This is a genomic window from Acinetobacter sp. CIP 101934, from assembly GCF_000369585.1.
GTDB lineage: Bacteria > Pseudomonadota > Gammaproteobacteria > Pseudomonadales > Moraxellaceae > Acinetobacter > Acinetobacter schindleri.
The window spans coordinates 2,807,452-2,922,794 of record NZ_KB850094.1 but is presented as its reverse complement, the minus strand read 5'-3'; the positions used below and the strand labels follow the sequence as shown (position 1 = coordinate 2,922,794).

The 115,343-nt window shown below is 43.3% G+C and carries 113 protein-coding genes and 2 pseudogenes (2 of these 115 only partly in view); 69 read left to right on the top strand and 46 right to left on the bottom strand.

Annotation, left to right across the window (positions count from 1 at the left end):
• From F899_RS14215 to F899_RS14175, 9 genes are all read left to right on the top strand, one after another.
• A protein-coding gene (locus tag F899_RS14215; protein WP_004896287.1) for a sulfate ABC transporter substrate-binding protein crosses the window boundary here: on the top strand, window positions 1-707 show its 3' portion. It extends 295 nt beyond the left edge of the window; the window shows 707 of its 1,002 coding nt (coding positions 296-1,002); its start codon lies beyond the left edge, outside the window; its stop codon occupies window positions 705-707.
• A gap of 254 nt (window positions 708-961) precedes the next feature.
• The gene (locus tag F899_RS14210; RefSeq protein ID WP_005223477.1) at window positions 962-1,981 is read left to right on the top strand and encodes a sulfate ABC transporter substrate-binding protein; all 1,020 of its coding nucleotides are present in this window, start codon (window positions 962-964) and stop codon (window positions 1,979-1,981) included.
• Window positions 1,982-2,171: 190 nt separating this feature from the next.
• Window positions 2,172-3,083, top strand: a complete 912-nt coding sequence (rsmH, locus tag F899_RS14205; RefSeq protein WP_004896284.1) for a 16S rRNA (cytosine(1402)-N(4))-methyltransferase RsmH — start codon at window positions 2,172-2,174, stop codon at window positions 3,081-3,083.
• Window positions 3,084-3,093: 10 nt separating this feature from the next.
• Window positions 3,094-3,426, top strand: a complete 333-nt coding sequence (locus F899_RS14200) for a cell division protein FtsL (protein ID WP_004810026.1) — start codon at window positions 3,094-3,096, stop codon at window positions 3,424-3,426.
• A 15-nt stretch (window positions 3,427-3,441) separates the two neighbouring features.
• Entirely contained in the window at window positions 3,442-5,265 is a 1,824-nt protein-coding gene (gene ftsI, locus F899_RS14195; RefSeq protein WP_004896283.1) for a penicillin-binding protein PBP3, read from the top strand.
• 11 nt (window positions 5,266-5,276) lie between these two features.
• Window positions 5,277-6,773: a UDP-N-acetylmuramoyl-L-alanyl-D-glutamate--2,6-diaminopimelate ligase gene (locus tag F899_RS14190; protein WP_004896282.1), complete on the top strand. Its 1,497-nt coding sequence runs from the start codon at window positions 5,277-5,279 to the stop codon at window positions 6,771-6,773.
• A 12-nt stretch (window positions 6,774-6,785) separates the two neighbouring features.
• Window positions 6,786-8,189 carry a UDP-N-acetylmuramoyl-tripeptide--D-alanyl-D-alanine ligase gene (locus F899_RS14185; protein ID WP_005223475.1) on the top strand — a complete coding sequence of 468 codons (1,404 nt, stop codon included), beginning with the start codon at window positions 6,786-6,788 and terminating at the stop codon, window positions 8,187-8,189.
• Window positions 8,190-9,308: a phospho-N-acetylmuramoyl-pentapeptide-transferase gene (mraY, locus tag F899_RS14180; RefSeq protein ID WP_005223474.1), complete on the top strand. Its 1,119-nt coding sequence runs from the start codon at window positions 8,190-8,192 to the stop codon at window positions 9,306-9,308. It abuts the gene before it with no gap.
• A gap of 58 nt (window positions 9,309-9,366) precedes the next feature.
• Window positions 9,367-10,170 carry a putative RNA methyltransferase gene (locus F899_RS14175; RefSeq protein ID WP_005223473.1) on the top strand — a complete coding sequence of 268 codons (804 nt, stop codon included), beginning with the start codon at window positions 9,367-9,369 and terminating at the stop codon, window positions 10,168-10,170.
• A gap of 71 nt (window positions 10,171-10,241) precedes the next feature.
• Here the strand turns inward: F899_RS14175 and ponA are convergent, their stop codons facing one another.
• A complete protein-coding gene (gene ponA, locus F899_RS14170) occupies window positions 10,242-12,770 on the bottom strand; it encodes a penicillin-binding protein PBP1a (RefSeq protein ID WP_034434131.1) in 2,529 nt (842 codons plus the stop codon).
• Between the two features lie 169 nt (window positions 12,771-12,939).
• Between ponA and F899_RS14165 the strand changes: the two genes are divergently transcribed.
• From F899_RS14165 to F899_RS14100, 14 genes are all read left to right on the top strand, one after another.
• Window positions 12,940-13,998 (top strand): pilus assembly protein PilM, encoded by a 1,059-nt coding sequence (locus F899_RS14165; protein WP_004810013.1) that lies wholly within the window; start codon window positions 12,940-12,942, stop codon window positions 13,996-13,998.
• Complete coding sequence (locus tag F899_RS14160; protein ID WP_005223471.1) at window positions 13,998-14,639, top strand: PilN domain-containing protein; 642 nt, start codon at window positions 13,998-14,000, stop codon at window positions 14,637-14,639. The genes F899_RS14165 and F899_RS14160 overlap by 1 nt, the downstream gene beginning before the upstream one ends.
• A complete protein-coding gene (locus F899_RS14155) occupies window positions 14,633-15,352 on the top strand; it encodes a type IV pilus inner membrane component PilO (RefSeq protein ID WP_171063888.1) in 720 nt (239 codons plus the stop codon). The genes F899_RS14160 and F899_RS14155 overlap by 7 nt, the downstream gene beginning before the upstream one ends.
• The gene (locus tag F899_RS14150) at window positions 15,352-15,879 is read left to right on the top strand and encodes a pilus assembly protein PilP (RefSeq protein WP_004810006.1); all 528 of its coding nucleotides are present in this window, start codon (window positions 15,352-15,354) and stop codon (window positions 15,877-15,879) included. Before F899_RS14155 ends, F899_RS14150 begins: the two co-directional genes overlap by 1 nt.
• 16 nt (window positions 15,880-15,895) lie before the next feature.
• Window positions 15,896-18,061 (top strand): type IV pilus secretin PilQ, encoded by a 2,166-nt coding sequence (gene pilQ, locus F899_RS14145; RefSeq protein WP_005223467.1) that lies wholly within the window; start codon window positions 15,896-15,898, stop codon window positions 18,059-18,061.
• Between the two features lie 36 nt (window positions 18,062-18,097).
• Window positions 18,098-18,634, top strand: a complete 537-nt coding sequence (gene aroK / locus F899_RS15880; protein WP_005223465.1) for a shikimate kinase AroK — start codon at window positions 18,098-18,100, stop codon at window positions 18,632-18,634.
• 27 nt (window positions 18,635-18,661) lie between these two features.
• Window positions 18,662-19,741 (top strand): 3-dehydroquinate synthase, encoded by a 1,080-nt coding sequence (aroB, locus tag F899_RS14135; protein WP_005223463.1) that lies wholly within the window; start codon window positions 18,662-18,664, stop codon window positions 19,739-19,741.
• Between the two features lie 13 nt (window positions 19,742-19,754).
• On the top strand, window positions 19,755-20,597 hold the full coding sequence (locus tag F899_RS14130) for a hypothetical protein (protein WP_005223461.1): 843 nt from the start codon (window positions 19,755-19,757) through the stop codon (window positions 20,595-20,597).
• Between the two features lie 461 nt (window positions 20,598-21,058).
• On the top strand, window positions 21,059-25,534 hold the full coding sequence (gene gltB / locus F899_RS14125; protein ID WP_171063866.1) for a glutamate synthase large subunit: 4,476 nt from the start codon (window positions 21,059-21,061) through the stop codon (window positions 25,532-25,534).
• A gap of 72 nt (window positions 25,535-25,606) precedes the next feature.
• Window positions 25,607-27,028: an FAD-dependent oxidoreductase gene (locus F899_RS14120; RefSeq protein ID WP_005223458.1), complete on the top strand. Its 1,422-nt coding sequence runs from the start codon at window positions 25,607-25,609 to the stop codon at window positions 27,026-27,028.
• Window positions 27,029-27,213: 185 nt separating this feature from the next.
• Window positions 27,214-27,804: a LemA family protein gene (locus F899_RS14115; protein WP_005223456.1), complete on the top strand. Its 591-nt coding sequence runs from the start codon at window positions 27,214-27,216 to the stop codon at window positions 27,802-27,804.
• A 30-nt stretch (window positions 27,805-27,834) separates the two neighbouring features.
• Complete coding sequence (locus tag F899_RS14110) at window positions 27,835-28,884, top strand: TPM domain-containing protein (RefSeq protein WP_005223454.1); 1,050 nt, start codon at window positions 27,835-27,837, stop codon at window positions 28,882-28,884.
• Complete coding sequence (locus F899_RS14105; RefSeq protein WP_005223452.1) at window positions 28,878-29,438, top strand: TPM domain-containing protein; 561 nt, start codon at window positions 28,878-28,880, stop codon at window positions 29,436-29,438. The genes F899_RS14110 and F899_RS14105 overlap by 7 nt, the downstream gene beginning before the upstream one ends.
• Before the next feature lie 219 nt (window positions 29,439-29,657).
• Window positions 29,658-30,122, top strand: coding sequence for a pilin (locus F899_RS14100; protein ID WP_171063887.1), 465 nt, complete (start codon window positions 29,658-29,660; stop codon window positions 30,120-30,122).
• Between the two features lie 33 nt (window positions 30,123-30,155).
• Here F899_RS14100 and F899_RS15870 read toward each other — a convergent pair.
• Window positions 30,156-30,424, bottom strand: a pseudogene (locus F899_RS15870) (hypothetical protein); the annotation flags it as partial.
• 127 nt (window positions 30,425-30,551) lie between these two features.
• On the opposite strand from F899_RS15870, the gene F899_RS14090 reads away from it, so the two are divergent.
• A complete protein-coding gene (locus F899_RS14090; protein WP_005223448.1) occupies window positions 30,552-32,189 on the top strand; it encodes a PglL family O-oligosaccharyltransferase in 1,638 nt (545 codons plus the stop codon).
• Window positions 32,190-32,244: 55 nt separating this feature from the next.
• On the opposite strand, the gene bfr is transcribed toward F899_RS14090, so the two are convergent.
• The 6 genes from bfr to gmk form a co-directional block, all read right to left on the bottom strand.
• Window positions 32,245-32,709: a heteropolymeric bacterioferritin subunit Bfr gene (bfr, locus tag F899_RS14085; RefSeq protein ID WP_005223446.1), complete on the bottom strand. Its 465-nt coding sequence runs from the start codon at window positions 32,707-32,709 to the stop codon at window positions 32,245-32,247.
• Window positions 32,710-32,950: 241 nt separating this feature from the next.
• The gene (locus tag F899_RS14080) at window positions 32,951-33,145 is read right to left on the bottom strand and encodes a bacterioferritin-associated ferredoxin (protein WP_005223443.1); all 195 of its coding nucleotides are present in this window, start codon (window positions 33,143-33,145) and stop codon (window positions 32,951-32,953) included.
• Window positions 33,146-33,365: 220 nt separating this feature from the next.
• A complete protein-coding gene (locus tag F899_RS14075) occupies window positions 33,366-33,749 on the bottom strand; it encodes a RidA family protein (RefSeq protein WP_005223441.1) in 384 nt (127 codons plus the stop codon).
• A gap of 75 nt (window positions 33,750-33,824) precedes the next feature.
• Entirely contained in the window at window positions 33,825-35,930 is a 2,106-nt protein-coding gene (locus F899_RS14070) for a RelA/SpoT family protein (RefSeq protein WP_005223439.1), read from the bottom strand.
• A gap of 217 nt (window positions 35,931-36,147) precedes the next feature.
• Complete coding sequence (gene rpoZ, locus F899_RS14065; protein WP_004896248.1) at window positions 36,148-36,429, bottom strand: DNA-directed RNA polymerase subunit omega; 282 nt, start codon at window positions 36,427-36,429, stop codon at window positions 36,148-36,150.
• Between the two features lie 74 nt (window positions 36,430-36,503).
• Entirely contained in the window at window positions 36,504-37,127 is a 624-nt protein-coding gene (gmk, locus tag F899_RS14060; RefSeq protein WP_005223438.1) for a guanylate kinase, read from the bottom strand.
• 134 nt (window positions 37,128-37,261) lie between these two features.
• Between gmk and ispH the strand changes: the two genes are divergently transcribed.
• The 12 genes from ispH (at window position 37,262) to rplS (ending at window position 48,252) form a co-directional block, all read left to right on the top strand.
• Window positions 37,262-38,212: a 4-hydroxy-3-methylbut-2-enyl diphosphate reductase gene (gene ispH, locus F899_RS14055; protein ID WP_005223437.1), complete on the top strand. Its 951-nt coding sequence runs from the start codon at window positions 37,262-37,264 to the stop codon at window positions 38,210-38,212.
• A gap of 163 nt (window positions 38,213-38,375) precedes the next feature.
• A complete protein-coding gene (locus tag F899_RS16015) occupies window positions 38,376-38,843 on the top strand; it encodes a prepilin-type N-terminal cleavage/methylation domain-containing protein (RefSeq protein ID WP_005223436.1) in 468 nt (155 codons plus the stop codon).
• Entirely contained in the window at window positions 38,843-39,352 is a 510-nt protein-coding gene (locus tag F899_RS14045; RefSeq protein ID WP_005223435.1) for a prepilin-type N-terminal cleavage/methylation domain-containing protein, read from the top strand. The genes F899_RS16015 and F899_RS14045 overlap by 1 nt, the downstream gene beginning before the upstream one ends.
• Complete coding sequence (locus tag F899_RS14040; protein ID WP_005223434.1) at window positions 39,352-40,341, top strand: PilW family protein; 990 nt, start codon at window positions 39,352-39,354, stop codon at window positions 40,339-40,341. The genes F899_RS14045 and F899_RS14040 overlap by 1 nt, the downstream gene beginning before the upstream one ends.
• On the top strand, window positions 40,338-41,162 hold the full coding sequence (locus F899_RS14035) for a hypothetical protein (protein ID WP_004809945.1): 825 nt from the start codon (window positions 40,338-40,340) through the stop codon (window positions 41,160-41,162). The genes F899_RS14040 and F899_RS14035 overlap by 4 nt, the downstream gene beginning before the upstream one ends.
• A 13-nt stretch (window positions 41,163-41,175) precedes the next feature.
• The gene (locus F899_RS14030) at window positions 41,176-44,988 is read left to right on the top strand and encodes a pilus assembly protein (protein ID WP_005223433.1); all 3,813 of its coding nucleotides are present in this window, start codon (window positions 41,176-41,178) and stop codon (window positions 44,986-44,988) included.
• Window positions 44,989-44,999: 11 nt separating this feature from the next.
• Window positions 45,000-45,503 (top strand): type IV pilin protein, encoded by a 504-nt coding sequence (locus F899_RS14025; RefSeq protein ID WP_005223432.1) that lies wholly within the window; start codon window positions 45,000-45,002, stop codon window positions 45,501-45,503.
• Window positions 45,504-45,505: 2 nt separating this feature from the next.
• Complete coding sequence (locus F899_RS14020; protein WP_004809942.1) at window positions 45,506-45,967, top strand: type IV pilin protein; 462 nt, start codon at window positions 45,506-45,508, stop codon at window positions 45,965-45,967.
• 138 nt (window positions 45,968-46,105) lie between these two features.
• Window positions 46,106-46,363, top strand: coding sequence for a 30S ribosomal protein S16 (gene rpsP, locus F899_RS14015; RefSeq protein WP_005223431.1), 258 nt, complete (start codon window positions 46,106-46,108; stop codon window positions 46,361-46,363).
• Window positions 46,364-46,381: 18 nt separating this feature from the next.
• Window positions 46,382-46,930 (top strand): ribosome maturation factor RimM, encoded by a 549-nt coding sequence (rimM, locus tag F899_RS14010; RefSeq protein WP_005223430.1) that lies wholly within the window; start codon window positions 46,382-46,384, stop codon window positions 46,928-46,930.
• 26 nt (window positions 46,931-46,956) lie between these two features.
• Window positions 46,957-47,706, top strand: a complete 750-nt coding sequence (gene trmD, locus F899_RS14005) for a tRNA (guanosine(37)-N1)-methyltransferase TrmD (protein WP_005223429.1) — start codon at window positions 46,957-46,959, stop codon at window positions 47,704-47,706.
• Window positions 47,707-47,880: 174 nt separating this feature from the next.
• Window positions 47,881-48,252, top strand: coding sequence for a 50S ribosomal protein L19 (rplS, locus tag F899_RS14000; protein ID WP_004787066.1), 372 nt, complete (start codon window positions 47,881-47,883; stop codon window positions 48,250-48,252).
• Between the two features lie 63 nt (window positions 48,253-48,315).
• Here rplS and F899_RS15860 read toward each other — a convergent pair whose 3' ends face one another.
• The 7 genes from F899_RS15860 to F899_RS13980 all read right to left on the bottom strand — a co-directional run bounded on the left by F899_RS15860 (window position 48,316) and on the right by F899_RS13980 (window position 53,021).
• The gene (locus F899_RS15860) at window positions 48,316-48,474 is read right to left on the bottom strand and encodes a hypothetical protein (protein ID WP_228127804.1); all 159 of its coding nucleotides are present in this window, start codon (window positions 48,472-48,474) and stop codon (window positions 48,316-48,318) included.
• Between the two features lie 177 nt (window positions 48,475-48,651).
• Window positions 48,652-48,816 (bottom strand): hypothetical protein, encoded by a 165-nt coding sequence (locus F899_RS15855; RefSeq protein ID WP_005223427.1) that lies wholly within the window; start codon window positions 48,814-48,816, stop codon window positions 48,652-48,654.
• Window positions 48,817-48,860: 44 nt separating this feature from the next.
• The gene (locus F899_RS13995; protein ID WP_004896215.1) at window positions 48,861-49,052 is read right to left on the bottom strand and encodes a lipase family protein; all 192 of its coding nucleotides are present in this window, start codon (window positions 49,050-49,052) and stop codon (window positions 48,861-48,863) included.
• A 28-nt stretch (window positions 49,053-49,080) separates the two neighbouring features.
• A complete protein-coding gene (locus tag F899_RS15695) occupies window positions 49,081-49,245 on the bottom strand; it encodes a hypothetical protein (RefSeq protein WP_167539044.1) in 165 nt (54 codons plus the stop codon).
• A 102-nt stretch (window positions 49,246-49,347) separates the two neighbouring features.
• Window positions 49,348-50,316 carry an esterase/lipase family protein gene (locus tag F899_RS13990; RefSeq protein WP_005223425.1) on the bottom strand — a complete coding sequence of 323 codons (969 nt, stop codon included), beginning with the start codon at window positions 50,314-50,316 and terminating at the stop codon, window positions 49,348-49,350.
• Between the two features lie 266 nt (window positions 50,317-50,582).
• Complete coding sequence (locus tag F899_RS13985) at window positions 50,583-51,593, bottom strand: lipase family alpha/beta hydrolase (protein WP_004896212.1); 1,011 nt, start codon at window positions 51,591-51,593, stop codon at window positions 50,583-50,585.
• 396 nt (window positions 51,594-51,989) lie between these two features.
• On the bottom strand, window positions 51,990-53,021 hold the full coding sequence (locus F899_RS13980) for a lipase secretion chaperone (RefSeq protein ID WP_004896211.1): 1,032 nt from the start codon (window positions 53,019-53,021) through the stop codon (window positions 51,990-51,992).
• Window positions 53,022-53,177: 156 nt separating this feature from the next.
• Here F899_RS13980 and truB point away from each other — a divergent pair, with 156 nt between their 5' ends.
• From truB to F899_RS13965, 3 genes are all read left to right on the top strand, one after another.
• Window positions 53,178-54,083 carry a tRNA pseudouridine(55) synthase TruB gene (truB, locus tag F899_RS13975; RefSeq protein WP_004896210.1) on the top strand — a complete coding sequence of 302 codons (906 nt, stop codon included), beginning with the start codon at window positions 53,178-53,180 and terminating at the stop codon, window positions 54,081-54,083.
• Between the two features lie 22 nt (window positions 54,084-54,105).
• On the top strand, window positions 54,106-54,873 hold the full coding sequence (locus tag F899_RS13970; RefSeq protein ID WP_004896209.1) for a sulfite exporter TauE/SafE family protein: 768 nt from the start codon (window positions 54,106-54,108) through the stop codon (window positions 54,871-54,873).
• 126 nt (window positions 54,874-54,999) lie between these two features.
• Window positions 55,000-55,467, top strand: coding sequence for a hemerythrin domain-containing protein (locus tag F899_RS13965; RefSeq protein WP_004809925.1), 468 nt, complete (start codon window positions 55,000-55,002; stop codon window positions 55,465-55,467).
• A 65-nt stretch (window positions 55,468-55,532) separates the two neighbouring features.
• Here the strand turns inward: F899_RS13965 and F899_RS13960 are convergent, their stop codons facing one another.
• From F899_RS13960 to serA, 3 genes are all read right to left on the bottom strand, one after another.
• Complete coding sequence (locus F899_RS13960) at window positions 55,533-56,411, bottom strand: EamA family transporter (protein ID WP_004896206.1); 879 nt, start codon at window positions 56,409-56,411, stop codon at window positions 55,533-55,535.
• A 245-nt stretch (window positions 56,412-56,656) separates the two neighbouring features.
• Window positions 56,657-57,532, bottom strand: a complete 876-nt coding sequence (locus F899_RS13955) for an EamA family transporter (protein ID WP_004896205.1) — start codon at window positions 57,530-57,532, stop codon at window positions 56,657-56,659.
• A 123-nt stretch (window positions 57,533-57,655) separates the two neighbouring features.
• Window positions 57,656-58,888, bottom strand: a complete 1,233-nt coding sequence (gene serA / locus F899_RS13950; protein ID WP_004809918.1) for a phosphoglycerate dehydrogenase — start codon at window positions 58,886-58,888, stop codon at window positions 57,656-57,658.
• Window positions 58,889-59,242: 354 nt separating this feature from the next.
• Here serA and F899_RS13945 point away from each other — a divergent pair, with 354 nt between their 5' ends.
• The 3 genes from F899_RS13945 (at window position 59,243) to F899_RS13935 (ending at window position 62,651) form a co-directional block, all read left to right on the top strand.
• Window positions 59,243-60,652, top strand: a complete 1,410-nt coding sequence (locus F899_RS13945) for an FAD-binding oxidoreductase (RefSeq protein WP_005223420.1) — start codon at window positions 59,243-59,245, stop codon at window positions 60,650-60,652.
• A gap of 142 nt (window positions 60,653-60,794) precedes the next feature.
• The gene (locus F899_RS13940; protein WP_005223419.1) at window positions 60,795-61,172 is read left to right on the top strand and encodes a hypothetical protein; all 378 of its coding nucleotides are present in this window, start codon (window positions 60,795-60,797) and stop codon (window positions 61,170-61,172) included.
• 249 nt (window positions 61,173-61,421) lie between these two features.
• Entirely contained in the window at window positions 61,422-62,651 is a 1,230-nt protein-coding gene (locus F899_RS13935) for a chloramphenicol efflux MFS transporter CraA (RefSeq protein WP_005223417.1), read from the top strand.
• 249 nt (window positions 62,652-62,900) lie between these two features.
• On the opposite strand, the gene F899_RS13930 is transcribed toward F899_RS13935, so the two are convergent.
• The 4 genes from F899_RS13930 to F899_RS13915 all read right to left on the bottom strand — a co-directional run bounded on the left by F899_RS13930 (window position 62,901) and on the right by F899_RS13915 (window position 66,003).
• Entirely contained in the window at window positions 62,901-63,197 is a 297-nt protein-coding gene (locus tag F899_RS13930; protein WP_005223415.1) for a DUF3817 domain-containing protein, read from the bottom strand.
• Between the two features lie 213 nt (window positions 63,198-63,410).
• The gene (gene sodC / locus F899_RS13925; protein ID WP_004809907.1) at window positions 63,411-63,974 is read right to left on the bottom strand and encodes a superoxide dismutase family protein; all 564 of its coding nucleotides are present in this window, start codon (window positions 63,972-63,974) and stop codon (window positions 63,411-63,413) included.
• 128 nt (window positions 63,975-64,102) lie between these two features.
• Window positions 64,103-65,242, bottom strand: coding sequence for an AI-2E family transporter (locus tag F899_RS13920; RefSeq protein ID WP_004896196.1), 1,140 nt, complete (start codon window positions 65,240-65,242; stop codon window positions 64,103-64,105).
• Between the two features lie 116 nt (window positions 65,243-65,358).
• On the bottom strand, window positions 65,359-66,003 hold the full coding sequence (locus tag F899_RS13915; protein ID WP_005223412.1) for a ParA family protein: 645 nt from the start codon (window positions 66,001-66,003) through the stop codon (window positions 65,359-65,361).
• 123 nt (window positions 66,004-66,126) lie between these two features.
• Here F899_RS13915 and F899_RS13910 point away from each other — a divergent pair, with 123 nt between their 5' ends.
• A complete protein-coding gene (locus F899_RS13910) occupies window positions 66,127-66,603 on the top strand; it encodes a Holliday junction resolvase-like protein (RefSeq protein ID WP_004809901.1) in 477 nt (158 codons plus the stop codon).
• 11 nt (window positions 66,604-66,614) lie between these two features.
• On the top strand, window positions 66,615-67,193 hold the full coding sequence (locus tag F899_RS13905; RefSeq protein WP_005223410.1) for a hypothetical protein: 579 nt from the start codon (window positions 66,615-66,617) through the stop codon (window positions 67,191-67,193).
• 14 nt (window positions 67,194-67,207) lie between these two features.
• Here the strand turns inward: F899_RS13905 and F899_RS13900 are convergent, their stop codons facing one another.
• A complete protein-coding gene (locus F899_RS13900) occupies window positions 67,208-67,834 on the bottom strand; it encodes a class I SAM-dependent methyltransferase (RefSeq protein ID WP_005223409.1) in 627 nt (208 codons plus the stop codon).
• 195 nt (window positions 67,835-68,029) lie between these two features.
• On the opposite strand from F899_RS13900, the gene F899_RS13895 reads away from it, so the two are divergent.
• Entirely contained in the window at window positions 68,030-68,581 is a 552-nt protein-coding gene (locus F899_RS13895; protein WP_004809895.1) for a hypothetical protein, read from the top strand.
• A gap of 79 nt (window positions 68,582-68,660) precedes the next feature.
• Here the strand turns inward: F899_RS13895 and F899_RS13890 are convergent, their stop codons facing one another.
• The gene (locus F899_RS13890) at window positions 68,661-68,993 is read right to left on the bottom strand and encodes a HopJ type III effector protein (protein WP_005223408.1); all 333 of its coding nucleotides are present in this window, start codon (window positions 68,991-68,993) and stop codon (window positions 68,661-68,663) included.
• 167 nt (window positions 68,994-69,160) lie between these two features.
• Here F899_RS13890 and crcB point away from each other — a divergent pair, with 167 nt between their 5' ends.
• The gene (gene crcB, locus F899_RS13885; RefSeq protein WP_005223406.1) at window positions 69,161-69,541 is read left to right on the top strand and encodes a fluoride efflux transporter CrcB; all 381 of its coding nucleotides are present in this window, start codon (window positions 69,161-69,163) and stop codon (window positions 69,539-69,541) included.
• 62 nt (window positions 69,542-69,603) lie between these two features.
• Here crcB and F899_RS13880 read toward each other — a convergent pair whose 3' ends face one another.
• Both F899_RS13880 and F899_RS13875 read right to left on the bottom strand, forming a co-directional pair.
• On the bottom strand, window positions 69,604-69,855 hold the full coding sequence (locus tag F899_RS13880) for a type B 50S ribosomal protein L31 (protein ID WP_004809889.1): 252 nt from the start codon (window positions 69,853-69,855) through the stop codon (window positions 69,604-69,606).
• 117 nt (window positions 69,856-69,972) lie between these two features.
• Window positions 69,973-71,271 (bottom strand): ABC1 kinase family protein, encoded by a 1,299-nt coding sequence (locus F899_RS13875; protein ID WP_004809887.1) that lies wholly within the window; start codon window positions 71,269-71,271, stop codon window positions 69,973-69,975.
• Between the two features lie 255 nt (window positions 71,272-71,526).
• On the opposite strand from F899_RS13875, the gene F899_RS13865 reads away from it, so the two are divergent.
• Window positions 71,527-71,736 (top strand): DUF1737 domain-containing protein, encoded by a 210-nt coding sequence (locus tag F899_RS13865; RefSeq protein ID WP_005223403.1) that lies wholly within the window; start codon window positions 71,527-71,529, stop codon window positions 71,734-71,736.
• A gap of 238 nt (window positions 71,737-71,974) precedes the next feature.
• Here the strand turns inward: F899_RS13865 and F899_RS13860 are convergent, their stop codons facing one another.
• On the bottom strand, window positions 71,975-73,333 hold the full coding sequence (locus tag F899_RS13860; protein WP_005223401.1) for an MATE family efflux transporter: 1,359 nt from the start codon (window positions 73,331-73,333) through the stop codon (window positions 71,975-71,977).
• 40 nt (window positions 73,334-73,373) lie between these two features.
• Window positions 73,374-73,832 (bottom strand): DMT family transporter, encoded by a 459-nt coding sequence (locus F899_RS13855; protein WP_004809881.1) that lies wholly within the window; start codon window positions 73,830-73,832, stop codon window positions 73,374-73,376.
• 124 nt (window positions 73,833-73,956) lie between these two features.
• On the opposite strand from F899_RS13855, the gene hemW reads away from it, so the two are divergent.
• On the top strand, window positions 73,957-75,111 hold the full coding sequence (gene hemW / locus F899_RS13850; RefSeq protein ID WP_005223399.1) for a radical SAM family heme chaperone HemW: 1,155 nt from the start codon (window positions 73,957-73,959) through the stop codon (window positions 75,109-75,111).
• 119 nt (window positions 75,112-75,230) lie between these two features.
• Window positions 75,231-76,193, top strand: a complete 963-nt coding sequence (locus F899_RS13845; RefSeq protein WP_005223398.1) for an HNH endonuclease — start codon at window positions 75,231-75,233, stop codon at window positions 76,191-76,193.
• Window positions 76,194-76,533: 340 nt separating this feature from the next.
• Here F899_RS13845 and F899_RS13840 read toward each other — a convergent pair whose 3' ends face one another.
• The 5 genes from F899_RS13840 to hemF all read right to left on the bottom strand — a co-directional run bounded on the left by F899_RS13840 (window position 76,534) and on the right by hemF (window position 81,627).
• On the bottom strand, window positions 76,534-76,743 hold the full coding sequence (locus F899_RS13840) for a cold-shock protein (RefSeq protein ID WP_004786992.1): 210 nt from the start codon (window positions 76,741-76,743) through the stop codon (window positions 76,534-76,536).
• A 356-nt stretch (window positions 76,744-77,099) separates the two neighbouring features.
• A complete protein-coding gene (locus F899_RS13835; protein WP_005223395.1) occupies window positions 77,100-78,923 on the bottom strand; it encodes an acyl-CoA dehydrogenase C-terminal domain-containing protein in 1,824 nt (607 codons plus the stop codon).
• Window positions 78,924-79,314: 391 nt separating this feature from the next.
• A complete protein-coding gene (aroE, locus tag F899_RS13830) occupies window positions 79,315-80,103 on the bottom strand; it encodes a shikimate dehydrogenase (RefSeq protein WP_005223393.1) in 789 nt (262 codons plus the stop codon).
• A gap of 91 nt (window positions 80,104-80,194) precedes the next feature.
• A complete protein-coding gene (locus tag F899_RS13825; protein ID WP_005223392.1) occupies window positions 80,195-80,401 on the bottom strand; it encodes a hypothetical protein in 207 nt (68 codons plus the stop codon).
• Window positions 80,402-80,682: 281 nt separating this feature from the next.
• Complete coding sequence (hemF, locus tag F899_RS13820; protein ID WP_005223390.1) at window positions 80,683-81,627, bottom strand: oxygen-dependent coproporphyrinogen oxidase; 945 nt, start codon at window positions 81,625-81,627, stop codon at window positions 80,683-80,685.
• A 238-nt stretch (window positions 81,628-81,865) separates the two neighbouring features.
• Between hemF and hemN the strand changes: the two genes are divergently transcribed.
• A complete protein-coding gene (gene hemN, locus F899_RS13815) occupies window positions 81,866-83,239 on the top strand; it encodes an oxygen-independent coproporphyrinogen III oxidase (protein WP_005223388.1) in 1,374 nt (457 codons plus the stop codon).
• 142 nt (window positions 83,240-83,381) lie between these two features.
• On the opposite strand, the gene ribA is transcribed toward hemN, so the two are convergent.
• Window positions 83,382-83,984, bottom strand: coding sequence for a GTP cyclohydrolase II (gene ribA, locus F899_RS13810; protein ID WP_005223386.1), 603 nt, complete (start codon window positions 83,982-83,984; stop codon window positions 83,382-83,384).
• Between the two features lie 310 nt (window positions 83,985-84,294).
• Between ribA and dxs the strand changes: the two genes are divergently transcribed.
• The 8 genes from dxs (at window position 84,295) to F899_RS13770 (ending at window position 93,101) form a co-directional block, all read left to right on the top strand.
• The gene (gene dxs / locus F899_RS13805; protein WP_005223384.1) at window positions 84,295-86,199 is read left to right on the top strand and encodes a 1-deoxy-D-xylulose-5-phosphate synthase; all 1,905 of its coding nucleotides are present in this window, start codon (window positions 84,295-84,297) and stop codon (window positions 86,197-86,199) included.
• A gap of 120 nt (window positions 86,200-86,319) precedes the next feature.
• On the top strand, window positions 86,320-87,150 hold the full coding sequence (locus tag F899_RS13800; RefSeq protein ID WP_004809859.1) for an inositol monophosphatase family protein: 831 nt from the start codon (window positions 86,320-86,322) through the stop codon (window positions 87,148-87,150).
• A 450-nt stretch (window positions 87,151-87,600) separates the two neighbouring features.
• A complete protein-coding gene (locus F899_RS13795; RefSeq protein WP_005223373.1) occupies window positions 87,601-89,472 on the top strand; it encodes a DEAD/DEAH box helicase in 1,872 nt (623 codons plus the stop codon).
• A gap of 401 nt (window positions 89,473-89,873) precedes the next feature.
• Window positions 89,874-90,692, top strand: a complete 819-nt coding sequence (locus tag F899_RS13790; RefSeq protein WP_004809856.1) for an ABC transporter ATP-binding protein — start codon at window positions 89,874-89,876, stop codon at window positions 90,690-90,692.
• Window positions 90,689-91,468 carry a lipid asymmetry maintenance ABC transporter permease subunit MlaE gene (mlaE, locus tag F899_RS13785; protein ID WP_004809853.1) on the top strand — a complete coding sequence of 260 codons (780 nt, stop codon included), beginning with the start codon at window positions 90,689-90,691 and terminating at the stop codon, window positions 91,466-91,468. The genes F899_RS13790 and mlaE overlap by 4 nt, the downstream gene beginning before the upstream one ends.
• Entirely contained in the window at window positions 91,468-92,145 is a 678-nt protein-coding gene (locus tag F899_RS13780) for an outer membrane lipid asymmetry maintenance protein MlaD (RefSeq protein WP_005223370.1), read from the top strand. The genes mlaE and F899_RS13780 overlap by 1 nt, the downstream gene beginning before the upstream one ends.
• A 17-nt stretch (window positions 92,146-92,162) precedes the next feature.
• Entirely contained in the window at window positions 92,163-92,798 is a 636-nt protein-coding gene (locus F899_RS13775) for an MlaC/ttg2D family ABC transporter substrate-binding protein (RefSeq protein ID WP_004809849.1), read from the top strand.
• Window positions 92,799-92,810: 12 nt separating this feature from the next.
• Window positions 92,811-93,101 carry an STAS domain-containing protein gene (locus F899_RS13770; protein ID WP_005223368.1) on the top strand — a complete coding sequence of 97 codons (291 nt, stop codon included), beginning with the start codon at window positions 92,811-92,813 and terminating at the stop codon, window positions 93,099-93,101.
• Between the two features lie 271 nt (window positions 93,102-93,372).
• On the opposite strand, the gene F899_RS13765 is transcribed toward F899_RS13770, so the two are convergent.
• Window positions 93,373-94,386, bottom strand: a complete 1,014-nt coding sequence (locus F899_RS13765; RefSeq protein WP_004809844.1) for a CorA family divalent cation transporter — start codon at window positions 94,384-94,386, stop codon at window positions 93,373-93,375.
• A 153-nt stretch (window positions 94,387-94,539) separates the two neighbouring features.
• Here F899_RS13765 and F899_RS13760 point away from each other — a divergent pair, with 153 nt between their 5' ends.
• Both F899_RS13760 and F899_RS13755 read left to right on the top strand, forming a co-directional pair.
• Complete coding sequence (locus F899_RS13760; RefSeq protein ID WP_034434122.1) at window positions 94,540-95,130, top strand: LOG family protein; 591 nt, start codon at window positions 94,540-94,542, stop codon at window positions 95,128-95,130.
• Window positions 95,131-95,161: 31 nt separating this feature from the next.
• Window positions 95,162-95,563: an NUDIX hydrolase gene (locus tag F899_RS13755; RefSeq protein ID WP_005223363.1), complete on the top strand. Its 402-nt coding sequence runs from the start codon at window positions 95,162-95,164 to the stop codon at window positions 95,561-95,563.
• 1 nt (window position 95,564) lies between these two features.
• Here the strand turns inward: F899_RS13755 and F899_RS13750 are convergent, their stop codons facing one another.
• A complete protein-coding gene (locus F899_RS13750) occupies window positions 95,565-96,200 on the bottom strand; it encodes a ComF family protein (protein ID WP_004896158.1) in 636 nt (211 codons plus the stop codon).
• On the bottom strand, window positions 96,187-98,232 hold the full coding sequence (gene recG, locus F899_RS13745; protein ID WP_004896155.1) for an ATP-dependent DNA helicase RecG: 2,046 nt from the start codon (window positions 98,230-98,232) through the stop codon (window positions 96,187-96,189). The genes F899_RS13750 and recG overlap by 14 nt, the downstream gene beginning before the upstream one ends.
• Before the next feature lie 34 nt (window positions 98,233-98,266).
• On the opposite strand from recG, the gene F899_RS13740 reads away from it, so the two are divergent.
• Entirely contained in the window at window positions 98,267-99,085 is an 819-nt protein-coding gene (locus F899_RS13740; protein ID WP_004896153.1) for an NAD-dependent epimerase/dehydratase family protein, read from the top strand.
• 120 nt (window positions 99,086-99,205) lie between these two features.
• Here F899_RS13740 and plsB read toward each other — a convergent pair whose 3' ends face one another.
• On the bottom strand, window positions 99,206-101,767 hold the full coding sequence (gene plsB, locus F899_RS13735) for a glycerol-3-phosphate 1-O-acyltransferase PlsB (RefSeq protein ID WP_004896151.1): 2,562 nt from the start codon (window positions 101,765-101,767) through the stop codon (window positions 99,206-99,208).
• Window positions 101,768-102,052: 285 nt separating this feature from the next.
• On the opposite strand from plsB, the gene F899_RS13730 reads away from it, so the two are divergent.
• Entirely contained in the window at window positions 102,053-102,925 is an 873-nt protein-coding gene (locus F899_RS13730) for an acyl-CoA thioesterase (RefSeq protein ID WP_004809832.1), read from the top strand.
• A 58-nt stretch (window positions 102,926-102,983) separates the two neighbouring features.
• Here F899_RS13730 and F899_RS15955 read toward each other — a convergent pair whose 3' ends face one another.
• Complete coding sequence (locus F899_RS15955; protein WP_005223361.1) at window positions 102,984-103,112, bottom strand: hypothetical protein; 129 nt, start codon at window positions 103,110-103,112, stop codon at window positions 102,984-102,986.
• A gap of 198 nt (window positions 103,113-103,310) precedes the next feature.
• On the opposite strand from F899_RS15955, the gene F899_RS13725 reads away from it, so the two are divergent.
• Window positions 103,311-104,561, top strand: a complete 1,251-nt coding sequence (locus tag F899_RS13725; protein WP_005223359.1) for a dicarboxylate/amino acid:cation symporter — start codon at window positions 103,311-103,313, stop codon at window positions 104,559-104,561.
• Here F899_RS13725 and F899_RS13720 read toward each other — a convergent pair.
• The 7 genes and pseudogenes from F899_RS13720 to F899_RS13690 form a co-directional block, all read right to left on the bottom strand.
• Window positions 104,543-104,962 carry a VOC family protein gene (locus F899_RS13720; RefSeq protein WP_005223358.1) on the bottom strand — a complete coding sequence of 140 codons (420 nt, stop codon included), beginning with the start codon at window positions 104,960-104,962 and terminating at the stop codon, window positions 104,543-104,545. The two genes, F899_RS13725 and F899_RS13720, sit on opposite strands and share 19 nt — an antisense overlap.
• Before the next feature lie 97 nt (window positions 104,963-105,059).
• A complete protein-coding gene (locus tag F899_RS13715) occupies window positions 105,060-106,004 on the bottom strand; it encodes a metal-dependent hydrolase (protein ID WP_005223356.1) in 945 nt (314 codons plus the stop codon).
• Window positions 106,005-106,252: 248 nt separating this feature from the next.
• A pseudogene (gene yihA / locus F899_RS13710) lies at window positions 106,253-107,029 on the bottom strand (ribosome biogenesis GTP-binding protein YihA/YsxC); the annotation flags it as partial.
• A gap of 99 nt (window positions 107,030-107,128) precedes the next feature.
• Complete coding sequence (locus F899_RS13705; RefSeq protein ID WP_034434119.1) at window positions 107,129-107,569, bottom strand: RrF2 family transcriptional regulator; 441 nt, start codon at window positions 107,567-107,569, stop codon at window positions 107,129-107,131.
• 85 nt (window positions 107,570-107,654) lie between these two features.
• Window positions 107,655-108,863 (bottom strand): NO-inducible flavohemoprotein, encoded by a 1,209-nt coding sequence (gene hmpA, locus F899_RS13700; RefSeq protein ID WP_005223350.1) that lies wholly within the window; start codon window positions 108,861-108,863, stop codon window positions 107,655-107,657.
• A gap of 152 nt (window positions 108,864-109,015) precedes the next feature.
• Window positions 109,016-110,599, bottom strand: a complete 1,584-nt coding sequence (locus F899_RS13695; protein WP_005223348.1) for a helicase HerA-like domain-containing protein — start codon at window positions 110,597-110,599, stop codon at window positions 109,016-109,018.
• 18 nt (window positions 110,600-110,617) lie between these two features.
• Window positions 110,618-111,820, bottom strand: coding sequence for a PLP-dependent transferase (locus tag F899_RS13690; protein WP_005223346.1), 1,203 nt, complete (start codon window positions 111,818-111,820; stop codon window positions 110,618-110,620).
• A 162-nt stretch (window positions 111,821-111,982) separates the two neighbouring features.
• Between F899_RS13690 and F899_RS13685 the strand changes: the two genes are divergently transcribed.
• From F899_RS13685 to rplB, 6 genes are all read left to right on the top strand, one after another.
• Window positions 111,983-112,717, top strand: a complete 735-nt coding sequence (locus F899_RS13685; RefSeq protein ID WP_005223344.1) for a type 1 glutamine amidotransferase — start codon at window positions 111,983-111,985, stop codon at window positions 112,715-112,717.
• A gap of 273 nt (window positions 112,718-112,990) precedes the next feature.
• Window positions 112,991-113,302, top strand: a complete 312-nt coding sequence (gene rpsJ, locus F899_RS13680; protein WP_000070912.1) for a 30S ribosomal protein S10 — start codon at window positions 112,991-112,993, stop codon at window positions 113,300-113,302.
• 60 nt (window positions 113,303-113,362) lie between these two features.
• On the top strand, window positions 113,363-114,001 hold the full coding sequence (gene rplC, locus F899_RS13675; protein WP_004809812.1) for a 50S ribosomal protein L3: 639 nt from the start codon (window positions 113,363-113,365) through the stop codon (window positions 113,999-114,001).
• 11 nt (window positions 114,002-114,012) lie between these two features.
• Window positions 114,013-114,615 carry a 50S ribosomal protein L4 gene (gene rplD / locus F899_RS13670; RefSeq protein ID WP_004786925.1) on the top strand — a complete coding sequence of 201 codons (603 nt, stop codon included), beginning with the start codon at window positions 114,013-114,015 and terminating at the stop codon, window positions 114,613-114,615.
• Window positions 114,612-114,932: a 50S ribosomal protein L23 gene (gene rplW, locus F899_RS13665; RefSeq protein WP_004809809.1), complete on the top strand. Its 321-nt coding sequence runs from the start codon at window positions 114,612-114,614 to the stop codon at window positions 114,930-114,932. Before rplD ends, rplW begins: the two co-directional genes overlap by 4 nt.
• A gap of 11 nt (window positions 114,933-114,943) precedes the next feature.
• Window positions 114,944-115,343, top strand: partial view of a 50S ribosomal protein L2 gene (gene rplB / locus F899_RS13660; protein ID WP_004809807.1) — the beginning only. 425 nt of this gene lie beyond the right edge of the window; only the first 400 of its 825 coding nucleotides appear in the window; the start codon lies at window positions 114,944-114,946; the stop codon falls past the right edge of the window.

Below are 115,343 nucleotides of genomic sequence, written 5' to 3'. Positions count from 1 at the left end.
TTCATAAAGGCTGGCAAAAAGAGTTTCCGAATAACTCAGCACCTTATACTTCGACTATTGTCTTCTTGGTGCGTAAGGGTAATCCAAAACAGATTAGAGACTGGAATGACCTAACCAAGCCAGGGGTCGAAATTATTACCCCAAATCTGAAAACCGGTGGCGCACCACGCTGGATTTATCTGTCTGCCTGGGGCTATGCGCTGAAACAGCCGGGTGGTAATGATATCCAGGCCAAAGAACTGGTGAAAAAATTATATGGCAATGTCAAAGTGCTGGATTCAGGTGCGCGTGGATCTTTAACCACTTTTGCTGAGCGTGGCATCGGTGACGTGTTGTTGTCTTGGGAAAATGAAGCCTTGCTGGCGACTCAAGGTTTAGGTAAAGACAAATACGAAATTGTTTATCCGTCTATCTCGATCTTGGCTGAACCATCGGTGGCGATTGTCGACAAAAGTGTCGCGAAAAATGGTAATGCGAATCTGGCTAAAGGTTATTTGAACTACTTGTATTCACCGAAGGGACAGGAACTGGCAGCGAAATATTATTTCCGTCCGCGTGACCAAAAAGCGGCTGCAAAGTATGCAAAACAGTTTCCAAAAATTCAAACCTTTACAATTGATAAAGTGTTTGGTGGTTGGGCCAAGGCACAGAGAACTCATTTCGTAAATGGTGCAATCTACGACCAGATTTCTGCTGAAAACCGCTAATTTGCCATGGTTTTCTAAATACTTGATAAGACGGCAAAACGGATAAATTGCTTATCCGTTTTTTTCATATCTAAAGAATAAAATGCTATAAAACCTGCATAGCTCTATATTGTTAAAATTTTTATTATATAAAACATAATATTAAAACAAAAAATAACTGAATATTACCCTGTATACACTTTGTTTGCTGAATTGCGAAAAATAACTTTATTTCATATAGTTATATGAATACAAGATAATCCTCCCGTGCTCTCATGAAAACTCAGTTAAAATCAATATTTAGCGCTGCCTTATTGGCAACAGGTTTGACATTTACCGCAACTGCCACGCAAGCAGCTGACCGTGATTTTTTAAACGTGTCTTATGATGCAACCCGCGAGTTCTATGACGAATTCAATAAATCTTTTGGTGCTTACTGGAAAAGCCGCACCGGTATTAATGTAAACTTTAAACAGTCGCATGGTGGTTCTGGTAAACAGGCACGTTCGGTTGTTGATGGTCTGAAAGGCGATGTTGTGACGCTGGCTTTAGCCAATGACATTGAAGAAATCGTAAAATCGGGCCAGATCAAAGCGGGTTGGCAAAAGGAATTCCCATATAACTCTGCACCGTATACCTCGACTATTGTATTTATGGTGCGTAAGGGTAACCCTAAAGGAATTAAAGACTGGAAAGATCTGACTAAACCAGGCGTGGAAATTATTACACCAAACCCGAAAACTGGTGGTCTGCCACGTTGGGTGTATTTGTCAGCTTGGGGTTATGCAGAAAAACAACCGGGTGGCAGCAAGGCGAAAGCTCAAGAGTTTGTGGGCAAGCTTTATAAAAACGTAAAAGTCATGGACTCAGCTGCACGTGCATCGATGACTACCTTTGCAGAGCGTAATATTGGTGATGTATTGTTGACCTGGGAAAATGAAGCTTTAGTGACGCAAAAAACACTGGGTAAAGACAAGTTTGATATTATCTACCCATCTCTGACGATTCTGACTGAACCTTCTGTGGCAATTGTGGATCGTACTGTCGAGAAAAATGGCAATAAATGGTTAGCAACAGGCTATATCAATTATTTATATTCTCCACTCGGTCAGGAAATGGCAGCAAAACATTATTACCGTCCACGTAATCAGGAAGTTTTAGCGAAATACTCGAAGCAGTTCCCGAAAATCAAAACTTTTACCATTGATGAAGTATTCGGTGGCTGGGCCAATGCACAGAAAACTCATTTCGTGAATGGGGCGCTCTTTGATCAGATTTATAACTCAAAACGTTAATTTGTTGATTTAAAATTTAATTTTATAAATAAAGAAGCTTCCTCCAAGGAAGCTTTTTTATCGTTTGAGTAAAAATAAAAACGGTTTTCTCTATGGAAAATAATATTTATCTACAAAAAGTCGTTTGGAGCTTTAGCTAAACAGAGTGATAATGTGCAGTTAAATTTTTCGCCCTATTGATTGAGTTTTTATGTCCCATATTTCTGTATTGCTTCACGAAACCGTTGATGCCCTGGTGGCTGATCGAAATACGGGAATTTATGTGGATGGAACCTTCGGCCGTGGTGGCCATACGCGTCTTTTATTATCTAAATTAGATGAAAATGCCCGTGTTTATGCCTTTGATAAAGACCCTCAGGCACTTGAAACAGCGGCGATCCTGGAACAGGAAGATCCCCGGTTTAAAATTATTCATGCCAGCTTTGCTGACCTTAAAGAAGCACTTGCTGAGCATGGTATAGAAAGCGTGGATGGCGTGATGGCGGATTTAGGCGTGTCATCTCCACAGCTGGATCAGGCTGAACGTGGCTTTAGCTTTATGAAAGATGGTCCGCTGGATATGCGTATGGACAATTCACAAGGCCCGACCGCAGCTGAGTGGCTGGTGAATATTGAAGAAGAAGCTTTGGCCAATATCATTTTCCAGTATGGCGAAGAGCGATATAGCCGCCGGATTGCCAAAGCGATCAAGGCTGCCGGATATATTGATACGACAGCCAAGCTGGCAGAAATTGTCAAAGTGGCACACCCGAAATGGGAAAAAAATAAACATGCGGCAACCCGAACTTTCCAGGCGATTCGTATTGCTATTAATAAAGAATTAGAAGATATTGAAGTTTTCCTGCCACAAGCCGTTGAAGTACTTAAACCTCATGGCCGTTTGGCGGTTATTAGCTTCCATTCATTGGAAGACCGTTTAATTAAACAATTTATTCAAAAAGAATCTACCTTAGAGGAAGACTCGGGCTGGGGGATGCCGCAACAACGCAAGGATACACGTCGACTGAAAAAAGTATCCCGTATCAAGGCAAGTGATGAGGAAGTGAAAGCCAATCCTCGTTCACGTAGTGCATGGCTCCGAGTTGCAGAACGTTTAGCTTAATAGGCAAATAATGAAAACTGAAGTGGTCGAAAGGAAGTTGAATCAGTCAGGGATGAAGAAAGCCATTACTTACGGCATTCTGTTGATGATGGTTTTCATCAGTGCTGTATTTGTGGTATTTCAAGTCTTTGAATATCGTCAGGATTACCGAAAACTGAGCAGCTATCTGCGTGAGCGTGATGATCTCAATGCGGAGTGGGGGCGTTTGCTGATCGAGCAGCAGACCTTTGGTGCAACCGCCCAGATCGGAACACGTGCCGTGACCCAGCTCAGAATGTATTCTCCTCCTGTTTCACAGACCGTGGTGATTTCATTGCCACAAACTTCAGATGTAAAAAAATAAGGCTAGCGCTCAGACATGGTAGACAAGAAAACCAAGCAAGTGGCACGTAAAAAACAGTCCGTGACGACAAAAAATGCTTTAAGCGTTGATATTAGCCGTTTTTATATTATGTGGGCCGTGGTACTGCTGTGCTTTCTGGCTTTGATCGGGCGCGCTTTTTATGTACAGGTGATTAATAAAGAATTCCTGCAGAACAAGGCCAATGCCAAGATTTTAAGAACCGACAAAATTAAAGCCATGCGCGGTGTGATTTATGACCGTAATGGCGTGCCACTGGCGATAAGTACTCCAATTATGCGGGTGGTGATTGATCCACGTGATTATTTTGATAATAAAAAACTCTATGATGAAACGATTCAGGCTTTGGAAAAGGATCCGAATAACCGCAAGCTGAAACGTCAGTTACCGGATAAAAACCTGAACCTGGATGAACTGGCTGATGCGGTGGGTATGGATCGTGCCGACCTGCGCAAGAAAATGGAAGCGCGTCCGCGTTCCCGTTATCTGATCCTGAAAAAAGAAGTTCCGCCTCAACAGGCTGAGCTGATTATGAAGCGTAATTTCCAGGGTGTATACACCGAGAAAAACTATAAGCGTTACTATCCGCAGCCACAACCGAACTCACAGATTATTGGCTTGACCAACAGTGAGAGTGTGGGCATTGAAGGCCTGGAAATGCAGCTGAATACCCGTCTATCAGGTGTAGACGGCGAGCAGCAGATAGTACGTGATAAGAAGGGCAACCGCGTTAAAGACCCTGAAATTATTAAAGAAGTTGAAGCAGGGGAAAATATCACGCTTAGCATCGATTCACGCTTGCAGTACATTATGTATCGTGAACTGACTGCAGCAGGTGTTGCAAATAATGCCCGTTCTGCAACCGCAATCGCGGTGGATGTGAAGACGGGTGAAATTCTGGCGATGACTTCATGGCCAGCTTATAACCCGAATGATAAAAACGGATTATTGAACAAAGATGCGATGCGTAACCGCGGTGCGGTCGACTCTTTCGAGCCGGGTTCAACCATGAAGCCGCTGACTGTAGCGATGGCGCTGGAAAGTGGTAAATACACAGCCAATTCAGTGGTGAATACGACCCCGGGAAGTATGCGGGTCGGGAATCACACAATCCGGGATACCCACAATTATGGGCAATTAACCTTGGGTGGTATTATCCAGAAATCCTCTAACGTTGGTGTCGCCAAACTGGCGTTATCACTGCCTTATGAAACCTTGCCGACTTTCTATAAACGCCTTGGTTTTGGTCAGCGTTCTGCCGTGAAATTCCCGGGTGAAAGTGCCGGTCTGATTCTGCCACCTAGTAAATGGAACGTGTCTGAAGTGGCGACTATGTCTTATGGTTATGGTCTGAATGCGACGGTGCTACAACTGGCTGATGCCTATGCCATGCTGGCTAACAAGGGCGTAAAAGTCCCACTAAGCCTGTACAAATTAGAAGAGCAGCCGAAAGGCGAGCAGATGATTGATCCGAAAATTGCAGACCAGGTTCTGCTGATGATGGAAACTGCAACCTTGCCAGGGGGTACCGCTACTCGTGCGACAGTGCCAGGTTATCGGGTTGCAGGTAAAACAGGGACTGCGCATAAATTGCGTGCTGACCGTAAAGGTTATTCGACCAATGAATACCGTGCTTTATTTGCCGGCGTGGCACCAGTCAGTGACCCACGGATCGCTATGGTGGTGGTGGTAGAAAACCCGCAAGGCACCTACTATGGTGGTACGGTATCTGCGCCGGTCTTTGCGCGTGTAATGCAAGAGTCTTTACGCTTGCTGAATGTCCCATTGGACAAACCTTTAGAATCTCCCCAAGTCCAGTAAACAGGTGATCAATGTCGATAACATTTCAAGATCTCTACGCCGTTCAAGATAGTGCTGAATGGATGCGACAATCCTTTCAGGGCTTTGAGCTGGACAGCCGAAAAGTAAAATTAGGGCAAATTTTTATTGCCCTGACCAGTCTGTCTCAACCTGAGAAAACTGTGGAATATGCGAAAAAAGCGCTATCTCTAGGAGCACTGGCAGTCATTTCTGAACAGGATCTCGGAATCTCTCCTGCATTAGTCGTGACAAATGTACGGCATCTAATGGGGGGGTGGCAGAAACGTTATCTGCAAGCGACCCAGCCAGTACAGGCTGCAAGTATTCTGGCCGTGACTGGAACCAATGGAAAAACCACCATTTCTCGCTTGGTCGCAGAACTCTTGATGCTGCAAGGCAAACCTTGTGCGGTGATGGGCACCACGGGCAATGGAATTTTGCCAAATCTGGAAGCCTCTTCGCATACCACACTGGATGCGCTGCAATTGCAAAATGCCCTACATGGTTATGCGCAAGCGGGCGCAGAATTTGCTTCGATTGAAGCCAGTTCGCATGGTCTTGAACAAGGCCGCTTAAATGGCTGTGATATTGAAATTGCAGCTTATAGCAACCTGAGCCGTGACCATCTGGATTATCACGGTACGCTGGAAGCTTATGCTGAGGCCAAGTCACGTTTATTCAAATTTGAATCTCTGAAAGTTGCGATCATTAATCTGGATGACGCACATGCTCAGGTGATGATTGAGGCGGCTCAGGCTAATCTAGCGCAGCCGAAAATTTTGACTTATTCATTGTCGCAAGCTGCTGACTATCAGGTACAGGATATTCAATACCGGATTTCTGGTGCAGAATTTAAACTGATCACTGCGCAGGGTACATTCACCGTACACAGTCCACTCTTGGGTCATTTCAATGTTGAAAACCTAGTGGCGAGTCTGGTTGTTGCAGAACAGGCTGGTTTTGATTTAGCAAATTTGATTGAGACTGTGCCTAATCTAAAAGGCGCACCGGGTCGTATGCAGGTACTGCGTGATGGTGAGCGCTTGTTTGTAGTGGATTATGCCCATACGCCAGATGCTTTGACGCAGGTATTGGTGACTTTAAAACGCCATGTCAATAACAAGCTCTGGGCGGTATTTGGCTGTGGTGGTGACCGTGATCGTGGTAAACGTCCATTGATGGCACAAGCGGCTCTCAATGGTTCGGATATTGCGATTTTAACCTCTGACAATCCGCGTACTGAAAACCCGGAACAGATTTTCGCGGATATGAAGCAAGGTATCGATTTCGCTGGTAAAACTTATCAGGAAATTCATGACCGCCGTGAAGCGATCAAGTTTGTAGTGAAACATGCGCAAGCGGGTGATATTGTCGTGATTGCAGGCAAAGGGCATGAAAATTATCAGGAAATCGATGGCGTTCGCCATTGGTTTGATGATGTTGTCGAAGTACAGGCGGCCATTGATGCGCAGCACTGTAACTCTGATTCAGCATATCCAGCGCAGTAATAGGACGAATTTATGCATACTTCAACTACCAGTACTGTGCCTTTGGTACCTTGGACTGCAGTACAATTACAACAGGCGACTCAAGGTTACTGGCTGAATGACAAGCAGCCTGAAGGCGAAATTAAACGTATCCTGATGGATTCTCGTGATGCTGAAGCTGGTGATGCTTTTCTGGCTTTGAAAGGTGAACGCTTTGATGCACACGATTTCGTAGCACAAGTGGCGGCAAACGGTTGCCAAATTGTCATTGTCGATCATCCGGTTGATGCTGAAATCTGCCAATTGGTTGTGGACGATACCCGTCAGGCGCTGGGTCGTCTAGGCGCTTTCCGCCGTCAGCAAAATCCACAACTCAAAGTCATTGCCCTGACTGGCAGTAGCGGTAAGACCACTACCAAGGAAATGCTGGGTAGTATCTTGTCTCGTCTGGCACCAACTTTGGTGACGCGCGGTAACCTGAATAATGATCTCGGTGTGCCTGTGATGTTGCTGGAGCTGCGCCCAGAGCATCAATATGCAGTGATGGAGCTGGGGGCCAGCCATCAGGGTGAAATTGACTATACTGCTGGTCTGGTACAGCCGCACGTCGCCGGTATTATTAATATCGGCACGGCACACCTGGGTGAGTTCGGTGGTCGTGATGGGATTTGCTGTGCCAAGTCAGAAATTTATTCGCATATTTCTGAAACCTCTATTATTCCTGCAGCGGATGATTATGCCGAGCAGATTCGAGCTGCTGTGAAAACCGAAAAGACCTTAAGTTTTGGTCAGGGTGGAGAGGTCTACGCAACTGAGGTGGAATTACATCCGCAGTCTGCAAGCTTTATTTTGAATACACCTCAAGGTAATAAAACAGTAAACCTGCCATTTGCTGGTGAGCATAATGTGCAGAATGCAACTGCTGCTGCGGCCTTATCTTTAGCCCTTGGTATCAGCCTGGATGATATTGTGGCTGGCCTGGAAGAGGCAGTAGGTGCCAAAGGTCGTCTGAACTTCATCAAGCACAAAGAATTTGTGTTTATTGATGATACCTACAATGCCAACCCAAACTCGATGCGTGCTGCCGCTGACGTTTTAGCACAGCAGGAAGGTATCCGTGTCATGGTAATGGGTGATATTGGCGAACTAGGTGCGTCAGCTGCGATTGAGCATTATAAGCTGGGTCGCGATCTGGTTTCGGTAAAAGGCCTGAACTTTGTGGTGGCAGTCGGTGAATTTGCACCTGCCGCACAAGAAGGTGCGCGTAGTACACAATATGGTAAGAAAATGCAAGCTTTCCTGAATCAGGAGCAGGCATTACCGTTTTTAATTCGTTTGATTGAAACACATCAACCTCAGCCGATGTCATTCCTGTTTAAAGGGTCGCGTTTTACCCATATGGAAACATTGATGGCTGCATTGATGGAGAAACTCTAAATGCTGTTATGGCTATTTGAACAACTGGCGGGCTATGACAGCACGTTTCAGGTGGTTCGTTATTTAACATTACGTGCTTTGCTCAGTGTCTTGACGGCATTGACCATTGGTTTGGTGCTGGGCCCTGTGATGATTCGCAAGTTACAGGCACTGAAATATGGTCAGGCAGTCAGCTCATTTGCACCTGAAAACCATGCCAAAAAAATGGGTACACCGACTATGGGTGGTGTCCTGATTCTGCTATCAATTGGTATTTCGACCTTACTCTGGGCAGATTTATCGAATCCATACGTGTGGATTGTACTTGCAGTGATGGTGATTTTTGGTGCCGTTGGTTGGGCAGATGACTGGATCAAGATCCGTTATAAGGATAATGCCGGTTTGCCTGCACGCAAGAAGTTTTTCTGGACCTCTGTAGGTTCAATTGGTGCCGGTATTGCGCTTTATATGATTGCACAGCAACAACCGAATCCGGTCGTGACAGCCAACATGCTGGATGTGCTGATTCCATTCTTTAAGGATCACACGATTCCACTCTCAATTATTCCACTCGGTATTGGTTTTATTATCTTTACTTATTTCGTGATTAATGGCGCATCGAATGCCGTTAACCTGACGGATGGTCTGGATGGTCTGGCGATCATGCCGATCGTACTGGTGGCTGCTGGTCTAGGTGTTTTTGCTTATCTTGCGGGTGATGTACGTTTTGCGAACTATCTGCATATTCCATATGTAAAATATTCATCTGAGCTGGTGGTGATCTGTGCCGCGATGATTGGTGCGGGTCTGGCATTCCTCTGGTATAACGCTCACCCAGCTCAGGTGTTTATGGGTGATGTGGGTGCGTTATCTTTAGGTGCAATGCTGGGTACAATTGCCGTGATGGTGCGTCAGGAAATCGTGTTTGCGATTATGGCAGGTGTATTCTTGGTGGAAGCAATTTCTGTATTCTTGCAGATTGGTTCACTGCGGATGCGTAATAAACGCGTTTTCTTAATGGCACCTTTACATCACCATTATGAAAAGAAAGGCTGGCGTGAAACTCAAGTCGTCATTCGTTTCTGGATTATTACAATTATGCTGGTAGTTTTTGGCCTAATGACCTTAAAATTACGCTAAGAAATGCATTTGAAAAAGTCGGCGCATGCCGGCTTTTTTGTTTTGGAGAAATTAAAAAATGAACTTACTGATGTGTCCTGTTTGTCGTGAGCAGTTACGCTTAAATGAACGTACATGGCGCTGTGACAATCAGCATAGCTATGATATAGCCAAGCAGGGTTATGTGAATCTGCATGTAGTGCAGCATAAACACAGTAAAAATCCCGGTGATACACCTGAATCAGTACAGGCACGGCGCGCATTTTTAAGTGCAGGTCACTATGCTCCGTTGCAACAAGCAGTGGTACAAAAGATTCGTGAACTGCGTATTGAAAATCTGCTGGATATCGGCTGTGGAGAAGGGTATTACACTGATGCCATGCAACAGGAAGTACTGCAGTGTGTAGGCGTGGATATTGCCAAAAATGCGATTCAGGTAGCAGCGAAGCTGAATAAAGAGATTACTTGGGTAGTAGGTACAGGCGCAACTTTGCCTGTATTAGATGAGTCAATAGATCTATGTACCAGCCTGTTTAGCCCGATTCCGAAACAGGAAATTCTGCGTGTACTCAAGCCGAAATCTTATTTGATGGTTGTGACGCCTGCACCACAGCATTTGTATGCCATGCGAGAAGCCTTATTTAAGGAAGTTAAACCACACGAGCCACAAAAGTTTGTCGGGCAGTTGCAAGATGCATTTGATTTGGTGAGTGAACAGATTGTTGAAGCGCCTATGAATTTGCCACAAGCAGACTTAAAAAACCTGATTGCGATGACTCCGTACGCTTATAAGGCTAAACCGGAACGCCGTCTGGCACTTGAACAGCAGGAACAATTTGAATTAATGGCACAATACCAGATTTATCTTTTTCAAAAGAAATAATACTGATTATTATCTAAACAATATAAAGCCCTCAATTGAGGGCTTTATATTTGACTGCTTAATCGGGAAAGTTACTGAACCTGTTCAATCAGACTATCAAGAGAATCCGTTTTCTTTGGCTGCAATGGTTGTTCCTGCGTTGCTGGTGTTTCACCAGGTACAGTCAATTCTTCACCCGGTAGATCTTCAAAATCATTTTGCTCACGTCTAGGTATAACGACTGGAGCTGGACGATACAGTGGAGTGGCCATTGGTGGAGAAGAGTGGTCTTCCTGTACTTCTTCTAAATCCTGATTGATGACTCTAGTACGATTAACTGGGGCTTTGGCTTTACGATCCAGACGCACCCAGGATTCTGGTGTACCTTTTAGCGCATTGGCCATAAAGTCGGTCCAGATTGGCAGGGCAGCTACACCGCCATACTCACGGCGACCTAAAGTTGTTGGCTGGTCAAAGCCAACCCAGGTTACTGTTACTAGCTTGCCATTAAAGCCGGCAAACCAGGCATCCTTGGCATCGTTAGTGGTACCTGTCTTACCCCCTAGGTCACTACGCCCAATGCGTAAAGCTGCACGGCCAGTACCGTGCTGGATTACATCACGTAAAATGTTAGCCATTTCGTAGGCAGAGCTGGATTTAAGAATACGCTGTGCCTGACGGTAATTGCTATGTTCAGCCGAAACTTTCGGTGCTACTGCTTTGGTTTCCAGTGAGCGGTTATTCATTTCGATCACTTCATCATCTGGCGTCACCACGTCAGCAGATGCAATCGTTTGTTCTTCCTGGTTAATACAGGAAATGCAGGCATATTCAGGTTTTGCTTCAAAAATCGTCTTACCATAAGCATCTTCAATACGGCTGATGAAATGCGGCTGGATACGGTAACCGCCATTGGCGAAGGTGGCATAACCGGTTGCCATCTGAATAGGCAGTACTTGCGGCGTACCAAGGGCAATGGTGTAGTTGCGTGGAATCTGTTTGTCTTCCAGACCAAAATCCATAAACAATTGACGGGTGCGCTCAATCCCCACCGTTTGTAGCAGGCGCACAGAAACAGTATTACGTGAAAGGTATAAGGCACGACGTAAAGGAATCATGCCCAGATAACGACCATCTGAGTTTCGGGGGGTCCATTTACCAATCGTAATCGGTGCATCATTCACCATGGTATGCGGACTCATGCCGCGTTCCAATGCCAGTGCATAAACAAAAGGCTTGATGGTCGAACCCGGCTGACGCCAGCCTTGAATGGCACGGTTAAAAGTCGATTGATAAAAATTATAGCCACCCACCACTGCTTCAATGGCACCATTATTTGGATTGATGGCAATCAGCTGACCTTGAACTTTAGGAATCTGTACCAGTGCCCAGGAAGTTTTTTGTGCATTAGGACGTAAACGGACAATATCTTTCAGCTTAACAATATCCGCCGCATGCTTGGGTGCAGCGCCAACACTATTGGCGTTTCGGTAGCGGCGCGCCCATGACATTCCTGACCAGGGAACGGTGACGGTGGTTCCATCCTGCATTAAGGCTTCAAAACTATTTGGGTTGATTTTAGTGACTTGAGCAGGGTAGGTATTGGCAAAAGGCTGGAATTTTTTTAAGGGTTGATCATTTGCTTCAGCACCGCGCCAGCCATGACGTCGGTCATAAGCTTCAAGGCCTTCTTGTACGGATTGCTCAGCATACGCCTGACGTTGACTATTAATCGTGGTATAGACTTTATAGCCAGAATCGATGGCCTGTGCACCAAAATTCTGGATCAGTTCAGAACGAACCATCTCTCCGACATAGGGAAACTTATTGCGAGTGCTACGATCCGGCATATCCAGATTGATTGGTTCCGCAATCGCTTGCTGATACTGTGTCTGATTAAGATAACCAAGCTGCAGCATACGTCCCAGAATCCAGTTACGACGTTCAAGAGCACGTTTAGGGTTGGCGACCGGATTGTACTTGGAAGGGGCTTTCGGTAAACCAGCAATCATCGCCATCTGGGCAAGAGAAAGTTCTTCCAGGCTTTTGTTGTAATAGATTTTAGCCGCTGCTGCGATGCCATAAGCATTTTTACCCAAGAAAATCTTATTCACATAGAGGGTTAAAATTTCTTCTTTAGTCAGATTTTGCTCAATTTTGCGTGCCAGGAAAATTTCAGTCAGTTTGCGCTTCAGTGTTCGTTCTGGACTGAGATAATAGTTTTTTGCCACCTGCATAGTGATAGTTGAGCCACCAGTCTGTACATCGGAACCAGTGACGCTTTCACTTAGTGCCCGGCCCAAGCCTTTAAAACTGATGCCACTATGTTCGAAAAAGCTGGAATCTTCTGCAGCGAGGAAGGCATGAATAAATTCTGGTGGAATTTGATCATATTCTACAGGCACAGAAAGTTTGCCGCCATATTCTGCAATCAACTCTTGATCGGAACTAAATACTTGTAAAGGCTTAAGTAAAGGTGCCTTTTTAAGGATAGACATTTCAGGCAAAGATGGAGCAATATAAAGGTACATGCCATAAAAGCCCATCGGAATTGAGATCATAATTATGATAATGATCAAAAAAAATGGATGAACAAGGCCTGAACTGGATAGCTTTTTCATAACAAGTAAGTTTTAATAAGAGCTAATGGCAAACTAAGTGAGCGGTCAGTATATCCTTTAGATATACATAATGTTAGATGACTTATTGTATCTAGATAAAATTATTAGACCGATTATACCTAGTAGGCTACTTTATTTTTGGGGATAAAAAAATAATAGGAATGATATTGTGCGCAGGTTATATCGTAAGCCAAACAAGGGGTTAATAGGCGTCGACATCAGCTCGACTTCTGTTAAAGTTTTGGAACTCTCTATGAAAAGCGGACGGTACTGGGTAGAAAGCTATGCTTTGGTCCCATTACCAGAAGGTAGTGTTGTTGAAAAAAACATCTTAAATCCAGAAGCCGTCGGTGATGCTTTGGCTCGTGCTATTAACTTGGCCAATACCCAATCTAACCAGGCTGCATTTGCGATTCCTACGTCTATGGCGATCACCAAAACGATCGAAATGGATGCAGATATGACAAGTGATGAACGGGAAGTTCAAATTCGTGAAGATGCCGAACAATACATTCCGTTCCCGCTCGATGAAGCCAGTATTGACTTTGAAGTTTTGCCAGATCGATTGTCTAATCCAAATCGTGTCAACGTTCTGTTGGTCGCAACCCGTATTGAAAATGTCGAAGCCCGGTCTGAAGTATTGCAAATCGCGGGGATCACACCCAAGATTGCAGATGTAGAAAGCTTTGCATTGGAAAATGCTTTCAGGGTGTTTGCTGATACTTTACCAATGGGCGTAAATACTGTCGGTATTCTGGATATTGGTCATAGCATGACAACTCTATCAGTTATGCGGAACAACAAGATTATCTATACCCGTGAGCAGGTGTTTGGGGGGAAACAGCTGACTCAGGAAATCCAGAATCGTTACGGTCTGTCTTTTGAAGAAGCGGGACGCGCCAAGAAAACACGTGCATTGCCAGATGATTATGATATTGAAGTTTTAGAACCATTCTTGGATGCTGTGGTACAACAGGCGGCTCGTTCATTGCAGTTTTTCTTTTCATCTTCTCAGTTTAATGAAATTGACCATATCCTGTTGGCAGGGGGGAATGCCAATATACCGGGTCTGGCAAAATTATTACAGCAAAAGCTTGGTTACCGTGTCACGATCGCGAATCCATTTTTACAAATGGGCTTTTCTCCTCAAATTGATATTAAAAAAATTGAAAATGACGCGTCCTCACTCATGGTTGCATGTGGTTTGGCATTGAGGAGTTTTGATTAATGGCAAAAATTAACTTACTTCCTTGGCGTGATGAGCTCAGGATAAAAAGAAATAACGAATTTGTCGCATATTGCATCGGGGCCTTTTTGCTAGGGGTAACAGCAGCTGGAGGAAGCTGGTTCTACTATGATCAAAAATTACAGGATCAAGAACAAGCCAACCAACTCATCATCAGTACCAATCAGAATCTGGATGTACAGCTAAAATCTCTGGAAGGTTTACAGGAACAGCGTAATGCGATTGTGGAACGCATGAAACTGATTCAAGGTTTACAAACCCAGCGTCCAATTGCCGTACATCTTATTGACGAGATTGTACGTGTGACACCAAGTGATATGTATATCACCAAGTTTGACCGTGTCGGTGATAAGTTCACCATTGAAGGGAAAGCAGCAAGTCCAAATACGGTTGCAGAATTATTGCGTAATCTCGAAGCTTCTACCTGGTACCGTAATGCTTTCATGAATGCATTCCTGGTGGCGGAAGAGAACAAGGACAAGGCGCCAAGCTCTGTTATTCCACGTGTTGAAGAATCTTATGGCACATTTACAGTGACAGTGGATCTGGACCAGATTGCTCAACCGGTGCTTTCAGAACAACAGCCGCAAGCAGCTGCAGCAGCAGGAGGGGCGACATCATGAGCGAACAATTTGATGAATTAGGTCAGGAAGCTGTTGTTGTACCAAAAAATAAAATGACGGTAGAAAAGTTTTTTCAGCAATTTAATACCCTAGATCCAAATAACTATGGTAGCTGGCCAATGGCTGTAAAGATTACCTGCTGGGTATTTATTGTTTTCCTGGTTTTGATGCTGGCTTATTTCGGTCTGATTCGAGGCAAGATTGAATCAATTACTCAGGCCAATGCACAAGAACAGAATCTATTAAATGAATTTCGTGAGAAAGATTCCAAACTGCGTAATTTGCAACAATACCAACAGCAACTTCAGGATATGGAAGCAAGCTTTAACCAGCAGCTTGAACAGTTACCAAAGGAAACTGAAATTCCAGGCCTGGTTGAAGATATTAATTTGAGTGGTGTCAATGCCGGACTGAAGTTTAAGAATATCCGTCTTGAACCTGAAGTAAAGCAAGAGTTCTTTATTGAACAGCCAATTTCTATTGAAGCAACGGGTGATTATCATGCCTTCGGTTCATTTGTCAGCGGTATTGCAGGATTGTCTCGTATCGTGACGCTACACGACTTTACGATTACGGGTACTGAAAATAAAGAGAAGAAAACAGATATCCCGGTTGTAGATTATACCTTGAAGGCAAAAACCTATCGTTATGTCGGTAGTGCCAACTCAGCATCGGCAGATACAACAGCTGCGAATAGTCAGGGGGCACAGTAATGAAGATGATCAAGATTGCTTCAGCACTTACTGCCGGATTGATCCTGGCAGGTTGTGAATCACGTATTGATGTGGTCAATCAGGAAATGGCCAATATCCGCAATCAACCCGCATTGCCCATTGAACCAGCACCCGATTTTGCTCCGGTTGAAACTTTTAGTTATGCAGCACATCAGCTGAAAAGTCCTTTCTTGCCAAGTTCATTGGCAGCAGAACTGAAGATTATGGCAGGGAAACGGGTTTATCCAAACCTATCACGTCAATTGCAACCCTTAGAAAGTTATCCGCTTGAAACTTTGACCATGAAAGGAAGTCTCAAAAACCAGGCTGGACAGATTATGGCTTTAATTAATACGCCAGATGGGGAAATTGAACGTGTACAGCGTGGCAGTTATATGGGACTTAATCATGGTCGGGTGATCCATATCACACCGACACAAATTGATCTGATCGAGATTATTCCAGATGGACGCGATGGCTATGTGGAACGCCCTCGCAGTATGGTCCTGATTGGGCCTGCGCCATAAGTTAAAGGGAATAACAATGAATAAAAGTTTTAAAGAATTTATTTTTGGGGATGTTAATACAATGAATCATGTGTTTCGTCAGTTTTCAATGGGGGCAGTTGCCATTGCTGTAATGCAGGCGGCAAGTGCACAGGTTTCGATGACCAATGTGGTGCCAATGCAGATTCCAGGACAAGGTACTGAAATTCGTGTGATGTTTAATGGCTTGCCACCTCAACCACAAGCTTATCAATTAGAATCGCCATCACGTCTGATTCTGGATTTTGATAAAGCACAGCAGAATTTAAAACAAAGCAGTATTGCTGTTGCAACGAAAGAAGCAAGTTCTGTAGATGTGACTTCAGATGCCCAGCGTGCACGTTTAACTGTGAATCTGGCTGATGCGGGTGCATTTACCACGCGTGTTGAAGGCAATACCTTTATTCTAAAAATCAATTCAACCAATCCAGTTATCCCTGTACAGCCAGTTGTACAACAAAATACTCAAGGCATTACCAATATTGGGTTCCAGCGCGGGGCGAAAGGTGAAGGTCAGGTCGTGATCGATCTGGCGAGTGGTAATACACCGGTTGATGTACAACAGCAAGGTACTAAAGTTATTGTACGGGCATTAGGCTCCAAGATCCCGGCACATTTAACCCGTCGTCTGAATGTGAATGATTTTGCTACACCTGTTTCGACAGTAGATGCGGTCAACCAGAATGGCTCTGGAGTGGTTACCATTCAAACTTCAGATAGCTATGAATACATGGCTTATCAAACCGATAATAAACTGACAATTAGTTTAAAACGCCCAGAAGAGAAAAATCCATTACGTCCAAAAGCTGCTCAGCATTATACTGGTAAGAAAATTTCTTTAGATTTTCAGGATATTGAAGTTCGCCGAGTATTACAGCTACTAGCAGATTTCACTGACATTAATATGGTTGCAGCAGACAGCGTACAAGGCAATATTACTTTACGTCTTAAGGAAGTGCCTTGGGATCAGGCTTTAGATATTGTTTTAAAGACTAAGAATTTGGATAAGCGTCGTAATGGTAATGTAATCTGGATAGCGCCTGTATCTGAGCTCATTAAAGCTGAAGAAGAAGAAGCCAAAGCACTTGCACAAAGTGTAAAGCTTGCTCCTATTCAGACAGAATATATGCAACTCAGTTATGCCAAAGCAGCTGATATTGAAAAGCTCATCACGCAGAATAAAGGGGCCTCAAGTGCCGGTTCTAATACAGGCAGTACAAGTGGAGATGATAAGGAGAGTCTACTGAGTTCACGTGGTTCTATTTCTATTGATGCACGTACCAATACTTTAATTGTAAATGATACTCAGCCTTTTATCGATAAAATCCGCAATATGGTGGATCTGCTTGATGTACAGGTAAAGCAGGTCATGGTTGAAGCACGTATTGTGCGTGCATCGACTGAATTCACCAAAGAAATCGGGGTGAAATGGGGAATTCTTTCTCAGGGCATTACTAATAATAATAATCTATTAGTGGGTGGAAGTGACACTACACTTTGGGATTTGCGTGATCCTCAAGAAAGTGATTTAGGTGGATATACCTATGATATTCAACGCCCAGATAATTTGAATGTTGACTTGGGTGTTGCAAACCCTGCTGGTCGAATTGCTTTTGGCTTGATTAGCTTATCTGACTTTATGTTAGATCTGGAGCTTTCTGCTTTACAAGCAGATGGTTATGGTGAAGTGATCTCAACACCTAAAGTTTTAACAGCAGATAAGCAGGCGGCTAAAGTTTCATCAGGTACACAAATTCCGTATCAATCTTCAGAAGGGGGTGGTGCAAATGCAGTTTCAACTACTGAATTTATTGATGCAACCCTCAGCTTAGATGTAACTCCTAGTATTACACCTGACGGTAAAGTTCAGATGCTGCTCAATATTACCAGTGATACTCCTGGAAACCCGACTCCAACGGGTCAATTAACGATTAATAAAAATCAAATTAGCACTAATGTGCTGGTTGATAATGGAGAAACGGTAGTTTTGGGGGGGATTTTTGAGCAAGAAACACGGAATGGACAAACTAAAGTACCTTTCTTGGGAGATATTCCATATTTAGGTCATTTATTTCGTAGAGATCTTAAATCTGACAATAAGCGTGAGCTCCTGATTTTTGTTACACCTCGAATTGTTAATGACAGTGTTTCAAGAAATCATTAATATATTTTGAAATTAACAAAATGAATAGGTGACTCCTTGCCAAGCAAAGAGTTTGAATCCCTGCCAAATATCTATTTGGTAGGGCCGATGGGGGCGGGAAAGACAACAGTAGGACGGCATTTAGCAGAATTGTTAGGACGAGAATTTCTGGATAGTGATCATGAAATTGAGCGTAAAACAGGCGCAACGATTCCCTGGATCTTTGAAAAAGAGGGTGAGCAGGGCTTTCGTAGTCGTGAAACGGTTGTCATCGATGAGTTAACTTCACGACCACAGTTGGTTTTGGCCACAGGTGGTGGTGCGGTGACTCAGGCGCCTAACCGCGAATATCTGAAACAGCGAGGCATCGTTGTTTATCTCTACACTCCTGTGGAAATCCAGCTCCAGCGAACCTATCGCGACAAAAACCGTCCCTTATTACAAGTTGAAAATCCGGAACAGAAACTTAAAGATCTGCTTGCAATTCGGGATCCGCTGTATCGGGAAGTCGCACACTATATTATTGAGACCAATCAGGGTGCTGCACGTGATCTGGCACAGCGTATTCTGCATCTCATCCTTCCGAAAAAATAAGCTCAGTAGAAAAGTGGTTACCCCATCATGCAAACCTTACATGTCGAACTCGGTGAACGTCGTTACCCAATTTTTATTGGTAGCGATTTAAATCCTCAACAGCTGTTAGAACCTTATATTCATGGTAAACAGGTGATGATTGTCAGTAATGATACGGTGGCACCACTATATCTGGAACATTATAAGACAGCCTTGGAAAAACTGGGTAAAACGGTAGCGACCTGCATTTTACCGGATGGTGAGAAATTTAAGGATATTCAGCATTTAAACCTGATTTTTGATGCATTGCTTGAAGCAGGTTTTAACCGGGATTGTACGGTATTGGCATTGGGTGGTGGCGTGATTGGTGATATGGCTGGTTTTGCTTCAGCCTGTTTCCAGCGTGGTGTGTACTTTATTCAAGTGCCAACAACTTTGCTTTCGCAGGTGGATTCCAGTGTCGGTGGTAAAACCGGGATCAACCATCCACTCGGTAAAAACATGATTGGTGCTTTCCAGCAGCCACAAGTCGTGCTGGCGGATATGTCCCAGTTATCAACCTTGCCAGATCGTGAATTATCAGCAGGTCTTGCTGAAGTCATTAAATATGCATTACTCGGTGATAAGGACTTCCTGGTTTGGCTGGAAGCCAATATGGAAGGTCTGATTGCTCGTGATGAGCAGTTGCTCGCTGAAGCTGTTTATCGGTCCTGCGCGCATAAAGCCCGTATCGTGGCGAACGATGAAAAAGAGCAAGGTGAGCGTGCTTTACTCAACCTCGGTCATACTTTTGGCCATGCCATTGAGTCTTATCTGGGCTATGGTGAATGGCTGCATGGTGAGGCGGTGGCAACCGGTATGGTCATGGCCGCTGATTTATCACAGCGTATGGGCTGGATTTCCGAAGCCGAGGTAGAGCGTACAAAAAAAATCATTTCTCGTGCCAAACTTCCGATTGTTTGTCCTAAAATTCCTCTGGATGATTTCCTGGGATATATGGCACATGACAAAAAAGTCTTAAATGGACAGTTACGTCTGGTATTGCTGGAACAATTAGGACAAGCGATTATCACCCGAGACTTTGATGTAGAATTAATGAAGCAGGCCATTCTGGCCAATCAGGCATAGGTAATTTTAGAAAATGACAGCACTCCATACGCCATGGCAAAAGATTCAGCATTATTTTTGGCTGGTGACTGCGGTAGGCTGTCTTTTTGTTGCGCTCATTTTTTGGGCAATTACAGATAAGGATCAGGTCACTCCTGTAGAGAAAAAGCCTGAAACAGAGGTTGAACTACTGATTCAACCAGAAAAAGTTTCTTCAATGACCCATCTTGGTGCATTAAATGAGGAAGTTCATCCGCTGGATATGACCACACGCACCATTGTAAATGCAAACCATGAAGCCGAGTTTCGTGGTAACAAATATGTTACTCAATTTAAAAATCAGTATGCGATTGAGCTATTTCGGGTCTCTGATGAAATTATTATTAAAAACTTTTTAAGAAAACAGGTAGATCGTAATAAATTCATATACTTGCGTCTGTCAGGCGAAAATATGCCTGAGCAATATGTTTTACTCTATGGTTCTTATAAATCAGCCAATCAAGCAAAGCAGGCACTGGACCATCTGAATATGGATTTGCCAAAATCAGTCAAACCAGCTGTGCAGCAAATTCAGGATTATCAACCTTATGTGAATAACTTAGGTTCTGATGAGCTGACGTCTAACCAGAAACTCTATCAAGTACGATTAAAAAATGTGCCTCTACCAAAAGTAGAGGAAACAGTAGTTCCTGAACCGCAGAGCCAGCCCTCATCAAATACGCCAAGTACCACCAGTACAACCATTGTTCGTCGTGATCCATCGGGAAATGTGGTAGATGTGCAGAAGTCTGAAAGCACTGTACCGTCAACGCCACGTGCTCAACCTAATGGTCAACAACGTGCTGAAGAACAAGAGATAAGTGATCCTTTTAACTGATACAAATTTGGGTGCGAGCTAAAATAGCGCACCCTGTATGAAAAAATGCTATAAATGTGCGCTTTTGGTGCAAAAAATACACAATAAAAATCATCACTCTGTATCTAATATTTGCTAAATCTTTGTCATTGGTATTGTTTCTGTCTTAGTGCATCAAGTTGGCATGTTCTTTGCTTTATTGGTGCATGAATTGAATTAATCTCCCTGTTTTGGCGCGAAAATGATTCGATGATTATGCGTAAGTGTCATATTTAGTCGTTATTTTTATGTGATTTCTGAGTCTTTTAAACTTTATTTTTCATGCGTATTAATCTGAAAAGGTTTATCTTCAAGGTGTGAAGAAAAGTTTTACTCTGCTAATAGAAATTTCCTCGAAAGTAAATTGGACGCCATCGCAAAGACGGATTTAGATTGTTTAACAGCCCGCCAGGGCTTTGTGATAAGAAGGGTACGCTATGCACATGCCATCGCCTAATAATGTAGCTCCCGCTCAAGGTTTATACCAACCGGATGAGTTTAAAGATAACTGTGGTTTCGGTTTGATCGCCCATATGCAGGGTGATGCAAGCCATGATCTCGTCAAGACCGCAATTCATAGTTTAAGTTGTATGACCCACCGTGGTGGTATTGCCGCAGATGGTAAGACCGGTGATGGGTGTGGTTTGCTTTTGGCAATGCCAAAGGAATTCTTTCGTGAAGAAGCAAAGCGTTTAAGTGATATTACCTTAAGCGAAATTTTTGCTGTAGGTACGATCTTCCTGAACCTGGATCCTGCACTGGCAGCACACGCAAAACAAGTATTAACCAAAGAAATTGAAGAAGAAGGTTGCCGCGTTATTGCATGGCGTGTGGTACCAACCAATAATGGCGCGTTAGGTGAGATTGCGATGCAGTCTTTGCCTGCTTTTGAACAGGTCATTGTTAACTGCCCAATCGGTGTCACTGAGGTTGAATTTAACCGTAAGTTATTCCTGGCGCGTCGTCGTGCCGAGCAGAAACTGACCAATGATCCATACTTCTATGTAACTACCTTATGCTCAACTGTGATTAGCTATAAAGGTTTGATGATGCCAGCAGCAATTGCTGACTTCTATACTGACCTGGCTGATGAGCGTTTGGCGTCACATATTGTGGTGTTCCACCAACGTTTCTCGACCAATACCTTGCCACGCTGGCCATTGGCTCAGCCATTCCGTTATCTGGCGCATAATGGTGAAATCAATACCATTACTGCAAACCGTAACTGGGCGCTGGCGCGTACACCTAAATTCGAAAATCCATTGCTGCCAGGCTTGACTGAACTGAACCCGATTGTTAACCGTACTGGTTCGGATTCTTCTAGTCTGGATAATATGCTGGAAATCCTCATAGGTGGTGGTATGGACCTGTTCCGTGCGCTACGTATGCTGGTTCCACCCGCTTGGCAGAATGTTGAAACACTTGATGCTGACTTACGTGCATTCTACGAATTTAACTCTAAGCATATGGAAGCATGGGATGGTCCTGCAGGCCTAGTCATCCAGGATGGTCGTCATGCGATCTGTATGCTGGACCGTAATGGTTTGCGTCCTGCGCGTTGGGTCGTGACTAAAAATGGTTACATCACCCTGGCGTCTGAGATTGGTGTATGGGGTTATGAGCCTGAAGATGTAGTATCTAAAGGTCGTGTAGGTCCAGGTCAGATTCTGGTTGTGGATACCTTGACTGGTAAAGTATTAGATACTCAGGATGTCAATAACCACCTGAAACGTATGCGTCCATACCGTGAATGGCTGCGTGAAAATTCAGTACGTTTACAGGGTAGCCCTGAGCTGGAAGAATACCTGTGCGATCAAGGCTTAAAAGGCGATAGCCTGAAAGCAGCACAGAAAATGTTCATGGTGACTTTTGAAGAACGTGATCAGTTACTACGTCCAATCGCAGAAAGCGGTCAGGAAGCTGTAGGTTCAATGGGTGATGATACGCCAATGGCCGTGTTATCACGTCAGGTCCGTCACGTTTCCGATTACTTCCGTCAGCAGTTTGCGCAGGTCACTAATCCGCCAATCGATCCATTACGTGAATCGATCGTGATGTCACTGGAAACCTGTTTCGGTCGTGAACAAAATGTATTTGAGCAAAGCCCAGAACATGCAGACCGTTTGATCGTATCCAGCCCGGTGCTGACGAATTCAAAAATGCATCAGATCCGTACCATCGGCCGTAAAGGTTATGAAATTGCGGACATCGATCTGAACTATCCAGAAGCGGAAGGTCTTGAAGCGGCGATCTCACGTATCTGTGAAGAATCTGCCCAAGCGATTCGTGATGGTAAGACTTTACTGGTTCTTTCAGACAAGAAAATTCGTGAAGGCTTCTTGCCAGCCAATGCTGTAATGGTCACTGGTGCAGTACACCATTATCTGATCAATACAGGTCTGCGTACCGATGCGAACCTGATTATCGAAACTGGTTTTGCTCGTGATCCACATCAGTTTGCTGTACTTCTAGGCTTTGGTGCGACAGCGATTTATCCATACCTGGCGTATGACGTGATCAATGATCTGGTCGCGAAAGGTGAATTGCTGGGTGATCCGGTATACGCGCAAAACAACTTCCGTAAGGGTATTGAAAAAGGCTTACTAAAAGTCCTGTCCAAGATGGGTATTTCAACGGTTGCGTCTTATCGTGGCGGTCAGCTGTTTGAAGCAGTGGGCTTATCCAATGAAGTGGTGGATAAATGCTTCATCGGTGTACCAAGCCGTATTCAGGGTGCTACTTTTGTCGATCTTGAAAATGACCAGAAACAGTTGGCGGATATTGCCTGGAAAAACCGTAAACCAATTGATCAAGGTGGCTTGCTGAAATTTGTCTTCGGCAAGGAATACCATGCATTTAACCCGGATGTAATTAACTCGCTGCACAAAGCAGTACGTTCTGGTAATTATGCAGATTTTAAAGAATATGCAGAACTGGTGAATAACCGTCCGATCGCAACGATCCGTGACCTATTCAAACTGAAAACAGACAATTCGATTGCACTGGATCAAGTGGAATCTGTAGAAGAGATCCTGCCTCGCTTTGACTCTGCGGGTATGTCTTTAGGTGCTTTGTCGCCTGAAGCACACGAAGCGATTGCAATTGCCATGAACACGATTGGTGGTCGTTCAAACTCGGGTGAGGGCGGTGAAGATCCAGCGCGTTACGGTACCATCCGTAACTCGAAAATCAAACAAATTGCATCGGGCCGATTTGGTGTGACGCCTGCTTACTTAACTTCGGCAGAAGTCCTGCAAATTAAAGTCGCGCAAGGTGCAAAACCAGGTGAAGGTGGCCAGTTGCCGGGCGGTAAAGTAAACGGTCTCATTGCCCGTTTGCGTTACTCTGTACCAGGTGTAACCCTCATTTCGCCACCACCGCATCATGACATCTATTCAATTGAAGATTTATCACAGTTGATCTTTGATTTAAAACAAGTTAACCCACAGGCGATGGTGTCAGTTAAGCTTGTTTCTGAACCGGGTGTCGGTACGATTGCGGCAGGTGTAGCGAAAGCCTATGCTGACTTCATTACCATTTCTGGTTATGACGGCGGTACAGCGGCTTCTCCACTTTCCTCTATTCACCATGCAGGTTCGCCTTGGGAACTTGGTCTAAGTGAAGCGCATCAAGCCCTTCGCGTAAATGACCTGCGTGGTAAAGTCCGCGTACAAACCGATGGTGGTTTAAAAACCGGTCTGGACGTTGTGAAAGCAGCAATTCTGGGTGCAGAAAGCTTCGGCTTTGGTTCAACACCAATGATCGCATTGGGCTGTAAATACCTGCGTATCTGTCACTTGAATAACTGTGCAACCGGTGTAGCAACCCAGCAGGATCACTTGCGTCAAGAACACTACATTGGCGAACCACAAATGTTGATCAACTTCTTCACCTTTATTGCTGAAGAAACACGTGAATGGTTGGCGGCACTTGGCGTATCTAGCCTGAAAGACCTGATTGGTCGTACAGATTTGCTGGAAGTCTTGCCAGGTGAAACTGACAAGCATGCACATCTAGACCTAAGCAAACTGCTGGAGTCACATCCTGCAGCTGAAGGTAAAGCACAGTACTGTGAAGTTCAGGGCAATGCGCCGTTTGACAAAGGTGTTCTGGCTGAGAAAATGGTAGAAGAAATTCTGCCAGCGATTGAAGCAGGTACTGGTGGCGAATATCACTACAGCATTGGTAACTGTGACCGTTCGATTGGTGCACGTCTGTCTGGTGAGATTGCCAAACGTTATGGCAACCTCAGCATGGAAGCTCATCCGGTTAAAGTAAACTTGCTGGGTACAGCAGGTCAGTCACTGGGTGTATGGAATGCCGGTGGTCTGCACATCAGCCTTGAAGGTGATGCCAATGATTATGTTGGTAAAGGCATGGCAGGCGGTCGTATCTCGATCTTCCCACCGAAAGGTTCGCCATTCCAGACGCAAAATACTGCGATCATTGGTAATACCTGTCTGTATGGTGCGACTGGCGGTAAATTGTTTGCTGCAGGTACTGCGGGTGAGCGTTTTGCGGTACGTAACTCAGGTGCCTTTGCCGTGATTGAAGGTGCGGGTGACCACTGCTGTGAATATATGACTGGTGGTATTGTGACTGTGCTTGGTAAAGTAGGCCACAACTTCGGTGCAGGTATGACCGGTGGGTTTGCCTATGTGCTTGATCTGGATAACGACTTCGTTGACCATTACAACCATGAACTGATTGAGCTGAATCGTATTTCTACGGAAGCAATGGAAGAGCACAAAGAGTTCCTGGGTCGTATCCTAGATGAACATATTAAAGAAACAGGTAGTGCTTGGGCGTACAAGATCCGCCACGAGTTTGACTTCTATAGCCGTAAGTTCTGGTTGGTAAAACCAAAAGCTGCCAACTTGCAAACGCTGTTGAAAACAACTCAAGCTGATCCACAATAATTCCACTACTGCAGAAATGAAGGCAGATGCAAGGCAACTGTGAATCCCTTGCATCTACCCACGGAGAGAGACATGGCAGAACGCCTAAGTAATGACTTTCAATTCCTGGATGTAGCACGCCAAGATCCAGAGAAAAAAGAGATTGACGTCCGCAAAGCAGAATTTGTGGAAATTTATAAACCTTTCACGACTGAAGTGGCTGCAAATCAGTCACATCGTTGTCTAGGTTGCGGTAACCCGTATTGTGAATGGAAATGTCCGGTTCATAATTACATTCCAAACTGGTTGAAGTTGCTGGCAGAGGGCCGTATTTTTCAGGCAGCTGAACTGTGTCATCAAACCAATACTTTGCCAGAAGTTTGTGGTCGTGTCTGTCCGCAAGACCGTTTATGTGAAGGTGCTTGTACCTTAAATGATGGTTTCGGTGCAGTCACTATTGGTAATGCAGAAAAATATATCAATGACACCGCTTTTGCATTGGGCTGGCGTCCAGATATGTCCAATGTAAAATGGACTGATAAAAAAGTTGCCATCATTGGTGCAGGTCCTGCCGGACTTGGTTGTGCGGATATTTTAGTTCGTGCCGGCGTAAAGCCGGTCGTGTTTGACAAACGTCCGGAAATTGGTGGCCTGCTGACTTTTGGTATTCCAGAATTCAAAATGGAAAAAGATGTAATGAAACGCCGCCGTGAAATCTTCACCGGTATGGGTGTTGAATTCCGTCTGAATACTGAAATTGGTACAGATGTAACAATTGACCAGTTACTGGCTGACTACGATGCTGTATTTATGGGTATGGGTACTTATACCTATATGAAAGGTGGCTTTGCCGGTGAAGACCTGGATGGTGTTTATGATGCGCTTGATTTTCTGATTGCCAATGTGAACCGTTGCCAAGGCTGGGAAAAGGATCCATCGGAATACATCAGTGTTGAAGGCAAGAAAGTCATCGTTTTAGGTGGTGGTGATACGGCGATGGACTGTAACCGTACCTCGATCCGTCAGGGTGCTGAGTCTGTCGTCTGTGCTTACCGTCGTGATGAAGAAAACATGCCGGGTTCACGTCGTGAAGTAAAAAATGCGCGTGAAGAAGGGGTGGAATTCCAGTTTAACCGTCAACCAATCGAAATCGTTGGTGAAAATGGTAAAGTAACGGGGGTGAAATTTGTGACCACTCAACTCAGTGAGCCGGACAGTCGTGGTCGCCGTAGCCCGGAACCAATTCCAGGTTCAGAAGAAATTTTGCCTGCGGATGCTGTATTGCTTGCCTTTGGTTTCCGTACCAGCCCAGCGGACTGGTTTGCAGATGTCGAGATTAATCTAGATGGTTCTGGTCGTGTGCTTGCCGCTGAACAGCAGCAATATAAATTCCAGACTTCGAATCCAAAAATCTTTGCTGGTGGCGATATGGTGCGCGGTTCAGACCTAGTGGTCACTGCGATTTGGGAAGGTCGTCAGGCTGCCGAAGGTATCCTGGATTACCTCGATATCTAACAGTTAAAAACTCACTGAAATCATTTAAAGAACCCGCTACGGCGGGTTTTTTAAATTTTTGATGATTTGCAAACTTAAAATAGGAAGCATTAAAAAGATTATAAAAAGTAACAAAACTTTAGAAAATACTGTTTAAAATCAAATTAATTATATAAATATCAATAAAGAATTGAGGACGAGACATCATGCGTGTATTAAAACAATCTCTCATAGCTTTGATGCTGGCCAGTACCTTAACCCTGAGTGGCTGTGGCTATAACACCTTGCAAGTCAAAGATGAGGCTGTGACTGCAGCCTGGTCTGAAGTACAGAACCAGTATCAACGTCGTGCCGATCTGGTGCCGAATCTGGTGAATGTGGTGAAAGGCTATGCCGCGCATGAAGAGCAGGTGCTCACAGAAGTCACTCAGGCACGTGCCAATGTAGCAGGCCTCAAAGTCGATCAGGAAGTCTTGGAAAATCCTGAACTGTTCCAGCGTTATCAGGAAGCACAGTCACAAATGACCAGTGCTTTATCACGCCTGCTCGCGGTGACTGAAAACTATCCGGACCTGAAAGCCAATCAGCAGTTCCGTGATTTACAGGTGCAGCTGGAAGGTACAGAAAACCGGATTGCTGTGGCACGCAATCGTTATATCACTACGGTTCAGGACTTTAACTCTTATGCACGCCAGTTCCCGCAAGTGATGACAGCCAAAGTGATTGGTATGGATACCAAACCAAACTTTAGTGCCGAGCAAAGTGCCCAGACTGCACCTACCGTTTCTTTTGAATAAAGACTGAACTTTAAAACCGGGTAAAGAACGATGCTAAAAATACTGCTGAAATCTATGGCGCTGTTGGTGCTCATGCTGGGCATGGGCGTGACGCTGCCTGTTTCAGCAGAAACCGCGACAGCAACAGATCAGGAAACTGAAGAGGTCATTGTTGCGCGGGAAGTTTTGCAAAGACAAAATCAGGCCAGTCCTTCATCCCCGTCTGCTGCTGAAACTGAGAGTGAAATTGCTTCGCCACAGATTGCCAATGATATGGCTGAAGGCCAGATTCAGCGTGATTTACCCAGTCTGAATGAACCGGTGATTGATCAGGCAAATTTACTGAGTCCTGCTGAAAAGCAGCAGCTGAGCCAGCGTATCCTGAAACTTTATAATGAAGGTAAAGGTCAGATTGGTGTGGTGATTGTACCGACTACCGGACAGGAAGATATTTTTGATTATTCCATGCGCGTAGCTGAAGCTTGGCAGTTGGGTTCGGCCAAACGGGATAATGGTTTATTGATGACTATTGCCATCAATGATCGCCGCATTCAGATTTTGACTGGTTATGGTCTGGAAGGCGTATTGCCTGATATTGTGGCAGGGCGAATTATCAATGACAAAATTACGCCGTATTTTAAACAGGCTCAGTATGCTCAGGGGATTGATTCAGGACTAGCTGAAATAGAACGGATTTTAAATCTTGATCCAGAAATTGCAGCACAGGCCGCGGATGAACTGAAAGAGCGTCAGGAACAGGCTTATAAAGCCCAGCAAGCTTCTCAAGCAACTTTTGGTACTGTGATTTTTATCATCATCGCTGGTGTGGTTGCTTCGATGATTTTTGGCAGGAAATTGAGTGCTGCAACTGCTGCAGTTGCAGGCACAGCTGTAGGTCTGGTCAATGGCATGGGCTTAATTGCCAGTTTAATGATTGGGATTGGCGTATTTTTTGTATTAATCACTTCACTGGCGCAACTACTTTTATATGCCTTTGCTTCTGGTGCTGGTCGTGGCGGTAGCGGCCGCGGTGGTTTTGGTGGTGGCTTCGGCGGTGGCGGTGGTGGTTTTGGTGGGGGAGGAGCATCAGGCTCATGGTAACAACAACAGATACAACAGAGATTGTCACACAGCCGAAGCTGGAAGAGTATGCACAGCCAAGTTTTAAGCGTTGGTTAAAGCATTTCTTTTATATGCCGGCAACCAAGCGTTTTTTCTCCAAGCAGGATCAACATGCAATTGCACTAGCTGTTGAAGAAGCAGAGCATGGTCATGTCGGAGAAATTCAGGTCGTAATCGAGGGATGCTTATCCGCAAGATCAGCCTATTATCAGGATACTTTGTGTAGAGCTCGACAACTCTTTGCCGAGCTCGGTGTCTGGGATACCGAATATAATAGTGGTGTACTACTTTATCTGAACCTCTGCGAGCACAAGGTTGAAATTGTGATTGATCGGGGAATTAAGCAGGCAACTACACAAGAAGTTTGGGAGCAGATTTGTGAAAATATTATTCAACAGTTGAAGCAACAGAAGTATAAGGATGGGGTGATTTTGGGTGTTAAGCAGATTGGAGAAATTTTAAATCAATACTATGATCGAAAAATGGATGATTTAAAGAATGAATTGGGAAATAAACCCATCATTTTAGGGTGACTTTAGTTATATAAATGACAATTTTTGTCAGTTATCTACACAAAATGAAACTGAAAAATAACAAATTGAAAAATATTTTTTTAAACTGCTGTTTTTTCTGTCAAAATTATTATAATAAAAGTTGGCACATTTAGTGCTAAATACAAAATAGGCTAAATTAGCTTTTGCTTAAGCTTATAAATAAACAAAAAAACATTTGTGGAGAATGTTATGAAAACTATGCAAAAGGGTTTCACCCTTATTGAATTAATGATTGTTGTAGCAATTATTGGTATTTTGGCTGCGATTGCTCTTCCTGCATACCAGGATTATACTGGCCGAGCTCAAGCATCTGAAGGCTTAAAGGCAACTGCAGGTCTACAAACTGATATTGGTGTTTATCTAACAGAAAATAATGCATTACCTACAACTGCAGCGTTAGCAGAGAATGGTAAAGCAGAATCAATCGCTGATGCTGCTGCTGCACTTGAGGGTAAATATTTTGGAAAAGGAAAAGTTTCTGTAAAAGATGCAGGTGTAATTAACATAGAATTTACTGCTGGTGCAAATAGTGGTAAAGGAATGACCTTAACTCCAAATTTGGCTGATTCTGGTAGTCAAATTAAAGGCTGGACATGTGCTGGAGCTGCAGTCGGTACTACTACCGCGTTAGATAGTTCTCGGTTACCTTCTAGTTGTCAATAATAAAATTAAACGCATCTTTAAAGATGCGTTTTTTTATCTTAACTCAAAATTTTCTAATAATAGCGGATTATATTTTTTCAGCAGTTTTTCATAATCCTCTTCTAATGGCTCATAATCACTTTACACCGCTTTAGTTTTTTTGGCTTTTTCAACCTGCTGTGTAAGTAAAAGAATATTTTGCTCTGCTTGCTGTGTAGCTTACTAATTGCTTCAATGAATGCCGCATGGCGGCTCTTCTTAATCGAACCCCGTTTACACTCAGCTTCAAGCGCTACCGTGTCATTATTAATGGTAGAACCTTTCAAATGTTTACTCTCCTTTTGTTAGTCAAAATTGGAAAATTCAAAACTTTTAAATAATAAGATGAAGTTATAAAATCCTTTGCTTTTTTGTTTATCATACGTCCAACGTCTACTGCCTGATATTTCTATGAAATTCACGCTCGCACTTATCGCAGCAATTCTGATCTCTCTTGCATGGCTTATGCCCGTACATTACCGACCGTGGGTCACTTATACAGGTGAGTTGTATGTGTTCTTTGCACTATTTGCATTAGCTGCGATTTTCTTAAAAGAAAAACTCAAACTCCCTACAATTGGTTTACCTTTATTGCTACTCGCTTGTGTACCTTTGATCCAGTTGCTAACAGGGCGGGTGTTTTTCTTTAGTACGGCCATGATGGGAACAATTTATGTATTTAGCTTCTGGCTGGCAAGCGTACTGGGCTATAACTTTTCAACGGGGCAGTTTAATCGGGGAGAAACCTTTACCCACCTTAGCTATGTGTTTTTAGCTTCAGGCACGATTACCGGTTTAATTGCCTTATGTCAGTGGTTCAATCTGGATTCAGTATTGCCCGGTATGGTGAATATCAGTGGTACTCAACGTCCCTATGCCAACTTTGCCCAGCCGAATAATATGGCGACTTTTTTAGTCATGGCATTGATGAGCTGCCTTTACTTATATGAAAAGAAAAAAATCCAGACGAAATGGCTATTTGCATGTGCGGCAGTGATTGTCATGGGAGTGGCTTTAAGTCAGTCACGTACTGCCTGGGTCGCTGCTATTTTAATTATGTTGTATTTAGCTTTCTATCAATATAAAGGTATTATTCGCCTGAAATGGTATTACAGCACAGCTTGGTTCATCTTCTTTATTTCCTGTATTGTCGCTTTTCCATTACTCAGTCAGCTGGCTGCACAGGTTATGGATGCCCAAGTGGTGCAAAGCAGAGATGTAGTGTCTCGTGCTACTGGGGATATGTCACGTATTGCCATCTGGCAGCAAATGCTGGCTGCAATTCAGGCCCAGCCATGGTTTGGTTATGGCTGGTATCAAACCAGTGTCGCTTTTGTCTCGATCACTGATACAGTTCAAGGTCCGGTCTGGATTCGTAGCGCACATAATTTTATTATCGATTTCCTGATCTGGAATGGGGTGGTGATTGGTGTACCTTTCCTGGCTTATTTCGGCTATCTGGGCTATCAGTTACAGCGCTGGGTGAAAACTCCGGAATCGGTCGTTGGTATATTAATGATCGGTGCTTTTGTTACGCATGCCATGTTTGAATTTCCACAGCACTACGCTTATTTCCTGTTACCAGTGGGTTTTATTATGGGGACAGTGCTGGTACAACGAGCTGATATGGCTAAGCAACTTGTTATGCCGGCATGGTTGATAAAAGCCATCTTTGCAGTTAGTGTTATTTTAATTGCAGTCATTTACCGGGATTATGATACCACTGTACCAAAACTCGGTCAGAGCATTCGCTATGAACAGCAGCCGGAAAAAATTACCAATGAAAAGCCGATCTTCTTGCTAACTGAATTTAATCATCGTATTGACTGGATCCGGGTAGATCCTTATACCAAGATGAGTCAGGATGAAATCCATCAACATGAAAAATTGGTGGTGAGTTATCCAACCAAATACAACTTGTTAAAATATATTCGTTTACTGGCTTACAATGGTTATATCAAAGAGGCACATCACCAGCTCTGGCGTTTGAATACGATTCAAAAAACTGAACTGAACTATAATGAAGTCATTAAAGATATGCCGAAATAATTTGAATCTAATAAAAAAGCCATCATCATGATGGCTTTTTTGTGTCTTTAAGAAATCAAAGCTGGCTTTGAATATAGTTTTCAATACTTACACTTTGAATTAGATCAAGCTGAGTCGTTGTCCAATCTAAATATTCTTCTTCTTTTTCCAGGATTTCTTGAGCCAGATCACGAGTCACATAATCCATTTGAGTTTCAGCTAAAGCCACTGCCTGCTGGATGGTTTCAATATTCTCTTTGACTTTGCGTACGTCACATTGCAACACTTCTTGGGTGTGCTGACCAATATAAAGTTTGCCTAAATGTTGCAGGTTTGGCAGACCTTCTAAAAATAAAATTCGTTCAATAATTTTATCGGCATGTTTCATCTGTACGATCGATTCTTTGTATTCGGCAGAACCGAGCTTCTCAATACCCCAGTCATTAAACATGCGTGAGTGCAGAAAATACTGGTTAATTGCAGTCAGGTGGTGATACAACACCTGGTTCAGCTGATTAATTACATCACGATTGCCTTTCATTGTATCACTCCGTATAGCTTGATGACCCATTTGTACTTATGGGTTTTTATATCAGATTATCTTAAATCATATGGCTCGGCAATGGCGAGTAATTTATTGAACTGCAAATGAAAATCGCAATCAAATAGTATCAAATGAAATTTAAAACAATAAAAACCCGCCAGAGTCGAGGGCGGGGAGGAGTAATGATCAGAGATCATTGTTTTTATCATTATATTTATAGGGGTATTCAATATACTATTTAGGCTGCAACTGCCAGACGCGCCGCAATCTGGGAAACTTCATCACTGATGATCATACGAGCTTCAGGTGCACAGCGACCGCAACACGTGCCCAAGTCGAGCATTTCGCGTACTTCACGATAGCTTTCCGCCCCATTGGCAACAGCTTCTTTAATGTCTTGATCAGTAATGCCACGGCATAGACAAACATACATGTCAGATAACCACAGTAATTAAATAAGATAAGTGATATTATTGATAATTATTATCGTTTGTCAATAAAAATCATTTGAAAATGCGTTCAAAATAATTGGGGATTTAGATAAAAAAATAACACCTGAGCGGAAATCCGAGTGCTGCTCGGATTCCTGCGTAAAAGCGATTTATAATTTAGAATTAAATATTGCAGGCGGGAGATTTGGTGATTTTGATAACTTATTGATTAATAATCACTACACCATCCATTTCAACCAGTGCATCCTTAGGTAGGCTTGCTACACCCAAAGCTGCACGTGCAGGATAAGGCTGGGCAAAGTATTCACCCATAATCTGGTTAACCAGCTGGAAGTGAGAAAGGTCAGTCAGGTAAATGTTGAGCTTGGCAATATCTGCCAGAGAGCCGCCAGCTGCTTCACAGACTGCTTTTAAGTTGTCAAATACACGACGAATCTGAGCCTCGATGCCTTCAACCAGTTCCATGCTGTATGGATCTAGACCAATTTGACCTGAAAGATACAAGGTATTGCCAACAAGAATCGCTTGCGAATAAGTACCGATCGCAGCAGGGGCATTTTCAGTATGGATCACTTGGCGGGACATCAATTTCTCCTTTTATCATCAACATACATCATATTAGATCATGGCCATGGGCAAAAGCATTATCGTTTTAAATGATTAACTCGCCTTCGATGTGGTTTCTGAAATGCTTATCGGCTGGGGCAGACGGATAATTCGCGGGAAGCCGTAATGCATACGCAAGTCTCGAATGAGCTGGGCAATCTGCTTACGGTTATGTACGACTACGTTGACATAAGTCTTACCTTCATAACTACGTACTGACTCTACCCCGGATTTGGCTTTACGGCATTCATAGATCAGTTCGGAAATCTGTTCATCATCCATGGACAGGTCAATACAGAGATAAGCAGTAAAGCTGATATCCTCAATGTCCTCAGAGGTCCACTGCAATGGCATCATATTTTCTGGATGCAGATTTTGTTCGTGTAGCAAGTTATGGCAGCGTGCACGATGCACGATCAGACCACGGCGGGTCAGATGACCTTGAATCGGATCACCCAGTACCGGATTACAGCAGTGCGCGTATTTGACATCGACCCCTTCTGTACCCTGAATTAAACGAGTCGAGTTGGAGCCAGTTTCTGCATCTTGAGCAAAGAGGTGATTGGCGACCAATTGAGGTAATAAATCACCGACTGCAATCTGTTCATATAGACGTTCCTGAGTCGGAATATGACGCCATTGCAGAATATTGGCCCAGTCCTCGTCAGTTAAATCCTGAATAGAACGATTAAATAATTTTAAAGCACGATTTAAAGCCTGTTCACCGACCATACGCTGCTCGTCAATATCCTGATCACGCAGGATGTTTTGAATCGCACGACGGGCTTTTTGGGTATTAATAAAGCTGAGCCAGTCTGGATTTGGTGAAGCTAACACATCAGTGATCACTTCAATGACTTGACCACTACTTAAAGGCGTAGAAAGTGGTTTGGTGTCGCCATTAATTTTGGCACCAACCGCGTGATTACCTAGAAATAGACTGGCAGAATAGGCAAAATCCACTACAGTCGCGCCTTGTGGTAATTCATGTAGCTGACCGTGAGGAGTATAAACCCAGATTTTTTCCTGATGCAGATAATCCAGTAATTCATTAAAAGTGGTCTTGGCACAATCCCCATCCACCAGAACATTCAGATTCTGCATGGAAGCCTGAATGGCAGAACGGCAGGCTTGAGGTGCATTTTCACCAAGGACTACACCAAAACGTGCTGCCTTACGCATCAGTTCAGTTTGAATGGTCAGGGAAAGTGTCGTCTTTTCCCCTTTGATACGCATACTCAGCGACTGGTTGCCACCCGGCAACGGGCGACGAATATGATCGGCAAAACTTAATACCTGGAAGCTCTCTTCCAAGAGTTCTGCAAAGCGGTCACAGTCAGCAATACTTTGTAAAATGATTTCAAAGGCGTGACTATGAGTGAGTTCCTGCAGGTTAATATCATTCTTAACAAAGTGACGTAGCAACTCGATATTATTATTTTTCTTTTTGATTCGGCCCTGGATATTATACTGATTGAGTAATTCATTCAGTTTTCTTTCCCAGATCGCCTGATATTCACAGCGTTTGGATTTGGTTTGCTGTAGGGCAGTCTGGACATTATTGTACATGTCCAGATCCAGGTTCTGGTAGCAGAGATGTTCCAGATTATCGGCCATCTCATTCATACCAACCAGCCGGGCCATCGGTACGAAAATTTCAAAAGTCTCTTTGGCAATACGTGCACGTTTATCTGGGCGTAAGGCATCTAAGGTAGTCATGTTGTGATAACGGTCTGCCAGTTTCACAATAATGACACGTGGGTCCTGTAGGGTAGCCTGAAGAATTTTCCGGAAAGAAGCGGCTTTATTATATTCCTTATCACTGGATTGGCTTAGTTTGGTGACGCCGTCCACCAGTTCAGCTACCGTCTTGCCGAATTTTTCAGCAATATCGTCCTTATTGAAATCCGTATCTTCAATCACATCATGGAGTAAGGCTGCCATGAGGGTTTCGGCATCTAAACGCATATGCGCCAGAATACTGCTCACAGCGATCGGATGCAGGATATAGGGTTCGCCACTTTTACGGGTAATGCCATCATGGGCAATATCCGCATAATCACAGGCGGCAAGCACACGCTCGACTTCACTGGCACTCAAATAAGCGTCGATGATGATATTAAGCTGTTGCTTGGCTTGACTGACCTGTGGGCCTGGCATAAAACACCTTTAAAACTGAATTCTTTACTAAAAATGCGCGAATACTTTTAATGAAAAGCAAATCGCAAAGTTTGTCAATTTATTCCGTTTCTATTCACAGAAAAACCGCATAAACTTGATAACTCGACCTTATGTTATAACCGTTCTAGACAGAATATAAAAGTCACAAAACAAAAAAAGCCTAGTTGAAAACTAGGCTTTTTATAGGAAGGGTTTCTTATTGGAAAGAAAAACCGTCCAGATTCAGGTTATTTGCTGAAAGTGCAAGGTCTAGACTAGAAGTCTGGTAGTCCTGGTCACGTTGCTTCAGGATGTCTTTAGATACATGACCTACTGCAATTTCACGTAGAGCAACAACGGTTGGCTTGTCATTGTCCCATTCTACAGTTGGTTCAATGCCTTGACGTGCCAATTGACGCGCGCGTTTGCTTGCCACTAGTACAAGCTCAAAGCGGTTGTCTACATGGTCTAAACAATCTTCAACGGTTACGCGTGCCATAAGAATTCTCGTTTGAATAATATTTTAACAGACTGCGAAGTATAAAAGGCTTTGCCTGTAGACTCAAGTTTTAATCACTCTTCGCTTGGCGTAATTAAAGCCTGAATCAGTTTTTCATGACGATTCGCTTGTTGATGAAGTACCAATCGGTTGGCAATAATCACGGCTTCCAGATCATGCAGCGCTTTGTTGAAGTCATCATTGATAATGACATAATCAAAGTTCACATATTGCTGCATATCTTCTACCGCACAGCTCAAACGATGCTCAATCACGTCAACAGAATCTGTACCGCGGTTAGATAGACGTTGACGCAAGTCAAACTGACTCGGCGGCAAAATGAAAATTTGTTTGGATTCAGGAAATAAGCGACGGACCTGCTGTGCACCCTGCCAGTCAATCTCGAGCAGGACATCATGACCTTTGGCCAGTTGTTCTTTTACAGTCGCTTGCGCAGTACCATAATAGTTACCAAAGACTTCAGCATATTCAATAAAACCACCTTCATTGACCAGATTGAGAAAATTTTCTTTGGTAGAGAAGTGGTAATGCACACCATCGAGTTCGCCAGGTCGTTGACCGCGTGTCGTATGAGAAACAGAAACATGAAGATTGTTGACACGTTCAAGTAATGCTTTAACGAGGGATGTTTTGCCTGTTCCAGACGCAGCAGAAACGACAAACAAGAGACCCGACATGATATTTTTCCTGATATGATAAAATATCTTCTCTATTTTAGAGTAGAGCGACTTTAAACTAAATAGTTGTACGTCGATTGTTTTACATTTATTTCAATTGTTGCAGCATAAATTGAGTGAGTATTGAGGATTCTATGGAAATTGTTTTAGCCAACCCGCGTGGTTTCTGTGCCGGTGTGGATCGTGCCATTGCGATCGTGAATCGTGCCTTAGAATGTTTCAATCCACCGATCTATGTGCGTCATGAAGTCGTGCATAATAAATTTGTTGTAGATGACTTACGCCAACGCGGGGCAATTTTTGTTGATGAACTAGATGAAGTTCCTGATGATAATATTGTGATTTTTAGTGCACATGGCGTTTCTAAAGCAGTCCAGCAAGAGGCTGAACGCCGTGGTCTGAAAGTTTTTGATGCCACTTGTCCCTTGGTGACCAAGGTGCATATTGAAGTGACCAAGTATGCCCGTGAAGGCATTGAGGCGATTCTGATTGGTCATGAAGGACATCCGGAAGTTGAAGGTACCATGGGCCAATATGACAAAAAAAATGGCGGTGAAATTTATCTGGTTGAAGATGAAGAAGATGTCGCTGCTTTAACGGTACGAAATCCTGAAAAAGTCGCTTTTGTCACGCAAACTACTTTATCAATTGACGATACGGCGAAAGTGATTGATGCTCTTCGCCAGAAATTTCCGCTGATTCAAGGCCCACGTAAAGACGATATTTGCTATGCTACTCAAAATCGTCAGGATGCTGTACGTGACTTGGCTGAACGTTGTGATGTTGTGTTGGTAGTCGGATCTCCAAATTCATCAAATTCAAACCGCTTACGTGAGCTCGCTGAACGCATGGGTAAAGCTGCTTACCTGGTCGATAATGCCGATGAGCTAAAGCAGGAATGGTTTGCAGGTAAATCTCAAATTGGTGTAACTGCTGGAGCTTCAGCACCAGAAATTCTAATTAAGCAGGTCATTCAACGTTTGCAGGATTGGGGTGCACAAGCTCCTAAAGAGCTGGATGGGCGGGAAGAAAATATCACATTCAGTCTACCGAAAGAGTTGCGTATTCCAGTCACTCAAGCTTAAGATGTGACGCACTTATCACCTGATTTATAATTTTAAAAAAACAGATAACTAATTTTTGCAGTTATCTGTTTTTTTATGCCATTCATCTCTATTTGTGTGGGGTTTGTAAGTTAATTAGATAATATTTTTAATGAGGTAAAGTTTTGTTGCCTGGGGGAATAGTATGCAGAAAAAGAATGGATTCACATTAATTGAGTTGATGGTGGCGATTGCAATCCTAGGGATTATTGCAACAATTGCAGCGCCTTCTTTTGAAAATCTAATAATAAAACAAAATTTAAAATCAACTAGTTATCATATGCGAGATATATTGAAAGAAGCAAAAAGTCGAGCAATTTTAAATAGAAATGAAACGATAGTTTGTATTTCTCCTATAACAGAAAGCCAATGTAAAGGAAAATTAACTAATTCTGCTAGTTTGACGGCTTCTTTGGTGAAGGATAGCGTATTTATTATTGATATGAAAAATAAAGTGAATTTAAAAGAGTTATCTGCTGATCATATAGTTTTTACGCCTCGAGGAAATTTAAATTCTACTAAGCAAGTTATATTTTGCTCATCTGTGGGTTCCTATGTGCTGTCAATTAGCATACCTGGAATTATAGATATTTCAGAAGGAGCTGCTTGTTAATGAAAACTATTAACCATCAGGCGGGAGTTGGGCTAATGGAAGTTTTAATTTCTATGATTATTTTAGCAATAGCAATTTTAGGCTATTCTGCTTTACATATAAAAGCTACTGCTGCTACTGAAGAGTCTATAAAAAGATCTGATGCACTAATAATACTAAATGGTCTTGCTGAAAAAATTAGATTAAATCCTAATGGAGATTATAAGGAAGCAATACCAGAGGATTTGCCTGATTGTAGCAATGGATGTGATGCAGACGATCAAGCTTTATATGATTTAAAACAATATAGTGATGCGGCCTTGACTAAAGGTATTGCTGTGGGGGTGATTGATTGTTTGAATACATCAGAAAGTCAAAAAAGATTGTGCTTAATTGCTGCATGGAATGACACTGAGGCAATTACGGATGCTAAAGTGAGCTCGGAAGCTGAAACACCTGAGAATGCATGTTTAAAAACAGATGGTAAATATGTGGATGAGTCAAACTGCTTGGTGTTGGAGGCATATTAATGAAAGGTATAAACCAGCTAGGTTTTACACTTATTGAATTAATGATTGCCTTGACTTTAGGGTTAATTTTAGTTGCTGTAGCTATACAGTTATTAATTAGTGGGCAGTTGAATTATAGAATTCAGTCTTCTGCGTCTTCGCTACAAGAAAGTGGTATTTTTGGTGTGCATTATGTGACAAAAAATATTAGATTGGCGAATCACGGTAATGCAGGTGCAATGAATGATGAGTCACTTTATGGAGGAATTGTTCTAAGTAATCAAACTAGTGGATCAGCTACTCCTTTGGCAGATGGAAATTTAAAGGGATTAAAAATAGGAACATCTTTATTAAGTGGAAGTAACTTAGTTTCATCTAATTTAAATAACGATAGTGCATTTGATAGCTATTTAAAAAGTGATCAGTTGGTAATAATTTATCAAGCTCCCCAGAATATGTTTACATGCACTGGTCAAAAAGTGAAGGGACCTATTAAGACAGCTACCACTCATTCTAAAGGTTGGTATGTAATTGAAAGATATTATATAAATAAAGTTTCTGGTAAGGATGAAGCAAATTTGAATTGCTCCGATGCAATGTTTATTGCGACGGGGGAGATTGTTCCTCAAACGTATGAGTCAACCACAATTTCAGCGGTAAATACGCTTACCGGAAGCTATGCGACAAATCCGGGTGAAATGATTGCTAAAAATGTTGAGTACATGCGAGTACAGCTAATTGTCAGGAATAATAACGGCTCAACTCGTACTCTTGGAATAGATGAATATAACAATATCGCTATCACGGCTAGTGTTAAACATCGGCCAGCTGTTATAGGGATAAATTTAGGCTGGCTGGTTAGATCATCTGAAAAAGTGACAATGTCAAATAAAAACAGTTTTGTTGTTTTGGATAAAACGATAACTGCGCCAAGTGATGGTTATATGCGACATGTATATACCACTACAGTTGCTTTGCGTAATGGTGGATTAGGAGATGTTATTCAATGATAAATCGTTCTAATTACCAGACAGGTGCAACACTTATTACGGTATTAATATTATTAGTATTAATTACTATTATTGGTTTATACGCAATACGTAACAGTATTTTTAGTTTAAAAATCGCAACTAATGCACAGGTTCAAACTTTATTAATGCAAACTTCTGATGTTGCATTAGATCATCTAGAAAAAAACTTTAATACAAATGAATCAGAAAATTTAGCTGGAACTCCAGTGGGGCATGTTTTACTCGATGGTAATGAAGGTAAAGAATTACAATTGTGTTTTAAGCCAACTGAAGTAGAAGTAAATAAAAGTAAGGTAAAAAATAATTTATTTTTTAATCTAAGTGATTTTAGGATTATAGAAAGAAAAGCAAAAAATTCTATTGAAGCTAAATCGACTGCAGAATCAGGAAATATTAATGCATTTTGCGATCCAACTTCTATGTTCTCTATAAGCCGCAAGGCAATTGTAACCCAAGTTGCTGTTGTAAGTCCGGATGATCCTGCTATTGAAGTTAATCGCTTTGAATATGTCAATAAAGGCGGGGATCCAAAAGATTCTACTAATACTAATACTAAACGAGTAAGAGTCACAGTTACCTCGTTTGCTCCTGCTATGACATCAGCGAGTATTGCCGACATGAATGTATGTCTAAGAAATAGATTAATGGATGACTCATTATTAAAAAATCGTGCAGATACTACCTTAGGGCAAGTAAAGATAGAGACTTTACATGAATGTTTAAATAAATTGGGTGTTCCATTAAATACACAAGTGGCTGAGTATATTGTTCGATTAAATGAATCGAAATCAAACATTTAAATAAGGGGTAGTCATGAAAACTAAATATCAAATAATGGCCTTATCTCCTGTTCTACTTTTCGGCTGTATGAATGGGAGTTATTCCAGCGATTTAAGTATTTATCAAGGAAATAGTTCTGGTAAGACCAGTATTTTTATGATGCTAGATACCTCAGGAAGTATGGGGTGGGGTGCTGGATACGGTGGCTCGAGTATGAGTTTGCAGGATGATTACAATATATGTGTTGTAGATCGTAATGGAAACGGAGGTAGTAAAGCAGTATTAAGTGAAGATTCTACAACAACTCCCTCATATAAAAGATATTATTGCTCCGTTACTAAAAGTATTTATGATGGTTTGGATAATACTTATAAGCAGCGTGTGCGAAATGATTGTACTGTGAATGGAACAGGCTATAAATGTTATGACCGTTTAACACGTCTTAAAGATGCCATGTTTACTTTGCTAAATAGTCGAGCATTATCTGGAATTAAATTGGGGGCAGGTTATTATTCATACGAAGGTAAAGGGCAAAAAGGTATTGTTTCTATACCGGCAAAAGCGATGAGTGATCCTACTCATGTTACAGATTTAAAAAATTTTGTTGCCGGTTTAAAAGCAACTGGGGGTACGCCAACGGCTGCCGCGTATGCAGAAGCTGGCGCTTATATGATGGGTACTAAGACCAGTGGTATAACTACTGAAGAAGTACCTGTTTATAAAGATATGTATGCTTATACACCAGGTATTATTGGGCTTGGGGCTGGTTGGAAAGAATGTACAAGTTGGCCAAATCCTAAAAAAAACACCCCTTCTCTTAGTGAAAATGGATACTACTATTGGCCATGTGAAAACGGTACATTTTTGGGTTCTGAATTGATAACATGGAGTGATGGAGGGGCTCAAAGTGTAAAAGATCTAGAACAAAAAGAATATGTAGTAACACGTTATACGGGGTGGTTTGATTCTGCTGTATACGCTAAAAAAACAGATAGTACTTACACGATAACAAATGGTACAGACTCTATTTATAGTGGTTATTTAAATACGGGTAAATATATCTCAGGTGTAGGAAATTATTCTACTTCAACAGCACACAACACTTATTCTACTCTTGCTGATATTAAGAACTCTTCGAATTATATAAGTCCTGCTGTCGCTAATTCAACTTGTAGTGGCAATGGGATTTATTTCCTTACCGATGGTTATCCAAATGGTACAGAACCCAAAGCTATCAGAAACTTGATGAATCTAACACTCAAAAAGAGTGATGGTACTAATGCTATAAGTATGGCAAACAATTGTAGTTCCAGTCTTTCATCAACTGGGTCATCGGATCGAAATAATTCAGCTTGGGAATGTATTGGTGAGTACTCAAAAGCACTCATGAATAAAAGTAATCCGCAAGGAGTGCAAATTCAAACTGCTGTGATCGGCTTCGGGAGTTCTTTTGCTGGTATTCCGAAAAATGCAGATGGGACTTATAATTGCAATGCGCCAGGACTTTCCAAAGATATTCAAAACTCCTGTTTATGGGGAACTTCTGATTATGGGACTGGCGGTTTTTATCAGGCATCAAATTCAGAAGATATCATTAGTAGCATGACGCAATTCCTAAGCGGGTTGGAGGTGGAGTTTAAACCATCTAACCTTGGAGTCATAAGTATACCTAAAGACCCTCTTGATCAAACGAAGGCCATGAATACTGGTTTCTTCCCGATGTTGCAGCCATTACAAGACTCTACACGAGCCACCTGGTTAGGAAATCTGAAAAAGTACTATGTTTATAATGGAACATTAAGTGACAGTGAGACTGGTGGAAATACACTTTACACTTCTTCTCAAGAAATTAATCCTTTAGCAAAAGACTTATGGTCAACTACGACAGGTGATAATAGTCCAATAAATATAGGTGGAGCATGGAATAAAATCCCTGTTCCATCTTCACGCTTGATAGCTAATGATGCTATAAGTAATATAAATAGCAACCGTAATGTCTATGTGCTATCAAATGGGAATGTCAAGAAAGTTACTAAAGATAATCTTGCTGAGGATATTCCTGATAGTGACAAAATAGGAACAGAAAGTTATTTTTCTATAACTACTCGTAAATCCTTACTTAAGTATCTAGGGTATCAAGCTGAACCAGCAAATTTAAATAAAGCAACCTTGAACGCTATAGCACATCCTACAGATCCTTATCGCTTTTTAGGAGGGGTGATACATTCAAAACCATTAGTTGTCACTAAGTCATCAGATATCAATATTTTAAATAATAAAGTCACTAGTAGGGATGAATATGTAATTTATGGTTCAATTGAAGGTGGTTTACATATTGTTGATGCTATCAGTGGTAAGGAACAATCCGTCTTTATACCCAAAGAAATATTAGTAAATCAGCCTGAAACATTAGCTAGTGAAAATGCAATATCTGAAAATGGTATTAAATATGGCGTGGATGCTCCTTGGACAGCTGATAATACCTTTAAGGTTACTACTGTAACTAGTGGGGCAGTAACTACTGCGAAATATGAAGCAGATAAAATGAATATTTATGGTGGATTACGAATGGGTGGAGAGGCTCTCTATGGGCTGAATATAAGTACACCTTCTGCACCATCTTTATTATTTCATAATACTCCGGCTAAACCAGGTTTTTCGCGTATGGCACAAATCTGGTCTAAACCTACAATTGCCAATGTACGGGTTAAAGGGGAGAAGAAAAGAGTATTAATTTTTGGTGGAGGATATGATCAGTCTATTTATGAGAAACCTGCAAGTAGTTATGTTGAACCTACCACCTCTACGAGAGGGAACGCATTATATATTGTAGATGCAAGCAATGGTTCTTTACTCTGGATGACAAGTGCAGATACTTCAGACATTACTCAAAGTCATAAATATACACAGAATTCTGATATTCGTTATAGTGTTGTGGGTCAACCTACTGTATTGGACTATGATGCAGATGGTTTAACTGATGTTATCTATTTTGCAGATTTAGGTGGGCAAATATTCAGAGTCGATTTAAATAATGCGAACCAAATCTCTACAAAAGTAGATAGCAATTTAGCAGTTCGTGTTCAGACTATTGCAAACCTACAGACAGGAAGCGGTTCCACACTATTTGTTCCTCGTTTCTATGAGCGTTTGTCTGTGGCTGTATTTGATGAAGGGCAAGAGCGATTTGTATTGTTGACAGCAGGATCAGGTAATCGAAGTTTCCCACTTGAAGAAGAGAAAGCAAAAAATAAGGTTTACGGTATTATCGACCGAGATGTAGTTAGCAATACTTTAGCGACTAATTATACCCCTTCTGCAATTATTAAATATGATGATCTAGCCAAATCAGGTGTACTTGGGAAAACTGATACCACACAGATTAGTTCAGATAATATTGCAAGTATCAAAAATAAAATGTTAAAGGGGTGGGCATTTGAATTGAGATCTATCGACTCTGGTAATTATGCAAGAGCATATGAGGAATCAGATCTTAAAGGGAACGATCTATATGTTTCCTTGTATGATCCAAAAGCTACTGCTACTGGGGGAGTAGCAAATAGTTGTACTGGTGGGGTAAGAGGTCTTTCAACGATTTATCGTATATGTATGCCTTATGGAGAGTGTGCTGCTTATTTGAAAAAAGATTATCTAGGAATTGTAGGCCCAAATTTTGGTCCTACTTCTAATGATCCCCGAAAACAAATATTAGTAAATCCTAATCCTGAAACTAAGGAGATGTGTGTGGGTAATTGTAATAATAACAATACAGTGCCTACTGAGCAAAAGACTTATACCTATAGTCAATATAGAAAAATTAAACCTGTACGTTGGTTTGAATGGTGAGGAAGATAACGATGATCAAACCTCAAATTAAAAATACAGGTTTTACTTTAATTGAGTTGATGATTGTAGTAGTGATTGTTGCAGTTTTTGCAGCAATCGCTATTCCAAGCTATGAAATTTACATCGCGAGAGCGAATAAATCAAAGGCACAGTCAGAAATGCTTAAAATTGCTGAGCGTTTAGAAAATTACAAAGGAAAGCAATTAAGTTATGCTGGTTATATTCCGGAGCATCAGACCTCAACAAAAGGAGAGGTCAATATTCCATATGATTCTGCAAGTAACTACAACTATCAAATCAAGATTGTTGATATTAACGATTCAACTAAGGCCTTAGAAGACTCTACAATTGGGCAGGGCTGGAAAATGATTGCTATTCCCAATCAAACTAGAGGTAGTGCGCTTAGAAATTCTGAATATCTTTTATTGGATTCTAGAGGAATAAAGTGTATGACTAAAGATTCGTTGGGTATTACTAGTACGAATTGTGGTGCAAATACCAAGGAATGGAAATAATAATGAGTAAGATTAAGGGCTTTACACTTGTTGAAGTTATGATTGTTGTGGCAGTTTTAGCTATTCTGGCTTCTGTGGCTTATCCATCTTATCAAAGTTATGTAAAACAAAAAAATCGTATGGAAACTCAAAGTACGATGATGGAAATAGCACAAAAACTACAATCTTATAAATTAGCAAATGGAGATTATGGAAAAAATAATACAACTCTGGGTTATGCAGCTAATCCACTTACTAATCCTGAGGTGTATGGCAAAACAGTTTCACCTAGAACTGGATCGGCTTATTATAATTTAACTATAACAAATGCTCCTGATTCATCATGGACATTAACAGCTACTCCTATAACCACAGGTATTCAAAAAAATGATGGTGCATTAACTCTAACTCATAATGGTACGCAATGTTGGTATAAAGGTAAAGACGATGCTACAGGTACGTGTTTGAGTTGGACAGATAAGTAAATTCAAAATTGTGGATAACCAACTTTTGATCTTTCATTCAGGGCAAAATTCACGTAAAATACTGCCCTCTATGAAAGGGGTTTGAAATGTATCGATGGTCGATGCAGGGATAATCCGTAAAAACTATAAGGTTGTATCATGGTAGTTATTCGTCTTACTCGTGGTGGTGCTAAAAAACGTCCGTTCTATCAAATCATTGTGACTGATAGCCGTAATGCACGTGACGGTCGTTTCATCGAACGTATCGGTTTCTTCAACCCTACAGCTCAAGGTAAAGCAGAAAAACTTCGTTTAGATGCTGACCGTTTTGCTCACTGGGTATCTCAAGGCGCGCAGCCTTCTGATCGTGTTGCTTCTTTAGCTGCTCAAGCTAAGAAAGCTGCAGCTGCTGTTTAATACGGTAGTAGCTAGCCCATGACACCAACACAGAATGTTCCCGAAGATCGTATTCAGATTGGACAGCTACGTTCAGCATATGGATTGAATGGGTGGCTCTGGGTCTATTCCAATACAGAACCTATGAGCAACATATTTGACTATCTGCCTTGGTACATTGAGACCAAAGCAGGTTGGCAAATTGTTGATGTAAAACGTTGGAAACCGCATGGCAAAGGCTTAGTTGTTTCGCTTAAAGGTGTGAGTGATCGCACTGGCGCAGACGAACTGGTTGGTGCAAATATCTGGATTTCAAAAGCTCAACTACCTCAAGCAGGTGTGGACGAGTATTACTGGTCTGATTTAAAAGGTCTAACAGTGTTAGGTTTAGATGATAAAGAACAGGAAATTAACCTCGGTCAAATCCATGAAATGTTTGAGACAGGCGCTAACGATGTCATGGTGGTTCGCGCAACCCCTGATAGCATTGATGGCGAAGAGCGCATGATTCCATGGCATAAAGATGTGGTACAACGCGTTGATCTCGAAGCGGGTCGTATCTATGTCAATTGGGGCGTAGACTACTAACATTTTTGGAAACACGGGAGTCTGCGATGTTTTTTGCAGTCATTACGCTTTTTCCTGAAATGTTTGAAGCGATTACACGTTTCGGTATTAGCGGGCGCGCAGCACAACGTGATTTGATGCAAATTCATTGCATCAATCCACGCGAATTTGCTGAAGGGAATTACAAACGGGTGGATGAACGTCCATTTGGTGGTGGTCCCGGTATGGTGATGATGGCTGAGCCATTAGCGAAAGCAATTCATCGTGCCAAAGAGCTTGCAACGCAAGCGGGTGCAGTTCATGTTCCTGTGGTGTATATGTCACCGCAAGGAAAAACCTTAAATGAACCTGCGGTACAGGACTTCGTTAAATATGACGGACTAATTGTATTGTGCGGACGTTATGAAGGTGTCGATGAGCGTTTGATCCAGAAATATGTTGATCAGGAATGGTCGATTGGAGATTACGTATTGTCGGGTGGTGAACTCCCTGCGATGGTTTTATTGGACAGTATTATCCGGAGACTTCCGGGTGCGATGTCGGATGAACAATCCCATGTGCAAGACTCATTTGTGGATGGTCTGTTAGATTGCCCACAATATACCAAGCCAGACCATTTTGAAGGTATGGATGTGCCAGATATTTTAAAATCGGGACATCATGCCAATATTGAAAAATGGCGTTTTTTGCAGCGTTATCAGCGTACGCTTGAACGTCGACCTGAATTGGTCGAACAAGTCGAACTGACAAAGCAACAAAAAAAATGGCTAAAAGATTTGCAAGGAAATAGATCTTAATTTATTCTCCGAGCGCAAAAGGCAAGAAGCTTCGCTTTTTTGCCACACTTAAATAGACTCTTTATGCATTGAAGCGGTCAAGCATAAAGGGAAAGTCAATCGGGTCTATGCGCTTTAGCCTCTAGCCCCAGTGGATATCAGACCTCTTCTGATCCACAATATTGGAGATACCCCATGAGCGGTAAGCATCCTTTAGTTCAAGCTGTTGAAAATGCTCAGCTTAAACAAGACATCCCAGCTTTTGCACCAGGTGACACAGTAGTTGTCCAAGTAAAAGTAAAAGAAGGCGACCGTGAACGTCTACAGGCGTTTGAAGGCGTTGTAATCGCTAAGAAAAACCGTGGTCTGAACTCTGCGTTTACCGTACGTAAAATTTCTAGCGGTGTTGGCGTTGAGCGTGTATTCCAAACTCACTCTCCAATCGTTGCTAAGATTGAAGTGAAACGTCGTGGTGACGTTCGTCGTGCTAAACTTTACTACCTACGTGAACTTTCTGGTAAAGCTGCACGTATTCGTGAAAAGTTGCCAGCTCGTAAACAAGGTTAATTTTAGCCTTGCTTTAAAGCATAAAAAAATGCGCCTCTTGGCGCATTTTTTTATGCTTGAATTTTATAGCCCTTGCAACTTTAAACGATTGGCATGTTGGCGGTAGACATTGACAGGATCCGGTGCAAAAGTCCCTTTGATGCCAAACATCAGGTTAATTTCATCTAAATGATTCCATGGAAAATCATTACGGATAGTTTTACCAAATTTTGCATTACACACTGATACGATGCCATCATTGGCAGCTTCTTTTATAGGCAGATAATCTATTTAAGGCTTTCATGGCCACATCACTGATATTTAAAGTATTGGTTGCAGGCTTATTACCGGTGATTGAATATAGTGCTCTTGATATTTTCCTTCACCATATTTCTTTAAAGATAGTCCCGTATTAAAAAGTTAGTTAAATTCGACTGTTCCTTCAGAGGTATTATGACCGGCTGCCAATGCATTGTGTGGGAACGCTTTCCCATCTAGCTCTTGTGCCCACATTAGTACATTTCCGAAGATATTAATCAGTACATTCAGTAGTTCAGCAGTACCTGTGCTATTTGCTAGTTTCATAATATCAGATGCGACAACTGTTCCCTGATTGGCACCGCCTACCGTTAGTGCAGATGCAATTTTTTAGGCATCACACCCGCAGCATAACGTACTGCATGTGCACCATGACTATGCCCAATTAAATTAAGTTTTTTCGTACTTCTAATGGCTAGGACTTTATGAAGTTGAGCCACATATTGCTCGCCACGTAATTCGCTTAAATGGGGACATACGTATTGCAAAAGCGGTGGAACCATTTCGTGCCAAATCAGGCAGGATTTGATATCAATAATCCATTGCTAAATTTTCTGTTGCTAAGCGATTAAAGCCGAGAAGTCCATGTGCAAAGACAATCGGATATTGGGTTTTTGCATAGCTTGATATGATGAATTTTGTTTCTGCCTGTTGGAGATGAGATGTGTTGGTTTGAACATTAAAGGTTAATGTCATGGCTAACAGCATCAATGCAATATTAAGTTTTATAAAATTCAATTTTAAGAAGATATGAGAAAGCCCTACTCATGTTGATTAGGGCTGATCATACAAATTGCTTTATAAGCCTTGTAGTTTTAACCGATTGGCATGTTGACGGTAAACATCCACTGGATCTGGAGCAAACAGGTTTTTCAAGCCAAGCACCATATTCACTTCATCCAGATGGTTCCAGTTGTAATTATCACGAATGGTTTTACCGAACTTGGCGCTACAGCGTGATACCAGCCCATCATTTTCTTTGCCACCATCAATGAGCAGGGCAGTGACTTTAAGTGCTGAATCAGGATCAAGCAGGTTCGTGACTTGACCAACACCTGTGAATGAATAGTTGTAAATGCCTTTCTGTTGATAGGCACCTTCACCACAAGCTGTAGTTGGCATACCAATTGGATATTTCTGATTAAATTTCGCAGATCCTGCCAAGGTTAGACTGCTACCACCCGCCAGAGAGTCATGTGGGAAACTGTTTGGATCCAGACCTTGTGCCCAAGTAATGGCTTTAGATACCAGATTGATTCCTCCCACTAAAGGACCTTGTACAGGTGTTCCTTCTGCTTGCAGGATCAGGTCTGCAACAGGGGAACCTTTATGTGGTGCGCCGACTGAAGTCAGAGAAGCAACTAGCGCCGGTGCTACACCTGCGACATAGCGAATGGTTGGACCGCCGTGAGAATGACCAATCAAGTTGACTTTTTCTGCACCGGTAATCGCCAGAATTTCTTCAACTTGATGTTGAAGTTGTTCACCGCGGATTTCGGAGGAATTGAATGGTGAAACACGGGTTGCCCAGACATTGGCACCGTTACGCGCCAGATCTGGCAGAATCTGGTACCAGTAATCTAAGCCAAACTGATCGGTACCAATCCGAATAAAGCCCGCCATGCCATGTGCAAAAACAATTGGATATTTGGTTTTCGCATAGCTGGAACTGGCTTTTGCAGTGACCTGACTGGCTTGGGTGGATGCCTGAGTACTGAGACATGTACCCACTAGCAGTAGACCAGTGATTAACACTCCACATTTCATCATATTTTCCTCACTTTGTTGTTTTAACCGGATGATCCTCATCCTGTTGTGCAAAGTTCCCTTATCGCAGGAACTCAGTTTTCTATGCTGTTACGGTTATAAAGGTACTACTTGATTAAAAAATAAGGGTCAGCCAATCGGGAAACCCACAGCAAAAACTTAAGTGATCTATTATTTTTCCATTACAGCTTTTAGATCACGGATAAGCCAAATAAAAAAGAATCAGAAAAAAAGCCTATATTTCACTGGAAATATAGGCACTCGCGTTATAAGCCCTGTAATTTGAGTCGGTTGGCGTGCTGACGATAGAGCGCAACTGGATCTGGTGCAAACATTCCTTTCAGACCAAACATCATATTGGCCAGATCAGTATGGTTAAGTTTGTACTGGTCATGGATGACTTTACCCATGAACGCGCTACAACGTGACACCATGCCATCATTGTCTTTATTGCCATATGATAAAGGACTTAACTGCATCAGGATCGTATCAATATCCAGAGCATTGGTAGCTTGGGCTACGCCTGTCCAGGAATAGTAATGAATGCCTTTGCTGTCTTTCTGTTTTAAATTTTTATTACAGTTTTCGTTCGAAGCCAGTACACCATCTTTCACCATTTGCTGTGCCACGGTGGCATTAAAGGTATTCGAACCGGTCTGGGTCAGAGATTTCATGGAGGCATCAAAATCAATTTCCAGTTCCGGCTTCAACTGACCGAGTGCAATCAAAGGCCCAACAATATAATCACCTAGAATGTTGAAGGCAGTACGGCTCAGGCTATTGTTCTGGATATCATCTGCAACTTTGGAACCGTGGTAGGTGCCTGCCACGCCGGTAATCGAAGCGATATACTGCGGTTGGGTCGCTGCAACATAGAGTACCGTCGGCCCACCATGGGAATGACCAATCAAGTTCAGTTTTTTCTTGCCGGTAATGGCCAGAACATCTTCAACCTGATGAATCAGTTGTTCACCGCGGTGCATCGTTGTGTTTGCCGGAGACAATTGTGCAGCAAATACGGTCGAGCCATTACGAGCCATATCCGGCAGAATCTGATACCAGTAATCCAGTCCGATACTATCGGTACCAATGCGTGACCAGCCTAGCCAGCCATGTACCATCAAGATCGGATATTTGGTTTTGGCATAATCGGACTTGGTCTTTTCGATGACTTGTGTGGCACTTGCCGCTGCCTGGGTTTGTGCAGCAAAGCTTAAGCCCAAAGCCGCTGCTAAAGTCACAGTCAGTAACTGTGCTGTCTTGTTGAAAGTACGCATAACCGTCCCTTTTTAATTTTATCGTTATTCAAGCAATCATTGCTTTTCTAGAGTGATGTAGCCCACACCATCAGACGTTTTAAAATAAAATACAGTCTTAGCCTTGAGTGGCCGAGCCATTTTTCTTTGTAAGTAGCGGTATTTTTTCATTTTAGCTGTCTAAAACCATGTCATTTGGGGACATGTTTGACAGAAGGAAGTTTAATTTTAAGTGTATGTTTTATATGCACATGTATTTAAATAAAAAGTCTTTGAAATATTTATAATTTGCTTAAGTAAATTTATGTAAGAGAAAATATTTTGAAACAATCATAGAAGTAGCTCCTTGAAGTTCAAATACAAAATTGTCCAAATGGCAGTGATAAAAAAGCCATCAACAGGTGATGGCTTTTAGGCTTAATCTGCGAAGGGTAGCTTACCTCCCTGATCATGTACCTGTTCAAAAGTTTCTACACGTAGACGTTCTTCCGGTTTTTTGAAATGCTGCGCACGTAGCTCTTGAACTGCTTTTTGCTTGGCACTGTCATTCAGGCCGCTTTGCATAATGCTATCACGCTCATTTAAATAGCTGGTCACACTGGACTTCCAGCTCGTGCGTTTACTATCCAGATTTTCCAGACGCTGTGTGGCTTCAGGACCCACCAGATTTAAACGCATCTGGCGGATTTCTTCAGTCGAGCCACCACGCGCTTTAATATCTGCGGTCAGTTTGCGTAGATCTTCTAGCTTATTGAGCTGCTCCAGATTTTCCTGCCAATCTTCTGGAAGCTGCTGAAACAGTTCTTTCAGTTTCTGTGCTTTTTCAGCTTCACTTAAGTTCTTATCTGCCAGAACTGCCATACGATCCAGCGTATATTCATGATAAGTATCTTCGGTACCAAACAGTCCTTCAATTTCATAATTAGAGAAAAATCGTTTACGCAGATTCTGGGTACTGGTATAGATACTGCGGTAATAGGCAGGATCTTCCTGATTCAGACCGGCAGGTGGGGTTATTTCACCAAGACTCTGACGATACTGCATATAGCGATCCCATAGATCCAGAATCTGGGACAGGGCGGGTTCTTTGTGGTTCTGAGAAATATAGGTCTTAAAGTCCTGCTGAATCTGTTCAATAGTTTTTTCACCGTACTGGGTAATGAAATATTCAAAACAGTTGCGGGTCTGTTCATTCACGATCAGGCGATTACTGCTATCCAGCTGCATCTGACAGTTGATTTCGGTATCCTGCTGGCTGGCGCTGGCAAAAAAAGTATTGTTCTGGGCACTGACATTCAGGGCGTTTGCTTCCCTATCTAGTATGGCTGGCTGAGCGCTACCTGGTTCATTCGAAGTCTGCTTTTCATCCTGAGGGGAAAGCCACAGTAACAGCGTGACCAGACACAGGATCACTAAAGCAACAATGATCCATATTTTATATTTCTGCATGTCCTATGCACCTTTATTTTGTTTTTCTTCAATTATTATCAAGAAATGAATCGGCTCAATATGCCATAAATACAGATTGAATAGCATAGAAAAGTTGTAAAACATTGACCAGGGTTTTACCATTGCGCCAACTTAAAAATTGTCTGATTTTTTGCCATGAAATCTTCATCTCCTAAAATTCAGCGTCGTCATATCAGCGGTGTGTTCCTGTTAAATAAGCCTCTAGGCATCAGCTCAAATGCTGCACTGCAAAAAGTACGCTGGCTATATCGTGCGCAAAAAGCCGGACACACAGGTGCGCTGGATCCACTGGCATCTGGTTTACTGCCAGTCTGTCTGGGAGAGGCGACCAAGTTTTCGCATTATCTGCTGGATTCAACCAAGCGTTATCAAACGACTATTTTTCTAGGTCATAGCACGACTACCGGTGATGTCGAGGGGGAAATCCTGCTTGAACAAGCTGTTCCTGAACTGAATGAACAGCTAATCAAGGATACGATTGCCCAATTTGTTGGTGAAATCCAGCAAGTACCACCGATGTATTCAGCACTGAAAAAAGAAGGTCGTCCGCTGTATGAGCTGGCGCGTAAAGGTATTGAAATTGAGCGTGAAGCGCGTCCAATTACCATTTATGCCATCGAACTTTTATCTTTTACTGAAAATAGCATCACGCTGAACGTGACCTGTTCTAAAGGCACGTATATCCGTGTACTGGGTGAAGATATTGCCAAGGCATTGGGTACTTATGGTCATCTGACTTATTTGCATCGTACGCAAACGGGTCATTTTGACATCATTCCAAGTTATACCATTGAATATCTGGAAAGCCTGAGCGAAGAAGAGCGTGAAGCTTTATTGCTACCGGCTTATGCGCCCGTGCAGCATTTTCCGCAGGTTCAAGCGCCAGAAGGCCGTGCTGAATATTTTAGCCGTGGTATGGAAAGTAATATTGACCATCCGGCAGAGCCACAAGTGCTGGTATTTGAGGGTGAGAAATGTCTGGGCCTGGCAGAAATTACTGATCGTAAGCGTCTGGTGCCGAAGCGTGTGTTAAATCTCTAGTAAATATTAAGAGAAAGTTGATATGGACATCGAGATCATCATCAGTCTGATTGGCTTTGCCTTTATGGCAGGGGCAATTGATGCCGCCGTCGGTGGTGGTGGTCTAATCCAGATTCCAGCGATTATGAGCAGCCTACCGTATCTGCAGCCAGCGACCGTGTTCGGTACCAATAAGCTGGCTTCCATTTTCGGCACAGCCTCCGCGGCACTTTCCTATTTGCGACAGGTGAAATTGCCGTGGGCTTTGCTCGGCGTGGTTGCCTTGTGTAGCTATATCAGTTCTTTTGCTGGCGCGGCCAGCGTCACGCTAATTCCGGTCGATATTCTCAAGCCTTTTGTGCTGGTCATGCTGATCGTGATCGCGGTCTATACTTTCATGAAAAAACAGTTCGGCCGGGTACATGTCGAGCAAAAATTGACACGGAAAATGCTGATGTTCGCTGCCATTGGTAGCTTGATGATCGGGTTTTATGACGGAATTTTTGGTCCGGGCACGGGCAGTTTCTTTATATTTTTCTTTATCCGTTATCTGAGCGTGGATTTTTTACATGCGTCAGCACTTTCGAAAATTGCCAATTTCACTACGAATCTGGCTGCACTGAGTTTCTTTATTCCAACAGGTCATGTGCTGTTTATGATCGGTGCCATGATGGCGGTGGCGAATATTGCAGGCTCGATTGTTGGGGTGAAACTGGCCTTTAAATATGGCAGTGGTTTTATCCGGATTCTGTTTCTCATATTGGTCAGTTTGCTGATCTGCCGGATGGCTTATCAGATGTTTTTGATTTAAAAATAGATGTAAACCATTCTCGATATTAAAGTTTTTTATACAATTTCTACTTATAAAACCTCCTGAACCCTTGCCATTTCCTCTTTATGATGCAAAAAGGCATGACAAAAACAGGAGAAAAATTACATGACCACCATTTTTGAAGCACTCAGGGAAAGTCATGAAATTCAGCGTGATCTCGCTGAAAAACTATTACAAACTTCCGGGGATACGGCAGAACGCCGTGAGTTGTTCAAGCAGCTTAAAAACGAACTCTTTGCCCATGAAACTGCAGAAGACCGCTATTTCTATATTCCATTGATGATGACTGATTCGGGATTGAATATTACCCGTCATGCCTTGGCAGAACATCATGAAATGGATGAGATGATTGAAGAGCTGACTGCAACCGAATTTAGTAATCCGGGCTGGATTGCGATTGCCAAAAGACTTTCAGAAAAGGTTCATCATCACTTAAAAGAAGAAGAACATGGCTTCTTTCAGCAGGCAGGTAAAATTCTTGGAGAAGAGCAAAAGACCGCTTTAGCTGTGCAGTACAAGAATGAATATCAGCGTTATAAAGACATGAAAAAAGACATGCTGGTACAAAGTTAAGTTTTAAATTCAAAAACTGTATTGCAAAAAAAGATGGCTGTTCAGCCATCTTTTTTAAGAGATATTTAAGCTGTTTTTGCCTTTCTGGCCTGACGTGCAGCACGCAATGTGACCCCGACGGAAGCCAGCATAATACAGGCCAAAGCAATCCATTGTAATACGCCGGTACGTTCACCAAGCAGGATAAAACCGGTTAAGGCTGCCAGCGCAGGAGAAAGGCTGGACAGGGTGCCATAGCTCATCTTGTTCAGCTGTTTAAGTGCTTTCAGATCCAGTGCATAGGGAATTGCTGTTGCCAGAATTGCAATGGTAATGGCTTTGCCCCAATGCTGGGTATCGAGGACTGCTGCAGCATTGTGATATAGTCCGAATGGAAGTAAACATAGCGCAGAAATACTGATGGCAATGGTCAGGGCATGCATACCCATATTCTGCTGTACCACACGCTGACCAAAGAAAATATAGAAGGCCCAGCATAGACCAGCACCTAATGCACAGGCAGCACCCAGCAGGTCAAACTGATGATTGGCAGCTTGTCCCCATGGCACCATCAATGCGATTCCTAAAATTGCCAGAATTACCCAGATATAATCACTGCGATTTTTAATCGATAACAGTGCCAGCCCTAGCGGTCCTACAAATTCCAGGCCGACTGCAATCCCTTGAGGCAGTCTGCCCAGTGACATATAAAACAGGATATTCATCAGGCCAAGTGCCGCGCTGTAGCAGAGTAAATCTTTCCATTTGAGATAGGGCAGTCGCGAGATAATTTTCCAGGAACGGAACATCACACAGACAATAATGGCGGCAAAACATAGACGCAAAATGGTTACTGTCAGCGGGTCCAGTACAGTAAATAATTGCTTCGCAAAGGATGCACTGATCTGGTATGAAGTCATGGATAAAACCATGTACAACACAGCAAGGAGTTGGGCGTTTGGCATGGGAGTTTGATATGCCAGGCAGGCACAGAATTCAGGTCAGGGAGAAAGGCAGATTATAGCAAACTGGTTAATTTTTGATGAGTAGGCGGAGAGAATATTTTGTGAACAGTTGCCTTAAATTTAAAGCAAATGAATTTAAATTTTTAAGCTCCATAAATGACCAGAAAATTTTAAATTCAAAGTGTAAAAATCACTGCGCAAAACTTTGAATTTAAAAATTCCTACAGTAGAAAATGATCAATGATTTAAATATTTTTATTTTTGCGCTTTTGCATGGTCACCGTACAGCTAATTGAAGCGCTAATGATTGTGCCTAATGCCAGCCATTCGGTCCATAATAAAGTTTCACCCAAAAAGATAAAACCGGAAAATGCTGCAATTGCAGGTTCCAGACTCATCAAGGTTCCAAAACTCAAAGCGGTTAAATTTCTAAGTGCAATCATTTCCAGGGTAAAGGGCAGTGCACTGGCCAATATTGCCAGAGCTAAAAAGTACATCAGGCTGATTGGTTCAAAAGTATGAGCTGGCATTCCTGCAAAGAGTGCAATTGGCATCAGTACCAGCATACCGACAAACATGCCTAAGCACACGGTATGGTTGCCGGAAACCCCGGAAGGCTTCTGTCCCGCGACGATATACAGTGCCCAGCAGGCACCTGCACTCAAGGCAAATAGAATACCAATCGGATCAAGTGGCTGTGCGGCCTGATCAAAGGGAAACAGCAGCACCAGTCCCAGAATTGCCAGCCCGACCCAGATAAAATCAAATTTCTGCCGGGCATGAAATAGCGCCACACTGAGTGGCCCAATAAATTCAAAAGAAACTGCAATACCGAGTGGCAGGCGATCAATCGCCAGATAGAACAGCATATTCATGCCAGCCAGAGCTAAGCCATAACTGATAATCGCTGACCATTTCACCTGACGGAAATTGATTTGCCAGATCTTAAAAATCAACGCCAACACGGCTGCACCTAAGAATAGGCGCATTGCGGAAACCGTCAGAATTGGAAACTGGCCAAACAGATATTTGGCAAAGGAGCCACTGCTTTGCATGCTGATCATGGCGATCAGCAAAATCAGTGGCGCTTGCACCATCGGTGCAATTTTAAAATCTGGCATGACTAAATTTGGCTTCGAAGTAATCGAATACTGCGCACAGGAGCGGACTGTACTCAGGGAAAATAAATCCCTAAAAAATAAAAAAACCGCAGACCGAAGCCTGCGGTTTTTTCAGTAGTTGAATTAGAACAATACGCGTACGCGAATTGTGCCTTCAACTTCGTGTAGCGTATCAAGTGCTTCTTTAGATGCAGTCGCATCTACATCCATCACGAGGTAACCTACATCACCTTTGGTCATTAAAGACTGACCAGAGATGTTGATGCCGTGTTCAGCAAACAGATTGTTAATCTTAGACAGAACACCCGGGATGTTTTTGTGGATGTGAAGCAGACGGTGTTTGCCTTCAGTCAATGGAAGCGCAATTTCTGGGAAGTTCACCGCAGAAAGTGTCATACCTTTGTCAGAATAAGCCACGAATTTTTCAGCAACTTCCAGACCGATATTCGCCTGAGCTTCCATAGTAGAACCGCCCACGTGTGGAGTCAGAATCACGTTTGGAATGTTACGCAGTGGAGAAACAAATTCTTCACCGTTTGCTTTCGGCTCTTTCGGGAACACGTCAACCGCAGCACCTGCAAGGTGACCCGATTTAAGTGCATCTGCCAAGTCTTCAATCACTACACACGTACCACGTGCCGCGTTAATGAAGATCGAACCTTCTTTCATTTGCGCGAATTGGTCTTTGGTCATGAAGTTACGTGTCGATGGAACGTCTGGCACGTGTAGAGATACGACATCAGCATTGGCAAGAAGTTCACCTAATGAACCAACCTGACGTGCATTACCTAAAGGTAATTTAGTCACTGTATCGAAGTAGATGACTTTCATACCCATGCTTTCAGCAAGCACAGAAAGTTGTGAGCCAATTGAACCGTAACCTACGATACCTAAAGTCTTACCACGCGTTTCGAATGAACCTACAGCAGATTTGTTCCAGCCGCCTGCATGTGTATCTGTCGATTTTTCAGGTACACGGCGAAGAAGAAGAATTGCTTCAGCAAGTACAAGTTCAGCAACCGAACGAGTATTTGAATATGGTGCGTTGAATACCGGAATACCACGACGCATAGCAGCATCTAGGTTCACTTGGTTCGTACCGATACAGAAACATCCTACCGCGATCAGTTTGTTCGCAGCTTCAAACACTTCTTCAGTGAGCTGAGTACGGGAACGGATACCAATGAAGTGCGCATCTTTGATCGCTTCTTTCAGTGCTTCACCCTCAAGCGCCGTTTTGCGATAGTCGATGTTGGTATATCCAGCTGCATTCAATGTGTCGATTGCGTTCTGGTGAACGCCTTCTAGCAATAGAAAACGGATTTTATCTTTAGGTAGAGATAGATGTTGGCTCATTACGGCTCCGCTACAAAGGCCAAATTTAGTCGCGGTATAATAGCATAGGAAAGTACCTGATTTACATTTCCTTCGTGACGTGAATATCAGGTATTTTTGCAAGTGATATTGGTGAAAATGATGATTCTGGTTGAATTAAACTATCATTTTCAAAGGTATATTAGCTAAATTGTCATTTTTTCAGGGAATCGCCTAAAAATAGCTTATAATATTGCGCCATGCTTTTAAAGCAGCCCGTTTTGATGCTTTAATGGTCATGTATCGTCTGAATTTCATACAGGCCTTGATGCCTGAAAAATATGCGAATGAACAGACGACCTCTCTCTTGTTTACTTCATGCTAGGTCTGCAAACGATGAATGCTCCAGTCGCTTTAACCCCTGAGTTATTGACCCAATTGACTGCAATTGTGGGTGAAAACCGTATTAAAACCGATACGGACAGCCTCCAGAATTGGGGTCGCGATCATACTAAGCACTTTGATCCAAACCCGTCAGTCATCGTTTTCCCATCAACCACTGAGCAGGTTCAAGACATCGTAAAATTGGCGAACCAATTTAACGTTGCAGTGACACCATCAGGTGGTCGTACTGGTCTTTCTGCAGGTGCAGTGGCTGCCAACGGCGAGATCGTAGTCAGCATGGACAAGATGAACCAGATTCTGGAATTCTTCCCGGCAGACCGTATGGTACGCGTGCAGGCAGGTGTCGTGACTGAACAGTTGCAAAACTATGCTGAAGAACAGGGTATGTACTACCCGGTAGATTTTGCGTCTGCGGGTTCATCGCAAATTGGCGGTAACATCGGGACCAATGCTGGCGGCATTAAAGTGATCAAATATGGCATGACCCGTAACTGGGTACTTGGCCTGACTGTCGTGACAGGTAAAGGGGATATCCTGCGCCTGAACAAAGGCATGATCAAGAACGCGACCGGTTATGCGCTACAACACTTATTCATCGGTGGTGAAGGTACGCTGGGTCTAGTGACTGAAGCAGAAATTAAATTAGAACGTCAACCACAAGATTTACAAGTGATGGTGCTGGGTGTACCTGACTTTGATGCGATTATGCCGTTATTGCATGCCTTCCAGGCGAAAATTGATTTAACTGCATTCGAGTTCTTTGGTGAACTGGCAATGCAAAAAGTTTTGGCCAATGGTCATGTACAGCGCCCATTTGAAACCGAATGTCCATTCTACGTGTTGCTTGAGTTTGAAGCGCCGTTTGAGCCGATTATGGACAAGGCGATGGAAATCTTTGAACACTGTATGGAACAGGGTTGGGTACTGGATGGTGTGATGAGCCAGAGCCTGGATCAGGTGGAAAGCTTATGGCGTTTACGTGAAGACATCTCTGAGTCAATCGCGCCGTTTATTCCATACAAAAATGACATTTCAGTTCTGATCACTCACGTCCCAGCATTTATTAAAGAAATTGATGCGATTGTTTCTGAGAACTATCCTGACTTTGAGATCTGCTGGTTCGGTCATATCGGTGACGGTAACTTACACCTAAATATCTTAAAACCTGCTGATTTGTCTAAAGATGAATTCTTTGCCAAATGTCAGGTCGTAAACAAGTACGTATTTGATACCGTGAAAAAATATGACGGTTCAATTTCTGCGGAACATGGTGTAGGTATGACCAAAAAGCCATATCTTGAATATTCACGTTCAGCTGAAGAAATCGAATATATGAAAGCCCTGAAAAAAGTGTTCGATCCGAAAGGCATCATGAACCCGGGTAAATTATTCGATCTTTAATCTGGTCAAATTTACAAAAGCGCATCGAAAGGTGCGCTTTTTTTATTGTTGTGTAATCACACTTACATTGTCTCAATAGTCGGCAAAAAGAAAGCCCGGCATCATAGTTTTTGATAATAAAGACAACAATGGAAACAAGACCATGCTACGAATAATTTTATTGGCAACTTTGACTTTGGGTGTGGCTGTAACAGGTGGTTGTGCAACGACGCAGGATACAATTTTTAAATTACAGTCACCAGATACCCCACTAGAGCAGGTTTTAAAATTGCGCCCTGAACTGCGTGAGAACATTGCAACAGTGGAACTACGTCAATTCTTTAATAATATAGAGTCACCTACTGCAGGTCAGGTGAAAGTGACAGAAACCGGGCTGAAAGATGATTCGGTAAAAGCCATTCAAACCATTTATCACTTTAAGCTGGATGGTCGTCAGTGGGAGCTGGTCAATATTCAGAAAGCTTATCAATGCTTGCGGGGAAATGATAAGAAAAAATTCCAGCAAGAGCCGTGTCCATAATATTGTTTGCTCTTTAAACAGGTTTTAGTTAAAAGCGTATTTTAAGGATGCGCTTTTTTCTTTTTTTAAAGAATGGCTTAATTTATTTTAAATTTATAAAAACGCAACTTATAGAAGTTATTAAATAGTTATATTTAGATAGACTTAACCCAAAAAGCTTTAAACAATAAACTCTGCTACACTTCGCTCAATTTTTTAAATTCAGCTCTTTTAAAATTCTAAAAAGAGTAAATGAGCCTTAACTCTTCCATGCAAAATATTCAAACGACAAAACTCACCCGTGCCACCATTATGTTCCCGTTGGCGCTGGTACTGTTTGAGTTCTCCGTCTATATCGGCAATGACCTGGTACAACCCGCCATGCTCGCTATTACCAAAGAGTTTGGTGTGAGCAGTACCTGGGCGCCGTCGTCCATGTCTTTTTATTTATTGGGTGGGGCATTTATTGCGGCTGTGCTTGGGCCCTTATCAGATCGACTCGGTCGTAAAACTGTATTACTCGGTGGTGTCGCTTTCTTTGTTATAACTTGTCTGGCAATTCTGTTTGCTCCGAATATTGAAAGCTTTATTGCACTGCGCTTTTTACAAGGCTTCGGCCTGTCTGTGATCGGTGCAGTAGGTTATGCCGCAATTCAAGAAACCTTTGAAGAACGTGATGCCATTAAAGTCATGGCACTCATGGCAAATGTGTCTTTGCTCGCACCATTGTTGGGGCCTGTGCTCGGTGCCTTTATGATTGAGCATGTATCCTGGCATTGGGGCTTTATCGGCATAGCCTTCTTGGCTTTTTTGAGCTGGTTTGGTCTTAAAGCCAAAATGCCTGACCCTCAAATCAGTCGGGTTAAACAGCCGCTAAGTTATATCTGGGATGACTTCAAAGAAGTACTAAAGAATAAGCGCTTTGTGACACTAACCATGTCATTGCCTACCATCTGCATGCCGTTAATGCTGTGGATTGCACTGTCTCCAGTCATGCTGGTCGAGCATTTGGGCCTGACCAGTATGCAGTATGGTTTGGCCCAGATTCCAGTCTTGGGCGGCCTGATTGCAGGTAATCTGGTCCTGCTGAAAATCATCGACAAAATGCCCTTAGGTCACACTGTCATGCGTGCCGTCCCGCTGATGTTTATTGGAACATTGGTCATCGTCGCGGGGCTGTTTATTCCAGACTATTTTGTACACTGCCTGATTCTTGGCATGACTCTAATCAGTTTCGGTGAAGGCTTGAGTTTTTCGGTTATTTACCGTTTTGCTTTGATGTCTTCTGAAGTGTCTAAGGGCACCGTAGCAGCTGCATTATCTGTACTGATGATGCTGAGCTTCTTCGCTGTGATTGAGCTGGTTCGGGTGATTTATGAAGCTTATGCTATTTGGGGTTATAGTATTTCTTGTACTGTGCTGATTGCACTGTGGTTTGGCATTCCAAGAGTATGTTTAAAGACACTGATGGCAGAAAGAAAGGAAAGAGGGGAGTTTTGATATTATTTTCTTAATAACCTCACCTTAACCCTCTCCTGAGAGGAGAGGGAACATTCATTATAAATTTAATAGTTTTTGGAATTCAGAATAGAAAGTGAAAAAATATAAGAAGTCCTCTCTCCCTATGGGAGAGAGTTAGAGAGAGGGAAATATTAATAAAATAATCTTCCCCTTGCGCTGCAGTGCTGCTCATTTCCTAAAAGGAAAGGGAATGTCCATTACCTTTTGATAATGATTGCAATCCCCAAATTAAGCTTCAGCCGGCTGCTCCAGTTTTTTCAATTTCATATCAAAGATAAATGGCCCAAATGGCAGAATTGAAGCGATCAGGCCCATAATAAACATACTGAGTGACCATTTCTGTTTTTCACATACCGCAAACAGTACTACCAGAAAAAGAATAAATAACACGCCATGCCCCATGCCGATATATTTCACCAAAACAGGATTGTCCATCATGTACTTCACTGGCATAGCAATAAATAACAACAGCAGGAAAGAAATACCTTCAATCAGGCCAACAAGACGTAGGGTTTTGATGTTCATAAGCAAGTCAGAATATTTGGAAACTCTACGAGTGTAGCCGATATAAGTAGCAGAATAAATAGGCTTTATAACTATAAGTAATTGTATTTAAAATAAATAATTCAGAGTTGTGTAGTTGGTTTTAGCTGTGTTTTTATATTGGTAAAATAATCTGTATGATTTATAAGACATAAAAAAGCACCTCCGGGAAGGTGCTTTGCTGTAGTCAACGAATTAGATCACGCCACAGGCAATACGGTCACCGCCACCGCCAAGTGGTTTAGGTGAATCAGAGTAGTTATCACCACCGGCATGAACCATGATGGCACGGCCTTGAACATCAGCCAGCTTTAAGCGTGGTGCAACCACAGTCACTTTCGCAGTACCATCAGCAGCTACTTTCAGCGCTGGCAAGTCACCGAGGTGACCACTCATTGGCGTACCGTGATTCGGTGCCTGATTGGTATTCAGGTGACCGCCCGCAGCAATTGCAGCGCCGACTTTACCGTCTTTTTCAGCAGGGGCACATGAACCATTTTCATGGATATGGAAACCACGTTCACCCGCAGGTAAGTTGCTTAAATTGGTACGAATCACCAGACCCGCTGGACTATCAGCCAGGTAAACCATACCAATCGATTGACCCACACCTTGTGGAGATACAGCATTTACCGTAACCGCTTTCATATTGTCGATACTTGGTTGAGTCGAAGAGGTTGCACAACCAGTGAACAGGGCCGCACTGATGATACCCAGTGCAGATAACTTGAACATTGATGACTTAAACAATGCAGACATGATATGGCATCCCATACTTATTTTGATTTTGTGTCCTCATTGAAACAGAGAATTTATGACAATTCTATATGGATTAAGCACTTAAATGTTTTAGCTTTGTAATGCGATATAAGCGCTGCCAACACCACTTAAAGTGACGATGTTGGTGGATCTTTCTTTTCTTCTTCCAGATCATAGGCCAGCGTGGCTTTCGGCATCATCAGCGGTTCATTCTGGCCATTTTCATGCAGCCATTCACGCCAGATCGCCAGTAATACAGCTAGAATCACTGGACCGATAAATACCCCAATCAGACCGAAGCTGGCAATACCACCAAGTACACCAAACATGATCAGCAGGAATGGAATCTGGGTTGCGCCGGAAATGACCAATGGACGAATCACGTTATCGGCCGTGCTGACGATACAGACGCCCCATGCCATCACGCCAATCGCTTCGATGGTTTGACCTTGTGAAAATAGCCAGAGGGATACTGCACCATATGCCATAGGTGGGCCAAATGGAATCAGGGCAAAAATAAAGGTAATAATGGTCAGAACCATCGGGTTTGGCACACCTGCGACAAAGTAACTTACACCCGCAAGGAGGGCCTGTGCAATTGCAGTCAGTCCAACACCATAGACCACGGCACGCGTGGTATCAGAAATGGTATCCAGATAATGATGCACACGTGGACCAATCACTTTTTCTAAGGCTTTGCTGACCTGTTTCAGAATGATTTCGCCATCACGGTAGAAAAAGAACAAAGACAGCATCGCAAAACCTAACTTAATCAGGTTTTTGCTGATTTCATTAAATACCACTTTACCGTAGTTCAGGTGCCCCTGAATCCAGATGGAAATATTCTGGACAATGCTGTTTGGGTCGTTATTGATATCACGCAAGGTACGGGAAATTTCCTTACCTACAAGGGGCAGATTACGAATAAAGTCTGGAACATTGAGATGACCAGAAAAGACCTGTTTCTGTAATTCGTAATACAGGCTACGACCTTCATGTTGCAGCAGGAAGATGGCAAATGTTAATGGAATACCAACCACCAGCGTTACCATAATCATCATGATAATCGCACTCAGGTTCGGTCTTGAACCGACAGAGCGTTTGATAGACTGATACAGAGGCCAAGTCATATAGGCAATAATGGCTGCCCAAACTACAGGTACAATAAAGTATTTGAGTACATTAAAACTCAAATAAAGTAGGATAAAAAATAATCCAAACAATAAAACTTTTTGTAATGTAGGCGCGTATTGTTGCACTGAATTCAATGACTCATTCCTTAGGTCTGTCAGGCATATTAACTGAAAAAAAGCCGGGCGCAAATGTACACTGACAAAGTTATACGGATTCTTTTATCAAAAAAAAGATATCGTACGCTGCGAGTTTAGAACCATTGGGCTGGATCATCGATAATGGCATTTAATACAGGTTGCCATTGTGCCTGCATTTCCCGGTACATTTTTTGTGGTTTATCGAAAATCGACAGACCTTCCATTGCCAGACGTCCATATGGTGCACGTTCAGAAATCCATGCCACTGGCTGCTGTTCAATCCGGTCAAAGAACTGCTGAATTTCCTGATTCGATGCTGCATTCGGCCTGTTACGATTTGCCAGAAGCAGAATCTGGACTTTACCTTTACGAATCCGCTTGATTTCCTGAAGATGTTTCAGAAAACGGCGGGTCGAATCGATATCAAAAAATGAAGGCTGTAAAGGGATGATAATGGCATGTGCTTCACTGACCAGTTGTTCCGCATGATCGCCATTCAGGGCGCCGGGTGCATCAATGATCAGGTATTCGATTTTCTTGGGTGCATCGCCAATAGATTTGGTACTACGCCAGTCCAGACTCTGAATCGGTGCAGCATTTTCAGGGCGATGTTTTAGCCATTGCAGTGCAGATTTCTGGTTATCAGCATCAGCAAGCGCAACCTTGTAACCTTTTTGGGCCAGTGCTGATGCTAGGCTGATGGCAGTCATTGTCTTGCCACAACCACCTTTCTGATTTGCAACTAAAATTGTTTTCATGAGTCGGGGTGATTTATTTATGTACATTGCTAGCATATCATTCTTTTCTGATCGGCAGATGGCGGAAAACCTCGACTTCAGTCGAATCTAACCATAACTTAAGTGAAAATTAAGGAAGATTGAATGTCCATATGGATGGCAATGTTAATAGGAGCATGTATCGGGATTGTGCTGACCACACTCATTCTGGGGCAAAGCCGTAATGGCCGCATCAAGGCAGAATATGAACAATACATTGCCGAGCTAGAACTGGAGCATCAGCAGGCTCTGACCGCGGCCCAGAAGCGCAGTGTGAATACCAGCCGTGCTGTACTCAAGGGGAAAATGGCCGAACAGTTGGCACCGATTATGCCTGAATTTCAGTATTTACCCAGTGATGCCAAGTTCCTGGGTGATCCGGTAGATTATGTGGTTTTTGATGGTTATACCGACTTCCGTGATGGTGATGGTCTGGCCGAAGATATTGAAGTGGTGCTGATTGATATCAAAAGTGGTGGCGCACGGCTGAGCAAAGGGCAACAGGCAATTGCCCGGGCAATTCAGGAAGGGCGGGTACGCTTTGAAACCATCCGTATCGATTTTGAAGAATTCGAGGATTAGGAAAAGATCATATGGATAAGTTACTGATCACCGCAGCACTATTCGCATTTGGGATCTGGGTCTGGTCAGAGTATTTTCGCGCTATCCCTCATCTGGAAGAAAGCGGCGTCCTCAAGAATTTTAAGGTAGAAGCGGTACAGCCTGTTTCAGCAACGTATACAGTGCTGGATAAATCGTTTATCAAACCAAACCGTCGGGTCTTGCATCAGGCCAGTCCCTTTGTGGGTACTTTTAATGATCTGGCCTATGTCAGCAATATTGATGTCTTGCTGGCGACTCAGCCTTTGCCCACTATGCAGGCTAAACTGCAGCTTGATCAGCCGAAACGCTGCTTCCAGATTGAAGGTGCGGTCACTACAGCGGAGCAAGAAGCCATTAAAACCCATGTACAGCATTTTAGCCTGATTGCCGCCAATGAAAATATGGCTAATCAGATTCGCCGTCTGAAATCAGGACAGCAGGTTCATCTTCAGGGTGACATTGTCACTGTACAGTCGGGTACTACGGGTCAGGCTTTTCAGGCAGGGATCGGGTCGAAACATCGCGCTCAATGTCAGTTGCTTAAAGTGAATGCTATTCAGGTGAATTGATTTTATTCAATGCCTCAAACAGGCTTACGTGCCCGGGCCAGCAACATACGCTGTCCAATACTTGGAATACCAGCGGCATTGATATATTTTACTTCATCCAGTTCAAAACCGGCTTCAAGTAAAGCAGTTTCAATATCCCGATCAAGATGGCAGCCATCCGCGACTTTTTTCTGAATCGGGGTCAATAAATGCTGTAAACGCTGTATGTTCAGATTCTGCCGATTCAGTACATGTTCTGCTACATGCAAAGTTCCACCCGGCATCAGTACCCGATAAATCTCCTTCAGGCTTTGATGCAGATCAGGAATACTGCAGAGAGTCCAGGTTGAAACTACATTTTCCAGCTGATCACGATCAAAAGGTAATGCTTCAGCACTGGCAAGAATGTGCTCAACCACAAAAGGAGCTGCCTGAATCCTCTCTTGGCCTAATTTAAAAATTTCGAGATTAGGCTCTAAGGCATAGACGGTATGGACGCCTTGATAGAAGGGTAGATTCAGCCCGGTACCGAAACCGATTTCCAGAACTTCACCAGAAACCCCAAGTAGCAGTTCACGGCGCAGATCCATAAGTGAAGCAGTTTGCATGACCTGATTTAGCAGATGCGGGAAAATGTGTTTTTGATAAAGTTTATACAGCATGATTTTAGGTTCAATTTATTGCTGAATTGCGCTTAGCTTAACCGAAAATTTCCCGGTAAATATAATTTTTAGTACGACTCATTCATAGCACATTGTTACCAATTTCAACTATTTCCTTCATAAGTTCGCGCTAAGATATTTGGTGAACAGATGAACTGAGATGGTTGGAATAAAAGCAAGATGAGGTTGAAAAGCATGAAGCATATTGCCCTGTGTCTGGGTCTGATGCTACCGGTGCTGTCACAGGCATCCGTAGAACATAATATTGCCAAAGGCTTGCCACCCGTGGCAAAAGGCCAGTCAATTTCGGTATTGCAGCCGTTTAAAGGTGATTTCCGGATTTTGGGTTCAAAAATTTATAATAATGATCCACAAGCCAAGTTTTCTCCGATTGATTATGCAGTAAGTTGGGGACTATTCGCTGAACCGGAAATTGCCCGGCATATCACGGTAAACCAGTATGACCGCTATCTGAACTGGAAAATGGATCGTATTCCAGTGCCTAAAGCACAGGCCATGCAGATGGTATCCAATATGCATATCATTCCTGCCAATCCGCAGATTGCTAAAGCCATTAAACAGGTCAAACGTGGTGATCTGGTCCGCTTGAAAGGCGAGCTGGTTGAAGTGCGAGATAAAGATCTGGTGTGGACCTCATCATTGACTCCGACTGATACAGGTGATGGTGCATGTGAAGTGTTTCGTGTCAATTCAATTCAGTGGATTGAAAAGGTGCAACGTAGCTAGTGATAAAAGTTCATTCATGGCAATTTATAGGAAAAGAAAACCGCTCAAAGGAGCGGTTTTTTATAGCTTGATTGAGCATTTATTTAGCAGCTAGCGCTTCGCCTTCAAACTGAATACCATCCCAGCCATTGAGCATGAACTGGCGGATATTCTGATGATCGGTCGCTTCCGGCGTTGCCAGTACTGCGGCATAGTGTTCAGCAAAAAGACTTAAAGTTTGCGACTGATCCAGACCATTTAATTTGGCAAAAGAGAATACTTTTGCACTGCCCTGGTTTTCAGTAGCGGCATTGGCTTGTTGACCATTTTTAAAAGCTGTTGGTGTGTGCTGATAGCGTGCATCAATGAATGCAATTACATCAGCAAATTTTACTTCGCCAGCAGCCAATTGAGCCAGTAATTCCTGAACCATGGAGTTTTCCTTTAGAACTTAAATAAATATGAATGGCGTCGAATATACCAATTTTTTGGCAAAGATCCATGTTCATTGTGCAATTTTAGGTGCATGATGTTATTCATTATTCTCGCCCAGTATAAGGGTTGATGACGTGTTCAGGATTGAAGGATAACGGAGAGGACATGAACTGGCTTTTGGTGGCAATGGGCGGCGCAATCGGGGCGACACTGCGTTATGTAACAGGCATGCTGATTTTCAAGCCGCAGATGTTATTTCCCTGGCCGACCTGGTGGATCAATATTATCGGTTGTTTGTGTGCGGGGATCTTCTTTGCCTTTAGCCAGAAATACAGCTTTCTACAGAATGAAGCACGGCTGTTATTTATGGTGGGGATCTTAGGCGGTTTTACTACTTTTTCCAGTTTTGGTCTGGAAACTTTTCAGCTGCTTAAACAGGGGGCGCTAACAATTGCTGTCAGTTATGTCGTATCCAGTGTGATTGTCGGTGTACTGCTACTGGGAATTGGTTTCTATCTGACTCAGCTGGCTTTAGCGCAGGCATAAAAAAGTCAGGAAACTAGGGAGATTTCCTGACAATAGAGGATCTAGAAATGAGACATTAAGGTTTAGCTGCGTTTAAAGCGTGCAAAACGTTTATTGAAGCTTGCTACGCGGCCTTCATTACTGGTTTGACGCTGTTCACCAGTATAGAAGGGATGAGACGCACTTGAAATATCGAGAGTGACATAAGGGTAAGTTTTGCCCTCGTATTCACGGGTCTGGCTTGAATTCATGGTGCTGCCAATAACGAAATAAACATCGGCATTGGTGTCATGAAATAGTACTTCACGATACTCTGGATGGATATCTGGACGCATATTTTTACCTTGCTTGAACAACAATGATTAGATTTAATGTTATGTTATAATATAACAATATTGTTTTCAATATAAGCCCGGTAACGATGTGTATCCTGGTGTAACTCTTGTTAAAGCTTAGGCACGTTTCGGCACCAGCTCCTCAAATACATCACTGAGATCATCTTTAACTTTCAAATGAATCAGGTTCCAGTATTGTCCTGAAATGGTCCGGTTTACCATCAACGTATCTGGAGAAGGTTTAAATACGTCCCAATATTTCAAGGATGGCTTGATCAGCTCTACCCCGTCATGGTGCGCCGAGTTTTCCTCAAAATCATAATAGCCATTTAGTGGGCGTAACAGTACTTCCAGCCACTGTTCATACAGTTCCTGAGGGAATTTTCCAAGTTCTGTAAGTGACTTAAGCGAGTCTAGCTGTTGCTCGATCATCGGAATATTCTGTTCCCGAGCTGCATGTACTAACTCTCTAAAATGACCAATCACTTCAGTAGATAAAGTTTTTACACCACCGAAATCGTAAATAATCACTGTGCCATCTTCACGGAAGGCGAAGTTACCCGGATGCGGGTCACAATGGAAACGACGCAGATAGAAAATTTCCTGGCCAATGGCACGGAACAGGCGACGGCCCAGATCATTACGGATTTCTACCGGCCAGGTACTGGCAGTTTCAATACTTTCACCATGTTCCAGACTTAAAGTCAGAATATGCCGTGACGAATAATCCGGATAGACTTGTGGAATCACAATTTTGCTATCCAGTGTTTCGTGGAAAGCACGAGCAACCTCTAAATTTTGTGCTTCGATTTCATAGTTCAGCTCATCGTCCAGACTGTGCTGAATTTCCTTAAACAGCTGATCTTGCAGTTTACGGTCAATTTTCAATACACCCATCAGACGTAACGCCAGACGGACCTGTTTTAGGTCGCTTTCACAAGCTTCCTCCACACCCGGATATTGCACTTTCACCACGACTTGCTGACCATTCGGCAAGGTGGCTTTATGCACCTGACCAATCGAGGCAGCTGCAAAAGGTTTAGGTTCAAAATCCTGGAAAATCTGCTCCAGCGGTTTGCCAAGCTCTTTTTCAACCTGTGCTTTAATCACATTAAACGGCATGGCTGGCGCCTGACGTTGCAACTTGGAAATGGCACGTGCGACTTCAGGCGGAAAAATATCTTTATATTGAGAAGCGATCTGACCGACTTTCATCACCGCGCCTTTCATTTCCCCAAGAGTGTCGGCAATCTGTACACCAATATCCTGAAAAAGTTTGCTGCGCGCTGCATTTTTCTGCTCTTCGTCGGCAGTTAAATTTTTAATAGAATTTGATAATGTTTTGCTGGCGATACTTGCTGTCATACCGGCAAGTTTCATAAAGCGACGACCGGGTGTGCTAGCCGTTTTTGCCATGCGGAATTCCTCAAAATCATCTTTTTAATGCTGTCTTTGATCATAGGCGACAAAGGCGTAAATGCCTATAACTAATTGTAGAGGTTGTGTTGCTAGCCCAATCTCATACTTCACAATTTCTTCAATAATCTTCCAAAAACTGTGCCAATACCGCTTTGATTCATTATTTAGAGTGATTGGGTTAACCATTAATTCTGAGTTTTTATGCATTGATGAGATTAGAATAGTCAGCATGATTTAAGCTAAGATTATTCCATGAAAGTTTATCGTTATTTTACCGGTAAGGATGATGTGCATTTTTGTGCCCGTGTCACCAAGGCATTAAATGAAGGCTATGAACTGTATGGTTCACCAACCATGACTTTTAATGGGACAGAAGTGATTGTAGGCCAGGTCGTCATTAAAGAAGTAGCAGATGAGTCTGAGATTCCACAGGGTTTAAAAGCAGCTTTAGAAACAAACTAGAGTTTTGAATGATCATGCCCTCAATGTTTCATTCGCATTTTTATCTCATTGTGTAGGTAGTTTTTACTTTCACAGCGGCAAAAGTAATAAAACCCCTTTATTAATCTGATGCTCTATCCTGAGCACGCTTTAAGCACTGCTTTAAAGCATGGCGCAAGATGACTGATCAACGGCGACATCCATGTCGCTTGCGAGCTAATTGAATATAGGATTGAAAAATCATCCCTTTTAATTCTTTTTAAGCTTGCTGAATTAAACGTTTATTGTTGCCATAGAGACGCATGAGTAGTAACACACAGGCCACACTCAGACCAACAATCAGCCCCACCCAGACACCGGCCGCACTCATATCTGTAAATCTGGACAGATAGACACCGACCGGGAATGCAATCACCCAATAGGCAATCATGGTGATCCACATCGGGCCTTTGGTATCTTGCATACCACGTAAGCAACCTGCCGCACTGATCTGCCAGGCATCCATCAGCTGATAGGCAATTGCAAATAGCACCAGATACACTGCGATCTGGGAGACCTGCATTTCCGAGGTATACAGCGCCACAATTTCATGCTTAAAGAACCACAGCAGCAGCATGGTCAATACGGCAAGCACCGTAGCAGTGACTAAACCCAGCCATTGCACCTGACGCATCGCGACCCAGTTTTTCTCGCCATAATAGGTTCCAACACGGATCGTCAAAGCAATCGCCAAAGACATCGGAATCATAAATAGCTGCGATGTAATCGAGATCGCAATTTGATGTGCCGCGACAATAGTTTCACCCAGCGGACTCAGGACAATCGCTGCCGTACTGAAAATGCTCACTTCAAAGAAAATTGCCAAGCCAATCGGTAAGCCTAGCTTGAGAATACGTTTGAGCCAGTAAGTATTAATTTTTTCCCAGTGAGTAAAAGGTTGGGTTGCCTGATAAGACTTATTTTTTAGAATATAAATCGCGAGCGTAATCAGCATCAGCCATTGCAGAATCGCTGTAGCAAAACCACAACCAGCACTGCCCAATGCAGGAATTGAACCGAAACCATACATAAAAATAAAGTTGAGTGGTATTAATGCCAGCAGGGCCAATAGACTGATTACAGTGACTGGGCGTGGATAACCGATTGCCTCGGAATAGCCACGCAGTGCTGCATACATAGTCACGGCTGGCATACCAAAACCAATGGCATGCAGGAACAGGCCAGCCTTAGGCTGCAAGCTTTCCGGCACACCCAGCAAAGGTAGGGTTAGAGGTAAAATCTGCAAAACTAGCCCTGCGATTACTCCGAGTACTAAAGCCACCCAAAGGGATTGACGGGCAATCGTTGAAATTTTCTCGGGAGTGCGAGCACCGTAAGCTTCAGCCACTAAAGGAGTAGTAGCAATCATGATGCCACTAAATAATAACATCACCGGAATCCATAACCCGACCCCGACCGCAATGGCTGCCAGATCAGTTGCAGACAGATGCCCCGCCATAATGGTATCAATCAGACCAAGACCAGCTTGGGAAAACTGGGTGATCAAAATGGGCAACATTAAGGTGAACAGTCGTTTTAATTCAAAGCTTAGGGTTGTGGCTGACGAAACATTCGACACAAAAAATACTCATCTTTCATCATGTGCTTAGATAGAAGGTTTAGCGTTGTAAAGTGAGAAGCACACCAATAAAAATCACCACGCCACCCAGAAGACGTTGCCAGTTGAGTTGTATTTTTTCACTGTCGAACCAGCCAAAATGATCAATGATCATGGAAGAGACCAGCTGTCCAAAAATCACCAATGCAGACAAAGTCAGTAGCCCAAGCTTAGGCGCACTATAGATGCTCATGCTAATTGCATAGACACCGATGACACCGCCCAGCCATAAATACCAGGGCAATTGCGTAAATGTACTGAGGCTCGGTTTATCCACCTGTTGAAAAAATACCAACACAGCAAGCAATATTGTACCAATCAGAAAGGAGAAAAGGGCAGCTTGTAAGGGAGAATATAAATATTCCCGTAGCTGGGTATTGATACCGGTCTGAAAACTTAAGCCAATACCAATTGCCATTGCCAAAGGGATAAACAGCAGGATCTCGGAAGATATTTTCATTCTCAGGGTCTTGTTTTTGTTAAGTTAAACTGAGTCTACTGTAAAGCGGATGAGAATTCATAAGCAGGGTACTTTTGTCATGCTAAAATACAACAAAATTCATCTGATGTTCTGAGCACTGTCCTTGACTGATTTAAATCCTGCCGCTATTCCCTTGTCCCTGTATATTCATATGCCATGGTGTGTGCGTAAATGCCCATATTGTGATTTTAATTCGCATGCGGTACCAGATGGAAAACTGTCTCTGGATCTCGAGCAGGAATATTTGCATGCTTTGGTCGAGGACTTTAAGACCCAGGTTGACTTTGCTCAGGGACGTCAGATTCATAGTGTATTTATTGGTGGGGGTACACCATCCCTGATTTCTGCTCAAGGTTATCAGTGGTTATTTAGCCAATTAAAAGCACTGCTTCCTTTTGAAAAGGGCTGTGAAATCACCTTGGAAGCTAATCCAGGCACAGTAGAGCATGATCCATTTGCCGGTTATCTGGCAGCGGGTATTAACCGTCTTTCGATCGGTGTACAAAGCTTTAATACTGAGCATTTGAAAAAGCTGGGGCGTATTCATAGCAATGAAGATGCGATCTCGGCAATTGCGCATGCGAAAGAGGCGGGTTTTAAGCGTATCAATGTTGACCTGATGCATGGGTTACCAGAACAGACTTTAGAACAGGCTTTAAATGACTTGAAATTAGCTGTAGAAAATGGAGCGACTCATATTTCATGGTATCAGCTCACTATTGAACCAAATACGGTATTTTTCCGTACGCAGCCTATTTTACCTGTGGATGAGGTCTTGGAAGATATTCAGGAACAGGGTGAGGCTTATTTAAAGGCTCAGGGCTTTATTAATTATGAAGTCTCGGCTTGGCGTAAAGAGTTACCGTCAGTACATAACCTGAATTACTGGCAGTTTGGTGATTATTTATCAATTGGGGCAGGGGCACATGGGAAAGTCACCCAAGCTGATGGGGTCTATCGTTTCCAGAAAACCCGTTTGCCGAAAGATTATTTAGCGAAGGTGCCAGCAGAACATATGCAGTTTAAACGGATTGAAGCTGAAGATATGCCGTTTGAATTTATGATGAATGCCTTGCGTTTAAATAACGGTGTAGCAGCGAAGTTGTATGCAGAGCGTACTGGGCTCAGTCTGGAGGGTCTGAATGAATTATTGACTTCACTGCGTCAACGTAAACTCATGGTTGAAGATCCAGAACGTCTGGCTTGTACCGAGCAGGGGCATATATTTTTAAATTCAGTATTGGAAGAGTTTTTATAAGCCTGTGGATTTCTATTCAATAAAGTTTAATTCCATCTGCCTCTATTAATTTCTCAATAATTTTGTGATTATTCAAATATTAAGTCATTTGAATAACATAACAATATTGTGAGGGACGGGTGAGTTCTTTATTAGAGTTCTACAAAGTAGAATTAGACGATGCACGCTTTTTTATTTTGGATAGTAAGAGTGATCATCTGGTGTATGGTGACTTGGATTTTGAGGAATATCATTGGGACAAAGCAAAATTTAATAAAGTTCGTCCAGGTGATTTCTTTCTCTACCGTCGACCACAAAAAGCTTCAGAAATAAAAAACCAATTCTATATTTACGGTGCTGGCCGCATTGGTCAGATGATTGAAGTTCCGAATGCATCTAGGCCCGATAAAGTTCGTCAAAAGCCAGTCTATGCCACTATTGAACAAGGCATTGCCTTTGAAAATCCTATCCTGCAATCCGATTTGGAAAATTTTCAGTGGAGCTTTAAGACCCGTGGCCCAACTTGGGAATATTTTTTCCAGCAATATGGTATGAATGAAATCCATGTTGATGATTTTTGGCGATTGCTGAATATTGGGGTGCAAGGTAATACTTATGAATTCAATGCATCCCAAACTCGTGTAGAGCAAGAAGTTGCTGATTATTTTGTTGAAGATAAGCGTGCCCATGTCAAAATCCGAGGCGTTGAACAAAGAGAATTTGCTTTAAAAGTAAAGCTCAATTATCAATATCAATGTGCAATTTCAGGGATCAAAACCAAAGATTTTCTAGTAGCTTCACATATCATTCCTTGGTCAGAAAATTATGCGCAACGAACTAACCCACGGAATGGAATTTGTCTATCTTCTCTGTTAGATAAAGCTTTTGATACTGGTTTTATGACTATTGATGAAAAGTTTGAAGTTTGTATTGCGAATAAAGCACTACACGACCAGTCTTTATATATTTATTTAAAACAGTATGAGGGGCAGAGATTACAGGTGCCAAAGAGCTATCAGCCCGATCAAAACTTTTTAGCTTGGCATCGGCAGCATGTATTTTTAGATAATCACAGTGCCGATATCAGTTTCAAGTTAAAGTAAGCAATAGATTAACCTTTGATATCATTTTGATTTTTTAAAAATAAAAAAGCCCGATGGATTACCTAGGGCTTTTCTTCTATTTCAACTTTGCCTTCAAGTTATTCGTTATTAACGAGGCCTAGGCGATATTTTGTAATATGAGCTGTTGCGATGATTATGACTTAGTGTAATTTTTTACATGATTTTATGCAGATGAAGAAATTAGACAGAGTATTTTGAATTGAAAGACTAGGGACTAGAGAAAAGCAAGACCTTAATTAATGTATCTAAGATAAGTGTGTATTTATTTATGGCACAAAAAAAGCACTCTAATGAGTGCTCTTTTTCATCTTAGCAACGATTAGATTGCAGTGATGTTAGTCGCTGTAGGGCCTTTTTGACCTTGAGCAACGCTGAAAGAAACCTTTTGGCCTTCAGCTAAAGTTTTGAAACCTGAACCTTGGATTTCGCTGAAGTGAGCGAAAACGTCTGGACCGTTGTCTTGTTGAATGAAGCCAAAACCTTTAGTTTCGTTGAACCACTTTACTGTACCAGTAACTGTATTAGACATAATATAACCTATTGAGTTTTATTGATTTATAGTCAATCTATGGGATGACTAAGATGTAACTTGGAAAAATAGACTGGATGGAGCTTTTGATCTATAAAAACGGAGGTTTATGACTAAAACTGCGATACTTAAAGAAGACTAACCAAAACAAGAATTTTTCTAGTTGCAACTATCATACCCTGAATTCAGAGATATTCAAGCTGTATATCACTATTATTTTTTATGCAGTTGATATCACTCAAAATAAAATTGTAGAAAAATTATACAGCATTAAAAAATCAAGGACTTAATATGCTTTAACAAAAAGAGCGCCGTGGCGCTCTTTTTGTTATTTGACTTTCAAAGTCAGTGAAAACTTAGTAATCGAAACTGAAGTGCTCAGATGCCAGTGAAATCATCGTTTTAGATGGGTTGACCATGGCTTCAGCATGACCTTGAGTACGCGGCAACATGCGCTCAAAGTAGAAATCAGCTGTCTTGATTTTTGCCTTATAGAACTCAGGAACTTCAGTACCGTTGCCCTCAGCCAGTTTTGCGGAAGCTACCGCAGCCTGTTGTGCCCAGAAGTACGCCATCATCACATAGCCTGAGAACATCAGGAAATCTACAGATGCAGAAGAAACGATATCACGGTCCTTACGTGCAGCCAGCATGATACGAACCGTTAATGCATTCCATTGTGCGCAAAGTTTGGTTAAGTCCCAAGCAAAACGACGCATGTATTTGTTACGTGCATGTTGACCACAGAATTTCAGGATTTCTGCCGTGTAATCACGAATCACTTTGCCTTTAGAAGTTAACAGTACTTTACGGCCAATCAGATCTAGTGCCTGTACACCTGTTGTACCTTCATAAAGAGTAGAGATACGCGAGTCACGTACGATTTGTTCCATGCCCCATTCTTTGATATAGCCATGACCACCAAAGACTTGCATACCGTGATTGGCTGCTTCATAGCCCAGTTCAGTCAGGAAACCTTTCAGAATAGGGGTATAGAAACCTAAGTGATCATCATGCGCCTCGAAAGCTGCTGTATCGCCACGAACCAGAGCATCATTCATTTTGTCTGCAATTTGTGCTGCATGATAAATCATTGCACGACCGCCTTCAGCAATTGCTTTTTGCGTCAATAGCATACGGCGAACATCAGCATGGTGAATGATGGCATCAGCTACTTTTTCTGGATCTTTCTTGCCAGAAAGGGCACGCATCGACATACGCTCTTTGGCATAAGGCAGGGCACCTTGGAAAGACAGTTCTGCATGACAGATACCCTGAACTGCAGTACCGATACGTGCCGTATTCATAAAGGTAAACATTGCATGCAGACCTTTATTCTTTTCACCAATCAGGTAACCAACCGCATTGTCAAAGTTCAGTACAGCTGTTGCAGATGCACGGATTCCCATTTTGTGTTCAATCGAACCACAAGTAACCGGATTGCGTTCACCAATGCCGCCATCAGCTGCCGGAATGAATTTCGGTACGATGAACAGGGAAATACCTTTAGTGCCTGCAGGTGCATCTGGCAGGCGTGCAAGTACGATATGAATGATATTTTCAGTCAGATCATGTTCACCCGCCGAGATGAAGATCTTGGTACCTGAAATAGCATACGTGCCATCTGCATTTGGCTCAGCTTTGGTTTTTATCTGGCCCAGGTCGGTACCACATTGCGGCTCAGTCAAACACATGGTACCAGACCATGTACCTGCTACCAGGTGAGGCAGGTAAAGATTTTTTTGCTCATCTGAACCAAATTGAATAATGGTATTGATACAGCCGATACTTAAACCTGGATACATCTGGAAGGACCAGTTTGCAGTGCCCATCATTTCAGACTTAACCAGATTCAAAGATTGTGGAAGGTTTTGACCGCCAAATTCTTCAGGATAAGAAAGACCTTGCCAGCCGCCTTGTACGAACTGTTCGTATGCTTCCTTGAAGCCTTTAGGCGTAGTGACTTCACCATTTTCAAAATGACAGCCTTCCAGATCACCACTTTGATTCAATGGAGACAGTACATTTTCACAGAAATCTGCTGCACCTTCCAGAATCATGTCCACGGTATCAGCATCGGCATATTCACCATTTGATAATGTCTGGTAATGTGCAGGGTAATCAAGCACTTCATTCATAAGGAAGCGAATGTCACGTAACGGGGCTTTATATGCTGGCATGCGTTTTAATCCTGATTAATAGTTTTGGATTATCTGTATCGATTCTTTGATTATTCACATTGCGGCTAAAAATACATTGATAAGGCAAGCAAATAAAAATGTCAGAAAGGCGAATCGAGGAGATAGGAAAATTAGGGTGATTCAGGTTAAAGATATGGGCTAATAATAAATAGCTGAAAAATAAAAAAGACTTATATGAAACGACTTTAATAGATAATTATTCTGTTTGTCTAGGTGATTTTTTGGGTGAATTGTACACAAATGTTATTGTTCGAAAATAAACAGAAGTGCTGTCATTAAATCCACTTATTGCTCTGTATATTGCCTTCTGTCGGAAAATCAAAAGAGCCTCCGTAGAGACTCTTGAATCATATTAAAAGCTTAAACGGGCTTAAAGGAAATCTTTGAGCTGTGGCTTGACCCCATTCCAGATCGCGAAAGATTCAATCGCTTGACCGACCAGCATGCCAAAACCTTCAGCACTAGGAACACCACGCGCACGGGCTTGATCTAGAAAAGTAGATGGTTTGCCATAGGCCATTTCATATGCGTGTTTAAACTGCAGTGCTTCCGGCAGGATTAAGGCATCACCACTCAAGCTGGCAGAAGTTGCATTGATAATAAGATCGAACTCACCCGCCAGATCAGTCAAGGCAATCGCTTGCAGTTCAGCTTGTGGTACTGCATCTTTTAGATCCGCAATCAGCTGTTCGGCACGGGCGAGGGTACGATTGGCAATCACAATTTTCTTCACACCTGCCTGTACCAGTGGATAGATCACCCCACGAGTCGCACCACCAGCGCCAATAATCAGAATATCGGTATTTTCCAGGTTCCAGTCTAAAGCACGAATAGCTTCAACCAGACCTTGACCATCGGTATTATCACCATGCAGGACGCCATTTTCCATCCATAGTGTATTTACTGCACCGGCAATACGAGCGCGTTCAGTCAGCACCTGACACTGAGCATAAGCTTGTTCTTTAAACGGGACCGTGACATTCATACCGATACCGCCTTGGGCAAAGAAGTCCTGAATATTGGCTTCAAAGCCATCCAGTGGGGCCAGACGTTTACTATAGGTGAGATCAATACCGGTTTTAGCGGCAAATGCATGATGCAATTCTGGAGAACGTGATTGTTCAATCGGGTTGCCAACAACAGCAAATTGTTTGCTCATTTCACAGTGTCCATGTGCTGAAATGCTCAACAATATACGTGAAAACAGTTAGGGACTAAAGTATTGAAAGGTCTAATTCTAGGGGCTTATTTTAGGAATTACAGGTTTTAATAATGCGTTCAGTCAGAAGCAGGGCACCACTTAAGATAATACCGATAATCATAATAATGCTGACACTGATTGCCATACTGTCCAAGATAAGATCCTTGGTTAAGAATGTTGTGATAATTGCACTGACTGTAACGGCCAGAAATACCCACATCATCAGCACATGACTTTTGAAATGTCGTAGCTGCATATATTTTTACCCAATATTTTTTAAGATTTTACTATACAGCAGAGCTTGTGACGAAGTGAGGACATTTCTGCTTATTTATATAAAGAAAAGTTTCTAAATGTTTATAGGAAAATTTTTCGTTCAAATTAATAGTCTTGAAGAATCAGTTTTGTAAATTTGGGAACGAATTAATTGCATGGATTTTTCAGGAGAAAAAATTAGAGGTATTGTAAGCAAAAAATAATTGGAACAGTTTTACAAAAAATGCCCTCAAACTGAGAGCATTTTGGTTAAGCGTACACTTACTTCTTTAACTCTTGCAGCCATTCTCGTGGCTTTAGATAATAATCGGTGAGTTGTTTCTCTGGTGAACCTTCGGCCCATTCCGGACGATAAGACCAGCCAGTGAGTGGGGGCAGACTCACTAGAATGGACTCGATCCGGCCACCGGTCTGTAAGCCAAACAAAGTGCCACGGTCATAGACCAGATTATATTCAACATAACGACCACGACGATACAGTTGAAACTCACGCTGTGCTTCGCTATAAGGTTTGTTCTGATTGCGCTGGAAAATCGGAATGATGGCATCTAAGTAACCATTGCCTACCGCCTGCATGTATTTAAAACAGGTTTCAAAATCCCATTGGTTCAGGTCATCAAAGAACAGGCCACCGACACCACGCTGTTCATCACGGTGCTTTAAGTAGAAATAATCATCACACCATTTTTTATGCTGTGCATAAACTTCTTCGCCAAATGGCGCACACAGGTCATGCGCCGTCTGATGCCATGAAAGCACATCTTCATCATTCGGATAGAACGGTGTCAGGTCAAAACCACCGCCAAACCACCAGATCGGATCTTGACCTTCTTTTTCAGCAACAAATAGGCGCACATTGGCATGTGAGGTCGGCACATTGGGATTTTTGGGATGGATCACCAGTGAGACGCCCATCGCTTGTGCCTTAGCCCCGGCAATTTGTGGATGACGTTCAGTGGCTGAAGCCGGTAGTTTAGAAATATTGATGTGCGAGAACATCACCCCGCCTTTTTCAATCACTGTCCCATTTTGCAGCACACGTGAACGGCCACCACCACCTTCAGGCCGCTCCCAGTCATCAATGATAAACTCAGCTGAGCCACTACCAGCACGTTCTTGTTGTTCGAGAGCCGCACAGATGCGCGTCTGTAAGTCGAGGAGGAATTCGCGTACGCGTTGAATATCCGCAGAAGTTGGATGCTGCATCAAAGCCCTCATGGGGAGAAAGAAAGACTTTCTACATCAAAGCATAAAATGGCATAAAAATTAAGATGTATTTGCCGATACTGATGATCTAAAAAGACTTTGTGTTCACAGTAAATTAAAGCAAGGTAGCGTATTAAATCCGACCGAGATGCTAGGTTGAATTCTTTTTCCGAGCCCCACACAATAGCTTTAGATGGCCCATGCTTGGGTGAATTTTCGATGGTCATAGGTGGATATTATGTCGGTTCAGGCTACTTCCCTCATTCAAAAATACAATGTCCCAGGTCCACGCTATACCAGTTATCCAACTGTACCGTATTGGGAAGAACAGTACTTTTCTCTGAAACAGTGGAAACAGACTTTAAAGCGCTCTTTTGCTGAATCGAATCAGAAAGAAGGCATCAGTCTATATATCCATCTGCCATTTTGTGAAAGCCTGTGCACTTTCTGTGGATGCCATAAACGTGTCACCAAACGGCATGAAGTTGAGCAACCCTATATTCAGGCGGTGCTGAAGGAATGGGACCTGTACTGTGAATTATTGGAAGAAAAGCCAATGATCAAGGAAATCCATCTTGGTGGTGGTACACCGACTTTTTTCTCGGTTGAGCACTTAACTCAACTGATTAAAGGTATCTTGGCTAAGGCTGAAATTGCACCTGAGCATGAATTCAGTTTTGAAGGTCATCCGAATAATACCACTTATGAACATTTGCAAGGCTTGTATGACTTAGGTTTCCGCCGGGTCAGCTATGGCGTGCAGGATTATAATGAAACTGTGCAGAAAGCCATTCACCGCATCCAGCCTTATGAAAATGTCAAACAGGTCACCGAATGGGCGCGTGAAATAGGTTATACCTCGATTTCGCATGATCTGGTCTTTGGCTTACCATTCCAGAGCCTGGAGGATGTACTGACTACCATTGGTCAAACCAATACCTTAATGCCGGACCGTTTAGCCTTATATAGCTATGCGCATGTGCCATGGATCAAGGGCAATGGCCAGCGCGGTTTTAAAGATGCCGATGTGCCTAAAGATGAAATCAAGCGCCAGTGCTATGAAGAAGGCAAGAAGAAACTATTGGCACATAGCTACCATGAAATTGGCATGGATCATTTTGCGCTAGAAAGTGACAGCATGTATCAGGCTTTTAAGGAGGGTTCTTTACACCGTAACTTTATGGGTTATACGGCTTCCAAAACGCAAGTGATGATTGGACTGGGGATTTCATCAATCAGTGATAGCTGGTACAGCTTTGCCCAGAATGTAAAAACCATTGAAGAATATTATGAATGTCTGGAACAGAATGAGATTCCAGTCGTTAAAGGGCATGTATTAAGTCAGGAAGATTTAATCATCCGTAAGCATATCCTGAATCTGATGTGCAGTTTCACCACTTCTTGGGCAGATGAGCACATGCAATTTGCTGAAATTGACGAAGTACTAGAACAGCTCAAAGAAATGTCGCAGGATCAGTTGATTAAAATTGTAGACTCATCAGTCACAATTTTGGAGAAAGGGAAACCTTTTGTACGTAATATCTGTATGGCTTTTGACCTGAGATTAAAAAGTAAAATGCCGGAGAACCGGATTTTTTCGATGACGATTTAGAAATCCCTTCAATCCTCCCTTTCTTACACTTCAACTTAAAGCAGTGCTTAAGTCTTGCTTAGGGAGGCTTTTCCCCCTCATTAAGAAAGGGGAGGAACTCCCTCCTTTAGCAAAGGAGGGTTGGGGTGGATTTGTATGAAAGCTAAAAATCATCCTTCCGATACAGATGCGCCATACGCTCATGCTTGGTCTTAAGGTACTGTTCATTAAATGGATTTAGACCAACCGTCAGCGGTACACGATCTACCACATTAATGCCCAAATCTTTAAGTGCATTGATTTTTGAAGGGTTATTGGTAATCAAACGTACAGCTTTTACCCCTAAATGATCCAGCATGATGCTACACATATCGTATTGGCGTGCATCGGCTGGCAGGTTCAGCATCAGGTTGGCATCTACGGTGTCATGACCTTGATCCTGCAAAGCATAGGCCCGGATTTTATTGGTCAAACCAATCCCACGGCCTTCCTGACGCAAGTACAAAATCACACCACGACCGACTTCATTAATCAGCTTTTGTGTCGCCTGAAGTTGTGGTCCACAATCACATTTCAGTGAGGCAAAAGCATCACCCGTCAAACACTCAGAATGTACACGTACCAGCACGGGTTCATCACTCGATTCTTCCAGTCCTTTAGATAACGCGACATGTTCTTCGCCAGTCTTAGGGTCTTGAAAAACAGTAATTTTAAATTCACCATGAGCGGTAGGTAATCTTGATGTTGCGACAAACTCGATAGGCACAGCTGAACCCGTTAAATCCTGAAATTGCTCAAAGTATAGCGTAATGATTGGACATTAGTAGGGTTGCATAGATGATTTTCTGGAGAACATTTTCTTTTTTGTATAAAGCGAACGATAATAGTTGATAAACAGTAAGATTATTCAGGATAATCGTATTCTGCAAATTTTACCCTGATCAAGCTCATTGTTTAATATTGCGCCGTTAACAGCTTTAGTCAATTGAAGCTGCTACAATTCGACTATATGATCGGGACTCCCCATAGACAGACCTAGCTTAGGATTTGCCAGGCTTTTGAAGGCTTTGCCATTTATGCTGTATACAGAAATACCAACTCAACGCCCTGTAACACCGTTGCTTGATGCGATCGATCATCCAGAGCAATTGCGTTCACTTGAGCAAAATCAGCTTGAGCAGGTGGCCGATGAGTTACGTCAGTACATTTTGTATGCTGCAGGACAAAGTGGTGGGCATTTTGGTGCCAATCTGGGGGTGATTGAGCTGACTGTGGCTTTGCACTATTGCTTCAATACCCCAGACGACCGCCTGATCTGGGATGTAGGTCATCAGGCATATCCGCATAAAGCCTTAACCGGTCGTCGTGAGCAATTAACTACGATTCGTGCCAAAGATGGCTTGGCCGCATTCCCTGCGCGTGATGAATCTGAATTTGATACTTTCGGGGTAGGGCATTCTTCCACTGCGATTTCAGCAGGCTTGGGCATGGCCTTGGCGCGTCGCTATCAAAAGAATCCATGTGAAGTGGTGTCCATTATTGGTGATGGTGCAATGACGGCAGGTATGGCCTTCGAAGCCATGAATGACGCCGTCGCACACAATGCAGATCTGATGGTGGTGCTGAATGATAATGACATGTCGATTTCCTGCAGCACTGGCGGTTTTGCCAAGCATCTCGCTGCACTGTGGGAACGTGGTGAGTCGGTGAATATTACTGAAGAGGGTGAGGCCTTCGTTCAGCCGCATCCAGAATGGGTGTATAACTCACGTCTGCATTGTGCAGCGACTGATGCTGCCGATAACCTGTTTAAGGCGATCGGTTTTGATTATTTTGGTCCTTATGATGGCCATGATCTGAGTCAATTGGTTCATGTGTTTAATGCACTGAAAAAGCGTAAAGGTCCACGTCTGATTCATGTCTATACTAAAAAAGGCAAAGGCTTCGCTCCGGCAGAAGCAGAACAAATTAAATATCACGCGATTAGTCGTTTAAATGCAGGATCTACTGTGAATTCAGCACCAAAATATTCTGATGTCTTTGGTCAGTGGCTGTGCGATGAAGCGGCGAAAGATGACCGCTTGCTGGCCATTACCCCAGCCATGTGTGAAGGTTCAGGCATGGTGGAATTTGCTAAGCAATATCCTGAGCGTTTCTTTGATGTCGCGATTGCAGAACAGCATGCGGTAACGCTAGCAGCGGGTATGGCTTGCGAAGGTTTGAAGCCGGTTGTAGCGATCTATTCAACGTTTTTGCAACGTGGTTATGACCAGTTAGTACATGATGTGGCGCTACAAAATCTGGATGTGACGTTTGCTATCGATCGTGCTGGTCTGGTTGGTGAAGATGGTCCGACCCATGCCGGAGCATATGACTATGCTTATATGCGTACCATTCCGAATCTGGTGATCATGGCGCCAAAAGACGAAAATGAATGTCGCCAGATGCTACATACTGCGTATCTCTATAAAGGTCCGGCAGCAGTACGTTATCCGCGTGGGAGTGGTCTGGGTGTCGAGATTCAGCAAGACATCGTTGAATTACCAATGGGTCAGGCTGAAATCGTAGCGAGCTTTAATAGTCAGCATGATGACTATATCTCTGTACTGGCATTTGGTAGCCGAGTGCAGGCCGCTATCGATGCAGCCCAAGCCTTTGCTGCAAAACATGATGTGGCAGTACGTGTGGTGAATATGCGTTTCATCAAACCACTGGATACCCAAATGCTGGATGATATCTCGCAAAGTACCACTCTGTTCGTGACAGTCGAAGAGCATGCAGTGATGGCAGGTGCGGGCAGTGCAGTCAATGAATATCTGGCTGAAGCTCAGATCGTAAAACCAATTTTAAATCTTGGTCTTGCTGATACCTTTATGGCGCAAGCGACCCATGCACAGATGCTGCAACAGGCAGGACTTGATGCTCAAGGCATTGAAAAGTCAATGAATCAAGCTTGGTCTTCACTTACCCAGCCAGTCTGAAACAACGTCTTCAAAATTTTAGACACATTTTTTTCCCAAAAAGCCCTTAGATTTGCTAAAATGTAGGGGCTTTTATGCATTATTCTTTATCAATATCTTCAAATTTGTAGTGGGTGTTCAATGGAACCTATGGTGGTGATGGCTGCGCGTGCGGCTCAATTAGTTGGTCAAGAGCTTTTAAAAGCGCATCAAAATCGTCATAAACTCGATCTACAAGTCGAAGAAAAAGGCATTGATGGTCCTGTAACGCGTGTTGACCGTTACTTGGAACAACTGACTATCGATACGCTGCGTAAAAGTTATAAAAACCACAGCTTCCTTGGTGAAGAGTTTGGTTTGCAAGAAGGTAAAGGTCACGACGCTGAATGGTGTTGGGTGATTGATCCTCTTGACGGTACACTGAACTTCATCAACGGTTTCCCGCATTTCTGTATCTCTATTGCTGTTCAGCACAAAGGCGTAACCCAACACGGTGTGATCTATGACCCTGTGAAAGACGAGCTATTCTCTGCAAGTCGTGGTCGTGGTGCGATGCTGAACCAGCGTCGTATCCGTGTAAATGTGAAAGACAACTTGCAGAATTCTTTCCTGGCAGTCGGTCATGCTTACCGCGCTCAACGTGGCGGTGAAGTGGTGTCTTATGCGAAAAACCATTTCGAATCACTATTAAACGTTACTGAAGCAGGTGCTCAATACCGCCGTGCAGGTTCTGCTGCGCTAGATCTGGCTTATGTTGCGGCAGGTCGTTTAGATGGTTACTTTGAACTTGGTTTGAAACCTTGGGATATCGCTGCTGGTGAACTGATTGTGAAAGAAGCGGGCGGTACAGTGGTTGATGCACGTGGTGGCAGCGAATCTATGGAAAAAGGTCAGGTCATTGCCTGCTCTATGAAAATGCTGAAACCTTTAATGCAGGCAGTTGTTCCTGCATGGGGCGAGGCAGCTAAATAATCGGGTTTAGACATTTTGGTTTAAAACATATAAGAGGCATCCTAAGGGATGCCTTTTTTATGACTGGATAATATTTTTTTCTGCTAAATATAGTTAAAATATCAACTAATTTTAGATTAATACAAAATAACAATAAAACTTAATGACATTATTTTAAATCCTGCTATAATCCGCGCACGCACTTAATTTCTGTTCGTTACCTGAACATTTCTCTTCTTATCATTGTGTATGCGCGTGCGGTCCAAAGAGAGGACGATATCTCGCGCCCCAATCGCTAAAGCGATTCCTTCAGGTTATGCCGTAATCATGCGTGCGTTATATCACATCGTCGTTACTCGGATCGCCGCTGAATGATCTCTTATTTTCAGCGTATATTGCTGTACCGCTTTTTGTCGATGTTCATTTGACTTTATTTTTAATGGAGCACCCAATTTCCGGGTGAAAGACTCTATGAGCAAAACTTTTGCTGATTTTCCTCTACACGAATCCTTACAACAAGCTTTACAAGCATTAGGCTTTAATGCGCCTACACCTGTACAGGAACTATCTATTCCTGCGGCGCTTGAAGGTAAAGACCTTCTAGTGTCAAGCCAGACTGGTTCTGGTAAAACTGCAGCCTTCCTTCTCCCTACATTGAATGGCCTTGCAACTGAAGATACTTTCGTTCCGTTCAAAGAACGTATGAAAGCGGTAACTCAACCGAATATCCTGGTAATTTCACCAACACGTGAACTTGCACAACAGGTTTGTCAGGATGCGATTGCATTTGTACGTCACATGAAAGGTGTTCGTATTGCTGCAATCATGGGTGGTATGCCATTTGGTAAACAAATCCAACAATTAAAAGGTGCACAAGTTGTAGTTGCGACACCAGGTCGTTTACTTGATCTTGTTAACCGTCGCCAGATTAAACTGGACAAAGTTGATGCGTTAATCGTCGACGAAGCTGACCGTATGTTAGACCTCGGTTTCTCTGAAGACCTAGAGGCAATCGGTGACTTGGCTGCGAACCGTAAACAGACTTTGATGTTCTCTGCAACATTTGCACCGCGTATCATCACGCTTGCTGAACGCATGATGAATGAGCCAGAGCGTATTGCGATCGAAACTGGTCACTCTACGAATACTGACATCACTCAGACTTTGCACTGGACTGATGGCTTTGAGCACAAGAAAAAATTACTGACTCACTGGTTAAACGAAGAAGACGTTGATCAGGCAGTTGTATTCGCTTCTACGCAAGAAGATACCGATATGCTGGCTGAAGAACTTGCTGAAGCAGGTCTATCAGTAGTAGCACTTCACGGTGCAATGCCACAGACAGTTCGTAACCGTCGTCTACGCAGCATCCGTGAAGGTCGTGCAAAAATCTTGGTTGCAACTGACGTTGCAGCACGTGGTCTAGACGTACCAACAATCTCTCACGTCATCAACTTCGGTCTTCCAATGAAGAACGAGGACTATGTACACCGTATTGGTCGTACAGGTCGTGCGGGCCGTACTGGTAAAGCGATTACTTTAGCGACTTACCGTGAACGCGGTAAAATCCGTGCGCTCGAAGACTACCTGGATGCTCGTTTAGAAGTATCTGAAATCGAAGGTCTTGAGCCATCTCCACCTCCTGCACGCGGTAGCCGTGATGGCGCTGGCCGTGGTCGTGGTCGTGATGGCGGTCGTGGTGGCCGTGGTGGCTTCGGCGGTGGTCGTCGTTTCGAAGGTGAAGGTAACTTTAAACGTCGTGATGGTGGTGATGACCGTCCACGTCGTAGCTTTGATGACAAACCTCGTGGCGAACGTCCTGCGTTCGGTGGCGAAGATCGTCCACGTCGTGACTTCAACAGTGATCGTCCACGTCGTGAAGGCGGTTTTGGTGATCGTCCTAAACGTGACTTCGGTGATCGTCCAGCTCCACGTCGTGAAGGTGGTTTCGGTGACCGTCCGCAACGTTCTTTCGATGACCGTCCAAAACGTGATTTTGGCGACCGTCCTCGTTTCGAAGGTTCTGATGATAACCGTGGCAACCGCGTAGATTACAAACCACGTCGTGAAGGTTCTTTCGGTGACCGTCCTAAACGCGATTTCGGTGATCGTCCGGCGCCACGTCGTGAGGGTGGTTTTGGGGATCGTCCTAAACGTGATTTCGGTGATCGTCCGGCGCCACGTCGTGAAGGTGGTTTCGGTGACCGTCCAGCACGTTCATTTGGTGATGACCGTCCTAAACGTGATTTCGGTGGTGATCGTCCACGCCGTAACTTCGATGACAAACCACGTGGTGAGCGTTCGTTCGGTGAAGACCGTCCACGTCGCAAATTCAATGACTAATTGAATCTAGCCAGAAAAAACCAGCGGTAACGCTGGTTTTTTTATGGATGCATTTTTTTAAAGTTTTAGGTAAAGTGTGTGCTATTTCTGAATTTGAGTCAGTTATGATAACTAATCCTCAAAAAAAACACTTAGCTCGTTATATCCATGAGGTTGTTATGCCTTATATTGCGCTGATCCTGATCTTATGTAACATCATTCTCTTTCTCTATAATTTTTATAATTGAATGATTATTGAACATATAAGCAGACGATAAAATTATAAAAATAGATCATGCTTTCTCATTTTTTCATTCAGATATTGCCTTTTTGCCATTGTAACATTCCGATCAAAAGGTAACATTTAGAGAGTTAATCCTTTATAGTACGCATGCTGAAAAAATGCAGGAAAACGCTTAGCTATGAAAAATCAAACAGCGTTTGAGACTCAATCACTCATAGAAGTGAAAGGTTTGAGCTTCAAGCGAGGCGAACGTGTGATTTATGAGAATGTCAGCCTGAACATTCGACGTGGTCAGATCACTGCCATTATGGGACCTTCTGGTACCGGTAAAACTACATTATTGCGTCTTATTGGCGGACAGCTAACGCCAGATCAAGGACAGGTGTTGCTGGATGGCAAGGATATCGCACGCATGTCACGTAGTGAGCTGTTTGCTGCACGTGCACGTATGGGCATGTTATTCCAGAGCGGTGCTTTGTTCACAGATATGAGTGTTTATGAAAATGTCGCTTTCCCGATTCGTGCACATACCAAATTGCCTGAGCACTTGATCGCAGAAATCGTGGCACTCAAGCTGGAATCTGTCGGTCTGCGCGGTGCAGAGCAGATGATGCCCTCTGAATTATCTGGTGGTATGAACCGTCGTGTGGCTCTAGCACGTGCGATTGCACTTGACCCAGAGCTGATCATGTATGACGAACCATTCGCCGGGCAAGACCCGATTGTGATGGGCGTATTAACACGTCTGATTCGTTCCCTGCGTGAAGCATTAGACCTGACTACAATTATCGTTTCGCACGACGTCGCAGAAACTCTATCCATTGCGGACTACATTTATGTGGTCGCAGAAGGGAAGATCCAGGGCGAAGGTACACCTGAAGAATTAAAAGCACATCCTTCTGCATTTGTTCAGCAGTTCCTGACGGGTTCCGTTGAGGGACCTGTGGATTATCAGTTTAGTCATGCGGCTTATTTAAGTGATGAGGTGCGTTCATGAATGCAATTGCCTTATTGGGTAGACGTGTCATAGAACGTGTGCGCGGGATTGGGGTTGCGACCCTGATGCTGTTGCAAATTCTGATTTCGATGCCAACCTGGCTGGGGTTTAAGCTATTTGTCTACCAGATGTACCGTGTTGGGGTGCTCTCTTTACTGATCATCGTAGTTTCGGGTCTGTTTATTGGTGCTGTTCTCGGTTTGCAGATGTATACCATTCTGGCGACCTTTGGCAGTGAAGCCATGTTAGGTACCGCAGTAGCTCTAACCTTATTACGCGAACTGGCACCGGTTGTGGCAGCGCTCTTGTTTGCCGGTCGTGCCGGTTCCGCATTGACAGCCGAAATCGGTCTGATGAAAGCCACTGAACAGTTATCCAGTATGGAGATGATTGGGGTTGATCCGCTAAAAAGGGTCATTTCACCACGTCTTTGGGCGGGGATTTTCAGTCTGCCAATGCTGTCCGTAATTTTTGCTGCCGTGGGCATTATGGGCGGTAAAATGGTCGGTGTAGATTTCCTTGGCGCAGATGAAGGTGCGTACTGGAGCGGTATGGAAAGTACCGTGCAGTTTTACAAGGATATCTTTAACGGTACCATCATTAAAAGTTTTGTATTTGCATTGATTTGTACATGGATTGCGGTCTATCAGGGTTATGCCTGTGAACCGACATCTGAAGGGATTGCAACGTCCACAACACGTACTGTGGTGTATTCATCGTTGTGTGTTTTAGGTTTTGATTTCGTGTTGACTGCGGTCATGTTCGGAGGTGTTTAATGAAATCACGTACCAGTGAGCTGGCCGTTGGTGTTTTTGTCATTCTGTTTGGAATTGCAATTTTCTTCCTGGCAATGCGTGTCAGTGGTTTGGTCGGAACCAATATTGCCGACAGCTATCAAATGACAGCAACTTTTGAAAATGTAAATGGCATTAAGCCACGTGCCAAAGTGGCTTTAAGCGGTGTGAAAGTCGGTCAGGTCGATACCATTACACTTGATCCAGTCACCCGATTAGCCACTGTACATATGACGCTAGATGGTTCACTGACATCATTTAATGCTGAACAGTTAAAGAAAGTACAGCAAGAAGCCCTAGATGAGTTACGTTACAGCGCTGACTATGAAGCTGCGGCACCTGCGCAACAAAAAGCAATGGAAAAGCAACTCTTAGACAACATGACATCCATTACCAATATTGATGAAGATGCTTACATTATGGTAGCAACCAATGGTTTGCTGGGTGAAAAGTATTTGAAAATTATTCCAGGCGGCGGTCTGAATTATTTGAAACGTGGTGATCATATTGCCAATACCCAAGGCACGATGGAAATTGAAGATTTAATTACCAAATTCGTGACAGGTGGGGCAGGCAGTAAGTCATCAGAAACTCAGGAGGCATCTGCTGATGCAGTAACTTCTGAAGCTACAGATGCAGAACCTGCATTTGTTGAATAATGATTGAGGAAATTTGAGTGAATATTTTAGTAAAGCAAACCCTTGCAGCATGCATTCTATCTACTATGGCGATGGGAAGTGTTTTCGCTGCACCGGCTGAAGCACCACCTGCATTTATCAAGAAAGTTGCAGACAATCTGGTGGCTCGTCTCAAAGCAGACCATAGCAAGTTGCAGAGCAATCCGGCACTGGTGAAAACTATTATTCGTCAGAATCTTGATCCATATATCGATTCACAAGCATTTACCCGCATTGTGATGGGAACGTATGCAACTAATCAGTATAGCTCTGCTGCACAGCGTGCTCAGTTTGAACGTAATTTCCGTGAAACGCTGACTGAAAATTATGGTTCAGCATTTGCCAAATATACCAACCAGTCTTATACCATGCGTCCGTACAAAGACACGGGTAGCAAAAATCCAGTTGTAACCATTGATTTCCATAATAATGGCGAGAAAATTCCGGTTTCTTTCCAGTTGGCCGATAAAGGTTCACAATGGAAAATCCGTAATATCAACGTGTCTGGTATTGATCTAGGTTTACAGTTCCGTAACCAGTTTGCAGCGACTGTAAAACGTAATGGCGGTAACTTGGATAAAGCAATTGCAAACTTCAAGCCAGATGCAGAAGCAGCGGTTGAAAAGAAAAAATAAGATAGGTGAGCTGTGATCAGATTCAGTAATCAGGAACTGCATGTTATAGGCAAAATCGACTATAACAATGCGCAGCAATACTATGAACAGGGGCTGCGTGAAATTCAGTCACAGACAGTTTTTCCTATTGTGGTAAATCTGGCTGAGCTTGAAAGTGGCAGTACTCTGGCTTTGGCGATATTGGTCAGATGGTTACGTCAGACGCCACAAGCCAAAGGATTGCAGTTTAAAGCTGTTCCTGCAAAAGTGATGAAGATCATACAGTCCTGTCACCTAGAAAATGATTTACAGATCATTCAGTAAAAAGAAAAAGCACCGAAAGGTGCTTTTTTATTGTGATTGGATTTTAAAAAAATAATGAAAATCGAATAGATATAAGTATAGATTGCAAGTCCTCTCTCCCTCAGGGAGAGTTAAAGAGAGAGGGTGAAAATCCTCACCAAACTCCTCCTTTGCAAAAGGAGGGGGAATTTTCTTCACTTTTTTAGAGAGAAGTTGATCAGGGATTAAATAGATATGAATTAAATAGAGAGATTTCTTGCGCTTTGCTTTGAAGCAGCGCCTCAAAGCTCGCTCAAATCCATTTCTTCCATCTAAAGTAAATCAATGGTCCAATGAAGAATGCGACCAGAATTAGCCCGACAATAATAAAGCTGGTGGTGCCATGTGCAAAAGGCAGAACTTCCGTGTTCATCCCATAAATACTCGCAATCAGCATCGGTGGCGCAAGCATACTTGGCAAGATCGAGAATCGACGGATCGTGTCATTCTGTTCGGTATTAATGAATCCGGAAGTGGTATCAAGCAGGAATCGCACCTTCTGGAACAGGAACGCATCATGCTCAACCAGAGAGCGTACATCTTCACTGAGCTCTCGAATGTCTGCATCATAGATATGACTACCGAGCGCCCGTGGACGGGACAGGAAGGTCAGTACCCGGCGTAAATCGATCAGACAGAGCTGGGCTTTTCCAAGCATATCCTCGAGTTGTGCCAGACGGGTAATCATGTCATCCAGATCCAGAATCTGTTCACGATGGCGGTTATTCAGGACTTCGGTTGAGTATTTTTCCAGATCCTTGTGCACATCTTCCAGAATATCCGCCAGCTCATCCAGCTTGGCTTCAAGTAGGCCAAGTAGAATCCAGGTCGGATCCTTATAATCAATCTCATAATCATTGCGGCGCGCACGAGCACGAAAGGCACGGAACGCGACTAGTTTTTCCCCACGCAAGGTAAACAGCCGATCTTTATGCAGAATGAAAGCGACGGTTTGCACCGTGGCTAAAATGCTGGATTGATCTTCAGTATCTTCTTCGACCTGATAGTTTTTATTTTTCGTTAAAAAATAAGTGCTGATATGCAAAATACCGTCATCATCGCGGTAGAATCGGGCACTGGATGAAATGTCTTCTAATGATTTGAGGGTAGGAAGATTTTGCTCATAAGCGTCCATGATCCATTGCTGCTCTTCCTGTGAAGGAGCAATCAGATCAACCCAAACCAAATCTTGATGTAAATCAAAGTCGCCATTAATAGTGGCATCTTCTAGGCTACCGCGCTCTGTGGCATAAAAGGCTTCAAGCATGCTGTCTTTTCTCCCTTGCGCAGTATGTAAATTGGAATGGGTGTATTTTAGACAAGGAATTGAATAAAAACACTGATTGAACAGTTATTTTTTCAAAAAAAGCTTCGATCAGGAATTCCTTGCGATACAGCTATAACTAAATGGTGAAAAATGATGAATTCTATCGCAATTTTTTGTGGTTCCGCACTGGGAATTGCACCTGTTTATACCGAGATTGCTGAAAAAGTCGGCCAGACGCTGGCATCTAGACAGCAAACTCTGATTTATGGTGGTGGCCGTTCAGGCTTGATGGGAATTGTTGCGGACAGTACTCTGGCTGCGGGCGGCCAAGTGATTGGGGTGATTCCAAAGCAGCTGGTAGACCGTGAACTGGCCCATTCTGGTCTGACTGAACTGCATATTGTTGAAAATATGCACGAGCGCAAAACCAAAATGTCAGAACTGGCAGATGGTTTTATTGCGATACCGGGTGGTGTAGGAACACTGGAAGAAATCTTTGAGCAATGGACCTGGGCACAGCTCGGTATTCATGAAAAGCCATGTGCATTTTTAAATGCAGAAAACTTCTATACCGGTTTGATTCAATTTATTCAGCACACGACTGAACAGGGTTTTACCAAGGCACGTTTTACCGAGAAACTCATTGTCAGTGAAGAAATTGAAACAATTCTGGATGCTTTTGAGAATTATCAACCACCGCAAGCGAAATGGGGGATGGTTGATCAGCAAGATCTCGTGAAATAAGCCCATTGATCATTTTTAAATTTGAGTTGTTATGAAAGTTATTACTGTTGCCGCCGGCATTGTACTGAATGAAGCACAGCAATTATTGGTTGTACGTAAGAAAGGTACCAGCTGCTTTATGCAGGTGGGTGGCAAGCTGGAACCGAATGAAGCACCTGAAGTGACGATTGTTCGTGAAATTCAGGAAGAAATCTGCTGTCAGGCTGAAGTGCAGCAATTTGTTGGTCGTTTTGAAACGAAGACCGCGAATGAACCCGACCACCAACTGGTCAGTTATGTATATCTGGTCAAACTGGATCAAATGCCCAAAATTGAGGCGGAGATTGCCGAGATGAAATGGATTGATCTCAATGAACAAGACTTAGCGCTGGCCCCGTTAACCACAGAAATTGTAATTCCATGGGTGAAGTCAAATCTTTTAGCCCAAGCTTAATTTAAAGCTTTGCACCTGCGACACAGGCTGTATAAATTTGCTGGCAGCCAAGTTCTTCGAGCTTCTGATTAAGTGCACGAATTGAACTACCAGTTGTTACCACATCATCAATAACCAGCACCTTACGATAACGCAATTTTGATGATGTACTGATCTGAAATTGTGCTTCAATACCTTCAATCCGTTCCAGGCGGCTTAAGCCTTTTTGTGAATGCTGTTTGAGCCGGCTCACCGGTTGCCAAACTGGAACTTGAAGATGCTTTGCGACCTGTTTAGCCAGCAGTAAGGACTGGTTATAGCCGCGCTGTACCAATTTGTCTGTTGAGATTGGCATCGGGACGACTGCGCTAACTTTGGGAAGTTTTAAACTGATAAGCGCGCCTGCTAACAAGTTTTCCAGATAAAGCTTCTGCTCATATTTGAACAACTGAATCAGACGATCCATCGGATAGTCATAATGGCAGGCAATCTGTACCTGCATTTCCTGGCGCTGGATGGTCTGATGTGCCCAGGGTAGCTGGTTCCAGCAATCCTGGCATACTGAATGAATTGTTTGATAATCGTTGTGACAAAGCTGGCAGGGTTGTAACTTGCCCAGCCAATGCTTGCCTTGCTGAATCAGTTTAGACATAGGCATAACGTGGTGCCTCAGGTAACCAGCGTTTTAATAACGCATCGGCCTGTTTCGGATAATCCTTTAACATCTGCTGCGCCACATAATGTGCCTGATTAAGCAGGTGGTCATCCCGTTCCAGCTTGGCTACCCGGAAACCCATATCTCCGGTTTGTTTGGTGCCAAGCAGTTCACCTGGACCACGCAGTTCCAGATCCTTTTCCGCGATGATAAAACCGTCATTGGTTTCCCGCATGATACGCAAACGTTCCTGACCATTCTGAGAAAGAGGATGCTTATACAGGAGTACACAGAAACTGGCTTTCGCACCCCGACCAACACGGCCACGCAGCTGATGCAGTTGTGAGAGTCCGAGACGCTCAGCATTCTCAATCACCATCAGAGAAGCATTCGGTACATCGACACCCACCTCAATCACGGTCGTGGCAATCAATAGCTGCAATTCATTATTTTTAAATTGTTGCATCACCGCCTGCTTTTCATCAGGCTTCATCTTGCCATGGACCAGACCGATATTGATTTCCGGGAAGCGTTCCTTAATTTCGGCAAAAGTGGCTTCTGCTGCTTGGGCATCTAACATTTCTGACTGTTCGACCAGAGTACAGACCCAATACGCCTGCTTACCTTCAGCACAGTTGGTGGCAATACGTTGGAGTACTTCTTCACGGCGGTCCAGTGGGATAGTGACGGTTTGGATCGGAGTACGACCTGGTGGCAGTTCATCAATAACTGAAGTGTCCAGATCACCATACGCAGACATGGCGAGCGTACGTGGAATTGGTGTCGCCGTCATGACCAGTTGATGTGGAGACATACCATCCAGCCCTTTATTGCGCAAAGCCAGACGCTGATCCACACCAAAGCGATGCTGTTCATCAATAATTACCAGCCCCAATTTGGCAAACTCGACATTTTCCTGAAACAAGGCATGGGTGCCAACCACCAGATTGGCACTGCCATCTTTAATGCTTTGTTCTGCCGCAGTACGGGCTTTACCCTTTTGCTTGCCAGACAGCCATGAAACAGTCAGTCCCAGTGGCTCAAACCATTTTTTAAAATTTAAATAATGCTGTTCTGCTAGAATTTCGGTTGGTGCCATCAGGGCCACTTGCCAGCCTTCTTCCAGAGCATGACAGGCCGCCACACCAGCAACCAGTGTTTTACCTGCACCGACATCGCCCTGTACCAGACGCAACATCGGTTTGTTGCCTTTCATGTCATGGGCAACTTCTCGTGAAACACGTTTTTGCGCCCCCGTCATTTCAAAAGGTAGACCCGCGAGCAACTGTTTGGCATAACGCTTACTTGGTGAAAATGCAGGCGCTTCAATCTGCTGAATAAAGGCACGGCGGGTCAGTAAACTGATCTGATGCGCGACCAGTTCCTCAAAGATCAGACGCTGCTGGGCGGGGTGGGAACCCTGTGCCAGCTGCAACATGTTGGCATCGACTGGAGGGTGATGGATATATTCCAGTGCCTGCTTCAGGTCATAGCCATTGCTGAATTTAGCCGGTAGCAATTCCGGTAGATCATCACTGTGTAGGGCGAGCGCCTGTTTGATATATTCACGTAACTTGGGTTGGGTCAGGCCTTCAGTTGCCGGATAGATCGCGGTAAGTTGTGTCTGTGGAAGTGGGGTATGTTCAGTAATGACCTGTAGTTCGGGGTGATACATTTCCAGGCCACGGGCACCAACACGCACTTCGCCAAAGACTCTTAATCTTGCACCAACTTTGCAGCGGTCGGTAATGCCCTTATAGATATGATAGAAACGTAGCGTCACCTTACCGCAATCATCATCCAGCAGTACGGCCATGGACTTGCGTTTACCTGGTGGAAAATCTACGCCTTTGACAATACCTTCCAGCAAATAGCTACGTCCCACAGTCAATTGATTCATGGGAATGATCGTGCTACGGTCTTCGTAGTCACGTGGCAGATGAAAGAGCAAATCATCAGTTGTGAACAGATTTAATTTTTCAAGTAATGTGGCGGCGGCATTGCCGACACCTTGTAACTGATGGACTGCAGCCATGTCCCCTCAACCAGGTTTTGTGATTTGGTGCTGAATGCATATTTTATTTATCGGTTATGGTAAAACATCCGCACGCATAGCTAAACAATTATTTGAGCAAGGTCATCAAATTAGCACAATCAGTCGCAGTGCGAAAACAGATTCCTGTGCCACTCATCATGTTCAGGATGTGCATCAACTCGATTTAAGCAGCCTTGCACCGATTGACTGGGTCTACGTCTTGCTCAGTCCTGACCAGAGTACGGTCGAAGCTTATCAACAGACTTATCTGGACTCAGTCGGTCCAATTGTGACTGCGCTAAAATCCCATCCGATAAAACGTCTGGTTGTCGTGTCGTCCACCCGGGTCTATGGCGAGAATGCCGGAGAGCGGGTGGATGATGACAGTGCAATTTATCCGAATGATCCGCAAGGCAAAGTCCTGCATCAAATGGAGCAGATTTATTTAGCTGCTTATCCAGACCAATGTACGATCATCCGCCCAAGTGGGATTTATGGAGCTTCAGTTGCACGCTTGGAAAAAATGGCACGATTTATGTCCAGTTATCCAAATCTGCACTGGTCGAATCGGATTCATATTGAAGACTTGTCACGTTTTATGGCTGAGATGATTCACGTGGAACATCTTGAATCTTCATATATTTTGACCAATAACCAGCCACAACTGTTGCATGAAGTTCTGCAATGGTTTCAGCAGCAGATGAGATTGCCTTTATTAAAGGTAGAAAGTGAGCAGGTGACGGGGAAGAAACTATATGCTACCCGTATGCAAAAAATGGGATATGAGTTAAAGCATCAAGATTGTTTTCAGGATTATTTGGAATTGATGAAGTTATTCACTCATCTTGAATAAAGTTGGGTTCCCTCTCCTTTTAGGAGAGGGTTAGGGAGAGGTAAGTTTTTAAACATTTTCTCTCATCCCTCTTGCGAAGCAATGCTTCTCATCCCAGAGGGAGAGGGCGCTTAAATAATCTTACTTTTTCTTCCGTTTCGCACGCTTCTTGGCTTGTTCAGCTGCCAAGGCATCCAAAGCTTCTTTCAATTCTTCATCCGTAAAGGCTGTAAGGTTATGAAGCATTTGCAGCTTTACTTCATCCAGTACCAGATCCGCATACTGAGCGATATTTTTGAAGCTTTCATCAAAGACAATCGCATTGTCTTCATTAGTACTGATATAACCTTTTTGAGTTAGCGTTTTGATAAAGCTTTGGAACAGTGCCTTATCAAAGAATTCTGGTGAATTGAATTCATACAGTACAGACAAACGCTGACCTACCAGATGGCTTAATTCTTCAACCTGACGGGTGGAGATATTGCCTGAACCACGCTGGGTGATCAGTGCCAGCGTCATGTAATAGCGCTCGATACTTTGCATGACAGGTGCAGCCAAAACTTCTAGCTGATGATGCGCTTCGCTGTTTGGTGTAGGTGCCACCAAATTTTCACCATCCTGTGCAATTAACTTCGCTGCAATCAAAGCATCAATATAAGCGTTTACTGGTACCTTGATTTCATCTTCATGCCATTTCAGGAACAGTTCAGCTTTCAGGAATGGATACAGCGTGCTGCTGATATTCACCAGATCATCACGGCGAATAATACCATTATGATTTACCAGGGCGGCTACCAGTGATGGTAATACAAAGGCATGCACAATATTGTTGCGGAAATAGGTCAGTAAAATCGCCTGATTATCTTCGATGGCGATAATATTGCCCAGCACATGATTGACGCGTTTGATCAGTTTCAACTTCATTGCATAGGCAATGATTTCTTTCCCTGATAACGGCGTCACTTGCATACGTTCATCATATGGCAAAGACGTCAGCAGATTACGATAAGTATCTAACTGTTTGATACAAATCGCCTCATCCAGTGTGTGTTTTGGTGTTGCTAATAAAATGAGTGACAGCAGGGATACCGGGTTAATGACGGCTGCACGGTTAATATTTTCCAGAATCGCCTGTGCAGAACTATTTACTGCTTCAGATACTGCTGGCGGGATTGGATCATCATTTTTTTCAATCTTGATTTCATCTGCACCATGCTGTTTCAGCATGTCATCCAGAAAGACGGGTTCACCAAAATTCAGATGTACCTTACCGAAAATACGTTCAATCTTGCGCAAGGTTTTTAGAATGCCAAAAATAGATTCTGCTTCTTTTTCCTTACCGTTCATTTCACCTACATAAGTTGCACCTTCCATCAGACGTTCATAGCCGATATAGGTGGGTACAAATACGATAGGCTTCGCTTTGCCACGCAAATGACCATGCACGGTCATTGCCAGCATACCGGTTTTCGGTGGCAACAGACGGCCGGTACGTGAACGGCCACCTTCAATAAAGTATTCCAGTGGAGTATTACGTGACAGAACGCTATACAGATATTCTTTGAAAACTGTCGTATAGAGTGCATTACCGCGGAAAGTACGGCGGATAAAGAAGGCACCACCGCCACGCAAGATCTGACCAACAAATGGCATGTTCAGGTTATCACCCGCTGCGATGTACGGCACCATCAAACCACGACGATAAATCACATAAGACAATAACAGGTAGTCGATATGACTACGGTGACATGGTGCATAGACAATTTCATAGTCTTTCGCCAGTTCACGTACCGTACTGAAGTTATGTACATCAATGCCGTCATAGAGCTGAGTCCAGAGACGGGTCAGGGCCTTATCGGCAAAACGTACGGTTGAGTTGGAGTAATCTGATACGATTTCATTTAAATAACCAATGGCACGGCGTTCAGCTTCATCCACACTGATCTTGCTGCGGATACTTTCATTACGGATAGCCGCCTGCACATCTGGAGATTTGATCAGACCCTGCATCACATTACGGCGATCTGAAAGGTCAGGTCCCAGCACTACTTCTCGTTGGGCATCCAGATAGTCATTCAAGGTGCTGACAATATAAGTTGCTGGAGACAGGTTCGGATGTGTCACTTTGGCATGATCAATGAGTGCACGCAGAGACTGTGCTTCATGGAACTCCAGATAAGACTGACGACCATGCAGACCAATATTCACCAGCTGTTTCATCTTGCTTGGTGTTGACCAGGTATCGGTAAATAACAATTTGAACCAGGAATCTTCTTTCTCTGGCTCACGACCCCATAGCACGGTCACCGGAATCAGTTCTACATCCAGTTCTGGATTCTGTTCCAGTGCTTCAATCAGACGCAGCAGACGTGGTGGAAAAGCATGGGGCGGCGAGCTCAGCAGATTGCTTTCATCATGATATTGCAGGAACAATACCGAAGCTTTTTCCCGGCGCGTACCTAAATCCATTGGATCAAGTGCAGCAGGCAATTTGAGACGACGGGTTTCACCATCTACCACCAGCGCATTACTGCGAGAATGGTTTTGCAGAACATAGCAGACAATCTTTTTCTGATCTTGCTGGTCAGCCGCTGGAGCAGGGACTTCCGTTGGTACTTCCCCAAGTACATGCGGGGTAACCACAAGTTCAAGCATCTTACTTGAAAGCTTGCGATACATTTGACCAAAGCCACTCTTGGACATACCTACTCCTAATTTTACTGACCGGAACCACAGGATTTCTGAGGGGGATCTATTTTGATAGATTGTATTTGAAAACAATATGTCATTTTCTAACAAATTCTACAAAAGTTCTTTGATTTTAACGTGAAAAAACGTTTTTTTTATCGGAACATCTACAAAGTGAATGACAGGTCAGTCAGTCAATCTCTAGGGATTTACTCAGAATTTATGGCAGAATATTACCAGAAATGAAGCACATTGTTATTTTTCCAATTTTGGATATCCCGAACATCGTATAGGTTGCCTATGAATGTCTTAACACAAGAACTGGTTGAATTGCTTAGCCTGGAAAAGCTGGAAGAGAATATTTTCCGTGGAATTAGCCGTAACCTGGTAGGCAAGCGCGTATTCGGTGGGCAGGTGTTAGGACAGGCTTTGCGTGCTGCATCGTATACGACAGATCGTCCAGCACATTCATTGCATGCCTATTTCCTGTTTGGAGGAGATGTCAATGCACCGATTATCTATGAAGTAGATCGTATTCGTGATGGCAAGAGTTTTGCCAGTCGTCAGGTGCGTGCGATTCAGCATGGCCGTACTATCTTTATGTGTATGGTGTCTTTTGCCGAACCAGAAGAAGGCTTGAACTATCAGATTTCTGAACCAGAATATCCCTCAGTCGACAGCCTGAAAAATGAGGCAGAACTGAAGCATCAGATTGTTGAATTCGTACCGGAAAATGTCCGTGCTTCATTTATGCGTGATCGCCATGTAGAAATTCGTCCTGTGATGCCGGTGAATCCATTCCAGCCGCAACCGGAAGCGCCAAATTATGCGCATTATATCCGTACCCATGGCCAAGTCGCTCCGGAAGTTGATGAGGTTTCGCTGCATCAGGCGATTGCTGCCTTCTACTCAGACTTTACCTTGATGACGACAGCATTACGTCCACATGGTCTGAGCTATATTTCACCAAACCTGCAATGTGCCAGCATCGACCATGCCATGTATTTCCATAAGCCATTCCGGGCCGATGAATGGATGCTTTATGACATGGATGCGACGGTGAGTGCCAGCTCGCGTGGCCTGAACTTCGGTCGTATGTGGCAGAATGGGGAACTGGTCTGTAGTACTACCCAGGAAGGACTGATCCGTCTGCGGGAAATTGAAACCCAGTAAGAGTCAAAATAAAAAAGCCGGATTAGAGTTCCGGCTTTTTTATGGGTGTGATTTGAAGTTAGTGGCAATGTGGCACATCATTGCTTGAATGCTTATGGCAACCTTGCTGTTCTTTACCGCCCGAAGAATGTGCAAAAACCTGCCCGATGCTGCAAATGAGTGCAACAGCAATGATCATTTTTTTCATGACGTTTATTTCCTTTGTATAAAACCAGCTTATTGCACTGATTAAGCACATTGCGTGCCAAAATTTGGTACATCAGTATATGGATTAAATGAATAATAAAAGATATTTTGCTGCAAAGCGTTTATAAAATTTTACTCGATTATCCGAAACTTGCATGGCATAGTGCCGGATAAGTTCAATATTAAAATGTCCATGAAGATGAGCTTAAATACGCAGATTCTAGTTGCCGCAGTATTGGGTGTCCTGTTTGGTTTTTTATTAAATCTTTTCCCACAAACCACGTTTGAAGAGCTCAGCCTGTATGGTCTGGGTATCATGAGCAGCATCTTCATTGGTTTGCTAAAAATGTTGCTGGTTCCACTGATCTTTAGCTCGATTGTGGTTGGAGTATCGAATCTGCAAGCTGGTGGTCAGCTGAGCCGAACCTGGAAAATTACCTTGGCATGCTGTGTCACCACGACCACCCTGGCCTTAATCTTGGGATTGGCTTGTGCCCATCTGTTTGATGTGGGCAAGGGTGTCGATGTAGTAATGTTTCAGGATGCCATGGCTCAGCATAAAACTCCGGATACCTTAACGCCGTCTTCATTCTTTACCAACTTTATTCAGAATACCCTGATCAATCCGTTTAAGGCCTTTGCCGATGGCAATGTGCTGGCAGTGGTGGTCTTTGCACTCTTTGTCGGTGTGGCACTGGTGGCAGGAGGAGACAAGTTCCGGACGGTACGTAAGCTCAGTATGCAGTTCTTTGATATCATGATGCTGATGATTGGCTGGGTCATGAAACTGGCACCATTCGGGATTTTTGCGCTACTGGCCAAGCTGATTGCCACTGAAGATATTTCGGTACTGAGCCGTCTGGCAGAGTTTGCTGCGGTAGTAACGGGCACCACCATTTTCCACGGTCTGGTAGTTCTACCATTATTGTTGTGGATCTTCGGGAAAATGAACCCGATTACCTTTTTCAAAGGCACTCGCGCAGCCTTGATTACCGCTTTTGCGACCAGTTCCAGTTCTGCAACCATGCCTTTATCCATGAAATGTGCCCAGGAAAATCTGGGAGTACGTCCACATACAGCAGGCTTTGTCATTCCGCTTGGGACTCAGCTAAACATGGATGGTACGGCACTGTATGAAGCCGCAGCAGCTTTGTTTATTGCCAACCTCATGGGACTTGATCTGACGTTGGGGCAGCAATTGGTCGTGTGTGCCACAGCAATGATGGCATCTTTAGGCGCACCGGGTATTCCAAGTGCCGGGATGGTGACCATGATCATGGTATTGCAATCAGTTGGCTTGCCGGCAGAAGCTATTGCGATCCTGTTACCGATTGACCGACTGCTCGATACGGTCAGGACTGTGGTGAATGTGCAGGGTGATATGATGATCAGTGTCGTGGTTGACCGACATACCCGTGAACCGCAGCTGGATCAGTCCATCTCTAGTTGAGGATTGAAAACCACCTCCCACAGATGTCCATCTGGATCCTGAAAATAGCCTGCATAGCCGCCATAAAATGTGGCCTGTGCAGCTTTCACAATCTTGGCTCCAGCTTTTTCAGCCTGAGTCATGACCTGATCGACATCTAATGGGCTATACACATTATGTCCCAAGGTCATTTGAGTGGGACACATCGGGCTCGGTTCGAGTCCGGTATCATGCTGGATGCTGCTTTGCGGCCATAAAGCCAGTTTTAATCCAGCCTGTAGTTCAATAAATGCGACTGCGCCACATTCAAATTCTTTGCCAACAATGCCTTTACTGGGAAAGCCCAGCCCATCACAATAAAAGCGTAGTGCAGCCTCCAGGTCGCGAACACCGAGTGTAATCACTGAAATCCGTGCTTGCATGAGCTCATCCTTATGGTCATGTCTATAGCTTTATCTTAGGTCAAATAAAAAGCAGGGAAATGATCCCTGCTGTTAGAAATTGTAATAAGAGGAGAGCTTAGGCGACTTTTAAACCTGCCCGTTTGGCCGCAGGGGAATGCTCAAGATAATACAGGGCATCATCGGTACTGCCTTCATGCACCGGGTCATACCATGGCATCAGATAGCCGAGTTGCTGAGAAACCAGCCATAGGGGATTGGGTAGCAAACGATTGTCCTGCTGTGAAATACGGAACCATTCTTTCCAGATCCAGGGTTTATATACCGCTGGTTTCAGCTGCTTAAAACGAGGGTCTTGTGCCAACAAGCGTGCTGCACCGTCGACCCACAGACCAATTACTCCAATAATCACCACCACACTTAAATAGTAGCGGGCAATATAACCGCCACCAAGATGACGATATAAGTCAAATGCCACACTGCGATGCTCAATTTCTTCTGCGCCATGCCATTTCACCAGATCTAGCATATTCGCATCAGCACCAAGCCGTTCCCATTCGATGTTATAGAGCGCATATTTTCCAAGGACACAGGTCATATGCTCTACAGTCGCGACGATACCAAGCCGGAATAGATCCCATTGATGTTCTGCGATTTTAGGAATTTTCAGACCAAGCGGCTGATCGGCCAGCAATTGATTGAACAGGAAATCCATAATGTCCAGATTGCGCTGGATATCAATCTGGCGTTCAGATAGATACTCTTTATTGGCCGAATTATGTGCCTGAGCATGCATGGCTTCCTGACGGATAAAAGCCCGTACATCATGCTTTAATTTTTCATCGGTGATCTGAGCGAGAACCTTGTTATACAGGCGACAGAACCAGAATTCACCGGCCGGCAGAATATTATTAATTTCATTCACAAAGTAACTGGCAAAAGGCTGATTTGGAATCCAGTAAATCGGGGTAGCCTGCCATTCAAACTTAACTTTGCGTGGTTGGATAAAATAGGAAATTGAAGAGCCAATTTTTGTTGTTTTAAATCGTGAGAGTAAAGACATGGGTGGATCCATCACTGCTTGATCAATACAGTATGGAAAAAATGTCCCGAATCGCTGCAGGCAATACGAGACATTATTTTGTCACTTAGATCACATCAGACTTATTTTGGCTGTTCTTGTTCGACAATCTCTGTTTGATCAGCTTCAACCGGCTCATCCAGATTATTTAATTCACTCGCAGTAATTTCATGATCTGGGTCTGAGTCAGTTTCATCTTCTAGTTCAACAGATTCAATCGGTTCATCAGCTTCGTTTAAATCATGGATTGACGCTTCTGGAATACTATCCAGATCAAATTCCGTTGGTTGATCCAGGGTAAAGTTCAGACGACCGGCCATCACACTTGCCAGTTCTTCCAGACCTTCTTTATTTAAAGAGGAAAATAATTGAATCGAGAAGTTCAGCTTCATTTTATTTAATGTTGCTTTGACTTCCTGCAAGGCTTTGGACGCAGGACCACGATTCAGCTTGTCTGATTTGGTCAACAAGACATGCACGAACAGGTGACGTGAATAGGCCCATTCCAGCATCATCACATCAAAGTGTTGTAGCGGATGACGGATATCCATCAGCAGCACCAGACCTTGCAGGCTCTTACGGTGAATCAGATAGTTTTCCAGTTCTTTCTGCCAGACAATTTTCATGGCTTCTGGGACAGCTGCGTAGCCATAACCCGGTAAATCGACCAGACGCTGATCCGGATTGCCAAGGCTAAAGAAGTTGATCATCTGGGTACGGCCTGGTTTTTTGGAGGCACGGGCCAACTGTTTCTGATTGGTCAGGGCATTGATGGCACTGGATTTACCCGCATTGGAGCGACCGGCGAATGCCACTTCATAACCTGTATCTTCAACACACAGATTAAGTTTGGGTGCACTCATTAAAAATTCAGCTTTGCGCAGCCAATTGAGCGAGCGCACAGAGTATTCAGTAATCGCAGGATCGACTTTTTTGGTATAGCTAATCTTTTGCTTTGGGGCAGCAGCTGCCTTACTGTTTTTCGATTTTCCTCTGCTGTGGTGCATGGCTCAACTTCAAACTTAAATTTACAAGCAGCTATTATAAAGGAAGTCGCTTGGGCAAGCGAACTTTCAATGCAAGACTTGGTAAGCAGAAAGTGAAAACTAAAGATTGATCAGGCCGATTGGTGACTGGATGCTGTAATGGCCTTGCGGTGGTATTACCACTTCACTGAGCGTGTATTGTTCCAGGCTGGCATAAAACTGCTCTACGGCATCATCTAAAATGCCTTTTAAACCACAATTTTTACGCAGCACACAGGGTGGGGTATTGCATTCTACCACTTGGCTATCCTGTTGCAGGATACGCACGACTTGACCCAATGGTATTTTTAAGGTGAGCGGATTCATGCGAATGCCGCCGCCTCGCCCACGAGTAGTGATGAGCCAGTCCTGCTTTGCCATAAAATGTACGATTTTCATGGCATGGTTCTCTGACACCTGCAGCTCATTCGCGAGTTCCGCAATGGTATACGGCATTTCTTTCGGCTGAGCGATGTACATAAGAATCCGTAAGGCGTAATCGGTAAATTTATTTAACTGCATTATAAATCTAGAGTTTTCATACAAAGCAGGGCTAGTCTAACACAGCCAGACTAGCCCTTGCTTGATTTCAGTTTAAGCTGACTGCTTAGTGGCGAACGCCACCAGTACCAAAGGCTTCACTGTGAATATTTTCAGCAGGAATACCTCGTGCAACCAGCGCTTTGTGTTGTTCTGCCATAAACGGCATTGGGCCGCATAGATAGTAATCAGCATTTTCTGGTAATAAAGCACGATCAACTGTACTCAGATCCAGACGGCCTGCTACATCATAGTCTTCACCCAGTTTGTCACCTTGGTGTGGGAATTCGTAAGCAGTCAGCGTGCTTAAACGTGGGTATTTGGCTTTCAAATCATGAATGTGCTGTTTCATGGCATGCACCTGTTTGCTACGGCAGGCATGAATGAAAGTCACAGGTTGTGGCATATCCAGAGTTACCAACTGATTTAACATGGCTACCATTGGAGTTAAGCCCACACCGCCACTGATAAATACATTACGTTTGTTTGGATCAATCAGGTAGAAATTACCTGTTGGTGCAGACACTTCAATTTCTGAGCCTTCTGCCAAGCTATGTAAAGTATTAGATACCCAGCCTGGAACCAAATCACCTTTTTGATCTTCACGCTTTACTGAAATACGCAGGTATTCATCTTGAGGACAAGTTGAAAGCGTATATTGACGTGGTTGTCTCAAATTCAGTTCAGGCACAAACACACGTACAGAAATATACTGACCTGCTTCATACTTCGGTAATGGTCCGCCGTCGACTGGTGCCAGGTAGAACGAAGTGATCTCTTCACTTTCTACTACTTTCTTGGCAATTTTGAAATTGCGCCAGCCTAACCAGCTACCTTTAGTCTGTTCATGTTGATCATAAATCGCTTTTTCAGTCGCAATGAACAGGTCTGCTAATTGTCCATATGCAGTAGCCCACGCATCAATCAGTGGATCATCCATAGAAATATTGAGTACTTCACTGATTGAATGCAGCAGGTTTTCCCCAACAATGCCGTAATCAGGTGCTTTAATATTTAAGCTGACATGTTTGTGCGCAATGAGTTCAACCACAGGTAACAGCACAGAAGGATCTTCGATATTTTCAGCATATGCTAAAACTGCACCTGCCAAGGCTTGCGCCTGAGCACCGCTACGCTGGTGACCCATGTTGAAGGTTTCTTTTAGATCAGGGTTATTGTTTAACATACGGTTATAAAAATAACCGGTTAAAGCAACCCCATTTTCACGAAGCACAGGTACTGTAGCTTTTACTAAGTCAATTTGCTGTGGAGTCATAGCAGATCTCTCATGGCTGTTATTTATAAGATGTATTTAAAATACATCTTTAAGGATATATTCACAATACATCTTTAATTAAAAACCATGAAAAAATTATGGGATATTAAAATATCCCATAAAAATAAAGAAAATAATCGGAGAAAGAAGGGCTATCTCTTACCAAATAATGACCCTAATAAACCACGGACAATTTTCTGGCCGGTAGTGCTACCCAAAGTGCGTGCGGCACTTTTAGCAAAGGTGCCAACAATGTCTTGGGTGAACTTTTCACGCTGTTTCGCTGCACGTTCAGCTTCTTTCTGCTGTTCGCGTGCAAGACGTTCCTGTTCGCGGGCTTGCTGCTTAGCAAATGTTTCCTGCTCTTTTGCGACTTGTTTGGCATACGCTTCTTGTTCTTTGGCTTGCTGTTTGGCAAGTTCCGCAGCCTGAAGCTGTTGCTGGCGTTCAGTGACTTTGTTTTGCAGCATTTCATGCGCACTGTCACGATCAACTTGCTGTTCATAAATCTCAGCCACAATGCTTTGTTGCATTAAAGTTTTGCGTTCTTCAGGAGAAATGGGGGTAAAAGAGGAGTGTGGCGGCATCACCCAGCCGCGTTCTACAATTTGCGGTGTGCCTTTTTCATCCAGACAGCTAATCAGTGCTTCACCGACAGCCAGTTCGGTAATGGCATCCTGAACTTTAAATTCTGGATTAGCTCGAAAAGTATCTGCCGCCGTTTTTACCGCTTTTTGGTCTTTAGGGGTAAAAGCACGTAAAGCATGTTGCACCCGATTGCCGAGTTGGCCTAAAACGCTTTCGGGTAAATCAAGTGGATTCTGAGTGACAAAGTAAATCCCCACACCTTTAGAACGAATCAAACGCACCACCTGTTCAATCTTTTCTTGCAGGGCAGGGCTGGCATTATCAAACAGCAAATGGGCTTCATCAAAGAAGAACACCAGTTTAGGTTTATCCAGGTCGCCGACTTCCGGTAACTGTTCAAACAGCTCTGAAAGCATCCATAGCAAGAAAGTGGCATACAGCTTAGGTGTGTTCATCAGCTTGTCAGCAGCAAGCAAGTTGATATTGCCATGACCTTGACTGTCGGTTTGTAAAAAATCCATCAGATCCAGCGCTGGTTCACCAAAGAATTGCTCACCACCTTGATCAGCCAAGGCAAGCAGATTGCGTTGAATCGCGCCCAGACTGGCAGGAGACAGATTGCCATAGTCCGCTTTAAAATCTGCGGCATGTTCGCTGACATAACTGATCATTGCCTTTAAATCTTTAAAGTCGATCAGTAATAGTCCCTGATCATCAGCAATACGGAAAATGGCGGAGAGCACACCTTCCTGAGTGTCGTTCAGATTCAAAATACGGGCAAGAAGGAGGGGGCCAATCTCGGAAATGGTAGTGCGAATCGGATGGCCTTGCTCGCCAAATAAATCCCAGAACACCACAGGCGACGCTGAAAAAGGGATGGACTCGATATTCAGGCTTTTAATGCGTTCATCAAATTTGGGGTTGTTTTCCCCGGCTTTCGCCAAGCTGGAAACATCACCCTTGGCATCGGCCAAAAATACCGGTACACCAATTCGGGAAAAACTTTCTGCCAGTACCTTTAATGTTACGGTCTTACCGGTACCGGTTGCACCGGCAATCAGGCCATGACGGTTGGCAAGCTGAGAATGCAGCACGATATCCTGGGTGGTATCGGCGGTTTTTTTAGCGATTACGATTGGTGTACCCATATAATTTCCTATTGTTATTTATTCATTTTTAACTTTTTTCATGTTTTGTAGTGCGTGCTGAATGTCGTCAATCAGATCTTCCGGATGTTCTAATCCAATACAGAAGCGTACCAGGAAGCCTTCTTTCAAATGTGAATGTTCAAGCACGCGCATATCTTTTAAGTTATATAGCATGACCAGGCTAACAGGACCACCCCAGCTAAAACCAAGCTTAAACAGTTTTAAGCTGTCACAAAAACTGCGGATATCTTGCAGTTCATATTTACTGTCAAAAATTACACTGACCAGGCCGGCACTATGACCTTCCTTGCAAATTTCTTTCCAGTATTGATGGCCTGCGCTATGCGGATCGGCTGGATGCAGTACCTGCACAAACTCCGCTTGCTGTTTTAACCAGGTGAGAATGTTGAGTGCACTACTGGATTGATGTGCATAACGCAGCTGCATGGAAGCAAGACTACGTTGCACCTGAGCAACGTCATCACCTGAGACAGCAATGCCTTGAATGGCATGTGCGCGGAACAATTGGTGATGCAGTTCTTTATCACGCGTGACCACTGAACCCATCAGAATGTCACCACCACCGCTTGGATATTTGGTCAGCGCATGTACGGATAAATCTACACTCAGGTGTTCATCACCAAAATCAAAGGCATTAAAGGCCAGACCCGCGCCCCAGGTATTGTCCAGTGCAGTCAGAATATTGTGTGCCTGAGCTTTCTTCACGAGGCCATTTAAATCCGGAAATTCCAGTGTGACTGAGCCAGCTGCTTCCAGCCAGATCAGTTTGGCTTTATCTGAAGGATTAAAGCTTTCCAGGCATAATGGATTATAAACTTGTACCTGAATGCCATAACGTGTTTCCAGGTTGCGTAGATGCTCCATGTTTGGGCCATAAATATTGTCCGGTACCCAAACTTCCTCTCCCTGACTTAAAAAACAGCAATTCACGAGATTAATCGCAGATAAACCGCTAGGTGCAAGCAGGTGATAGAGCCCACCTTCGAGCTGGGCAATGTTATCGCCTAAGGTAAATGTGGTTGGGGTACCATGTGTGCCATAGCTATAGTCATAATCATCGGTCCAATGGCGATTAAACAGGGCATCGGTATTGTTAAAAATAATGGTTGATGCACGATAGAGGGGAGGTTGAACCGTCGAAATGTACTGAGGGGCCTTTCGTGGTGCATGAATCAGGGCGGTTTGAGGATTTTTTTTCATGCTGCAGCTCATATCTGGAGTCAAAAACAGCTTTAGCTTAAGAGAATCTTTGCTTTAGCGCTACTTGCGTTATCAATTGTTTAAAAACCTCACATAAAATAAAAAGTTGGCTTCATTTTTGCAAAACCTAGCCTATATAGATACAAGAACAGGTTCGAGCGCATGAAGTCGCATTTACGAGTACATTATTTTCAGCATATTGCTGGTGAAGGTTACGGTAGTTGTCATGAATTTTTAAAGCAGCATCAGGCGCAAATTACAGCGACTGAATTCTTTGCTTTACCTGTGGATCGTCCTTTGGAAATAGAAGCGCTACCTGCAGTAGAAGAAGTAGATTTGCTCATTATTATGGGCGGGACCATGAGTGTAAATGATGAAGCAAATTTCCCCTGGTTGAAAATAGAAAAACGCTGGTTACGTCGTTACTTGTCCCAGGGGAAGCCAGCGATTGGTTTGTGTCTAGGCGGACAGCTGATTGCCAATGCCTTGGGGGCAGCAGTTAGTTATAACCCGGAACAGGAACTGGGGTGGATGTCTGTCAGTAAAGTGGCCAATGTGCCAGCAGACTGTTTTAGTTTACCTGAGCAATTCCGGATCATGCAGTGGCATAGCGAGACCTTTGAAATTCCCAAAGGGGCGGTACATCTGGCAGAAAATGAAGCCTGTCGCAACCAGATGTATCAATTGGGCAAAAATGTTCTCGGTTTCCAGTTCCATCCAGAAATAACCCCGGAAACCTTGGACCTGTTTTTAGAAGATGAAGACGAGTTGCTAAAATTTTCAGGAAAATATGTGCAGCCTGTGCATGAACTCAGAAAAAGCCCAAAATCTAATTTTATTGAAGGAAATCAAATGCTAAATCGCGCAATCGAATATGTGATAGAGAAATCTGCCTGAAGGGTGAAAAACAAACTCTTGATTTAGCAACCAAATTGATTGCAGACGAAAACCATAAAAGGCATTTGCTTATGCATTAAACAATGGCTATAATAGGCCACCCTTCGATAGGAAGGATGTTAACTGCGAAGAAAGTAGTTAACTATCGTTACAGTCGTGGCATCGATCATGACCTTAGTGATAATTCACTGCTCTTGACACTTACCTCAAAAATTAGTGGGGTGAGATGCGTCAAGAGTGATTCTTTATATATTTGGCTTGGAGTTTACTGGTATGTCTAACCAGAGAATTCGTATCCGTCTTAAGTCTTTTGATCACCGTTTAATTGATCAATCAGCTCAAGAAATCGTAGAAACAGCAAAACGTACTGGCGCACAAGTTTGTGGTCCAATTCCAATGCCTACACGCATTGAACGTTTTAACGTTTTAACATCACCACACGTAAACAAAGACGCGCGTGACCAGTACGAAATCCGTACTTACAAGCGTTTGATCGACATCGTTCAACCTACAGACAAAACTGTAGATGCATTGATGAAGTTAGATCTTGCAGCTGGTGTTGATGTTCAAATCGCATTGGGTTAAGGCTTTCGGGTTAATTAACGCTCTAAGTTAATTAGGCCGCTTTTTTAGAGGTTTATGCACATGGCTATTGGTTTAGTCGGTCGCAAGTGCGGTATGACACGTATCTTTACAGATGCTGGTGTTTCTGTGCCTGTTACAGTGATTGAGGTTGATCCTAACCGCATCACTCAAATCAAAACGCTTGAAACTGATGGTTATCAAGCGATTCAAATCACTACTGGTGAACGTCGCGAATCTCGCGTAACTAACGCTCAGAAAGGTCACTTCGCTAAAGCGGGTGTTGCTGCTGGTCGTCTGGTTCAAGAATTCCGCGTTTCAGAAGCTGAGCTTGAAGGTCGTGAAGTTGGTGGTACGCTTACTGTTGAGTTGTTCCAAGTAGGTCAAATCGTTGACGTAACTGGTACTTCTAAAGGTAAAGGTTTCCAAGGTGGTGTTAAGCGTTGGAACTTCCGTACTCAAGATGCTACTCACGGTAACTCTGTTTCTCACCGTGTTCTAGGTTCTACAGGTCAAAACCAGACTCCTGGTCGCGTGTTCAAAGGCAAAAAAATGGCTGGCCATTTAGGTGCTGAACGCGTAACTACACAGGGTCTTGAAATCGTTGCTATTGACACTGAACGTTCAGTTCTAGTGGTTAAAGGTGCGGTTCCTGGTGCTACTGGTGGCGACGTAACTGTTCGTCCTACGATCAAGGCCTGAGGGGAAATAACGTGAATTTAAATACTGTTTCCGGCTCTGCTGTTGAATTATCAGAAGTTGCGTTCGGTCGTGAATTTAATGAAGCTCTTGTACACCAAGTTGTTACAGCTTACCTAGCTGGTGGTCGTCAAGGTTCTAAAGCTCAAAAATCACGCGCAGACGTTTCTGGCGGTGGTAAAAAACCATTCCGTCAAAAAGGTACTGGCCGCGCTCGTGCTGGTTCTATTCGTAGCCCAATCTGGGTTGGCGGTGGTAAAACTTTTGCTGCTCGTCCACAAGACTGGTCTCAAAAAGTAAACCGTAAAATGTACCGCGGTGCTATGCAATGCATCCTGGCTGAACTTGTTCGTCAAGATCGCTTAGTTTTAGTTGAAGAGTTTGCTGTTGCAGCTCCAAAAACTAAAGAATTGCTTGCAAAACTTAACGACTTAAATGCGACTCGTGCATTGATCGTTACTGATGCTGTTGATGAGAACTTGTATCTAGCTGCTCGTAACCTTCCACACGTAGATGTGGTCGATGCGACTGCAATCGATCCTGTTAGCTTGATCGCGTTCGATAAAGTTGTTATGTCTGTAGCTGCTGCTAAGAAAATTGAGGTAGAACTCGGATGAACAACGAACGTTTATATCAAGTCCTGCAAGGACCTGTTTTCTCAGAAAAAGCACAAGTTTTAGGTGAAACTGCTGGTGTTCAAGTTTTTAAAGTTGCTACTGATGCAACTAAACTTGAAATTAAAAAAGCAGTTGAGCAATTGTTTGGTGTTCAAGTTGTTAAAGTTAACACTACGATCACTAAAGGTAAAACTAAACGCTTTGGTAAAACTATCGGACGTCGTTCTGATGTTAAAAAAGCATACGTCACCCTGAAAGCTGGCCAAGATGTAGAAATGGCTGACTTGGGCGATGCCGCTGAAAGCGCAGCGGAATAAGGACGAAAACTATGCCTATTCAAAAATGTAAGCCAACGTCTCCAGGACGTCGCTTTGTAGAGAAAGTCGTTCACGACCATCTTCACAAAGGTGCTCCTTATGCTCCACTAGTTGAAGCTAAAAAACGTACTGGCGGCCGTAATAACAACGGTCACATTACGACTCGTCACGTTGGTGGCGGTCACAAGCAACACTACCGTATCGTAGACTTCAAACGTAACAAAGACGGCATCCCAGCTGTAGTTGAGCGTATCGAATACGATCCAAACCGTTCTGCGCACATTGCGTTGTTGAAGTATGCTGACGGTGAACGTCGCTACATCATCGCGCCTAAAGGTTTACGCGCTGGTGATTCAGTACAGTCTGGTAACGATGCTCCAATTCGTCCAGGTAACTGCTTACCACTTCGTA

Bases quoted from the DNA above. Each gene is read 5' to 3' on its own strand.
- F899_RS14070 (WP_005223439.1), bottom strand. From the start codon at position 35,930: ATGCCAGGCCCACAGGTCAGTCAAGCCAAGCAACAGCTTAATATCATC.
- F899_RS13890 (WP_005223408.1), bottom strand. From the start codon at position 68,993: ATGGTTCAGGAATTACTGGCTCAATTGGCTGCTGGCGAAGTAAAATTT.
- F899_RS14175 (WP_005223473.1), top strand. From the start codon at position 9,367: ATGAACTTACTGATGTGTCCTGTTTGTCGTGAGCAGTTACGCTTAAAT.
- F899_RS14100 (WP_171063887.1), top strand. From the start codon at position 29,658: ATGCAAAAGGGTTTCACCCTTATTGAATTAATGATTGTTGTAGCAATT.
- sodC (WP_004809907.1), bottom strand. From the start codon at position 63,974: ATGTCTGCATTGTTTAAGTCATCAATGTTCAAGTTATCTGCACTGGGT.
- F899_RS13725 (WP_005223359.1), top strand. From the start codon at position 103,311: ATGAGCTTAAATACGCAGATTCTAGTTGCCGCAGTATTGGGTGTCCTG.
- F899_RS13900 (WP_005223409.1), bottom strand. From the start codon at position 67,834: ATGCTGTATAAACTTTATCAAAAACACATTTTCCCGCATCTGCTAAAT.
- mlaE (WP_004809853.1), top strand. From the start codon at position 90,689: ATGAATGCAATTGCCTTATTGGGTAGACGTGTCATAGAACGTGTGCGC.
- F899_RS13875 (WP_004809887.1), bottom strand. From the start codon at position 71,271: ATGGCAAAAACGGCTAGCACACCCGGTCGTCGCTTTATGAAACTTGCC.
- ftsI (WP_004896283.1), top strand. From the start codon at position 3,442: ATGGTAGACAAGAAAACCAAGCAAGTGGCACGTAAAAAACAGTCCGTG.
- F899_RS13690 (WP_005223346.1), bottom strand. From the start codon at position 111,820: ATGAAAAAAAATCCTCAAACCGCCCTGATTCATGCACCACGAAAGGCC.
- rsmH (WP_004896284.1), top strand. From the start codon at position 2,172: ATGTCCCATATTTCTGTATTGCTTCACGAAACCGTTGATGCCCTGGTG.
- F899_RS13970 (WP_004896209.1), top strand. From the start codon at position 54,106: ATGGACATCGAGATCATCATCAGTCTGATTGGCTTTGCCTTTATGGCA.
- F899_RS13720 (WP_005223358.1), bottom strand. From the start codon at position 104,962: ATGCAAGCACGGATTTCAGTGATTACACTCGGTGTTCGCGACCTGGAG.
- F899_RS14030 (WP_005223433.1), top strand. From the start codon at position 41,176: ATGAAAACTAAATATCAAATAATGGCCTTATCTCCTGTTCTACTTTTC.
- F899_RS14040 (WP_005223434.1), top strand. From the start codon at position 39,352: ATGAAAGGTATAAACCAGCTAGGTTTTACACTTATTGAATTAATGATT.
- F899_RS13750 (WP_004896158.1), bottom strand. From the start codon at position 96,200: ATGCCTATGTCTAAACTGATTCAGCAAGGCAAGCATTGGCTGGGCAAG.
- trmD (WP_005223429.1), top strand. From the start codon at position 46,957: ATGTTTTTTGCAGTCATTACGCTTTTTCCTGAAATGTTTGAAGCGATT.
- crcB (WP_005223406.1), top strand. From the start codon at position 69,161: ATGAACTGGCTTTTGGTGGCAATGGGCGGCGCAATCGGGGCGACACTG.
- hmpA (WP_005223350.1), bottom strand. From the start codon at position 108,863: ATGACTCCACAGCAAATTGACTTAGTAAAAGCTACAGTACCTGTGCTT.
- rpoZ (WP_004896248.1), bottom strand. From the start codon at position 36,429: ATGGCACGCGTAACCGTTGAAGATTGTTTAGACCATGTAGACAACCGC.
- F899_RS15695 (WP_167539044.1), bottom strand. From the start codon at position 49,245: ATGACATTAACCTTTAATGTTCAAACCAACACATCTCATCTCCAACAG.
- F899_RS14160 (WP_005223471.1), top strand. From the start codon at position 13,998: ATGGCAAAAATTAACTTACTTCCTTGGCGTGATGAGCTCAGGATAAAA.
- F899_RS13705 (WP_034434119.1), bottom strand. From the start codon at position 107,569: ATGCAGTTAAATAAATTTACCGATTACGCCTTACGGATTCTTATGTAC.
- F899_RS13980 (WP_004896211.1), bottom strand. From the start codon at position 53,021: ATGCAGAAATATAAAATATGGATCATTGTTGCTTTAGTGATCCTGTGT.
- F899_RS13790 (WP_004809856.1), top strand. From the start codon at position 89,874: ATGAAAAATCAAACAGCGTTTGAGACTCAATCACTCATAGAAGTGAAA.
- F899_RS13730 (WP_004809832.1), top strand. From the start codon at position 102,053: ATGAATGTCTTAACACAAGAACTGGTTGAATTGCTTAGCCTGGAAAAG.
- F899_RS14190 (WP_004896282.1), top strand. From the start codon at position 5,277: ATGTCGATAACATTTCAAGATCTCTACGCCGTTCAAGATAGTGCTGAA.
- F899_RS13855 (WP_004809881.1), bottom strand. From the start codon at position 73,832: ATGAAAATATCTTCCGAGATCCTGCTGTTTATCCCTTTGGCAATGGCA.
- F899_RS13995 (WP_004896215.1), bottom strand. From the start codon at position 49,052: ATGGTTCCACCGCTTTTGCAATACGTATGTCCCCATTTAAGCGAATTA.
- truB (WP_004896210.1), top strand. From the start codon at position 53,178: ATGAAATCTTCATCTCCTAAAATTCAGCGTCGTCATATCAGCGGTGTG.
- F899_RS14080 (WP_005223443.1), bottom strand. From the start codon at position 33,145: ATGTATGTTTGTCTATGCCGTGGCATTACTGATCAAGACATTAAAGAA.
- recG (WP_004896155.1), bottom strand. From the start codon at position 98,232: ATGGCTGCAGTCCATCAGTTACAAGGTGTCGGCAATGCCGCCGCCACA.
- F899_RS13915 (WP_005223412.1), bottom strand. From the start codon at position 66,003: ATGAAAACAATTTTAGTTGCAAATCAGAAAGGTGGTTGTGGCAAGACA.
- plsB (WP_004896151.1), bottom strand. From the start codon at position 101,767: ATGTCCAAGAGTGGCTTTGGTCAAATGTATCGCAAGCTTTCAAGTAAG.
- F899_RS13935 (WP_005223417.1), top strand. From the start codon at position 61,422: ATGCAAAATATTCAAACGACAAAACTCACCCGTGCCACCATTATGTTC.
- F899_RS14210 (WP_005223477.1), top strand. From the start codon at position 962: ATGAAAACTCAGTTAAAATCAATATTTAGCGCTGCCTTATTGGCAACA.
- F899_RS14200 (WP_004810026.1), top strand. From the start codon at position 3,094: ATGAAAACTGAAGTGGTCGAAAGGAAGTTGAATCAGTCAGGGATGAAG.
- F899_RS14115 (WP_005223456.1), top strand. From the start codon at position 27,214: ATGCGTGTATTAAAACAATCTCTCATAGCTTTGATGCTGGCCAGTACC.
- aroB (WP_005223463.1), top strand. From the start codon at position 18,662: ATGCAAACCTTACATGTCGAACTCGGTGAACGTCGTTACCCAATTTTT.
- gmk (WP_005223438.1), bottom strand. From the start codon at position 37,127: ATGTCGGGTCTCTTGTTTGTCGTTTCTGCTGCGTCTGGAACAGGCAAA.
- F899_RS16015 (WP_005223436.1), top strand. From the start codon at position 38,376: ATGCAGAAAAAGAATGGATTCACATTAATTGAGTTGATGGTGGCGATT.
- hemN (WP_005223388.1), top strand. From the start codon at position 81,866: ATGTCGGTTCAGGCTACTTCCCTCATTCAAAAATACAATGTCCCAGGT.
- F899_RS13760 (WP_034434122.1), top strand. From the start codon at position 94,540: ATGAATTCTATCGCAATTTTTTGTGGTTCCGCACTGGGAATTGCACCT.
- F899_RS14110 (WP_005223454.1), top strand. From the start codon at position 27,835: ATGCTAAAAATACTGCTGAAATCTATGGCGCTGTTGGTGCTCATGCTG.
- hemF (WP_005223390.1), bottom strand. From the start codon at position 81,627: ATGCAGCATCCAACTTCTGCGGATATTCAACGCGTACGCGAATTCCTC.
- F899_RS14150 (WP_004810006.1), top strand. From the start codon at position 15,352: ATGAAGATGATCAAGATTGCTTCAGCACTTACTGCCGGATTGATCCTG.
- F899_RS14045 (WP_005223435.1), top strand. From the start codon at position 38,843: ATGAAAACTATTAACCATCAGGCGGGAGTTGGGCTAATGGAAGTTTTA.
- F899_RS13910 (WP_004809901.1), top strand. From the start codon at position 66,127: ATGTCCATATGGATGGCAATGTTAATAGGAGCATGTATCGGGATTGTG.
- F899_RS13715 (WP_005223356.1), bottom strand. From the start codon at position 106,004: ATGTCTTTACTCTCACGATTTAAAACAACAAAAATTGGCTCTTCAATT.
- F899_RS13940 (WP_005223419.1), top strand. From the start codon at position 60,795: ATGCTACGAATAATTTTATTGGCAACTTTGACTTTGGGTGTGGCTGTA.
- F899_RS13695 (WP_005223348.1), bottom strand. From the start codon at position 110,599: ATGGGTACACCAATCGTAATCGCTAAAAAAACCGCCGATACCACCCAG.
- bfr (WP_005223446.1), bottom strand. From the start codon at position 32,709: ATGAAAGGCAATCGTGATGTAATTAATCAGCTGAACCAGGTGTTGTAT.
- F899_RS13795 (WP_005223373.1), top strand. From the start codon at position 87,601: ATGAGCAAAACTTTTGCTGATTTTCCTCTACACGAATCCTTACAACAA.
- F899_RS13825 (WP_005223392.1), bottom strand. From the start codon at position 80,401: ATGCAGCTACGACATTTCAAAAGTCATGTGCTGATGATGTGGGTATTT.
- F899_RS14185 (WP_005223475.1), top strand. From the start codon at position 6,786: ATGCATACTTCAACTACCAGTACTGTGCCTTTGGTACCTTGGACTGCA.
- F899_RS14025 (WP_005223432.1), top strand. From the start codon at position 45,000: ATGATCAAACCTCAAATTAAAAATACAGGTTTTACTTTAATTGAGTTG.
- F899_RS13780 (WP_005223370.1), top strand. From the start codon at position 91,468: ATGAAATCACGTACCAGTGAGCTGGCCGTTGGTGTTTTTGTCATTCTG.
- rpsP (WP_005223431.1), top strand. From the start codon at position 46,106: ATGGTAGTTATTCGTCTTACTCGTGGTGGTGCTAAAAAACGTCCGTTC.
- rplC (WP_004809812.1), top strand. From the start codon at position 113,363: ATGGCTATTGGTTTAGTCGGTCGCAAGTGCGGTATGACACGTATCTTT.
- F899_RS13685 (WP_005223344.1), top strand. From the start codon at position 111,983: ATGAAGTCGCATTTACGAGTACATTATTTTCAGCATATTGCTGGTGAA.
- F899_RS13835 (WP_005223395.1), bottom strand. From the start codon at position 78,923: ATGCCAGCATATAAAGCCCCGTTACGTGACATTCGCTTCCTTATGAAT.
- F899_RS15955 (WP_005223361.1), bottom strand. From the start codon at position 103,112: ATGAAAAAAATGATCATTGCTGTTGCACTCATTTGCAGCATCGGGCAG.
- F899_RS13755 (WP_005223363.1), top strand. From the start codon at position 95,162: ATGAAAGTTATTACTGTTGCCGCCGGCATTGTACTGAATGAAGCACAG.
- F899_RS14035 (WP_004809945.1), top strand. From the start codon at position 40,338: ATGATAAATCGTTCTAATTACCAGACAGGTGCAACACTTATTACGGTA.
- gltB (WP_171063866.1), top strand. From the start codon at position 21,059: ATGCCATCGCCTAATAATGTAGCTCCCGCTCAAGGTTTATACCAACCG.
- F899_RS13945 (WP_005223420.1), top strand. From the start codon at position 59,243: ATGAATGCTCCAGTCGCTTTAACCCCTGAGTTATTGACCCAATTGACT.
- F899_RS13930 (WP_005223415.1), bottom strand. From the start codon at position 63,197: ATGAACATCAAAACCCTACGTCTTGTTGGCCTGATTGAAGGTATTTCT.
- F899_RS13740 (WP_004896153.1), top strand. From the start codon at position 98,267: ATGCATATTTTATTTATCGGTTATGGTAAAACATCCGCACGCATAGCT.
- F899_RS14020 (WP_004809942.1), top strand. From the start codon at position 45,506: ATGAGTAAGATTAAGGGCTTTACACTTGTTGAAGTTATGATTGTTGTG.
- F899_RS14075 (WP_005223441.1), bottom strand. From the start codon at position 33,749: ATGTCCCGCCAAGTGATCCATACTGAAAATGCCCCTGCTGCGATCGGT.
- F899_RS13905 (WP_005223410.1), top strand. From the start codon at position 66,615: ATGGATAAGTTACTGATCACCGCAGCACTATTCGCATTTGGGATCTGG.
- aroE (WP_005223393.1), bottom strand. From the start codon at position 80,103: ATGAGCAAACAATTTGCTGTTGTTGGCAACCCGATTGAACAATCACGT.
- F899_RS14105 (WP_005223452.1), top strand. From the start codon at position 28,878: ATGGTAACAACAACAGATACAACAGAGATTGTCACACAGCCGAAGCTG.
- F899_RS13960 (WP_004896206.1), bottom strand. From the start codon at position 56,411: ATGCCAAACGCCCAACTCCTTGCTGTGTTGTACATGGTTTTATCCATG.
- F899_RS14130 (WP_005223461.1), top strand. From the start codon at position 19,755: ATGACAGCACTCCATACGCCATGGCAAAAGATTCAGCATTATTTTTGG.
- rplW (WP_004809809.1), top strand. From the start codon at position 114,612: ATGAACAACGAACGTTTATATCAAGTCCTGCAAGGACCTGTTTTCTCA.
- F899_RS13990 (WP_005223425.1), bottom strand. From the start codon at position 50,316: ATGAAATGTGGAGTGTTAATCACTGGTCTACTGCTAGTGGGTACATGT.
- F899_RS13985 (WP_004896212.1), bottom strand. From the start codon at position 51,593: ATGCGTACTTTCAACAAGACAGCACAGTTACTGACTGTGACTTTAGCA.
- F899_RS13880 (WP_004809889.1), bottom strand. From the start codon at position 69,855: ATGCGTCCAGATATCCATCCAGAGTATCGTGAAGTACTATTTCATGAC.
- mraY (WP_005223474.1), top strand. From the start codon at position 8,190: ATGCTGTTATGGCTATTTGAACAACTGGCGGGCTATGACAGCACGTTT.
- serA (WP_004809918.1), bottom strand. From the start codon at position 58,888: ATGAGCCAACATCTATCTCTACCTAAAGATAAAATCCGTTTTCTATTG.
- F899_RS13865 (WP_005223403.1), top strand. From the start codon at position 71,527: ATGAAAGTTTATCGTTATTTTACCGGTAAGGATGATGTGCATTTTTGT.
- F899_RS13765 (WP_004809844.1), bottom strand. From the start codon at position 94,386: ATGCTTGAAGCCTTTTATGCCACAGAGCGCGGTAGCCTAGAAGATGCC.
- F899_RS13895 (WP_004809895.1), top strand. From the start codon at position 68,030: ATGAAGCATATTGCCCTGTGTCTGGGTCTGATGCTACCGGTGCTGTCA.
- rpsJ (WP_000070912.1), top strand. From the start codon at position 112,991: ATGTCTAACCAGAGAATTCGTATCCGTCTTAAGTCTTTTGATCACCGT.
- rplS (WP_004787066.1), top strand. From the start codon at position 47,881: ATGAGCGGTAAGCATCCTTTAGTTCAAGCTGTTGAAAATGCTCAGCTT.
- F899_RS14120 (WP_005223458.1), top strand. From the start codon at position 25,607: ATGGCAGAACGCCTAAGTAATGACTTTCAATTCCTGGATGTAGCACGC.
- F899_RS13965 (WP_004809925.1), top strand. From the start codon at position 55,000: ATGACCACCATTTTTGAAGCACTCAGGGAAAGTCATGAAATTCAGCGT.
- F899_RS14090 (WP_005223448.1), top strand. From the start codon at position 30,552: ATGAAATTCACGCTCGCACTTATCGCAGCAATTCTGATCTCTCTTGCA.
- F899_RS13800 (WP_004809859.1), top strand. From the start codon at position 86,320: ATGGAACCTATGGTGGTGATGGCTGCGCGTGCGGCTCAATTAGTTGGT.
- ponA (WP_034434131.1), bottom strand. From the start codon at position 12,770: ATGAAAAAGCTATCCAGTTCAGGCCTTGTTCATCCATTTTTTTTGATC.
- rimM (WP_005223430.1), top strand. From the start codon at position 46,382: ATGACACCAACACAGAATGTTCCCGAAGATCGTATTCAGATTGGACAG.
- F899_RS13840 (WP_004786992.1), bottom strand. From the start codon at position 76,743: ATGTCTAATACAGTTACTGGTACAGTAAAGTGGTTCAACGAAACTAAA.
- pilQ (WP_005223467.1), top strand. From the start codon at position 15,896: ATGAATAAAAGTTTTAAAGAATTTATTTTTGGGGATGTTAATACAATG.
- ispH (WP_005223437.1), top strand. From the start codon at position 37,262: ATGGAAATTGTTTTAGCCAACCCGCGTGGTTTCTGTGCCGGTGTGGAT.
- dxs (WP_005223384.1), top strand. From the start codon at position 84,295: ATGCTGTATACAGAAATACCAACTCAACGCCCTGTAACACCGTTGCTT.
- F899_RS15855 (WP_005223427.1), bottom strand. From the start codon at position 48,816: ATGAAACTAGCAAATAGCACAGGTACTGCTGAACTACTGAATGTACTG.
- F899_RS13955 (WP_004896205.1), bottom strand. From the start codon at position 57,532: ATGCCAGATTTTAAAATTGCACCGATGGTGCAAGCGCCACTGATTTTG.